Source organism: Streptomyces sp. MMG1533 (assembly GCF_001279775.1).
Lineage (GTDB): Bacteria > Actinomycetota > Actinomycetes > Streptomycetales > Streptomycetaceae > Streptomyces.
This window is the reverse complement of sequence record NZ_LGDG01000100.1, coordinates 34,930-149,169: the sequence shown is the minus strand read 5'-3', so window position 1 is coordinate 149,169 and position 114,240 is coordinate 34,930. Positions and strand designations below refer to the sequence as shown.

105 protein-coding genes and 1 pseudogene (1 of these 106 only partly in view) are annotated in these 114,240 nt (G+C 69.5%); 39 read left to right on the top strand and 67 right to left on the bottom strand.

Going from position 1 to position 114,240, the window contains the following annotated elements:
- Positions 1–104 precede the first annotated feature (104 nt).
- Complete coding sequence (gene folP / locus ADK57_RS12605) at positions 105–965, top strand: dihydropteroate synthase (protein WP_053749501.1); 861 nt, start codon at positions 105–107, stop codon at positions 963–965.
- 159 nt (positions 966–1,124) lie between these two features.
- Here the strand turns inward: folP and ADK57_RS12600 are convergent, their stop codons facing one another.
- On the bottom strand, positions 1,125–1,883 hold the full coding sequence (locus ADK57_RS12600) for a TIGR00730 family Rossman fold protein (protein WP_053749500.1): 759 nt from the start codon (positions 1,881–1,883) through the stop codon (positions 1,125–1,127).
- A 122-nt stretch (positions 1,884–2,005) separates the two neighbouring features.
- Positions 2,006–3,085: a succinyl-diaminopimelate desuccinylase gene (dapE, locus tag ADK57_RS12595; protein WP_053749499.1), complete on the bottom strand. Its 1,080-nt coding sequence runs from the start codon at positions 3,083–3,085 to the stop codon at positions 2,006–2,008.
- Between the two features lie 86 nt (positions 3,086–3,171).
- On the opposite strand from dapE, the gene ADK57_RS12590 reads away from it, so the two are divergent.
- Positions 3,172–4,155 carry a heavy metal transporter gene (locus ADK57_RS12590; protein ID WP_078973089.1) on the top strand — a complete coding sequence of 328 codons (984 nt, stop codon included), beginning with the start codon at positions 3,172–3,174 and terminating at the stop codon, positions 4,153–4,155.
- Between the two features lie 337 nt (positions 4,156–4,492).
- Positions 4,493–4,948, top strand: coding sequence for a hypothetical protein (locus ADK57_RS12585; RefSeq protein ID WP_053749498.1), 456 nt, complete (start codon positions 4,493–4,495; stop codon positions 4,946–4,948).
- 99 nt (positions 4,949–5,047) lie between these two features.
- Here ADK57_RS12585 and ADK57_RS12580 read toward each other — a convergent pair whose 3' ends face one another.
- Entirely contained in the window at positions 5,048–6,145 is a 1,098-nt protein-coding gene (locus ADK57_RS12580; RefSeq protein ID WP_053749497.1) for a bifunctional succinyldiaminopimelate transaminase/glutamate-prephenate aminotransferase, read from the bottom strand.
- A gap of 112 nt (positions 6,146–6,257) precedes the next feature.
- The gene (gene fdxA, locus ADK57_RS12575) at positions 6,258–6,578 is read right to left on the bottom strand and encodes a ferredoxin (protein WP_030929316.1); all 321 of its coding nucleotides are present in this window, start codon (positions 6,576–6,578) and stop codon (positions 6,258–6,260) included.
- 141 nt (positions 6,579–6,719) lie between these two features.
- Between fdxA and ADK57_RS12570 the strand changes: the two genes are divergently transcribed.
- Both ADK57_RS12570 and ADK57_RS12565 read left to right on the top strand, forming a co-directional pair.
- Positions 6,720–7,733 (top strand): GNAT family N-acetyltransferase, encoded by a 1,014-nt coding sequence (locus ADK57_RS12570; RefSeq protein WP_053749496.1) that lies wholly within the window; start codon positions 6,720–6,722, stop codon positions 7,731–7,733.
- A gap of 29 nt (positions 7,734–7,762) precedes the next feature.
- The gene (locus tag ADK57_RS12565; RefSeq protein WP_053749495.1) at positions 7,763–8,614 is read left to right on the top strand and encodes a transglutaminase-like domain-containing protein; all 852 of its coding nucleotides are present in this window, start codon (positions 7,763–7,765) and stop codon (positions 8,612–8,614) included.
- Between the two features lie 27 nt (positions 8,615–8,641).
- Here the strand turns inward: ADK57_RS12565 and ADK57_RS12560 are convergent, their stop codons facing one another.
- From ADK57_RS12560 to ADK57_RS12525, 8 genes are all read right to left on the bottom strand, one after another.
- A complete protein-coding gene (locus tag ADK57_RS12560) occupies positions 8,642–9,256 on the bottom strand; it encodes a response regulator transcription factor (RefSeq protein ID WP_053749494.1) in 615 nt (204 codons plus the stop codon).
- A complete protein-coding gene (locus ADK57_RS12555; RefSeq protein WP_053749493.1) occupies positions 9,253–10,419 on the bottom strand; it encodes a sensor histidine kinase in 1,167 nt (388 codons plus the stop codon). The genes ADK57_RS12560 and ADK57_RS12555 overlap by 4 nt, the downstream gene beginning before the upstream one ends.
- Positions 10,416–11,162 carry an ABC transporter permease gene (locus tag ADK57_RS12550; RefSeq protein WP_053749492.1) on the bottom strand — a complete coding sequence of 249 codons (747 nt, stop codon included), beginning with the start codon at positions 11,160–11,162 and terminating at the stop codon, positions 10,416–10,418. The genes ADK57_RS12555 and ADK57_RS12550 overlap by 4 nt, the downstream gene beginning before the upstream one ends.
- Positions 11,159–12,082, bottom strand: coding sequence for an ABC transporter ATP-binding protein (locus ADK57_RS12545; RefSeq protein ID WP_053749491.1), 924 nt, complete (start codon positions 12,080–12,082; stop codon positions 11,159–11,161). Before ADK57_RS12545 ends, ADK57_RS12550 begins: the two co-directional genes overlap by 4 nt.
- Before the next feature lie 149 nt (positions 12,083–12,231).
- Positions 12,232–14,793: a peptidoglycan binding domain-containing protein gene (locus tag ADK57_RS12540; protein WP_053749490.1), complete on the bottom strand. Its 2,562-nt coding sequence runs from the start codon at positions 14,791–14,793 to the stop codon at positions 12,232–12,234.
- Between the two features lie 158 nt (positions 14,794–14,951).
- Positions 14,952–15,365: a DUF6113 family protein gene (locus tag ADK57_RS12535; RefSeq protein WP_053749489.1), complete on the bottom strand. Its 414-nt coding sequence runs from the start codon at positions 15,363–15,365 to the stop codon at positions 14,952–14,954.
- Positions 15,362–16,225 (bottom strand): N-acetyl-1-D-myo-inositol-2-amino-2-deoxy-alpha-D-glucopyranoside deacetylase, encoded by an 864-nt coding sequence (gene mshB, locus ADK57_RS12530; protein ID WP_053749488.1) that lies wholly within the window; start codon positions 16,223–16,225, stop codon positions 15,362–15,364. Before mshB ends, ADK57_RS12535 begins: the two co-directional genes overlap by 4 nt.
- A gap of 23 nt (positions 16,226–16,248) precedes the next feature.
- Positions 16,249–16,443, bottom strand: coding sequence for a hypothetical protein (locus ADK57_RS12525; RefSeq protein WP_053749487.1), 195 nt, complete (start codon positions 16,441–16,443; stop codon positions 16,249–16,251).
- Positions 16,444–16,631: 188 nt separating this feature from the next.
- Between ADK57_RS12525 and ADK57_RS12520 the strand changes: the two genes are divergently transcribed.
- On the top strand, positions 16,632–18,752 hold the full coding sequence (locus ADK57_RS12520; protein ID WP_053749486.1) for a S9 family peptidase: 2,121 nt from the start codon (positions 16,632–16,634) through the stop codon (positions 18,750–18,752).
- A 164-nt stretch (positions 18,753–18,916) separates the two neighbouring features.
- Positions 18,917–20,323, top strand: a complete 1,407-nt coding sequence (locus ADK57_RS12515; protein ID WP_053749485.1) for an FG-GAP and VCBS repeat-containing protein — start codon at positions 18,917–18,919, stop codon at positions 20,321–20,323.
- 248 nt (positions 20,324–20,571) lie between these two features.
- Here ADK57_RS12515 and ADK57_RS12510 read toward each other — a convergent pair whose 3' ends face one another.
- Genes ADK57_RS12510 through ADK57_RS12490 form a run of 5 tightly spaced genes read right to left on the bottom strand, consistent with a single transcriptional unit; the run spans position 20,572 to position 26,171 of the window.
- The gene (locus ADK57_RS12510) at positions 20,572–21,621 is read right to left on the bottom strand and encodes an ABC transporter ATP-binding protein (RefSeq protein ID WP_053749484.1); all 1,050 of its coding nucleotides are present in this window, start codon (positions 21,619–21,621) and stop codon (positions 20,572–20,574) included.
- A complete protein-coding gene (locus tag ADK57_RS12505; protein ID WP_053749483.1) occupies positions 21,614–22,588 on the bottom strand; it encodes an ABC transporter ATP-binding protein in 975 nt (324 codons plus the stop codon). The genes ADK57_RS12510 and ADK57_RS12505 overlap by 8 nt, the downstream gene beginning before the upstream one ends.
- A gap of 9 nt (positions 22,589–22,597) precedes the next feature.
- A complete protein-coding gene (locus ADK57_RS12500) occupies positions 22,598–23,611 on the bottom strand; it encodes an ABC transporter permease (RefSeq protein WP_053749482.1) in 1,014 nt (337 codons plus the stop codon).
- Positions 23,604–24,527, bottom strand: coding sequence for an ABC transporter permease (locus ADK57_RS12495; protein ID WP_053749481.1), 924 nt, complete (start codon positions 24,525–24,527; stop codon positions 23,604–23,606). Before ADK57_RS12495 ends, ADK57_RS12500 begins: the two co-directional genes overlap by 8 nt.
- 6 nt (positions 24,528–24,533) lie before the next feature.
- Positions 24,534–26,171, bottom strand: a complete 1,638-nt coding sequence (locus tag ADK57_RS12490; protein WP_053749480.1) for a peptide ABC transporter substrate-binding protein — start codon at positions 26,169–26,171, stop codon at positions 24,534–24,536.
- A gap of 527 nt (positions 26,172–26,698) precedes the next feature.
- Between ADK57_RS12490 and ADK57_RS12485 the strand changes: the two genes are divergently transcribed.
- The 5 genes from ADK57_RS12485 to ADK57_RS12465 all read left to right on the top strand — a co-directional run bounded on the left by ADK57_RS12485 (position 26,699) and on the right by ADK57_RS12465 (position 32,822).
- Positions 26,699–27,727 (top strand): ABC transporter permease, encoded by a 1,029-nt coding sequence (locus ADK57_RS12485; protein WP_199830554.1) that lies wholly within the window; start codon positions 26,699–26,701, stop codon positions 27,725–27,727.
- A gap of 84 nt (positions 27,728–27,811) precedes the next feature.
- Positions 27,812–29,569, top strand: a complete 1,758-nt coding sequence (locus ADK57_RS12480) for an ABC transporter substrate-binding protein (protein ID WP_053749478.1) — start codon at positions 27,812–27,814, stop codon at positions 29,567–29,569.
- 98 nt (positions 29,570–29,667) lie between these two features.
- Positions 29,668–30,648 (top strand): ABC transporter permease, encoded by a 981-nt coding sequence (locus ADK57_RS12475; protein WP_053749477.1) that lies wholly within the window; start codon positions 29,668–29,670, stop codon positions 30,646–30,648.
- 72 nt (positions 30,649–30,720) lie between these two features.
- Entirely contained in the window at positions 30,721–31,749 is a 1,029-nt protein-coding gene (locus ADK57_RS12470; RefSeq protein WP_053749476.1) for an ABC transporter ATP-binding protein, read from the top strand.
- A gap of 26 nt (positions 31,750–31,775) precedes the next feature.
- On the top strand, positions 31,776–32,822 hold the full coding sequence (locus tag ADK57_RS12465) for an ABC transporter ATP-binding protein (RefSeq protein WP_053749475.1): 1,047 nt from the start codon (positions 31,776–31,778) through the stop codon (positions 32,820–32,822).
- Between the two features lie 261 nt (positions 32,823–33,083).
- On the opposite strand, the gene ADK57_RS12460 is transcribed toward ADK57_RS12465, so the two are convergent.
- A complete protein-coding gene (locus ADK57_RS12460) occupies positions 33,084–33,587 on the bottom strand; it encodes a DinB family protein (RefSeq protein ID WP_053749474.1) in 504 nt (167 codons plus the stop codon).
- An 83-nt stretch (positions 33,588–33,670) separates the two neighbouring features.
- Positions 33,671–34,060: a VOC family protein gene (locus tag ADK57_RS12455; protein WP_053749473.1), complete on the bottom strand. Its 390-nt coding sequence runs from the start codon at positions 34,058–34,060 to the stop codon at positions 33,671–33,673.
- A 74-nt stretch (positions 34,061–34,134) separates the two neighbouring features.
- On the opposite strand from ADK57_RS12455, the gene ADK57_RS12450 reads away from it, so the two are divergent.
- Positions 34,135–34,875, top strand: coding sequence for a class I SAM-dependent methyltransferase (locus tag ADK57_RS12450; protein WP_053749472.1), 741 nt, complete (start codon positions 34,135–34,137; stop codon positions 34,873–34,875).
- Positions 34,876–35,027: 152 nt separating this feature from the next.
- Here ADK57_RS12450 and ADK57_RS12445 read toward each other — a convergent pair whose 3' ends face one another.
- The 7 genes from ADK57_RS12445 to ADK57_RS12415 all read right to left on the bottom strand — a co-directional run bounded on the left by ADK57_RS12445 (position 35,028) and on the right by ADK57_RS12415 (position 46,182).
- Complete coding sequence (locus tag ADK57_RS12445; RefSeq protein WP_053749471.1) at positions 35,028–36,140, bottom strand: ABC transporter ATP-binding protein; 1,113 nt, start codon at positions 36,138–36,140, stop codon at positions 35,028–35,030.
- A 50-nt stretch (positions 36,141–36,190) separates the two neighbouring features.
- Positions 36,191–37,252: an ABC transporter ATP-binding protein gene (locus tag ADK57_RS12440; RefSeq protein ID WP_053749470.1), complete on the bottom strand. Its 1,062-nt coding sequence runs from the start codon at positions 37,250–37,252 to the stop codon at positions 36,191–36,193.
- 10 nt (positions 37,253–37,262) lie between these two features.
- Positions 37,263–38,243: an ABC transporter permease gene (locus ADK57_RS12435; RefSeq protein WP_053749469.1), complete on the bottom strand. Its 981-nt coding sequence runs from the start codon at positions 38,241–38,243 to the stop codon at positions 37,263–37,265.
- Positions 38,244–38,331: 88 nt separating this feature from the next.
- Positions 38,332–40,140 (bottom strand): ABC transporter substrate-binding protein, encoded by a 1,809-nt coding sequence (locus ADK57_RS12430; protein ID WP_053749468.1) that lies wholly within the window; start codon positions 40,138–40,140, stop codon positions 38,332–38,334.
- 104 nt (positions 40,141–40,244) lie between these two features.
- Positions 40,245–41,279 carry an ABC transporter permease gene (locus ADK57_RS12425; RefSeq protein ID WP_053749467.1) on the bottom strand — a complete coding sequence of 345 codons (1,035 nt, stop codon included), beginning with the start codon at positions 41,277–41,279 and terminating at the stop codon, positions 40,245–40,247.
- Positions 41,280–41,945: 666 nt separating this feature from the next.
- Entirely contained in the window at positions 41,946–43,853 is a 1,908-nt protein-coding gene (gene typA / locus ADK57_RS12420) for a translational GTPase TypA (RefSeq protein WP_053749466.1), read from the bottom strand.
- A gap of 139 nt (positions 43,854–43,992) precedes the next feature.
- Entirely contained in the window at positions 43,993–46,182 is a 2,190-nt protein-coding gene (locus ADK57_RS12415; protein ID WP_053749465.1) for an ABC transporter family substrate-binding protein, read from the bottom strand.
- 287 nt (positions 46,183–46,469) lie between these two features.
- Between ADK57_RS12415 and ADK57_RS12410 the strand changes: the two genes are divergently transcribed.
- The 4 genes from ADK57_RS12410 to ADK57_RS12395 are packed head-to-tail and all read left to right on the top strand — an operon-like array spanning position 46,470 to position 50,364.
- Positions 46,470–46,760 carry a hypothetical protein gene (locus tag ADK57_RS12410; protein ID WP_053749464.1) on the top strand — a complete coding sequence of 97 codons (291 nt, stop codon included), beginning with the start codon at positions 46,470–46,472 and terminating at the stop codon, positions 46,758–46,760.
- Between the two features lie 18 nt (positions 46,761–46,778).
- Complete coding sequence (locus ADK57_RS12405) at positions 46,779–47,618, top strand: hypothetical protein (protein ID WP_053749463.1); 840 nt, start codon at positions 46,779–46,781, stop codon at positions 47,616–47,618.
- Between the two features lie 20 nt (positions 47,619–47,638).
- Entirely contained in the window at positions 47,639–49,591 is a 1,953-nt protein-coding gene (locus ADK57_RS12400; RefSeq protein ID WP_053749462.1) for a fumarate reductase/succinate dehydrogenase flavoprotein subunit, read from the top strand.
- Complete coding sequence (locus ADK57_RS12395) at positions 49,588–50,364, top strand: succinate dehydrogenase/fumarate reductase iron-sulfur subunit (protein WP_053749461.1); 777 nt, start codon at positions 49,588–49,590, stop codon at positions 50,362–50,364. Before ADK57_RS12400 ends, ADK57_RS12395 begins: the two co-directional genes overlap by 4 nt.
- On the opposite strand, the gene ADK57_RS12390 is transcribed toward ADK57_RS12395, so the two are convergent.
- The 3 genes from ADK57_RS12390 to ADK57_RS12380 all read right to left on the bottom strand — a co-directional run bounded on the left by ADK57_RS12390 (position 50,356) and on the right by ADK57_RS12380 (position 53,656).
- Positions 50,356–51,309 (bottom strand): class I SAM-dependent methyltransferase, encoded by a 954-nt coding sequence (locus ADK57_RS12390; protein WP_053749460.1) that lies wholly within the window; start codon positions 51,307–51,309, stop codon positions 50,356–50,358. The two genes, ADK57_RS12395 and ADK57_RS12390, sit on opposite strands and share 9 nt — an antisense overlap.
- 90 nt (positions 51,310–51,399) lie before the next feature.
- Positions 51,400–52,404, bottom strand: a complete 1,005-nt coding sequence (locus ADK57_RS12385) for a phosphotransferase family protein (protein WP_053749459.1) — start codon at positions 52,402–52,404, stop codon at positions 51,400–51,402.
- Positions 52,405–52,465: 61 nt separating this feature from the next.
- Positions 52,466–53,656 carry a glycosyl hydrolase family 18 protein gene (locus tag ADK57_RS12380; protein ID WP_107091536.1) on the bottom strand — a complete coding sequence of 397 codons (1,191 nt, stop codon included), beginning with the start codon at positions 53,654–53,656 and terminating at the stop codon, positions 52,466–52,468.
- Between the two features lie 254 nt (positions 53,657–53,910).
- On the opposite strand from ADK57_RS12380, the gene ADK57_RS12375 reads away from it, so the two are divergent.
- The gene (locus tag ADK57_RS12375) at positions 53,911–55,518 is read left to right on the top strand and encodes a hypothetical protein (protein WP_234390155.1); all 1,608 of its coding nucleotides are present in this window, start codon (positions 53,911–53,913) and stop codon (positions 55,516–55,518) included.
- A gap of 56 nt (positions 55,519–55,574) precedes the next feature.
- Here ADK57_RS12375 and ADK57_RS12370 read toward each other — a convergent pair whose 3' ends face one another.
- From ADK57_RS12370 to ADK57_RS12345, 6 genes are all read right to left on the bottom strand, one after another.
- Positions 55,575–58,199 carry a SpoIIE family protein phosphatase gene (locus tag ADK57_RS12370; RefSeq protein WP_053749457.1) on the bottom strand — a complete coding sequence of 875 codons (2,625 nt, stop codon included), beginning with the start codon at positions 58,197–58,199 and terminating at the stop codon, positions 55,575–55,577.
- Positions 58,200–58,451: 252 nt separating this feature from the next.
- Positions 58,452–58,913 carry an ATP-binding protein gene (locus tag ADK57_RS12365; RefSeq protein WP_053749456.1) on the bottom strand — a complete coding sequence of 154 codons (462 nt, stop codon included), beginning with the start codon at positions 58,911–58,913 and terminating at the stop codon, positions 58,452–58,454.
- A gap of 325 nt (positions 58,914–59,238) precedes the next feature.
- Positions 59,239–59,649: a (deoxy)nucleoside triphosphate pyrophosphohydrolase gene (locus ADK57_RS12360; protein ID WP_053749455.1), complete on the bottom strand. Its 411-nt coding sequence runs from the start codon at positions 59,647–59,649 to the stop codon at positions 59,239–59,241.
- Between the two features lie 44 nt (positions 59,650–59,693).
- Positions 59,694–59,885: an SPOR domain-containing protein gene (locus ADK57_RS12355; RefSeq protein ID WP_053749454.1), complete on the bottom strand. Its 192-nt coding sequence runs from the start codon at positions 59,883–59,885 to the stop codon at positions 59,694–59,696.
- A gap of 410 nt (positions 59,886–60,295) precedes the next feature.
- Positions 60,296–61,048, bottom strand: a complete 753-nt coding sequence (locus ADK57_RS12350; protein WP_053749453.1) for a GntR family transcriptional regulator — start codon at positions 61,046–61,048, stop codon at positions 60,296–60,298.
- 147 nt (positions 61,049–61,195) lie between these two features.
- Entirely contained in the window at positions 61,196–62,416 is a 1,221-nt protein-coding gene (locus tag ADK57_RS12345; RefSeq protein ID WP_053749452.1) for a DUF4190 domain-containing protein, read from the bottom strand.
- 102 nt (positions 62,417–62,518) lie between these two features.
- Here ADK57_RS12345 and ADK57_RS12340 point away from each other — a divergent pair, with 102 nt between their 5' ends.
- The 3 genes and pseudogenes from ADK57_RS12340 to ADK57_RS51065 all read left to right on the top strand — a co-directional run.
- A complete protein-coding gene (locus ADK57_RS12340) occupies positions 62,519–63,712 on the top strand; it encodes a serpin family protein (protein WP_053749451.1) in 1,194 nt (397 codons plus the stop codon).
- Positions 63,712–64,983 carry a serpin family protein gene (locus ADK57_RS12335; protein ID WP_053749450.1) on the top strand — a complete coding sequence of 424 codons (1,272 nt, stop codon included), beginning with the start codon at positions 63,712–63,714 and terminating at the stop codon, positions 64,981–64,983. The genes ADK57_RS12340 and ADK57_RS12335 overlap by 1 nt, the downstream gene beginning before the upstream one ends.
- A gap of 62 nt (positions 64,984–65,045) precedes the next feature.
- Positions 65,046–65,548, top strand: a pseudogene (locus ADK57_RS51065) (helix-turn-helix domain-containing protein); the annotation flags it as partial.
- A gap of 47 nt (positions 65,549–65,595) precedes the next feature.
- Here ADK57_RS51065 and ADK57_RS12325 read toward each other — a convergent pair.
- The gene (locus ADK57_RS12325) at positions 65,596–65,919 is read right to left on the bottom strand and encodes a hypothetical protein (RefSeq protein ID WP_053749448.1); all 324 of its coding nucleotides are present in this window, start codon (positions 65,917–65,919) and stop codon (positions 65,596–65,598) included.
- A 297-nt stretch (positions 65,920–66,216) separates the two neighbouring features.
- Positions 66,217–66,756 (bottom strand): low molecular weight phosphatase family protein, encoded by a 540-nt coding sequence (locus ADK57_RS12320; protein WP_234390158.1) that lies wholly within the window; start codon positions 66,754–66,756, stop codon positions 66,217–66,219.
- 493 nt (positions 66,757–67,249) lie between these two features.
- Here ADK57_RS12320 and ADK57_RS48940 point away from each other — a divergent pair, with 493 nt between their 5' ends.
- Complete coding sequence (locus ADK57_RS48940) at positions 67,250–67,753, top strand: LPXTG cell wall anchor domain-containing protein (RefSeq protein ID WP_107091534.1); 504 nt, start codon at positions 67,250–67,252, stop codon at positions 67,751–67,753.
- A gap of 307 nt (positions 67,754–68,060) precedes the next feature.
- Here ADK57_RS48940 and ADK57_RS12310 read toward each other — a convergent pair whose 3' ends face one another.
- A complete protein-coding gene (locus ADK57_RS12310) occupies positions 68,061–69,101 on the bottom strand; it encodes a GDP-L-fucose synthase family protein (protein WP_078973087.1) in 1,041 nt (346 codons plus the stop codon).
- Between the two features lie 295 nt (positions 69,102–69,396).
- On the opposite strand from ADK57_RS12310, the gene ADK57_RS12305 reads away from it, so the two are divergent.
- The 5 genes from ADK57_RS12305 (at position 69,397) to ADK57_RS12285 (ending at position 74,410) form a co-directional block, all read left to right on the top strand.
- Positions 69,397–70,050 (top strand): class I SAM-dependent methyltransferase, encoded by a 654-nt coding sequence (locus tag ADK57_RS12305; protein WP_053749445.1) that lies wholly within the window; start codon positions 69,397–69,399, stop codon positions 70,048–70,050.
- A 68-nt stretch (positions 70,051–70,118) separates the two neighbouring features.
- Positions 70,119–71,162, top strand: a complete 1,044-nt coding sequence (gmd, locus tag ADK57_RS12300) for a GDP-mannose 4,6-dehydratase (protein WP_053749444.1) — start codon at positions 70,119–70,121, stop codon at positions 71,160–71,162.
- A 41-nt stretch (positions 71,163–71,203) separates the two neighbouring features.
- Positions 71,204–72,100 carry a glycosyltransferase family 2 protein gene (locus tag ADK57_RS12295; protein ID WP_199830561.1) on the top strand — a complete coding sequence of 299 codons (897 nt, stop codon included), beginning with the start codon at positions 71,204–71,206 and terminating at the stop codon, positions 72,098–72,100.
- A 94-nt stretch (positions 72,101–72,194) separates the two neighbouring features.
- On the top strand, positions 72,195–73,637 hold the full coding sequence (locus tag ADK57_RS12290; RefSeq protein ID WP_159050049.1) for a hypothetical protein: 1,443 nt from the start codon (positions 72,195–72,197) through the stop codon (positions 73,635–73,637).
- Positions 73,634–74,410, top strand: a complete 777-nt coding sequence (locus tag ADK57_RS12285) for an FkbM family methyltransferase (protein WP_053749441.1) — start codon at positions 73,634–73,636, stop codon at positions 74,408–74,410. The genes ADK57_RS12290 and ADK57_RS12285 overlap by 4 nt, the downstream gene beginning before the upstream one ends.
- On the opposite strand, the gene ADK57_RS12280 is transcribed toward ADK57_RS12285, so the two are convergent.
- The 12 genes from ADK57_RS12280 to ADK57_RS12230 all read right to left on the bottom strand — a co-directional run bounded on the left by ADK57_RS12280 (position 74,411) and on the right by ADK57_RS12230 (position 85,418).
- The gene (locus ADK57_RS12280) at positions 74,411–75,886 is read right to left on the bottom strand and encodes an oligosaccharide flippase family protein (RefSeq protein WP_053749440.1); all 1,476 of its coding nucleotides are present in this window, start codon (positions 75,884–75,886) and stop codon (positions 74,411–74,413) included.
- A 79-nt stretch (positions 75,887–75,965) separates the two neighbouring features.
- Positions 75,966–76,694 (bottom strand): hypothetical protein, encoded by a 729-nt coding sequence (locus tag ADK57_RS12275; protein WP_053749439.1) that lies wholly within the window; start codon positions 76,692–76,694, stop codon positions 75,966–75,968.
- Complete coding sequence (locus ADK57_RS49880; RefSeq protein ID WP_159050048.1) at positions 76,691–76,879, bottom strand: hypothetical protein; 189 nt, start codon at positions 76,877–76,879, stop codon at positions 76,691–76,693. The genes ADK57_RS12275 and ADK57_RS49880 overlap by 4 nt, the downstream gene beginning before the upstream one ends.
- Positions 76,880–76,946: 67 nt before the next feature.
- Positions 76,947–77,648: a class I SAM-dependent methyltransferase gene (locus ADK57_RS51965; protein ID WP_107091533.1), complete on the bottom strand. Its 702-nt coding sequence runs from the start codon at positions 77,646–77,648 to the stop codon at positions 76,947–76,949.
- Between the two features lie 362 nt (positions 77,649–78,010).
- Positions 78,011–78,409, bottom strand: a complete 399-nt coding sequence (locus ADK57_RS12265; protein WP_053749437.1) for an oligosaccharide flippase family protein — start codon at positions 78,407–78,409, stop codon at positions 78,011–78,013.
- Between the two features lie 168 nt (positions 78,410–78,577).
- The gene (locus ADK57_RS12260; protein WP_159050046.1) at positions 78,578–79,369 is read right to left on the bottom strand and encodes a class I SAM-dependent methyltransferase; all 792 of its coding nucleotides are present in this window, start codon (positions 79,367–79,369) and stop codon (positions 78,578–78,580) included.
- Positions 79,370–79,513: 144 nt separating this feature from the next.
- Positions 79,514–80,728, bottom strand: a complete 1,215-nt coding sequence (locus tag ADK57_RS12255) for a glycosyltransferase family 4 protein (RefSeq protein ID WP_234390151.1) — start codon at positions 80,726–80,728, stop codon at positions 79,514–79,516.
- Positions 80,722–81,981 (bottom strand): glycosyltransferase family 4 protein, encoded by a 1,260-nt coding sequence (locus ADK57_RS12250; RefSeq protein ID WP_078973084.1) that lies wholly within the window; start codon positions 81,979–81,981, stop codon positions 80,722–80,724. The genes ADK57_RS12255 and ADK57_RS12250 overlap by 7 nt, the downstream gene beginning before the upstream one ends.
- Complete coding sequence (locus tag ADK57_RS12245) at positions 81,981–82,655, bottom strand: FkbM family methyltransferase (protein WP_159050045.1); 675 nt, start codon at positions 82,653–82,655, stop codon at positions 81,981–81,983. The genes ADK57_RS12250 and ADK57_RS12245 overlap by 1 nt, the downstream gene beginning before the upstream one ends.
- Positions 82,656–82,660: 5 nt before the next feature.
- Positions 82,661–83,473 (bottom strand): class I SAM-dependent methyltransferase, encoded by an 813-nt coding sequence (locus tag ADK57_RS12240; protein WP_234390150.1) that lies wholly within the window; start codon positions 83,471–83,473, stop codon positions 82,661–82,663.
- Entirely contained in the window at positions 83,470–84,420 is a 951-nt protein-coding gene (locus ADK57_RS12235; protein WP_053749433.1) for a WecB/TagA/CpsF family glycosyltransferase, read from the bottom strand. Before ADK57_RS12235 ends, ADK57_RS12240 begins: the two co-directional genes overlap by 4 nt.
- Positions 84,417–85,418, bottom strand: coding sequence for a UDP-glucuronic acid decarboxylase family protein (locus ADK57_RS12230; RefSeq protein ID WP_199830552.1), 1,002 nt, complete (start codon positions 85,416–85,418; stop codon positions 84,417–84,419). Before ADK57_RS12230 ends, ADK57_RS12235 begins: the two co-directional genes overlap by 4 nt.
- Before the next feature lie 192 nt (positions 85,419–85,610).
- Between ADK57_RS12230 and ADK57_RS12225 the strand changes: the two genes are divergently transcribed.
- The 4 genes from ADK57_RS12225 (at position 85,611) to ADK57_RS12210 (ending at position 91,144) form a co-directional block, all read left to right on the top strand.
- Positions 85,611–86,270, top strand: coding sequence for a sugar transferase (locus ADK57_RS12225; RefSeq protein WP_078973082.1), 660 nt, complete (start codon positions 85,611–85,613; stop codon positions 86,268–86,270).
- A 112-nt stretch (positions 86,271–86,382) separates the two neighbouring features.
- Positions 86,383–88,278 carry a DUF4012 domain-containing protein gene (locus ADK57_RS12220; RefSeq protein WP_234390148.1) on the top strand — a complete coding sequence of 632 codons (1,896 nt, stop codon included), beginning with the start codon at positions 86,383–86,385 and terminating at the stop codon, positions 88,276–88,278.
- Positions 88,279–88,641: 363 nt separating this feature from the next.
- The gene (locus ADK57_RS12215) at positions 88,642–90,165 is read left to right on the top strand and encodes a polysaccharide biosynthesis tyrosine autokinase (RefSeq protein ID WP_053749431.1); all 1,524 of its coding nucleotides are present in this window, start codon (positions 88,642–88,644) and stop codon (positions 90,163–90,165) included.
- A 244-nt stretch (positions 90,166–90,409) separates the two neighbouring features.
- Complete coding sequence (locus ADK57_RS12210; protein ID WP_234390146.1) at positions 90,410–91,144, top strand: glutaminyl-peptide cyclotransferase; 735 nt, start codon at positions 90,410–90,412, stop codon at positions 91,142–91,144.
- A 651-nt stretch (positions 91,145–91,795) separates the two neighbouring features.
- Here the strand turns inward: ADK57_RS12210 and ADK57_RS12205 are convergent.
- The 5 genes from ADK57_RS12205 to ADK57_RS12185 form a co-directional block, all read right to left on the bottom strand.
- Positions 91,796–93,103, bottom strand: coding sequence for a hypothetical protein (locus tag ADK57_RS12205; protein ID WP_053749429.1), 1,308 nt, complete (start codon positions 93,101–93,103; stop codon positions 91,796–91,798).
- Entirely contained in the window at positions 93,100–93,852 is a 753-nt protein-coding gene (locus ADK57_RS12200; protein WP_063785945.1) for a gamma-glutamyl-gamma-aminobutyrate hydrolase family protein, read from the bottom strand. The genes ADK57_RS12205 and ADK57_RS12200 overlap by 4 nt, the downstream gene beginning before the upstream one ends.
- A gap of 69 nt (positions 93,853–93,921) precedes the next feature.
- Positions 93,922–94,707: an amino acid ABC transporter ATP-binding protein gene (locus ADK57_RS12195; protein ID WP_053749427.1), complete on the bottom strand. Its 786-nt coding sequence runs from the start codon at positions 94,705–94,707 to the stop codon at positions 93,922–93,924.
- A complete protein-coding gene (locus ADK57_RS12190) occupies positions 94,704–95,693 on the bottom strand; it encodes an amino acid ABC transporter permease (protein WP_053749426.1) in 990 nt (329 codons plus the stop codon). Before ADK57_RS12190 ends, ADK57_RS12195 begins: the two co-directional genes overlap by 4 nt.
- A complete protein-coding gene (locus tag ADK57_RS12185) occupies positions 95,690–96,595 on the bottom strand; it encodes an ABC transporter substrate-binding protein (RefSeq protein ID WP_053749425.1) in 906 nt (301 codons plus the stop codon). The genes ADK57_RS12190 and ADK57_RS12185 overlap by 4 nt, the downstream gene beginning before the upstream one ends.
- Before the next feature lie 154 nt (positions 96,596–96,749).
- Between ADK57_RS12185 and ADK57_RS12180 the strand changes: the two genes are divergently transcribed.
- From ADK57_RS12180 to ADK57_RS12175, 3 genes are read left to right on the top strand one after another with little or no spacing between them, the layout of a single operon-like run.
- Positions 96,750–98,363 carry a PucR family transcriptional regulator gene (locus tag ADK57_RS12180; RefSeq protein ID WP_053749424.1) on the top strand — a complete coding sequence of 538 codons (1,614 nt, stop codon included), beginning with the start codon at positions 96,750–96,752 and terminating at the stop codon, positions 98,361–98,363.
- Positions 98,360–98,497: a hypothetical protein gene (locus tag ADK57_RS49875; protein WP_159050044.1), complete on the top strand. Its 138-nt coding sequence runs from the start codon at positions 98,360–98,362 to the stop codon at positions 98,495–98,497. The genes ADK57_RS12180 and ADK57_RS49875 overlap by 4 nt, the downstream gene beginning before the upstream one ends.
- Positions 98,494–98,733: a hypothetical protein gene (locus tag ADK57_RS12175; protein WP_234390144.1), complete on the top strand. Its 240-nt coding sequence runs from the start codon at positions 98,494–98,496 to the stop codon at positions 98,731–98,733. The genes ADK57_RS49875 and ADK57_RS12175 overlap by 4 nt, the downstream gene beginning before the upstream one ends.
- A gap of 197 nt (positions 98,734–98,930) precedes the next feature.
- Here ADK57_RS12175 and ADK57_RS12170 read toward each other — a convergent pair whose 3' ends face one another.
- The 9 genes from ADK57_RS12170 to ADK57_RS12130 all read right to left on the bottom strand — a co-directional run bounded on the left by ADK57_RS12170 (position 98,931) and on the right by ADK57_RS12130 (position 106,644).
- Positions 98,931–99,185 (bottom strand): Txe/YoeB family addiction module toxin, encoded by a 255-nt coding sequence (locus ADK57_RS12170; RefSeq protein ID WP_053749423.1) that lies wholly within the window; start codon positions 99,183–99,185, stop codon positions 98,931–98,933.
- Positions 99,182–99,463: a type II toxin-antitoxin system Phd/YefM family antitoxin gene (locus ADK57_RS12165; protein WP_053749422.1), complete on the bottom strand. Its 282-nt coding sequence runs from the start codon at positions 99,461–99,463 to the stop codon at positions 99,182–99,184. Before ADK57_RS12165 ends, ADK57_RS12170 begins: the two co-directional genes overlap by 4 nt.
- A gap of 612 nt (positions 99,464–100,075) precedes the next feature.
- Positions 100,076–100,750 carry a 4-carboxy-4-hydroxy-2-oxoadipate aldolase/oxaloacetate decarboxylase gene (locus tag ADK57_RS12160; RefSeq protein ID WP_053749421.1) on the bottom strand — a complete coding sequence of 225 codons (675 nt, stop codon included), beginning with the start codon at positions 100,748–100,750 and terminating at the stop codon, positions 100,076–100,078.
- A 9-nt stretch (positions 100,751–100,759) separates the two neighbouring features.
- Complete coding sequence (locus ADK57_RS12155; protein WP_053749420.1) at positions 100,760–101,974, bottom strand: aspartate transaminase; 1,215 nt, start codon at positions 101,972–101,974, stop codon at positions 100,760–100,762.
- A gap of 4 nt (positions 101,975–101,978) precedes the next feature.
- On the bottom strand, positions 101,979–102,722 hold the full coding sequence (locus ADK57_RS12150; protein WP_053749419.1) for an SDR family oxidoreductase: 744 nt from the start codon (positions 102,720–102,722) through the stop codon (positions 101,979–101,981).
- A 48-nt stretch (positions 102,723–102,770) separates the two neighbouring features.
- A complete protein-coding gene (locus tag ADK57_RS12145) occupies positions 102,771–104,081 on the bottom strand; it encodes an MFS transporter (protein WP_053749418.1) in 1,311 nt (436 codons plus the stop codon).
- An 86-nt stretch (positions 104,082–104,167) separates the two neighbouring features.
- Positions 104,168–105,154 (bottom strand): biotin-dependent carboxyltransferase family protein, encoded by a 987-nt coding sequence (locus tag ADK57_RS12140; protein WP_053749417.1) that lies wholly within the window; start codon positions 105,152–105,154, stop codon positions 104,168–104,170.
- A complete protein-coding gene (locus ADK57_RS12135; protein ID WP_053749416.1) occupies positions 105,147–105,860 on the bottom strand; it encodes a 5-oxoprolinase subunit B family protein in 714 nt (237 codons plus the stop codon). Before ADK57_RS12135 ends, ADK57_RS12140 begins: the two co-directional genes overlap by 8 nt.
- A 1-nt stretch (position 105,861) precedes the next feature.
- Complete coding sequence (locus tag ADK57_RS12130; protein ID WP_053749415.1) at positions 105,862–106,644, bottom strand: LamB/YcsF family protein; 783 nt, start codon at positions 106,642–106,644, stop codon at positions 105,862–105,864.
- Between the two features lie 323 nt (positions 106,645–106,967).
- Between ADK57_RS12130 and nac the strand changes: the two genes are divergently transcribed.
- From nac to ADK57_RS12110, 4 genes are all read left to right on the top strand, one after another.
- Positions 106,968–107,897, top strand: coding sequence for a nitrogen assimilation transcriptional regulator NAC (gene nac / locus ADK57_RS12125; RefSeq protein WP_053749414.1), 930 nt, complete (start codon positions 106,968–106,970; stop codon positions 107,895–107,897).
- A gap of 118 nt (positions 107,898–108,015) precedes the next feature.
- Positions 108,016–109,023, top strand: a complete 1,008-nt coding sequence (locus ADK57_RS12120; protein WP_053749413.1) for a 2-hydroxyacid dehydrogenase — start codon at positions 108,016–108,018, stop codon at positions 109,021–109,023.
- Positions 109,020–109,790 (top strand): SDR family oxidoreductase, encoded by a 771-nt coding sequence (locus ADK57_RS12115; protein WP_053749412.1) that lies wholly within the window; start codon positions 109,020–109,022, stop codon positions 109,788–109,790. Before ADK57_RS12120 ends, ADK57_RS12115 begins: the two co-directional genes overlap by 4 nt.
- 28 nt (positions 109,791–109,818) lie before the next feature.
- Positions 109,819–110,847 carry an L-idonate 5-dehydrogenase gene (locus ADK57_RS12110; protein WP_053749411.1) on the top strand — a complete coding sequence of 343 codons (1,029 nt, stop codon included), beginning with the start codon at positions 109,819–109,821 and terminating at the stop codon, positions 110,845–110,847.
- Between the two features lie 261 nt (positions 110,848–111,108).
- Here ADK57_RS12110 and ychF read toward each other — a convergent pair whose 3' ends face one another.
- The gene (gene ychF / locus ADK57_RS12105) at positions 111,109–112,197 is read right to left on the bottom strand and encodes a redox-regulated ATPase YchF (protein WP_053749410.1); all 1,089 of its coding nucleotides are present in this window, start codon (positions 112,195–112,197) and stop codon (positions 111,109–111,111) included.
- A 197-nt stretch (positions 112,198–112,394) separates the two neighbouring features.
- Here ychF and ADK57_RS12100 point away from each other — a divergent pair, with 197 nt between their 5' ends.
- A complete protein-coding gene (locus ADK57_RS12100) occupies positions 112,395–112,985 on the top strand; it encodes a DUF6542 domain-containing protein (protein ID WP_053749409.1) in 591 nt (196 codons plus the stop codon).
- Positions 112,986–113,008: 23 nt separating this feature from the next.
- Here ADK57_RS12100 and ppgK read toward each other — a convergent pair whose 3' ends face one another.
- Positions 113,009–113,755: a polyphosphate--glucose phosphotransferase gene (gene ppgK, locus ADK57_RS12095; protein WP_053749408.1), complete on the bottom strand. Its 747-nt coding sequence runs from the start codon at positions 113,753–113,755 to the stop codon at positions 113,009–113,011.
- A gap of 70 nt (positions 113,756–113,825) precedes the next feature.
- Positions 113,826–114,240, bottom strand: partial view of a 4-hydroxy-3-methylbut-2-enyl diphosphate reductase gene (gene ispH / locus ADK57_RS12090; RefSeq protein WP_053749407.1) — the 3' end only. 464 nt of this gene lie beyond the right edge of the window; the window shows 415 of its 879 coding nt (coding positions 465–879); the start codon falls outside the window, past its right edge; its stop codon occupies positions 113,826–113,828.

The window sequence follows — 114,240 nt, the reverse complement described above, 5'->3', positions numbered from 1 at the left end:
GTCGAATGTGTCAGGGTCCGATCGTGCCATGCGAGTCTGGCAGTTAGGGTCGCAGGCGGCCACAGACGCCGCGGATCACGACGCACGAGGAGAGGTCACAGGGGATGCTCAGGCTGGGCAGGCGTGAATTCGACACGCACGAGCCGGTGATCATGGCGATCGTGAACCGGACCCCGGACTCCTTCTACGACCAGGGGGCCACCTTCCGCGACGAGCCGGCTCTCGCGCGCGTGGAGCAGGCGGTGGCGGAGGGCGCGGCCATCGTCGACATCGGCGGGGTCAAGGCCGGGCCGGGCGAAGAGGTCACGGCGGAGGAAGAGTCGCGGCGGACGGTCGGCTTCGTGGCGGAGGTCCGGCGGCGCTTTCCCGATGTCGTGATCAGCGTGGACACCTGGCGGGCCGAAGTCGGCGAGGCCGTGTGCGAGGCGGGCGCGGATCTGCTGAACGACGCGTGGGGTGGCGTGGACCCGGGGCTGGCCGAGGTCGCCGCCCGGTACGGGGTGGGCTTGGTGTGTACGCACGCGGGAGGTGCCGAGCCTCGTACGCGGCCGCATCGGGTGACGTACGACGACGTCATGGCCGACATTCTGCGGGTGACCGTGGGGTTGGCCGAGCGGGCGGTGTCGCTCGGGGTGCCTCGGGAGTCGGTGCTGATCGATCCCGGGCACGACTTCGGGAAGAACACGCGGCACAGTCTTGAGGCTACGCGGCGGCTCGGGGAGATGGTCGGCACCGGGTGGCCGGTGCTGGTGTCGCTGTCCAACAAGGACTTTGTGGGCGAGACCTTGGACAAGCCGGTGAAGGAGCGCGTGGTGGGGACGTTGGCCACGACGGCCGTGTCTGCGTGGCTCGGTGCTCAGGTGTATCGGGTGCACGAGGTTGGCGAGACCCGGCAGGTGCTGGACATGGTGGCGTCGATCGCGGGGCACCGGGCGCCGGCGGTGGCGCGGAGGGGGCTGGCGTAGGGATTTCGTCGCCCCCGCCGCCCCTTCCCGTCCCGTCCCCAGGGGCTCCGCCCCTGTCGACCCCGCCCAGGGGTTCCGCCCCCGGACCCCCATCGGCCTGGACCCCCATCGGCCCGGACGGCCTCGTCCTCGAACGCCGGACGGGCTGGATGGCGTCCGCTAGCGGCCCGCCTCCTTCGACACCAACGCCACCGCCTCGTCCACGTCGTCCGTGAGATGGAACAGGAGCAGGTCCTTCTCCGAGGCCTTGCCCTGCGCGATCAGCGTGTTCTTCAGCCAGTCCACCAACCCGCCCCAGTACTCCGTACCGAAGAGGACGATCGGGAAGCGGGTCACCTTCTGGGTCTGGACGAGGGTGAGCGCCTCGAACAGTTCGTCCAGCGTGCCCAGGCCGCCCGGCAGGACCACGAAGCCCTGGGCGTACTTCACGAACATCATCTTGCGGACGAAGAAGTAGCGGAAGTTGAGGCCGATGTCGACGTAGGGGTTGAGCCCCTGCTCGAAGGGAAGCTCGATGCCCAGGCCGACGGAGATGCCCTTCGCCTCGCAGGCGCCCTTGTTGGCGGCTTCCATGGCGCCCGGGCCGCCGCCCGTGATCACCGCGAAGCCCGCTTCCACCAGGCCTCGCCCCAGCTTCACGCCCGCTTCGTACTCCGGCGAGTCCGCTTGTGTACGGGCGGAACCGAACACGCTGATCGCGGGCGGGAGTTCGGCGAGCGTGCCGAAGCCCTCGATGAACTCCGACTGGATGCGCAGGACGCGCCACGGGTCGGTGTGGACCCAGTCCGAGGGGCCGCCCGCGTCCAGCAGACGCTGGTCGGTCGTGCTGGCCTGGACCTGTCCCCGCCTCCGGAGGACGGGTCCCAGGCGCTGCTCCTCCGGTGGCTGCTTCCTGCCCTCGGGGTTGCCAGTAGCCATGTGCGCTCCCTCCGCTTGCCGTCTTTCCACCTCAGCGTAGATCTACGCTGGTTACGGACGGGGGACGTGAGCATGTCCGCCATGAAGCGCCACCAAGCACGATCACGGCGTCACGCGCCCCCTCATGCCGTCAGCCACGACCTCAACCGCTCCTCCGCCTGCGGGATGAGCGACGCCTTGACCCGCTCGTCCACCTTGTGGGCGAGAAGCGGCTCCCCCGGGCTGTAGTTCACCGCGGGTACCCCGAGGGCGCTGAAACGGGCCACGTCCGTCCAGCCGAACTTGGGGCGGGCCTCGCCGCCGACGGCCGCCATGAAGGCCTGCGCGGCGGGGTGGGTGAGGCCGGGACGGGCGCCGCCGGTGTGGTCGTCGACGACGAACTCGTCGACACCGCAGTCCGCGAAGTACTCGCGCACGAACGCCTCCGCCTCCTCCTCGCTGCGGTCGGGCGCGTAGCGGAAGTTGACGACGAGGGTGCAGGCGTCGGGGATGACGTTGGTGGCGACACCGCCCTCGATGCGTACGGCGTTGAGGCCCTCGTGGAACCGGAGACCGTCCACGACCGGCTTGCGCGGCTCGTACGCGGCGAGCTTGGCGAGCGCCGGGGCGGCCGCGTGGATCGCGTTGGAGCCCATCCAGGCGCGCGCGGAGTGCGCCCGCTGCCCCGTGAACTTCAGGAAGACCCTCAGCGTGCCCTGGCAGCCGCCCTCGACCTGGTTGTTCGTCGGCTCCAGCAGGATCGCGAAGTCGCCCTCCAGCCAGTCGGGGTGGGCCGCGGCCACATGCTTCAGGCCGTTGAGGTGGGCGGCGACCTCTTCGTTGTCGTAGAAGACGAAGGTGAGGTCGCGGTTCGGGGCGGGGACGGTCGCCGCGATGCGCAGCTGCACGGCCACCCCGGACTTCATGTCACACGTACCGCAGCCCCACAGGTAGCCCTCGTCGTCGAGCCGGGAGGGGACGTTGTCCGCGATCGGGACGGTGTCGATGTGGCCGGCGAGAATGACGCGTTCCGAGCGGCCCAGGTTCGTCCGGGCGACGACGTTGTTGCCGTACCGGTCGACCGTCAGGTGCGGCAGCGCCCGCAGGGCGATCTCGATCGCGTCCGCGAGGGGCTTCTCGGTGCCGCTCTCGGAGGGGAAGTCGACGAGCTGCGCGGTGAGCTTCGCTGCGTCCAGCGTCAGGTCAAGTGAGGTGTCGGCCATGCTGTCGACCCTAACTCCCCGGGGCCGGCCCCTGACTTTCCCCGCCTGGCACAGCGCGCACAGTACTCTCCAGTATCTTGTGGCGCGTGCCAGAGCTGTCCCCTACTCCCAAGCGTCGTGGCCGCCTCTTCCGTTTCGTGGCGGCCCTGGTGGTCCTGTGTGCCGTGGCCGGTTACCTCGTGGTGCAGTACGTCACCGGCGCGGGCACACCGGGGTGCAAGGTCGTCTCGGGCAGGAGCGACGGAGCCACCTACGAGTTCACGCCCGAGCAGGCGGTGAACGCGGCCACGATCGCGGCCGTCGGCACCGGGCGCGGGATGCCCGAGCGGGCCGTGACGATCGCGCTCGCCACCGCGCTCCAGGAGTCGGCGCTGCGCAACATCACCCACGGCGACCGCGACTCGCTCGGCCTGTTCCAGCAGCGGCCCTCGCAGGGCTGGGGCACGTCGAAGGAGATCCTGGACCCGACCTACTCGGCGAACATCTTCTACGAGCACCTGGCCAAGGTGGCCGACTACACGGAACTGCCACTGACCGTCGCCGCGCAGAAGGTGCAGCGCAGCGGCTATCCGACGGCGTACGCCAAGCACGAGCCGGACGCCACGCTGCTCGCCGCCGCCCTCACCGGGCAGTCGGCGGCCACGCTGACCTGCGAGGGCCGTCCGGACGCCACGCGGGCCGCGGGTGCGGACGCGGTGCGGACCGCGCTCGTACGGGACTTCGGGCAGGACGTGCTGGAGTCGGCCTCGGCCGAGGTGGGCGCCGAGGCGACCCCCACGCCGACGCCCTCCGCGAGCGGGAGCGGAGGCGGCGGGCGGACCGTCACGCTGCCCGTGACCGCCGAGACGGGCTCCGGCTCCGGCTCCGGCCGCAGCCTTCGGCAGCGCGGCTGGCAGCTGGCGCACTGGGCCGTGGCCAACGCCTCCGCGCTGCACATCGAGCGGGTCTCGTACGCCGGGCGGCAGTGGACGGCCGGGAACACGGACAGCCAGTGGCGTACCGCCGGCACGAAGGGCGCCGGAGGCGCGGAGCGGGCCGCCGGCTCGGTCCGAATCGTCACCGCTCAGTAGTACGGGCGCCCACTCGGAAGGGTTACGTCCGCCCGGTTCGGGCGTGGGTGTGTGCAGGTTTTCGTCGCGTCACCCCCGTATTCGTCGAGACCCTTGAGAGCCAAGGGCTGTAAGGATTCGGCACACTTTCGGACCGGGTACCTTTTGCCCGCTTTTATCCACAGCCGATAATGCGACGCATTGCCAACTCTTTACGTTGGCCCGCCGCAACCTTCCCGGGCTTCGAGCGGTAGTCACTGCGTCCGAGCCCGGAGATCAACAGCCGGATCGACAGCCAGTCGGTCAACTGCCGGGCATGGCCGGACACTTCATCGTTCCCTCCCGTCAAAGGAGCAACATGTCCCTCCCCCTGACCCGACGGATCGCCCGTGCCGCGCTGCTCGTCGCTGCGGGCGCGGCTGCCGGGGTCGGTGCGGCCGGCTCCGCCAGCGCAGCCCCCGAGCTGCCGGCCACCCCGAACCTCGGTGGGCTGACCGCCCTGGACGGGGCGAGCGTCGGCGACACGGTCGACGGTGCGGCTCAGAACCTGACCGGCACCGCGGCAGAAGCCGGCGGCAAGGCCGTCCAGAAGGCCGTACCGGCCGCGGGCAAGAACAAGGGCAAGGGCAAGGCCGTGAAGAAGGCGACGCCTTCGGTGGACAAGACCGCGGGCGAAGTGGCGGGCTCCGCCAAGGACGTCCTCGGTGACACCACGTCCACGGCGACGAAGGGCGGTCTGCCGACGGACTCCCTCACCAAGGATGGGCTGTCGGCGGCGGACACCCTGCCGGTGAAGAGCCTGCCGGTCGGCTGACGTCGGCTGCGCCATTGCCGTACGGCGACGGGGTCCAGGGTTGTCGCCTGGGCCCCGTCGCCGTGTGCGCTTGTGCCGGCAGTGCCCACAGCCGGGCGACTACGGCGCCAGCCGCTGCACCGCCGCCCGTACCCGCTCGTCCGTCGCCGTGAGCGCCACTCGTACGAAGTTCTCGCCCGCCTCGCCGTAGAAGTCGCCGGGGGCGACGAGGATGCCCAGTCCGGACAGGTGGGCCACCGTGTCCCAGCAGGGCTCGTCGCGGGTGACCCAGAGGTAGAGGCTGGCCTCGCTGTGCTCGATGCGGAACCCGTGCTTCAGCAGCGCTTCGCGCAACAGCGAACGGCGGACGGCATAGCGCTCGCGCTGTTCGCGGACGTGGGTGTCGTCGCCGAGGGCTGCCACCACCGCCGCCTGCGTGGGTGCGGGCGTCATCATGCCGCCGTGCTTGCGGATCTCCAGGAGCGGGCCCAGGACGGCCGGGTCGCCCGCCAGGAACGCGGCGCGGTAGCCGGCCAGGTTGGAGCGCTTGGAGAGGGAGTGGACGGCCACGATGCCGTCGTAAGAGCCGCCGTTCACCTCGGGGTGGAGGACGGAGACCGGGTCGGCCTCCCAGCCCAGCTCCAGGTAGCACTCGTCGGAGAAGAGCAGGATCCCGTGCGACCGGGCCCACGCCACGATCCGCGTGAGCTCCTCCTTGTCCAGCACCCTGCCCGTGGGGTTGGACGGAGAGTTCAGCCAGAGCAGCTTCAGGCCGGCCGGGTCCAGCTCGGTCGGGTCGTCGTAGACCTCGTACTCGGCGCGGGCCAGGCGGGCGCCGACCTCGTACGTCGGGTAGGCGAGGCGCGGGTACGCGACCCGGTCGCCGGGGCCGAGGCCCAGCTGGGTCGGGAGCCAGGCGACGAGTTCCTTGGAGCCGACGATCGGCAGGACGTGGCGGTGGGTGACCTCGCGGGCGCCCAGGCGGCGCTCCAACCAGCCGGTGATCGCGTCGCGCAGCTCGGGCGTGCCCCAGACGGTCGGGTAGCCCGGGGAGTCCGCCGCGGCGATCAGCGCTTTCTGGATCAGCTCGGGGACCGGGTCGACCGGGGTGCCGACGGACAGGTCGACGATGCCGTCCGGGTGCGCGGCGGCCGTCGCCTTGTACGGCGCCAGCTTGTCCCAGGGGAAGGTGGGGAGACGGTCGGAGACTGCGGACACGGTACTCGGACTCACTTTCTTCAGTACGGCAAACGCCTCGGTCCCGTACGGCGATCAAGGGCGATCAGGCCGTACGGGACCGAGGCGGCACGGATGCGGGCCGCTTTGCGGACTACTCGGCCTGCGGCGGCAGCGCGGCGATGAAGGGGTGGTCGCGTTCGATCAGGCCCAGCTTGCTGGCGCCACCGGGCGAGCCGAGCTCGTCGAAGAACTCGACGTTCGCCTTGTAGTAGTCCTTCCACTCCTCGGGAGTGTCGTCTTCGTAGAAGATCGCCTCGACCGGGCAGACCGGCTCACAAGCACCACAGTCGACGCATTCGTCCGGGTGGATGTACAAGGACCGCTGGCCCTCGTAGATGCAGTCGACCGGGCACTCCTCGATGCACGCCTTGTCCTTGACGTCGACACAAGGCTGCGCGATGACGTAGGTCACGCTGTCGTTCCTCCTCGATAGGGCGCTGGCGAGCCGTCTTCAGGCTCCGCCACCTGGCGCGCGGGAGCGCGGCGTCGTCGATGCCCGCCTCTAGTATCTCCGTTCTTGGGCATGATCCGAACAGGAGGGGTGGACCGACCTGTGGAAATCTCTGCGACTGGACGTCTCGTGGTCCATATCACCGCTGCTGACGTGGGCAAACGGGTATCTGTGCGCCGCTTGGCCGAACCTGGGGTGATGAACGAGAAGTTCACCGACACGGTGGGTGTTCTCACATCATGGGACAGCGGTGTGCTGCTGATCACACGACGGGACGGGGAGAGTGTCCGGATTCCGGAATCCTCGCTGGTCGCGGGCAAGGTCGTACCCCCCTCCCCGGCCCGCCGACGGGGTCCCGCCGCCTCGTACGAGGAGCTGGCCCCCGTCGCCTCCCGGGCCTGGCGGCCGGTGGAGAGCGAGCGGCTCGGCGGATGGGAGCTGCGGGCCGCCGCCGGCTTCACGCGGCGCGCCAACTCGGTGCTGCCGCTCGGCGACCCCGGGATGCCGCTCGACGAGGCCCTGACCGTCGTACGACGCTGGTACGGCGACCGTGGGCTGCCGGCCTACGTCCAGACCGCGACGGGCGCCGAGGGGACGCAGGAGCTGCTGTGCGCGGAGCTGGAGCGGCGGGAGTGGACGCGGGAGGTGACCGCCGAGCTGTGGATCGGCGCGCTGGCGCCGCTCGCCGACCGGGCCGAGGGCTCCAAAGTGGTGCTGGCCCGGGAGGCGGACGAGGCTTGGCTTGCCCGGTATCAGCGCAAGGGGGTGAGTGAGGTGGCCCTGAAGGTGCTGGGGAGCGGGCCCTCGGTGTGGTTCGCGACCGTGGCGGCGGAGGCCGGGGGTGCGCCTGCCGCCATCGGCCGGTGTGTCGTCGACGGGCGGTGGGCCGGCTTCGCCGCCGTCGAGGTGGATCCCGCGCTGCGGCGGCGGGGGCTGGCCTCCACCGTGATGGCCGCGCTCGCGCGGCGTGCCCTGGACGAGGGCGCCTCGGCGGCGTGGCTCCAGGTCGAGACGGACAACGCGGCTGCGCGGGCGATGTACGCCCGGATGGGCTTCGCCGCGCACCACGCGTACCACCACTACCGCGCACCCGGAAGTACCGGGAACGAACGGTAGCGATCGCCGCGAAAGGGCACGAGCCAGCTATGCGTCCCCCCTACCCACCACCCCCGGAACGCTCCGCCGAACTGCGCCGCCGGTTCGCCGAGGAGGCCCGCTCCGAGCGACCCGACCTGTCCACGCTGTGCCTGCTGGTGGGAGCGGAGGCGGACGGGGCGCTGGACGAGGCGGGATTGGACGGCGCGCAGATCGAGCTGGACGGGATGGCCGGACAGCTGCCGTTCCGGCCCGGCGGGCCGCGGTCCTGGGCGGTCGCGCTGTGCGAGCTGCTCGGCGAGCGGTACGGGTTCCGTGGCTCCCCCGCGGACTATCAGCGGCTCGAGTCGTCGCTGCTGCATGACGTGCTGCGGCGGCGGCGCGGGCTGCCGATCCTGCTGTCCGTGGTGTGGATGGAGGTGGCACGGCGGGCCGGGGCGCCGGTGTACGGGGTTGCGCTGCCCGGGCATTTCGTCGTCGGCTTCGGTTCGCCGGACGAACAGGTTCTCGCCGATCCTTTCGACGGTGGGCGGGTGTTGACCGGCGACGACGCGGAGTTGCTGGTGGCGGGGGCGACGGGGGCCTCGCTGCAGCCGTCGATGCTTGGTCCCGCGGAGCCTTTGGAGGTCGTGCTGCGGATCCTGAACAACATTCGCGCGTGGGCCTCGGCCCGGCCGGAGCGGTCGGACGTGTCTCTGTGGGCGGTGGAGTTGTCGTTGCTGTTGCCTTCGCATCCTGCGCGGTTGCGGTACGAGCGGGCGCAGTTGCTCGTGCAACGGGGCGACTTCGCCGATGGGGCCGCGGAGTTGGAGGCGTATGCGGAGCTGGTGGGGGCCGTGGACGAGCCGGCCGCGGCTCGGGTCCGGCAACAGGCGCATGCGGCGCGGGCGATGCTGAACTGACCTTGGGACGTCGCCCCAAGGGGCGTCCTACAGCCAGCCCTTGTCCCTGGCGATCCGCACCGCCTCCGCCCTGTTCCGCACCGCCAGTTTCTGGATGGCCGTCGAGAGATAGTTGCGGACCGTGCCCTGGGACAGGTGGAGCTCTGCCGCCAACTCCGCGTTCGTGGAGCCGTCTTCCGCCGCGCGGAGAACCTCGCGCTCGCGGTCCGTCAGCGGATTGGCGCCCTCCGCCAGCGCCGCTGCCGCCAGCGTCGGGTCGATGACCCGCTCCCCCGCCAGTACCTTGCGTACCGCTGCGGCGAGTTGGGAAGCGGGGGCGTCCTTGACCAGGAAGGCGTCGGCGCCGGCCTCCATGGCGCTGCGGAGGTAGCCGGGGCGGCCGAAGGTGGTGAGGACGACCAGCCTCACCGCAGGCAGTTCCGCGTGCACCAGAGCCGCCGCCTCGATGCCCGTCGCGCCCGGCATCTCGATGTCGAGGAGCGCCACGTCGACGTCGTGCTCGCGGGCGGCCGCCAGGACCTCGTCGCCGCGGGCGACCTGGGCGACCACCTCGATGTCGTCCTCGAGGCCGAGGAGGGCGGCCAGGGCCTCGCGGACCATCGACTGGTCCTCGGCGAGCAGGACCTTGATCGTGCGGGTCATGTGCCGGATCCTACGTCCGCGGTGTCGGCGGCGGGTACGCGGGCGACCAGCCGGAATCCGTGCCGGGTACCGCCCGCCTCCAGGGAGCCGCCCGCCTTCGCCAGGCGTTCGGTGAGGCCGGTCAGCCCGTTGCCGGGGCCGTCGCCCGGGCCGCCGGAGCCGTTGTCCTCGACGGAGAGTTCGAGGACGGGGCCGTCGAGGGTCTGGCGGCGGACGAGGTCCACCGTGCAGCGGCGGGCGCCGCTGTGCCGTACGACGTTCGTCACCGCCTCGCGCAGCGCCCAGGCCAGGGCCGACTCGCTCTCCTCGGGGATGCCGGCGAGGTCGGGTTCGGCGGGCAGGTCCGCGGTGACGCCGGCCGCCGTCAACGCGACCTGGACGCCCGCGAGTTCGGCGGGCAGGCGCGGGCGGCGGTAGCCGGTGACCGCCTCGCGGACGTCGACCAGGGCCTGGCGGCTGACCTGTTCGATGTCGGCGACCTCCTGGGCCGCCTTGTCGGGGTGGCCGGGCAGCATACGGCCCGCCAGCTCGCTCTTGAGCGTGATCAGGGAGAGCGAGTGGCCCAGCAGGTCGTGCAGGTCGCGGGCGAGGCGCAGGCGCTCCTCGTTGGCGGCGAGCTGGGCGACGGTGGCGCGGGCCTCGCGCAACTCGACGGTGGTGCGGATGAGTTCGCGTACACCGGTCATGGAGAACCCGCCGAGGAGCGCCGGGAGGAGCAGCGAGGCCAGATACTCCGTCCCGTCCGGTACGGCCAGGGCGGTCGCCGACAGCAGGGCGGCCACGGCCGGGATGACCAGCCGGGCGAGCCGCATCGGAAGGGCCGCGCCGGCCCCCACGCATACGTAGACGAACAGGACGAGCCACTCCCGTCCGAGGCTGAGGGCGAGGACGGTCGACTGCGCCGCGAGCACGGCCAGCGAACCGAGCACCACGGTCGTGGCATTGCCGCGTCCGGCGCGGAAGACCAGCGCGAAGTACCAGGCGACGAAGGCCACCAGACCGAGCCAGCCGAGGACCCGGACGCCGTCGCTGTGCCCGCCGTGCAGCAGGTCGCCCACGGGCGCGCTCAGATAGGCGAGCCAGATGCCGGTCCAGAGCAGCTTGAGCGCCCGCTGCCTGCGGTTCTGCGGGCGCTGACCTATGCCGATGCCGTTGCCGCTCACGCTTTCAGCGTGTCCTTCCGGTACAGCCAGGCCGCGCCGCCCGTGAACAGGACGAAGAAGAAGGCGAGGAGGGCGATGTCCTGGGCGCGCGGGGCCCGGCTCTGTTCGATCGCCTGCCCCAGCGCAGCGTACGCGTGCGTGGGCAGCCACTCGGCGATGTTCTGCAGCCACGTCGGGAAGGTCGTCGTCGGCATCCACAGGCCGCCGAGCATCGACAGGCCGAAGTAGGTGATCATCGTGATCGGGCGGACCGCGTCCCCGCTCGCGAGGTAGCCGATGGCGACGCCGAGCGCGGCGAAGACGAGGCTGCCGGCCCAGATCGCGCCGGTGAGGGCGAGCCACTGCCAGGCGTCCAGGCGTACGTCCTTCACGGCCGCCGCCACGACGAAGACGACGACGATCGACGGCAGGCTCACCACGGCGGCGCTCGCGGTCTTCGCGAGGACGTACCCGCGGCCCGGGAGCGTGGTCAGCCGCAACTGCCGTACCCAGCCGCTCTCCCGCTCCTTGGCGATGCGCTCGCTGTTGCCCATCAGGACGGCGGTGAGGGCGCCGAAGGAGGCCATCGAGACCATCATGTACGTCGGTACCGTCAGGCCGGTGCCGGTGCCGGTGACCTCGGTGGCGCTGTCGGCGTTGCCCGCGATGATCAGGAACAGGACCGACGGGTAGATCACCGAGAAGAACAGGAACTTGCGGTTGCGCAGGGCGCGGGTGAGTTCCAGCTTGATCAGGCTGCTCACTTGGACTTCGCCTCCTCGGCGGCGGTGATGGCGACGAAGGCCTGCTCCAGGCCGAGCCCGGCGACTTCGAGGTTGCGGGGGAAGAGGCCGAGGCCGTAGAGGGCGTGGACGGTCGCGTCGGCGTCGGAGGACTGGATGCGGACGGTCTGGCCGGACACGTCGATCGAGGTCAGGAAGGGGAGCGTGCGCAGGCGCGGCTCGTCGATCCCGGCCTCCAGGTCGAAGGAGATCCGGCGGGCGCCCGCCTTCGCCTTGATCTCGGCTGCCGTGCCGTCGGCCAGCAGCCGGCCCCGGTGCAGGACGAGGACCCGGTCGGCGATGGCGTCGGCCTCTTCGAGGTAGTGGGTGGCGAACAGGACGGTCCGCCCCTGGTCGGCCTGTTCGCGCATGGTGGCCCAGAACGCCTGGCGGGTGGTGACGTCCATGCCGGTGGTCGGCTCGTCCAGGACGATCAGATCGCTGTCGCCCGCCGTGGCGAGGGCGAAGCGGACGCGTTGGGCCTGGCCGCCGGAGAGCTTGTCGACCTTGCGGTCGGCGATCTGCGCGATGCCCGCGCGGGACAGGACGTCGCAGGGCTGGTACGGCTTCGGGTGCAGGGCGCAGGCGAGCCGCACCAGCTCAGCGACCGTCACCTCGTCCATCAGCCCGCCGCTCTGCAGCATGGCGCCCACCCGCCCGCCGACGATGGCCTCGCGGGGGCTGGTGCCGAAGACCCGGACCGTCCCGGCGTCCGGCTGCCTGAGGCCGAGCAGCAGGTCGAGGGTGGTCGACTTGCCCGCCCCGTTCGGCCCGAGCAGGGCCACGGTCTCCCCCGGGCGCAGGGCCAGGGTCAGGCCGTCCACGGCCCGTACGCTCCCGTAGCCCTTGCCCACCTGGTCGAATGCGACCACCGGGGTGGCGGTCGTCGTTGTCGTCGTCATGCGATCCAGGGTGGCCGCGCGGGGCGGCGCCCGGCAGTGTCGGTGATCCTGAGTGCCGGATGACAGATGTCATACGGCGGTCATCTGCCGCCACGACGAGGGGGCACCCGGCGTGGTGCCGGGTGCCCCCTCGTCGTGGCAGCGCTCCGCTAGTTCGGGGTGGTGTCGATGACCACGGTGCGCTCCGCCGTCGTCTTGCCGCGCAGGGCCTTGCCCAGCGCCGAGGCGACGTCCTGCGGCAGGACGTCCCGCTTGCCGCTCGCGCCGTCGATCTTCACGCCCTCGAAAGTGGTGCCGTACGCCGCCTTGAGTGCATCGAGGTCGTACGTCTCCACGAGCTTGCCGCCCACGGCCTTGAAACCGAGGATCTTCGGCAGTGACAGGGAGCCGAAGTTGATGCTGTGCGTCGCGTCGGTCTGAACGGTGGCGAGCTCGGACATCGCCGGCTTCGCGAACTCCTTCATCATCCGGTCGACCTCGGCGTTCGAGACCGTCGGCTGCTTGGTGGTCGTCGGGAGCGTCACCGAGGGCGCCGTGCCGGTCTCCACCTGGGCGCGGTACGCCTCCTCGACCGCGGCGGTCGACTTGGCGACGTCGATGCCCTTGCCCGCCTTGCCGTACACGGCGACGGCCTTGCCGGACTTGAACTCGATCGTGCCGTCGGTCGCCGAGCCGGTGCCGCCGGCGGTGTCCTGGAGTTCGGCTTGCAGCTTCTCCTCGTCGACCGGCATGACCGGGTCGACGACCCGGTGGTTGCCGAACAGCGAGCCGATCACGGAGACCGGGTTGTAGTCGCTGTTCGCGGCCGCGCTGACGGTGGCCGCCATGTCGAACTGGAGCCCGGCCTGTTCCGGCTTGAGCGTGACGGTCTTGCCGTCGACCGTGAGCTTGAGGTCCTTGCTCACCCGGCCGTCGAAGGCCTTGTTGAGCTTCTCGACGGCGTCGTCCCGGGTGCCGCCGCCGATGTCGACGCCGAGCACGGTGGTGCCCTTGGGCACGTCGGAGCTGTTCATCAGGAGTCCGGCGCCGTAGGCACCGGCGGCGATGACGATCACGCCCGTGCCGAGGAGCGCCAGCTTGCTGCGCCCCTTCTTCTTGGCCTTCTTGGACGCGGCGGCCCCGGCCGCCTTGCCGGACTCGGGCTTCGGGGTCGTGGGCGGCACCGGAGCGTCGGTGTGGGCGCCCGGCGGGAAGGCCCCGTTGCGGTCCGACGGCACGACGGGGATGCCGCTGGTGACGGTGTGCCCGGAGACGTTGTCGGAGGCACCGCCGAAGCCGTGGCCGCCGGGTTCGGGGGCCGGCTTCTGCGGGGTGAGGATCGCGGTGTCGTCACTCATACCGCCACCGGGGCCGAGGCCGCCGAGAGCGGGGGTGCCGCCGGGGCCGGTGGGGCCACCGAAGGGAGGCGATCCACCAGGGCCGGTGGGGCCGCCGAGAGCGGGGGATCCACCAGGGCCCGTGGGGCCGCCATGGGCGGGAGAACCGCCCGGACCGGTAGGACCGCCGAGCGCGGGAGACCCGCCGGGGCCGGTAGGACCGCCGAAGGCCTGGGGCGAACCGGGGCCGCCGGGCCCGCCCGGGCCGCGGACCCCGGAGGGACCACCGGGACCGGCAGGACCACCGGGACCCCGCGGGCCACCGGGACCCTGCGGGCTACCGGGACCACCGGGACCACCGATGCCGTCCGGTCCGTTGAAGTCGTAGGAGGCGCCGAGGGTGTCGGACACCCCGCCGGCGGGCGGAGCCATCGGGCCGTCGCCGGTGACCGGACCGCCGGTCGGGCCCGCGGGGCCCTGCGAACCGCCGGGACCACCGGAGCCGCCGGGACCGTTCGGGCCGTTGAAGCCGCTGGGGCCGCCCGGGCCGCCGTAGGGGCTCTGGCCGTTCGGACCGCTCTGGCCGCCGTAGCCGCTCAGGTCGCTGTCGTAACCGCTCAGCGCGCTCTGACCGCTCTTGCCGTTCTGACCGCCGTCGTTCTCCGAGAAGTACGGCAGGTCGTCGCGGCCCGGGCCGGGGCGGGAGCCGCCCGTCTGCGGGCCGCCCGCGGACAGCGCCTCGGTCACGTCGAAGGAACCGGTGCCGCCGCCGTGGCCGGGGGCGACGGGGCCGCCGGTGGCACCACCGGGGAGCCCGGAGCCGTTCGTGCCGCCCGGGCGGGAGCCGCCCGGCGCGCTCATGGAACCGACCACGCCACCGGGCCGGGCACCACCGGGACGCGTACCGCCGGGCGCAGCCGCACCCGTATCGGCACCACCGGCCCCGGCGCTGGCGCCCGAACCGCCCGGCAGACCGGCCCCGTTGGTGGAGCCGCCGCCCGGACTGCCCTTGGCCGGCCCGGACTTGCGGGGCGCGAACCAGTCGCTCGTCTTCTCCTCGGCGGAGGGGGCGGGCTCGGCGGGAGACTCGGCGGGGGGCGCGGTCGCGCCCGGCGTCGGCGCCTCGGCGTCCGGGCCGTCGTCGGCGACCTCGGCCCCGGTGACGGTCTGGCGCATGACGACCGGCGGAATGGGCCGCGATCCGGGGATGTTGATCCGGATCCGGGTCGTCAGCGTGGTCTCGGTCTTGCGTTCTTCCGGCTGCGCGGCCGAACGGCCCGCGTCCGGACCATCGTCGGAAGCCATGGGCGTCCCGTACGGCGGCGTGCCCGAAGGGTATGCGGCTCCGCCGCGCCCGTTGGGCCCGGAGGACGGACTGTCAGTTTCACGACTCAAGGCAGGTTCTCCCGGTTGGCTCCGCCGCCCGCGTTACGACCTCTCTCGGGCGACTCGGCGGCGCGCACCACCATACTGGCCACTTCTGGCGTGTATCCCACGACCGCCGGGGAAACCATCACGGGACTCCCACGGACTACGTACGGCGAAGTGGTACGTCACTTGCCAAGTCGGACGCCATCGCCGACTGGTTGCCGCCCCCGGCCAAGGGTGGCGCAGATCACAGCCACGGCCATGCCACCGAGCAGGAAGAGATACGAGCCGCTTCCCGCGGCGAACATGAAGTCGCCTTCCGGGCGGCTGGCGGTGAGCAGGATGACCGAGAGCATCCAGCCGCCCGCGGGCGCGACCGCCCCGGCCCGGCTGCCGGTGACCCGGGCCCCGCCGAGGCAGAGCCCCGCCTCACCGGCGAGCCCGAGCAGCAGCCCGCCCGGGAACCAGCCGGACTGCACCAGGGTCCCGGCCACGCCGACCAGCGCGCCGAGCACGAGGAGCCCGAGGAGAGCGGCGGCCCGCCCGAACGAGGGCCGCTGCAGCGGCTGGGCCAGCGTGGAAGCCGTCCGGTCGCTCACGACGCCTCCTCGGTTCCGGCGAACAGATCGGTCTCCCGCGCACCGGAGGCCGCACGCTCCCCGCGCACCAACTCGTAGAACTCGGTGGTCAACAGGGGCTGTGCGAGCTCGTTGGAGAGCACGAAGTACGGCTCGCCGACCGTGATCTGGGTGGCGTGCGCGCGCATCGCGGCGGCCTTGGCGGCGGCGTACGCGGTGCCGTCGATCTCGGTGGTGATCCGCTCGTCGTCCACCACACCGGGCACGTCGTCGATCACGGCCGACTTGGTGAAGGGGAGGCCGGGCAGATCCAGCTCCAGCCGCGTGAAGGCGTCCTCGGCGACGCGGCGAGGCACCCGGTTCCAGTAGACCTTGGCGATCCCGATGCCGGCATCGGCGGCCAGCTCGACCGCGCGCATGGCGACCCGGTGCGCCTGGATGTGGTCGGGGTGGCCGTAGCCGCCGTTCTCGTCGTAGGTGACGAGGACCTGCGGGCGCACCTCGCGGATCACCTCGACCAGGTGGGCCGCGGCTTCGTCGACGTCGGCCTGCCAGAAGCAGCCGGGGTCGTCGTTGTCGGCAAGGCCCATCATCCCGGAGTCCCGGTAACGCCCCGCGCCACCGAGCTGCCGGAAGTCCTCGACGCCGAGCTCACGCATCGCGGCCGTGAGCTCGCGCAGCCGGTACTCGCCGAGGGTGGCGCCGTTCAGATGCGCGAGCCCGGGCGGAATGACCTCGCCGCGCTCACCGAGGGTGCAGGTGACCAGGGTCACCCGGGTACCCTCGGCCGCATACCTGGCCATGGTCGCGCCGTTGTTGATCGACTCGTCGTCCGGGTGCGCGTGCACCAGCAGCAGACGCCGGGCGGGCAGTTCCGTCATGGACCCCACCCTAAAGGGACTGGTCAGAACTTGATGCTGCCGATCATGCCCGCGATGTTCGTCGTCAGCTCACTGATCGTCGGGGCCACCGTCGACGAAGCCAGGTAGAAGCCGAGCAGGACGCACACCACCGCGTGCCCGCCCTTCAGTCCTGACTTCTTGATCAGAAGGAAGACGACGATCGCCAGCAGCACCACCGCCGAAATCGAGAGTGCCACGGCGGTTCACCTCCAAAGAACCCAGGGACGTGGGGGATCGGACGGGTACGGAACTATGGGGGCAGATAAATCCATACAGTAGCCAGCAGGTTGATACCCACTATGCGCTAGTGATCATAACTATCCGTACGTGCGCATCGCTCGGCGCACTGCCTCACAAGGGGGCGCACGGCCAATATGGTCGGGGCATGACGACCGAGCCTGACTCCTTCCCCCGTCGGCACGCCCGTACCCAGCGGTTCACGCTCGGCGCGCCACGCGCGTTCACCGTGGCGCCCGACGGTTCCCGTGTCGTTTTCCTGCGTTCGAGTTCCGGCACGGACCGGGCCAACTCCCTGTGGGTCCTCGACCTCCCGGACGCCGGGGAGCGCGTCGCGGCGGACCCGCGCGCCCTCCTGGGCGGCGCCGAGGAGCACCTCTCGCCCGAGGAACGGGCACGGCGCGAACGCAGCCGCGAGGGCGGCGCCGGCGTCGTCGGCTACGCCACCGACTCCGCCGTCGAGTTGGCCTCTTTCGCCTTGTCAGGGCGGCTTTTCACGGCGGAGCTACGGGCCGGCACGGCACGTGAACTCCCCGTCCCCGGGCCGGTGATCGACCCCCGTCCTTCGCCCGACGGTCGGCACATCGCGTACGTCGCGCAGGGTGCCGTCAGGGTGGTGGGCGCCGAGGGCGAGGGCGACCGGGCGCTGGCGGAACGCGAGTCGGAGCAGGTCACCTATGGTCTGGCGGAGTTCATCGCGGCCGAGGAGATGGGCCGTTCGCGGGGCTTCTGGTGGTCCCCGGAGTCGGACCGGCTACTGGTGGCGCGCGTGGACGACACGCCGGTGCGGCGGTGGTGGATCTCCGATCCGGCCCACCCGGAGCGTGAGCCACACCACGTGGCGTATCCGGCGGCGGGCACCGACAACGCGGACGTACGGCTGTTCGTGATCGGCCTGGACGGGGTGCGCACGGAGGTCGTCTGGGACTGGGCGCGCTACCCGTATCTGGCGCATGTGCACTGGTCAGCGGCGGGTGCGCCCCTGTTGCTCGTACAGGCGCGCGACCAGCGCAGTCAGCTGTACCTGGCCGTGGATCCGGAGACCGGCGCGACCCGGATGGTGCACGCGGACGAAGATCCAATTTGGCTGGATCTTTTCCCCGGAGTGCCGTCCTGGAGCCCCTCCGGACAGCTGGTGCGGATCGCCGACGAGGGCGGCGCGCGGGTCCTCGCGGTCGGCGAACGGCCACTGACCGGCGCCCAGTTGCATGTGCGGGCGGTGCTGGACGTCGCCGACGACGACGTGCTGGTCTCGGCGTCGGCCGGCGAGGACGCCGAGGCCCCGGAGATCGGCGAGGTGCACGTCTACCGGGTGAACGAGCTCGGCCTGGAGCGCGTTTCCCAGGAGCCCGGCGTGCACTCGGCGGTGCGCGCCGGGGGCGTGACCGTGCTGGTGTCCGCCGCACTGAACCGGCCGGGCGCCCGGGTCCAGGTGCTGCGCGACGGCAAGCCGACGGCGACTGTCCCCTCGTATGCCGAAGATCCCGGTATGTCCCCGCGCGTGACCCTCACCCAGGGGGGCGCACGGAGAATCCCGTGCGCCCTGCTTATGCCTACGGACTACCACGGCGACAATCCCCTGCCCGTGCTCCTGGATCCGTACGGCGGTCCGCACGGCCAGCGGGTGGTCGCCGCGCACAATCCGTACCTGACCTCGCAGTGGTTCGCCGACCAGGGGTTCGCGGTGCTCGTCGCGGACGGCCGGGGTACGCCGGGCCGCTCCCCCGCCTGGGAGAAGGCGGTCAGGGACGACCTCGCGGAGGTGGTCCTGCAGGACCAGGTCGACGCGCTCCAGGCCCTCGCCGCCGACTTCCCGCTCGACCTGAACCGGGTCGCGATCCGGGGTTGGTCCTTCGGCGGCTACCTCGCCGCGCTCGCGGCGCTGCGCCGCCCGGACGTCTTCCACGCGGCGGTGGTCGGTGCCCCGGTCACGGACCTGCGGCTGTACGACACCCACTACCAGGAGCGCTACCTGGGCCACCCGGCCGAGCAGCCGGAGGTCTACCGCCGCAACTCCCTGCTCGACGACGCGGGCCTGGTCGACGCCGCCGAACCGCACCGCCCGATGATGATCATCCATGGCCTCGCGGACGACAACGTGGTGGTCGCCCACTCACTGCGCCTGTCCTCGGCCCTCCTGGCGGCCGGCCGCCCGCACGAGGTACTGCCGCTGTCCGGGGTCACGCACATGACTCCGCAGGAGACGGTCGCCGAGAACCTGCTGCGGCTCCAACTGGACTTCCTCAAGCGTTCATTGGGGCTCGCCTGACACTCCGCACGCGGCTCCTGCGGTCGCGGGTCCGCGCGGCCGACCGGCCGGGTGAACCCCGGGTGAAGGGACGGCGTACAACCCTTGTCGCCCGGTGCGGGTCTTGTTGGCTGCCGAGCGTGCGAAGAGCGCGGCCAACTGCTCGCCAGCCCAAGGGGTATGCCATGTCCTCCCGGAGATTCCAGCTGTCCGCCGCCGCCGTCGCCGCCGCCGTCATCGCCGTGACGGCGGCGGCCCCCTCGGTGTCCTACGCCGAAGACGCCTCCGCGGGCGCCCTCGCCGTCGGCGCCGCGACGTCCACGCGAGCCGACTTCGACGGCGACGGATACACCGACGTGGCGATCGCCGCCCCGGGCGGCACGGTCAACGGCAAGTCCGGCGCCGGGTACTTCGCCGTCGTCTACGGCATGGCCGAGGGTCCCAACGGCGTCAAGCGCCAGGTGATCAGCCAGGACCGCTACGGGATACCCGGCACGGCGGAGGCGGGTGACCACTTCGGCAGCCACCTCACGGCGGCCGACCTGGACGGTGACGGTTTCACCGACCTGGTGGTCGGAGCCCCGGGCGAGGACATCGGCACCGCCCGTGACGTCGGCCTGAACACCGTCCTGTGGGGAGGCGTGGGCGGGCTCGCCACCGCCACCGGCATCGGCCAGGGCCGGGCGGAGACCCAGGCCGGTGACTTCGACGGGGACGGGCACCTGGACCTGGCGACGGCGTACCAGATGCGGTACGGGCCCTTCAGCCGTACCGGTGGAGCGGCCCGCACCGGACCCCTCGTCGACCTGGACGTCCGTGTCTACGCGATGCGGGCGGGCGACGTGGACGGTGACGGCACCACCGATCTGGTGGTCAGCAGCGGTTCGTGGGACTCGGACGACGGAGGGTCGATCCCGCCGCCCCAGCTGCAACTCCTGAAGGGGACCGAGGACGGCCTGGCGGCAGGGCCGTTCATCGCCTCCCCCGACACCGTGTCGGCGGACAGCATCGCCCTCGGCGACATCGACGACGACGGCCGGCAGGACGTCGTCTTCGGTCGCAGCACGGCGGCGGGCGGCGGTCTCGTGGGCGTGGTGCGGGGCACGGCGAACGGGCTCGCGCCCAGGGCCGCACTGATCGGCCAGAACACCCCCGGCGTCCCCGGGACGGGGGAGAGCGGCGACCGCTTCGGCACCGATGTCTCCGTCGGCGACGTCACCGGCGACGGTTACGCCGACGTCGTCACCGGTGTCCCCGGCGAGGACCTCGCCGGCCGGACCGACGCGGGCAGCTTCACCGTCCTCAGGGGGAGCGCGGCGGGTCTCACCGGCACCGGGGCCCAGGCCTTCAGCCAGAACACGGCCGGGGTGCCCGGAACGACCGAGAACGGTGACCGGTTCGGCAGCCGCACCGCCGTCGTCGGTGGGCACGTGGCCGTCTCGGCACCGGAGGAGAACAGCGGCACCGGGGCGGTGTGGGTCTTCCCCACCGCCGCCTCCGGTGTCACCGCGACCGGTTCACTGAGCTTCGGACCGCGCGCGCTCGCCGCGCCCGTGCCCGGCGCCCGCTTCGGCTCCGCGTTCCATCGCTGACGCCCGGCGCACGACCCCGACCGGCCGAAGGAGCAGCCTGGACCGACAGGCAATGGGGCCGGATGCCGAGTGACGGACGACCGGGGTGCGGTGCTTCGGACAGGCAACGGGCCGGAGCGACATGGCGCGCTCCGGCCCGTTTACGGCACCCGCACGGCCGTACGCTGTTCAGACTGACGCGTCCGTATATCGGGATCGGGTCGGCTGAGTTGCCTGATTGTTAACGCAGTTGGTGAGCATTTGTGCGGTTATTCCTGCCCTTCGGCAAGATGCTCCGGCGGCACCACCTGTTTCTCCTCCGCGAAGTGGCAGGCCGAGTCATGTGCCGCGGGACCGCTCACCGACCGGAACTCGGCGGGCACCGCGAGCGCCGGCACCTCCAGTTCGCAGCGCTCCCGCGCCTTCCAGCAACGGGTGCGGAAGCGGCAACCGGAGGGGATGTTCGTCGGGGACGGCACGTCGCCCGCCAGGATGATCCGCTCCCGGTGTTCGCGTGCCTCGGGGTCGGGGACGGGGACCGCGGACAGCAGAGCCTGGGTGTAGGGGTGCGTGGGATGGTCGTAGATCTCGGCGTCCTTGCCGATCTCGACGATGCGCCCCAGGTACATGACCCCGACCCGGTCCGAGATGTGCCGGACGATCGACAGGTCGTGCGCGATGAAGACGTACGAGAGGTCGAACTCGTCCTGGAGGCCCGCCATCAGGTTGATGACCTGCGCCTGCACCGACACGTCCAGGGCCGACACCGGCTCGTCGGCGACGATGATCTCGGGGCGGAGGGCCAACCCCCTTGCGATGCCGATGCGTTGACGCTGACCACCGGAGAACTGGTGCGGATAGCGGTTGATGTACTCGGGGTTGAGGCCGACGACGTCGAGGAGTTCCTGGACCTTGCGGCGCCGGTCTCCCTTCGGGGCCACCTCGGGGTGGATGTCGTAGGGCTCCCCGATGATGTCGCCCACCGTCATCCGGGGGTTGAGCGAGGTGTACGGGTCCTGGAAGACCATCTGGATGTTGCGCCGTACGGCCTTCAGGGCGCGGCCGGACAGTTTGCCGATGTCCTCGCCCTTGTACTTGATCGAACCGGCCGTCGGCTTCTCCAGGTTGACCAGCATCTTGGCGACCGTCGACTTGCCGCAGCCGGACTCGCCGACGATGCCCAGGGTTTCGCCGCGGCTCAGGGTGAAGTCGACGCCGTCGACGGCCTTCACGGCGCCGACCTGCTTCTTGAAGAGAATGCCCGTGGTGAGCGGGTAGTGCTTGACCAGCCCGCTGACCTCCAGGATCGGCTCAGCCATTCAGGCACTCCCTCCAGAAGTGGCAGGCGCTCCCACGGTCTTCGGAGACCTCGTACAGCGGCGGGACATCGGTGCGGCACACGTCCTGGGCCATGGGGCAGCGCGGGTTGAAGGCGCAACCCGGCGGGATGTGCATGAGGTTGGGGGGCAGGCCCTTGATCGCGTAGAGCTCCTGGCCCTTCTGGTCCAGGCGCGGGATGGAGTCCAGCAACCCCCGGGTGTAGGGGTGGGCGGGCGCCTTGTAGATGTCGTGCACCGGCGCCGACTCGACGATCCGGCCCGCGTACATGACGGCGATGTGGTCGGCGACGTCCGCGACCACGCCCAGGTCGTGGGTGATGAGGATGAGCCCCATGTTGTACTCGCGCTGCAACTCCGCGAGCAGCTCCATGACCTGTGCCTGGACCGTCACGTCCAGGGCCGTCGTCGGTTCGTCGGCGATGATCAGCGCCGGTTCCAGGGCCAGCGCCATCGCGATCATGATGCGCTGGCGCATACCGCCGGAGAACTGGTGCGGGTACTGCTTCACCCGCTCCTTGGCACCGGGGATGCGGACGCGGTCCATCAGCTCGACGGCCCTGGCCCGTGCGTCCTTCCTCGACATGCCCCGGTGGACCACGAACATCTCGCCGAGTTGGTCGCCGACGGAGAGCACGGGGTTCAACGACGACAGCGCGTCCTGGAAGATCATCGCCATCTCGGCGCCGCGGATCTTCCGCCGCTCCTCCTCCTTCAGTTGCAGCAGGTCCTGGCCCTGGAAGAGGATCTCGCCGCCGGTGATCCGCCCCGGCGGGATGTCGAGGATGCCCATGATCGCCTGCGCGGTGACCGACTTGCCGGAGCCGGACTCCCCCAGCACGGCGAGGGTCTCGCCCGCGTCCACGCCGTAGTCGACGCCGTTGACGGCTTTGGCGACCCCGTCCCGGGTCCGGAACTCCACGTGCAGGTCGCGCACTTCGAGCAGCATGACGGCGGCTCACCTCAGCTTCGGGTCGAGGGCGTCGCGCACCGCGTCGCCGAGCATGATGAACGCGAGCACGGTGAGCGCGAGTGCTCCGGCCGGCCACAGCAGCATGTGCGGGGCCTGCCGGATGTAGGCGGACGCCGAGGAGATGTCGATCCCCCAGCTGACCGTCGGCGGCTTCAGCCCGACGCCGAGGTACGACAGGGTCGCCTCCAGCGCGATGTAGGTGCCGAGCGCGATGGTCGCCACGACGATCACCGGCGCGACCGCGTTGGGCGTGATGTGCCGCAGCAGCAGCCGGGAGTTGGAGGCGCCGAGCGCCCGGGCGGCCTGCACGTAGTCGTTCTGCTTGGCGGTGATGACCGAGCCGCGGGCGATACGGGAGATCTGCGGCCAGCCCAGCAGCACCATGAACCCGATCACCGGCCACACGGTGTTGCTGGTGACCACCGACAGCAGCACCAGGCCGCCGAGGACGACCGGGATCGCGAAGAAGACGTCGGTGAGCCGGGACAGGATCGAGTCCCAGGAGCCGCCGAAGAACCCGGCGAGCCCGCCGAGCACCGAGCCGAGCAGGGACACCCCGAGCGTGGCGCAGACGCCGACCGTGACGGACGTACGGGCGCCGTAGACGGTACGGGTGTAGACGTTGCAGCCCTGGCCGTCGTAGCCGAACGGCGCACCGGGCTGGGAGCCCTCCTGGGCCTTGGCGAGGTCGCACTTGAGCGGGCTGCCGGAGGCGATCAGCGACGGCCAGATCGAGATGACGACGAGGAAGAGGATCACCAGGCCGGAGATGATGAAGACCGGGTTCCGGCGCAGGTCGCGCCAGGCGTCCGACCAGAGGGAACGGGGCTTCTCGGAGGGGCCCGAACCGTCGGTGCCGCCGTGGCGCTTCTCGAGGGCCTCGCCCTCGCTCGTGGCCAGGTCCATCGCACCGCCCATTCCGGTCGCGGCGATCGCGCCGTCCTCGGGAGCCCGGCCCCCGCCCGACATGTACGGCTCCTGCGGCAGGGGATCAGGCATAGCGGATCCTGGGGTCGAGTACGGCGTACAGGAGGTCGACGATCAGGTTGGCGACCAGGAACACCAGGACGAGGACCGTCACGAAGCCGACGACGGTCTGGGTGTTCTGGCGGAGGATGCCCTGGTAGAGCTGGTAGCCGACGCCGTGGATGTTGAAGATGCGCTCGGTGACGATCGCGCCTCCCATCAGGGCGCCGATGTCGGTGCCGATGAAGGTGACGACGGGGATCAGCGAGTTGCGCAGCAGGTGCCGGGTGATCACCCTGCGACGGGGCAGCCCCTTCGCCACCGCCGTACGGACGTAGTCGGACCGCTTGTTCTCCGCGATGGAGGTGCGGGTCAGCCGGGTCACGTAGGCGAGGGAGACCGAGGCGAGGACCAGGCCCGGCACGATCAGCTCGCCGAAGGTGGCCTCCGTCGACACCGACGGTTTGATCCAGCCCCACTCGACGCCGAGCAGGAGCTGGAGCAGCAGACCGGTGACGAAGGTGGGGACGGAGATCACGACGAGGGTGAACATCAGGACCGAGGTGTCGACGGGGTGGCCGCGGCGCAGGCCCGTGATCACGCCCAGCGTGATGCCGATGACGATCTCGAAGAGGATGGCGACGATCGTCAGCCGGATGGTGACCGGGAACGCCGTCGACATCAGCTCGGTGACCTCCTGGCCGTTGAAGGCGGTGCCGAAGTCGCCGGTGAAGACGTTCCCCATATAGGTCAGGTATTGCTGCCAGACCGGCTTGTCGAGTCCGAACTCCTTCTCCAGTTGGGCGGCCGTCGCCGGGTCGCACTGCCTCTCCCCGCACAGGCCCGCGATGGGGTCGCCCATCACATTCACCATCAGGAAGATCAGCAGAGTGGCCCCGATGAAGACCGGGATCATCTGGAGCAGCCGACGGACGACGTACCGTCCCATGGACGCTCAGCCGACCTTGATCTCGTTGTAGACGGGGACGCTGAAGGGGTTGAGCTTCACGTCGGACAGCCGGTCCGAGTAGCCGGCACTGCCGTTCTGGTACCAGAGCGGGATGGCGCCCATGTTGTCCCGGAGAACCTCCTCGGCCTGCTGGAACTTCTGCACCGCCGCCGCCGTGTCGGTCTCGGCGTTGGCCTCGTCGACGAGCTTGTCGAAGTCCTTGTTGGTCCACTTGCCGTCGTTGGAGGAGGCGTTGGTGTAGTAGAGCGGCTGCAGGAAGTTCTGGATCAGCGGGTAGTCCATCTGCCAGCCGGCGCGGAACGGGCCGGGCATCTTCTTGTCGGTGATCTGGGTGCGGAAGTCGGCGAAGGTGCCGATCGGGTTGCCGACGCACGCCTTGTCGTTGTCGAGGGCGTTGTTGATGGAGTTGCAGACCGCGTCGACCCACTCCTTGTGGGAGCCGGTGTCCGCGTTGTACGTGATCTTGACCTGACCGCCGGGGATTCCGCCGCCCTCCTCGATCAGCTTCTTGGCCGCGTCGGCGTCGTACTCGCAGGCGTCCCCGCACAGCCCTTCCTTGAAGCCGCCCTCCTCGCCGAGCACCGGGGAGGTCCAGTCGGTGGCCGGGGTGCGGGTCTTCTGGAAGATCGTGTCGGTGATCTGCTCGCGGTTGATCGCCCGCGACAGTCCGGTGCGGACCTTCTCCATCCCCGGCTTGTCCCACTTGGCGTCGTAGAACGGGAAGGCGAGGGTCTGGATGATGCCGGCCGGGGTGTTGATGTACCGGCCGCCGAGGTCGCTCTTGACGTTCTTGAGCTGGGCGGCCGGCACGTCGTCGACCAGGTCGAGGTTGCCGGCCATCAGATCGGTGTAGGCGGTGTTGTTGTCGGTGTAGACCTTGAGGTCCACGCCGCCGTTCTGCGCCTTGTCCGTGCCGGGGTAGCCGTCCCAGGCCCGCAGGGACATCTGCGAGCCCTTGGTGTACGAGTCGACGGAGTACGGCCCGTTGCCGACCGGCTTCTTCACCCAGGCGTCGTGGTCGTCGAAGAAGGCCTGCGGGAGCGGGGCGAAGGCGGGATAGCCGAGGGTGTCGGGGAAGGTCGAGAACTTCTGGCTGAGCTTGACGGTGAAGGTCTTGTCGTCGACGACCTTCAGGCCGGAGAGCGTGTCGGCGCTCTGCTTGCTGCCGTCCTCCGGGTGCGTCTTGTCATAGCCCTCGATGTAGCCGAAGAAGTACGCGTTCTTCTGGTTGTTCTTCAGGCTCGCGCCGTAGTTCCAGGCATCGACGAAGGACTTGGCGGTGACCTTCTCGCCGTTGCTGAAGGTCCAGCCGTCCTTGATGGTGATGGTGAAGTTCTGCGAGTCCGTGGTGTCGATCTTCTCGGCCAGCATGTCCTCGGCCTTGCCGGTCTCCGGGTTGTACTTCTTCAGGCTCCGGAAGATCATGTCGAGGACCTTGCCGCCCTGCACCTCGTTGGTGTTGGCCGGCTCCAGCGGGTTCTGCGGGTCTCCCCAGGAGGAACTGAGCACCGCGCCGCTGTCGCTGTCGCCGCCGCTGTCGCTCCCCCCGCCCCCGCAGGCCGTCGCCGCGAGGGCTGCCGCCGCCGCACAAGCGACCCATTTGGCGTACGTGGCTCCACGCATGGAGTGCCTCCTATGAATGCACCGTGACTGCCCTGTGACTGCCTTGTGCACCGACGCACGGGCGCCGATCCGTTATCGGCAAATATCAGGGCAATCAACGGATACCGCACACGGGCTCGGCCTTTGGAGGAACGCGCCATCCGGATGTACGCGTCCGAATGAGGAGACGAACCGGACGATCCGGTTCCGAGGCAGTGGATCTTCATCGCGGGGCGCAATGGATCTTCATCAAGCGTTGCCGAACCGTTGGAAAGGGACCCCTCGGTGTACGCATTCCGACACAGAGGCGTCCGTATAACGAACTCATTGACCGATTAGTCCAGTTGGTCGGATGTAAGACACAGGTCGATCACAGCGCGCTACACGCGTAGCTACGGGACGACCAAGGACAGGTAAAGAACGTAAAGAGAAACCCAAGTCGACCGAGATTTTATTGACCTTGAACGAATTGCGTTGAAAAAGTCCGGCGTAGCCCGTAGGGGAGTGCCCTGCGGAGTCATCAGACTTTCCCGTGGGCCAGGAGCACCATGACCCCCCCAACTCCATCTGCGGCTGCCCCGCTCGAGGTGACCGACGAGACCGTCGAGAAGCCTGCGGCACCCTCCACCCTCAAGGGCGCCGAGAGCCGCTCCCCGGGCCGCCTCGCCTGGACCCGGTTCAAGCGGGACCGGACGGGCGTGATCTCCGCCTGCATCGTGATCTTCTTCTTCGTGATCGCGATCTGCGCGCCCCTGATCTCCGCCCTCTACGGCAAGGACCCGTACACGCTGTACGGCCAGGAGCAGACCGGCCTCCTCAACGAGGCGGGCTTCCCGCTCAAGCCGAACGGCGGCATCGACGGAAACTTCTGGTTCGGCATCGAGCCGGCACTGGGCCGCGACGTCTTCACCTTCCTGCTCTACGGCATCCGCACCTCGCTGCTGATCGCGACGGCCACCACGATCCTGGTCACCATCATCGGCGTGGTCATCGGCATCACCGCCGGATACCTCGGCGGCAAGACCGACTACCTCATCGGCCGGGTCATCGACATCCTGCTGTCGTTCCCGTCCACGCTGTTCTTCATCGCCTTCATGCCCGTCGTGTACGGCGTCTTCGTCGCGCCCGACGACGACATCCCGACCTCTCTGCGGGCCACCTGCCTGATCCTCGTCCTCACGGCCTTCGGCTGGGCGTCCATCGCCCGCCTCCTGCGCGGCCAGGTACTGGCCCTGCGTGAGCGGGAGTTCGTGGAGGCGGCGAAGGTGACCGGGGCCTCGCCGGCCCGCATCATCTTCAAGGAACTGCTGCCCAACCTGTGGACTCCGATTCTGATCCAGTCCACCCTCGCTCTCCCGGCATTCGTGACCGCGGAGGCGGGCCTCGCCTTCCTCGGCGTCGGCATCATCGACCCGACCCCGGACTGGGGCGTCATGATCCAGCGCGGCGCGCAGTTCTACACGGAAGACATCACCTTCATGATCTTCCCGGGCGTCTCGATGATCATCTTCGTCCTCGCCTTCAACCTGCTCGGCGACTCGGTACGCGACGCACTCGACCCGAAGTCCAAGCGCTGAGTCACACCCGGCCCGGTCATCGTCGTCCGGAAACCGACAGCTCGTAGCCCGTCTCTCTCATCCATCACGTCTAGGCAGGTAGCCATGTCCTTCTCCCGTAGAAACTTCCTGATAGCCACCGGTGTGGCGGCAGGTGCGAGCACCGTTCTGAGCGCCTGCAGCAGCGGCAACGCCGGTGGCGACGGCGGTAGCTCCACCAAGGCTCCGCAGGGCAAGGCTGCCAAGATCACCGTCGGCACCAAGGCCGACTCCCAGGGCCCCGCCCCGGAGATGCCGGGCGCGGTCAAGGGCGGCACGATCTACACGCTCGACCAGATCGACTACGACCACCTGGACCCGGCGCAGATCTACTCGTCGTACACGGGTGCCGGCTCGGTGCTGTTCCTGCGCGGTCTGACCGGCTACCGGGTCGACTCCAAGGGCAACACCACCCTGGTCGGCGACCTCGCCACGGACGCGGGCACCGTGAAGGACGGCGGCAAGACCTGGTCCTTCACGCTGAAGGACGGCGTGAAGTGGGAGGACGGCGCCGACGTCACCATCGACGACGTCCGCCACAGCTTCGAGCGTCTCTTCGCCGACTTCGTCACCGAGGGTCCCCGCTACCCGCAGAACTGGCTCGAGGGCGGCGACAAGTACAAGGGCCCCTACGACGGCAAGCACCTGTCCTCGCTCGAGGTCGACGGCAGCACCATCACGTTCCGCCTCAAGGAGGCGCACGCCGACTTCCCGTTCATGCTGGCCATGCGCGGCTTCGCGATCGTGCCGAAGAAGCACGACACGCAGAAGAAGTACGACAAGCGCCCGTACTCCTGCGGCCCGTACAAGATCGAGTCCCGCAGCATCGACAAGTCCCTGACCCTGGTGCGCAACGAGCACTGGGAGGCCGACAAGGACCCGGTCCGCAACGGCTACCCGGACAAGGTCGTCATGCAGTTCGGCTTCCAGTCGCTGGCCTCCACGGACCGCTACATCGCGGACTCGGGCAACGACCAGTTCTCGCTCTCCCTGCTCAACGAGGTCGCCCCCGAGCGCGTCACGAAGGTGCTCGGCAACGCCACGCTGAAGAAGCGCGTGCTGACCCAGGTCGACACGACCTGCTACTACTTCCCGATCAACCTGACCCGCATCAAGGACGTCAAGGTCCGCCAGGCCCTCAACTGGGCGTGGCCGTCGGCGCAGCTCAAGCAGCTGCGCGGTGGTTCGGCCGTGACCGCCTCCGCGACCACGATCATCTCCCCGCTCACCCCGGGCCACGTGGACTTCGACCTGTACGGCAAGAAGACCAAGCCGATGGGTGACCCGGAGAAGGCCAAGGCGCTCCTGAAGGAGGCCGGTGCCGAGGGCCAGAAGATCGTCATCGCCTTCCAGCAGTCCGACCAGGCCGTCAAGTCGGCCGTCACCATCAAGACCGCCCTCACCAAGGCCGGCTTCGAAGTGGTGACCCAGCAGGTCGACAAGACGACCTTCTACAGCCAGATCGGCCAGCTGGACAACAAGTTCGACATGTTCGCCGCCGGCTGGGGCCCGGACTGGCCGGCCGGTTACGCGGTCATCCAGCCCTGCTGGGACGGCAGCCAGATCGCCGACGGCGGTGTCAACTGGTCGCAGCTGAACAACACGAGCGTGAACAAGGCCATCGCCGCGGCCACCGCGATCACCGACGCGGACAAGGCCAACGCGGCCTGGGGCGCGATCGACAAGCAGATCATGGAGCTCGCTGCCTGCGTCCCGGACTACAACCCGGTCCGCAACTACTTCTACGGCTCCAAGGTCGGCGGCGTCGTCTACAACGCCGGTGACACCTGCGTCGCCATCGGCAAGGTCTACGCCAAGGCCTGACATCTCCTCGGGGCGGCGGTCCTCGCGACCGCCGTCCCGGCCCGTCCACGCTCCCCACACCCCCCGGCGACGGCGCCCCGTCCGGAAAGTCTCACCCCATGTTCCGTTTCCTGGTCCGCCGAGTGCTCGGCGCACTCGTCATTCTGCTGATCATCAGCGCCGTCACCTTCTTCCTCTTCTACGCCATTCCGCGCGACCCGGCGCGGATGGCCTGCGGCAAGGTCTGTGACGACCAACTGCTGGCGCAGGTACGGCAGAACCTCGGGATCGCCGACCCGATGCCGGTCCAGTACTGGCACTGGCTGCAGGGCATCTTCGTCGGCCGTGACTACACGGGCGTCGGGCACTGCAACGCGCCGTGCCTCGGCTACTCGTTCACCAACAGCGAGCCGGTGTTCGGGACGATCAAGGACCGCTTCCCGACGACGCTGTCCCTCGCCTTCGGTGCGGCCTTCTTCTTCCTGATCATCGGGGTCGGCGCGGGCATGCTGGCCGCGGTCAAGCAGGGCAAGGCTCTCGACAAGATCGCCAGCTCGTTCTCGCTGCTCGGCTCGTCGATGCAGATCTACTTCGTCGGCTACATCGCGATGTTCTTCCTGGTGCAGCAGGCCGGCATCCTGAGCCAGCCCTCGTACACGCCGTTCACCGAGAATCCGGGCGCCTGGGTCTCCGGCCTCCTGCTGCCGTGGCTCGTGCTGTCCATCATCTTCACGGCCAACTACACCCGTATGACCCGCTCGCAACTGGTGGAGCAGCTGAGTGAGGACTACGTCCGCACGGCCCGGGCCAAGGGCCTGTCGCGCCGCTCGGTCTTCTTCCGCTTCGCCTGGCGCGGTGCCATGGGTCCGATCGTGACGATCTTCGGCATCGACATGGGCACGCTGATCGGCGGCGCGATCATCACCGAGTCGACCTTCAGCCTCCAGGGCATCGGCACACTCGCCGTCCGCGCGGTCACCGACAGCGACCTGCCCATGCTGCTCGGCGTCACCGTCGTCGCGGCCGCCGGCATCGTCTTCGCCAACATCATCGTGGACGCCGTCTACGCCCTCATCGACCCGCGGATCCGGCTCGCCTGACCTCCGCACCAGCCATATTCCTCCCACCGCCCCACCCGGCGACCCTCGCATCACCCCCTCAGGAGCGTCCCCGTGACGAGCACCGATCAGCAGCCCTTCCTCTCCGTCAGGGACCTGAAAGTCCACTTCTCCACCGAGGACGGCATCGTCAAGGCCGTCGACGGACTCAGCTTCGACGTCGCCAAGGGCAAGACGCTCGGCATCGTGGGCGAGTCGGGCTCCGGCAAGTCCGTCACCAACCTGACGATCCTGGGCCTGCATGACCGTGCCCGCACGGCGATCGACGGCGAGATCCTGCTCGACGGCAAGGAGTTGCTCACCGCCTCCGAGAGGGAGCTCGAGCGGCTGCGCGGCAACAAGATGGCGATGATCTTCCAGGACGCCCTGGCCTCGCTGTCGCCGTACCACACCATCGGCAAGCAGATCGGCGAGACGTACCGCAAGCACACGGGTGCCTCCAAGAAGGAGGCCCGGGCGCGGGCGATCGAGATGCTGAAGCGGGTCGGGATCCCCCAGCCGGACGTCCGGGTGGACGACTATCCGCACCAGTTCTCCGGCGGTATGCGCCAGCGCGCGATGATCGCGATGGCGCTGGTGTGCGACCCCGAGCTGCTGATCGCGGACGAGCCGACCACGGCCCTCGACGTGACCGTCCAGGCGCAGATCATGGACCTTCTCAAGGACCTCCAGCAGGAGTTCGGCACCGCGATCGTCTTCATCACCCACGACCTCGGAGTCATCGCCGACATCGCGGACGACGTGCTGGTGATGTACGGCGGCCGGTGCGTGGAGCGCGGCACCAAGCAGGAGGTGCTGCGCGCCCCGCGGCACCCCTACACGCTGGGGCTGATGAACTCGATGCCGAGCCTGGACGGTCCGGTCGACGTGCCGCTGTCGCCGATCCCGGGCTCACCGCCCTCGCTGCTCAACCCCCCTTCGGGGTGCCGCTTCCACCCGCGGTGCACCTTCGCCGAGAAGGTCGCGGGCGGGCTGTGCGCCACCGCGCAGCCGGTGCTGGAGGTCGTGGAGGGCCGGGGTTCCGCCTGCCACCTCACGCCGGACCAGCGCCTGGAATTCTTCGCCGGATCCCGGCACAACTGACGGACACGAGACGGGACTTCACCATCATGAGCAACGCGAACCCCCTCCTGGACGTCAGCGGTCTGACCAAGCACTTCCCGATCAAGGGCGGCTTCCCGATCCGGCGCACGGTCGGCGCCGTGCAGGCCGTCGACGGGCTCGACTTCTCGGTCGCCGAGGGCGAGAGCCTGGGCCTGGTCGGCGAGTCCGGCTGCGGCAAGTCGACGACCGGACGCCTGATCACCCGGCTGTTGGAGCCGACGGGCGGCAAGATCTCGTACCGCGGCAAGGACATCACACACGCCGGCCGCAAGGATCTGGCGCCGATCAGGTCCGAGATCCAGATGATCTTCCAGGACCCGTATGCGTCCCTGAACCCGCGGCAGACGGTCGGAAAGATCATCTCCGGCCCGATGGAGATCAACGACATCAACCCGGCGGGCGGACGCGAGAAGCGCGTCCGCGAGCTGCTGGAGATCGTCGGCCTCAACCCCGAGCACTACAACCGCTTCCCGCACGAGTTCTCCGGCGGCCAGCGCCAGCGCATCGGTGTCGCCCGCGCGTTGGCCCTGGAGCCGAAGCTGATCGTGGCCGACGAGCCGGTCTCGGCGTTGGACGTCTCGATCCAGGCTCAGGTAGTGAACCTGCTCCAGCAGGTCCAGAAGGACCTGGGCATCGCCTTCGTCTTCATCGCGCACGACCTGGCGATCGTCCGCCACTTCTCGCAGCGCGTGGCGGTCATGTACCTCGGCAAGATCGTGGAGATCGCCGACCGCGACGACCTCTACGGCAATCCGCGCCACCCCTACACCCGGGCCCTGCTGTCCGCCGTGCCCGAGGCCACCGCGGACGACGTCCCCGCCCGTGAGCGCATCCTCCTCAAGGGCGACGTGCCGTCCCCCATCAACCCGCCCTCCGGCTGCCGCTTCCGCACCCGCTGCTGGAAGGCGACGGACAAGTGCGCGAGCGAGGCCCCGCCGCTGGTCCAGGCCGAGGGCAACAAGCCCGGCCACCTCACGGCCTGCCACTACCCCGAGACGGCGGACACCGTCCCCGCCCCCCGTCTCTCCAAGGACCCCCAGGCGGCGGCCTGACACACCCCTTTTTTCCGTCAGCCGCCCCCTTTGTGGAACGGACTTTCACGGCCCATTGACCCGAGCCCATGAACGTCCGATCCAGGGGACGAAGGCCCGCGCCCACCCAGGCGCGGGCCTTCACCTTTGACGACTGCCGTCCAGCGGTCGCACGCCGGCCCGTCGAGCCCGGAGCGCGTCCGCCGAGGGGCTCGGGCCGCCGGCGGGCGGAGGCCTCCGGATCGACGGCGAAGTCCATCACCGTGCGGACGCCCCCGAACGTCACACGCCCGTCGTCCCGTCGACCAGTTCCCGCACGATGTCCAGGTGCCCGTTGTGCCGGGCCGTCTCCTCGATCAGGTGGAGGAGGATCCAGCGGAGGTCGACCTGGCGGCCGGAGCTGTTCGTGCGCTCGGCCTTGGCGTCCAGGTCGCGGCCGGCGACCAACTCGCGGTAGCGGGAGGCCTGTTCCGCGTACTCCTTGAGGAGGTCCGGGAGAGGGAAGTCGACGGCGATGCGCATCTCGCGGTCGGGATCCTCGTCCGTCCAGGGGCCCTTGTCGTCCTCGCCGAGGAAGACCACCTGGAACCAGAAGTACTCGACCCAGCGCAGGTGATTGATCAGTCCACTCAGGGTCATCAGCGGCGAGCCCGGCAGGGGTGCCTTGCGAGCGTTCTCCGCCGACACGTCCTCGCACTTGGCGCGGGCGGTGTCGCGTGCGTAGTCGAGGAAGGTGGTCAGCTGGGCGCGCTCGTCCCACGTGGGAGGCGTGTCGGTTCTTGTCATCGAGGAGGATGCTCCCGGACCGGCGACCGCATGTCGAACCATTAAGCGAATCCCGGTAGTTGCGGGGCGTCCGGTGAGTTCGCTCAGTCCTTCCTCGCCACCAGCTCCACCTCGAACCCGTCCCCGTCCTCCAGATACCCCGCGTAGTGCTCGGCCCCGCCCGCGTACGGATGACGGTCCGGAAAGAGCAGGGTCCAGCCATGTCGCGGCGCCGCCTCGACCAGCGCGTCGAGGTCCGCCCGGCTCGGCACGTGGAAGGCCAGGTGGTTCAGGCCCGGCCGCATACGGTCGTACGGCTCGCCGGACCGCAGCGCCGGCGACTGTTCGAGGACGATGTACGTGTCCGCCATCCGCCAGCTGCGCCCGTCGGGCCAGCTCTGGTACTCCTCATAGCCCAGCCGTTCCAGCAGCCATCCCCACGAGCCGACCGCGCGCTCCAGGTCCGGCACCCACAGCTCCACGTGATGCAGCAACTCCCGTTCCTTTCAAGGCCGTACGAACCCCCGATCCTGTCATCCGCCGCATCCGGGTGTGGCAGACTGCCGCGATGGTCGATCGGTCGTTCGGGGATCCCGAGCTCGCCGCGTTGTACGAGACGCTCAATCCGTGGCGGGCGGGGGACGACTTCTGTCTCGGGTTCGTGATGTCCGCCGGGTCCGTGCTGGACGTCGGATGCGGCACCGGCCGGCTGCTCAGGCAGGCCCGGCAGGCGGGACACCAGGGGCGGCTGGTGGGCCTCGACCCGGCTGCCGCCATGCTGGTGCTCGCGCGGCGCAGCGCACCGCGGATGGAATGGGTGCTCGGCGATCTGCTGACGCGGGACTGGCACGGGGAGTTCGATCTCGTCGTGATGACCGGGCACGCGTTCCAGACGCTCCTCAGCGATGAAGAGGTGCGGCTCGCGCTGCGGGCCGTACGCGCCGCACTCGCCGACGGCGGACGGTTCGTGTTCGAGACGCGGAACCCCGCCGCCCGCGCCTGGGAGAGATGGACACCGGAGCGGGTGTACCAGATCACCGGCCCGGACGGCGCCCCGGCACGCGTGTGGCACGAGGTCGAGCGACCCGTCCTCGGGGACCGGGTGACGTTCACCGAGACGTTCGAGGTCGGATCGTCGGAGCGGCCCGTGGTCAGCCGGACCACCCTGCGGTTCCTCGACGCCGACACCTTGTCCTGGTTCCTCTACGAGGCGGGCCTCACGGTCGTCGAGCAGTACGGCGACTGGGGGCGGGGGCCGTGCACCCCCGCGAGCCCCGAGATCATCACCGTGGCGCGGACCGCCCTCTAGGGTCTGTCCGGCGGAGCATGCCGCAGACGCGGGGCTTGGCACACCGATCTGCGGCGTTGTCGTCGGTTGCCGACTCCCCCAGGCCCCGCTCACCCGCGTCGACAAGGCACCGCCGATTTCCCGCGCCCTGATCCGCCGGAGAGGCCTGACCCCTAGTCCTCCTCCAGCGCCGCCAGCGCCGGGTCGAGGACGATGTCCTCCTCGCGGCCCTCGATCGTCGGCTCCTCCGGGAAGTGGCAGGCCGTCAGATGGCCACTGCGGTTGCCGGAGATCTGGATGAGCGCAGGCTCTTCGGTCGCGCACTTGTCCTGCGCCTTCCAGCAGCGGGTGCGGAACCGGCAGCCGGAGGGCGGGGAGATGGGCGAGGGGACGTCGCCGGCCAGTCGGATGCGCTCGCGCCGGGCCGCGTCGCCGTCCGTGAGGTTCACTTCCGGTACGGCGGACAGCAGGGCGTGGGTGTAGGGGTGGCGGGGGCGGGTGTAGATGGACTGGCGGTCGCCGACCTCGATGATCTTGCCGAGGTACATCACCGCCACACGGTGCGAGAAGTGCCGTACCACCGCCAGGTCGTGGGCGATGAACAGGAACGCGATGCCGAGTTCCTGCTGGACCTTCTTGAGCAGGTTGACCACCTGCGCCTGGATGGAGACGTCCAGCGCGGACACCGGCTCGTCGGCCACGATCAGCTTCGGCTCCAGGGCCAACGCGCGCGCGACACCGATGCGTTGACGCTGGCCGCCGGAGAACTCGTGCGGGAAGCGGTTGTAGTGCTCGGGGTTGAGACCCACGATCTCCAGCAGCTCACGGACACGCTTCTCCCGGCCGCCGTCCGGCTCGATCCCGTTGATCTCCATCGGGCCGGAGATGATCTTTCCGACCGTCTGCCGCGGGTTGAGCGAGGAGTACGGGTCCTGGAAGATCATCTGGATCTCGGACCTGATCGGTGCGAGCTCCTTGCGGTCGGCGTGGCTGATGTCCTTGCCGCGGTACGAGATCGTGCCGGCGGTCGGTTCCAGGAGCCGGGTGATCAGGCGCCCGGTCGTCGACTTGCCGCAGCCCGACTCGCCGACCAGCCCGAAGCTCTCGGCGACGTGCACGGTCAGGTCGATGCCGTCGACGGCCTGCACGGCGCCGACCGTCCGCCGGATCGGGAAGCCGCCCTTGACCGGGAAGTGCTTGGTGAGCCCCTCCACCACGAGCAGGGGCTCCCCGGGGCCGCCGGTGACGGCCTCGCGCGGGGCGGGGAGGACGAGATCCTCTTTCATGACTCCTCTTTCGTGTCCGTCACGACCGTTTCCGTCACGGCGATGTCCTCCTACCCCAGGCGGGGCTTGATCTCCTCGATGAAGATGGTGTGCTTCTGTTCCGCCGTGAGGTGGCACGCCGCGTCGCGGTCCGGGCCCAGCAGGGGGCGTTCGGTCACGCAGCGGGATCCGCCGACCCGGTCCTGGAAGGTGCAGCGGGGGTGGAAGCGGCATCCGGACGGAGGGGTGAGCAGCGACGGCGGGGCGCCGGGGATCGGCGCGAGGGGCGCGTCGAGGTCGGAGTTCAGGCGGGGCATCGAGTTCAACAGGCCCCAGGTGTACGGGTGCTGGGGCGCGCGCAGCACCTCGTTCACCGTGCCGCGTTCGACCGCGCCGCCCGCGTACATCACCATGATGTCGTCGGCCATGTCGGCGATGACCCCGAGGTCGTGCGTGATGAAGACGATCGCCGAGCCGAACTCCTGCTGGAGGTCCTTCAGAAGGTCGAGGATCTGGGCCTGGACGGTGACGTCGAGGGCCGTGGTCGGTTCGTCGGCGATCAGCAGGTCGGGGTCGCAGACCAGCGCCATCGCGATCATCGCGCGCTGGCGCATGCCGCCGGAGAACTGGTGCGGATAGTCCTTCGCCCGCTCCTTGGGGTTGGGGATGCCGACCTTGCCGAGCATCTCCACCGCACGCTCCCAGGCCGCCTTCTTGGAGGCACCGGTGTGCTTCATGAAGGGCTCGGCGATCTGCCGGCCCACCGTGTAGTACGGGGACAGGGCGGTGAGCGGGTCCTGGAAGATCATGGCGGCCTTGTTGCCGCGCACCTTCTCCAGTTCGGACTCCCGAGCGGTGGTCAGCTCCTGCCCCTCCAGGAGGATCTCGCCCTCGACGGTGGTGAACTTCGGGTTGTGCAGCCCCAGGATGGTCAGGTTGGTGACGGACTTGCCGGAGCCCGACTCTCCGACGATGCCCAGCGTCTTGCCGCGTTGCAGGTCGAAGGAGAGCCCGTCCACGGCCTTGACGATGCCGTCCTCGGTCTTGAACCTCACGTACAGGTCCCGCACCGACAGGAAGGCGCCCGCGTCCGCCGGGTTCGGGGATGCGGCTTCCTTGGTCAGAGTGGTCACGACAGTGCTCCTAGGACAGCCGCACGCGCGGGTCGATGAAGGCGTAGCAGGCGTCGACGATGATGTTGCACAGCAGGATCGCGGCGGCGGAGAAGATCATCACCCCGAGCAGCAGCGGAAGGTCGCTGAACTGCACCGACTCCACCGCGAGCCGTCCGAGGCCGGGCAGTCCGAAGGTGTACTCGGTGATGATCGCGCCGCCCAGCAGCGAACTGAGGTCGATGCCGAGGATGGTGATGATCGGGATGAGGGAGCCGCGCCAGGCGTACCGGAAGAAGACGTACTGCCGGGCCATGCCCTTGGCGCGGGCCGTGCGGACGTGTTCCTCCTGGAGCTGCTCGATCATCGCCGAGCGGGCCATACGGGTGTACTGAGCGGCGAAGATCGTCGACAGGACGGCCCAGGGGATCAGCAGCCCGGTGAACCAGGCGGCCGGATTGTCGGTGAGGCTGGTGTACTTGGGCTCGTCGAAGATGTGCGCCTGGTAGACCAGGATCGCCAGTGCCAGGGGGCCCAGGAAGTAGATCTGCATCGAGCTGATCACCATGGAGCCCGCGGTGAAGGACTTGTCGACGAGGGTTCCGCGCTTCCACGCCGCCAGCAGGCCGGTGCCGAGCCCGACGAAGAGGAACAGGATGGTGGCGCCGAACGCCAGTGAGAGCGTGAGCGGAAGCCGGTCCATCAGGGTCGACCAGACCGCCTCGTTGGTGTGGTACGAGTAGCCGAAGCACGGGGCGGGGCACGGTCCCTGCGGGAAGTTGTCGCGGCCCACCACCAGGCCCTGCAGGAAGATCCAGTACTGCTCCGGAATCGACTTGTCGAGACCGAGGGTGTGGTGGATGTTCGCCAGAGCGTCGGGGGTGCACGTCTTGCCGCACATCAGCAGCGCCGGGTCGCGGGGCATGCCGAAGAAGAGCAGGAAGGCGACCACGGTCAGCAGGACCAGGATCACGAGTGAGCCGAGGATCCGGCGGAAGAGGAAGCGCAGCATCTCAGTGGCAGCTTTCGGGCGTCGGAAGCCTGCGGCGAGGTGCGCCCCGTCACGGGACGGGACGCACCTGACGCCGCCTGGACGGGCGTTACTTCACGAACAGCCTGCGCGGGTCGACGCCGCCGATGACGTCGTCGTACACAAGGCCGCCGATCTTGGACCCGGCGATCTGGGTCTGCTTGTAGTACGCCGTCGGGATGTTGGAGACGACGTCCTTCACGATGTACTCGTTGATCTTGTTCCACTCCTCCGCGGCCTTCACCGGGTCGGTGATCGCTGCCACCCGGTCGATGTCCGCGTTGACCTTCTTGTCGTTGAGGTGCGCGTAGTTGGAGGCACCGTCCTGGATCTGGCGGCCGTCGTACAGCGGCGGGATCACGGTCGACGCGCTCGGCCAGTCGGCACCCCACGCGGTGTGGTAGATGTCGTAGTTGTTCTTGACCTTGCTGACCTGGTCGTAGTACGTCTCGGCCGGGATCTCCTGGCGCTGGACGTCGAAGCCGGCCTTCTCCAGTCCCGCCGCCATGGCGGTGGAGTACTGCTGGCCCTCAGGGGTGTTGATGTAGCCGAAGGTCAGCTTCAGGCCCGTCTTGCCGGCCTTCTCCAGCAGTTCCTTGGCCTTGGCCGGGTCACCGGCGGGCTTCTTCTTCTTGCCGAACGGGTCGAAGGTCGGGTCGTAGCCGGACACGGTCGGGCTGATCAGACCGCCGGCGACCTCCATCGCGTCGGTGCCGCCGAAGGCACGCACGAACGGGGTGACGGGCAGGGCGTACGCGATGGCCTCGCGGACCGCCTTGTCCTGCATCTCGGGCTGCGACAGGTTGATGTTCATCTGTCCCACGTACGGCTGGTAGCCGGAGACCGTGCGGGACTTCATCGTCGCGTCGGCGAGAACCTTCGACAGGTTGCCCGCGTCGACCTGGTTGCTGAAGCTGATCGCGGTGGCGTTCGCACCGCTGTCGTCGAGGATGGCCTTGGTCGAGTCCTCGAACTGCTTGTTGAACTCGAAGTTGAACTGGTTGACGTACTGATGGCGGACCGCGTCGGTGTCCGGGTCCCAGTTGGTGTTCTTCACCAGCGTCATCGACTTGCCGGACTTGAAGTCCTGGATCTTGTACGGGCCCGCGGCCATCGGGGCCTTGTCGTACTTCTCCTTGGTGTCCTTCTTCTCCGACACCATGGAGTACCCGGCCATCGCCAGGGCGTACGGCAGGTCGGGCTTCGCCTGCTCGAAGTGGAAGACGATGGTCTTGTCGTCCGGCGTCGACAGGGTGCTGTCCGGCAGGTGCTTGCCCTTGTACGGGCCGTCCGGGAGGAGCTTGCGGTACTCCGTGCCCGGGGTGTTGGCCAGCCACTGCTGGATGTACGTCGGGCCGTTGGAGACGAACGGGGCGAAGAGCCGCTCGAAGGTGTGCCGTACGTCGGCGGCGGTGATCGCGGAGCCGTCGGCCCACTTGATCCCGTCCTTCAGCTTGTACGTCCAGGTCTTGCCGCCGTCGGTGGTCTGGCCGCTGTCGGTGGCGAGGTCGCCGACGACCTCGTGCTTCTCACCGTCGTCACTGGTGGCCTTGTAGCTCGTCAGACCGCGGTGGATCAGCTGCGAGAGCGCCATCTCGTCCGAGACGTAGATCTGCCCCGGGTCGAGGTGCGCGAAGCTGTCCCGCTGGAGCACGGTCACCGTGCCGCCCGACTTGGCACCGGCGATCTCGGCCGCCGGACCGGTCGAGGCCTTGGCGTCACCGAAGGAGATGCCGGACTGCTGCCGCTCGGCGTTCTGTTCGTCCTCCTTGTTGTTGTCGCTTCCCTTGCTGCCACCCTCGCTGCAGCCGGTGAGCACGAGAGCCCCCGCCGCCAGCAGTGACAGCGCGGCGTACGCGTGGCGTCCACCCTTACCCATCACTCAGATTCCACCCATCTTGTGTCACCAGTGCGTATGAAGTGCAAACCGGCCATCAGTGCCATCCGGTATGTGTCGGGCGAGGATTGCCCCCAGCTTGGCGGTCAGCGCGCCGTCTTGGGATCGAAGGCGTCCCTGACCGAGTCCCCGAGCAGGTTGAACGCCACGATGAAAATGATCATCGAGATGCCCGGGAAGAACATGTAGGTGATGTCGTTCTGCATCACGAGTTCGGTCGACGCCTTGGAGAACATCTGCCCCCAGTCCGGCGTCGGTTCGACGATTCCGACACCGAGGAAGGACAGACCGGCCTCGGCGGTCACGAAGTTGGGGAGCATGTAGGTCGACTGCACCAGGATCGGCGTGACCACGTTGGGCAGGATCTCCTTGCGGATGATGCGCCTGGGGGACGCCCCGCTCACCTTGGCCGCCTCGATGAACTCCCGTTCCCGCAGGGCCAGAGTGGTGCCGCGCAGGATGCGGCCGAGGCTCATCCAGCCCAGGAACCACTGCACCGCGATGAGGGCGACCACCCGGACGTACACCGGCGTCTCGTCCCTGGGGCTCACGAAGAGCGAGACCACGACCGGCATGCTCGCGATGAAGAAGAGCTGCGCCGGGAAGGCGAGCAGGAAGTCGATCACCCGGCTGATCCAGTAGTCGGTCCGGCCGCCGAGATAGCCCGCGGCGACCCCGAGGAGGATGCCGGTGACGACGGTGGCGACCGTCACCGCCAGGGAGATCATCAGGGAGTTGCGGATGCCGAAGAGCAGCTTGGTGAAGACGTCGTAGCCGTTGCCAGGCTCCAGGCCGAACCAGAACTCGCCGCTGATGCCGCCGTTGGGCTGCAGGGGCACACCCGCGCTGTCGAAGAGTTCGGGGCGTTCGTCCGCGTACACCGTGTACGGATTCTTGCCGTACGCCTTGGAGATCAGCGGAGCCGCGAGGCCGACCGCGAAGAAGAAGATCACGACGCAGGCCGAGATCACGCCGGCGCGGTCGCGCTTGAAGCGGATCCACATCAACTGGCCGGGTGAGCGGCCGACCAGCTGCTGTTCCTCGGGTTTCTTCGTCGGCTCCGGTTCGCCGTCGACGACAACCGACGTCCCGCCGCCCTCGATGTCGATAGGACTTGTCACAGTTCGCCCATTTCACAGATGTGGGTGTGCCGAGCCGGCGACCGGCGCAGGCATGCGCCGGTCGCGGACCGGATCATGAGGAAGCGTCAGGGCACCCCGAAGCAGGCGGGAAACCCGCAGCCGGACGCGCGTAGGCGCTAGGGCGTGCTAAGCGGCCGGCCGCATGCGCTCAGAGGCAATCGCCGTACAGCGGCGGGCAGTTGACGGCTTTGGACGACGCTGTGACCCACCTGGTGCTTGTGACACCGCGCATGGGACTCCTCCTCATGACTCCACGTGTTCACCAACAGGAGGGGGCACATGTCTGACCTCCGACACCCCTGACGGAGGGTCAGGCACCCCCTGGTGCTCGTGAGTCGGCGCCGTCCCCACGGCGCGAGACCCATTGACCCGAGCGTTACGCGGCTAACTATCTGCCATGAGCCAACTACCGACCACCGTCTTTAAATCTCAATTCAGTCACAGCTGACGCGTACATCTTCCAAAACTTGGACAAACTGTTCGGCGTGAGATGGGTGCGAAACGGACGTGTTACATGTGTACCGGGCGAGGATCACCGCAATCCGGACAGGAGGCTGCCTGCGGATCAGGCCAAAACCGGTTGCAAAAAGCCCGGTTGCCCCACCATGGGGGCAACCGGGCTTCGGGCTGTGTGCCGACTGAGCGTCAGCCGTGCTTGGCGCGGCTCGCGGAGCGACCGCGCTCCTTCTGGTCGAGGACGACCTTGCGGATGCGAACGGCCTCCGGGGTCACCTCGACGCACTCGTCGTCGCGGCAGAACTCCAGGGACTGCTCCAGGGAGAGCTTGCGCGGCGGGACGATCGCCTCGAACGAGTCGGCGGCGGCGGAGCGCATGTTGGTGAGCTTCTTCTCCTTGGTGATGTTCACGTCCATGTCGTCGGCGCGGGAGTTCTCGCCGACGATCATGCCCTCGTACACCTCGGTGCCGGGGTCGGTGAACAGCACGCCACGCTCCTGGAGGTTCGTCATCGCGAAGGCGGTGACGGCACCCGCGCGGTCGGCGACCAGCGAACCGTTGTTACGGGTCGTCAGGGGGCCGAACCACGGCTCGTGGCCCTCGTGGATGGAGTGGGCGATGCCCGTGCCGCGCGTGCCGGTCAGGAACTCGGTCCGGAAGCCGATGAGTCCGCGGGAGGGGACGACGAACTCCAGGCGGACCCAGCCCGAGCCGTGGTTCGACATGTTGTCCATGCGGCCCTTGCGGACGCCCATGAGCTGCGTGACCGCGCCCATGTGCTCCTCGGGCACGTCGATCGTCATGCGCTCGACCGGCTCGTGGACCTTGCCGTCGATCTCCTGGGTGACCACCTGGGGCTTGCCGATGGTCAGCTCGAAGCCCTCGCGGCGCATCTGCTCGACCAGGATGGCGAGCGCCAGCTCACCACGGCCCTGGACCTCCCACGCGTCCGGACGCTCGGTGTCGAGCACCCGGAGCGAGACGTTACCGACCAGCTCGCGGTCCAGACGGTCCTTGACCTGACGGGCGGTGACCTTGCGGTCCTTGACCGCGGCCTTCGCGGAGGCGCCCTTGCCGGTGCCGCCGCGGCCGACCAGCGGCGAGGTGTTCGTACCGATCGTCATCGAGATCGCCGGCTCGTCGACCGTGATGAGCGGCAGCGCGATCGGGTTCTCGGGGTCGGCGAGGGTCTCGCCGATCATGATGTCCGGGATACCGGCCACGGCACAGATGTCACCGGGGCCCGCCATCTCGGCGGGCTTGCGGGTGAGCGCCTCGGTCATCAGCAGCTCGGTGATACGGACGTTGGACATCGTGCCGTCACGCTTGATCCACGTGACGGTCTGGCCCTTGCGCAGCTCGCCCTGCTCGACGCGGAGCAGCGCGATACGGCCGAGGAAGTTGTCCGCGTCCAGGTTGGTGACGTGCGCCTGGAGCGGGGCCTCCTCGTCGTACTCAGGGGCCGGGACGTGCGACAGGATCGTGGAGAAGAAGGGCTCCAGGCTGTCGCTGTCGGCCGGGACGGTGCCGTCCTCCGGCTTGGTCAGCGAGGCCACGCCGTCACGCGCACACGCGTAGACGATCGGGAACTCGATCTGGTCCTCGTCGGCGTCGAGGTCGAGGAAGAGGTCGTAGGCCTCGTTCACGACCTCTTCGATGCGCGAGTCCGGGCGGTCCGTCTTGTTGATGCACAGGATGACGGGCAGGCGGGCCTGCAGCGCCTTGCGCAGCACGAAGCGGGTCTGCGGGAGCGGGCCCTCGGAGGCGTCGACGAGCAGCACCACCGCGTCGACCATCGACAGGCCGCGCTCGACCTCGCCACCGAAGTCGGCGTGGCCGGGGGTGTCGATGATGTTGATGGTGATGACATCGCTGCCATCCTTCGGGTGGTACTTGACCGCCGTGTTCTTGGCCAGGATCGTGATGCCCTTCTCACGTTCCAGGTCGTTCGAGTCCATCATGCGGTCGTCGAGCGACTCGGCAGCGTGCGCGGCAAAGGCCCCCGCCTGCTTGAGCATGGCGTCGACGAGGGTCGTCTTGCCGTGGTCGACGTGGGCGACGATGGCGACGTTACGGATGTCGTGGCGCGTGGCCATATTGCGGCGATCTCCCGGAGTGTGAGGAAGGCCTGCGCGTATGTGTGTGTTACGCGGACCCTGCCGGGCTGGACACGCCACGGCCTCACCCCATGGTACGTGGCCCTGACAGAGACGACCTCCACAGGGCCACGCGGGCTCACTGCGACGAAGGGCTCGCGGGCTGATTCACGCTCTTCTCGAGGAAGCCCATGTCCTCGTAGACCGGGGTCTGGAAGCCGAAGGCACCGGCGTTGACCAGGCTCTTCCGTGCGACCGTGAGCTGGGGGCGCTGGTAGAGGGGGATGGAGCCGGCGGCCGCCCAGATTCGGGAGTCGGCCTTGCGGATGAGGCCTCGGCGCTCGTTCTCGTCGAGCGTGGCGATGGCCTCGTCGAAGAGCTGGTCGACCTGGTCGGTGCCGACGCGGGTGTAGTTCTGCTCGACGTTCAGGGAGCCGTCGGCGGCCGGCACCGGCTTGGCGAAGATCGGGCGGGCGTCGGTCGCGGGGAAGGCGGAGGCGGGCCAGGAGTAGAGGGCGAGGTCGTACTGGCCGGACGCGATGTGGTCCTTGAAGTAGCTCTCGTCGGTGACCTTGGAGATCTCGGTGCGGATGCCGACCTTCTTCAGCATGCGGCTGATCCGGTCGGCGACGGTGCCCAGGGTCTGGGAGCCGGGGCCCGAGGGGAGCACGAAGCGGAGGGTGAGCGGCTTGCCGTCCTTGGCGAGCGCCTTGGCCGCGGTGCCCGCAGGGGCGGCGGTGCCGAGGGGGGCGTAAGCGCCGGGCGCGCCGCCCTGCTTCAGCTTGTTCGCGTACTGCTTGCCGTCCTGGGCGAGGTGCCTGCCGCCACTCTCCTCGCTCTTGTCCGTCCGGCTCTCGGACTGCTTCCTCTTCTCCCGGTCGGCGTCATGGGGAGCCTTGTCGTCCTCACCGACGATGTACGTCCCGTCGTCGCCCCCTGCCGACTCCTCCTCGGCCTTCTCTGCCTTCTCTGCCTTCTCTGCCTTCTCTGCCTTCCCGGCCTTCTCGGCCTTCTCCCCCTTGGCGCCGGCTGCCTTCTCGCCCTTCTTCTTCTCCTCCTTGACCGGCCCGCCGAGCACCCATCCGGCGTCCGCGAGCAGCGCCTCCGCCTCCGCGGTGTCCTGCCCGCCGAGGGCGCCGCTGTTGTCGGCGTAGGCGGCCTGCCCGGACAGTGCGAGGTGGCTGCCGACCGGCTCGGCGGGCAGCCCGAGCGGTGTGAGGACGGTCTTCGCGAGCGCCTCCCGGTCGAGGGCACGGGCGACGGCCCGGCGGACGCGTTCGTCGGCGAGCGGGCCGCCGGCGCCGTTGAGGGCGAGCTGGGTGTAGGCGGGCTCCAGGGACTTGCGGACCTCGAAGCCCTGGAGGGCGGCCTTCTGCCGGCTCTCGTCCCCGGCGGCCGCCCTGCGGCCGCCCGGGCCCTGGAGCGGGGTGCTCGTGCCCTTGTCCCGACCACGCGCGGAGAGGGTGATGCGTCCGGCGGACTCGGGGTCGATCTCGGCGAGGTCGATCGTCCCGGCGGCCAGCGCGGCGGCCCGCTTGTCGCGCGGTACGGCCCGCAGCACGATCTCGGAGAGCTTGGCGGGCTGCCCCCACCAGCGCGGATTGCGGGCGAGGGTGACCTCGTCGTCCTTGCGGTCGACCTTCTTCAGGGCGAAGGGACCGGCGGTGACCTTGAGCTTCCGCCGCGCCCCGTCGTTGAAGGAGTCCGGCGTGCCCATGACGTCCTTCGGGTACAGCGGCGAGAACAGCGACCGCCAGTCGGCGTACGGCCGCCCGAAGGTGACGCGTACCTCCAGGTCGTTCGCCCCGCGCTCGATCTTCTCGATGCGGTCGTACCCGGCGTTGCGCGCGGTCCAGTACGCGGTGTCCTTGCCGGACAGGGCCCGCCACTGGGCGGCGAAGTCGGCGGCGCCGATCTCCCGGCCGTCGCTCCACACGGCCTGCTGGTTCAGCTTGTACAGCACGACCTGCTTCGGCTCGGTGTCGACGACCTTCGCGGACTCCAGGTAGTCGGGGTTGCGCTCCGGGCGCCCGTTCCGGTCCAGCCGGTACATCGAGGGCAGTACGGCCTGGGCGACCCGGCTGGTCGCCGCGTCCGCGTCCGCCTGGAACGTGTTCAACGTCTCCGGTACGGCGTCCACGGCCCAGCGCAGGGTGCCGCCGTCGGCGATCCGGGCGCGGGCGGCGGGTGCGATGTCCTGTCCGGCGAGCGGCCTGCCCGCCTGGTCCTCGGAACTGCATCCGGCGAGCACGGACACCGCGAGCGTGCCCGCGGTGAGGAAGGAGACCGAGCGCATGACCGAGCGCAGTCTGACGCCGTCGTGGGACATCTCTGCTTACCTCCGGGAGCCGCGGGCGTTATGATCACTTTTGGCGGTATATGGAGCTGATCACATGTATGCGGCCACTGAAGAGGAAAGGGTTCGGCAACGGGCGGCGACACGGCGACGACAGCCGGGAACGTCACCCGTGCGGCGCAACGCACCACGGAATGCACCCATACGCCTCGGCCAATCGGTGCACGTCCCTTCCCACCGACAGGTGTGACGCGCAACACTCGCAGGCGCATGAACGTTGCCGCCCAGGGCACACCCGCCCACGGAAGTGAGGTCACGTCATGTCCGTGCACGACGAACTGACATCAGTCCAACGCTGCCTCGACGATCTGACCCGGTCGGTCGGACGCCTGGAGCAGCAGCTCGGCAGCGGCGGGCTCGACATGCGCCGCGTCCGCGCCGATGCCGAGCACCTGCGCGACAGCGTCGCGCTGCTGCGTGAGGCGGCCACCACGCCGGCCACGCCCAGGCGCCCCGATCTCGTCACCATCCCCGACACCCCGTACGACGACTCACTGTGGATCGACTCGGACGACGAGGGACTCGGCGCCCGGGACCGGCACGCCCCCTGACCCGACCGGAGTCATGAATTGGCCACTGGTACGGAACCTCCCGCAACAGAAGATCCCCATCCGCTGCGCGGCGGCGTACGCACCCGTACGCGCGCCGCGATCGACGCCCCGCACCTGCGCACCGACCGCTGGTGGCTGGCACCGGCCGCCACGGCGGCCGGTCTGCTCGCGTTCATCGTGTACTCGACCTGGCGGGCGTTCGCGAACGCCGACTACTACGCGGCGCCGTACGTCTCGCCCTTCTACTCCCCCTGTCTGGCCGAGAACTGCGAGCCGATGCGCCACGGCCCCAACACCGACCTCTTCGGCGGCTGGTGGGGCATCTCCCCCGCGATCATCATCCTGATCTTCCCGCTCGGCTTCCGCCTGACCTGCTACTACTACCGCAAGGCGTACTACCGGGGCTTCTGGGCATCCCCGCCGGCCTGCGCGGTGGCCGAGCCGCACAAGAAGTACACGGGCGAGACCCGCTTCCCGCTGGTGCTGCAGAACATCCACCGGTACTTCTTCTACGCCGCTATCGTCGTCGCCGGGATCCTGACCTACGACACCGTGCTCGCCTTCCGCGACGAGCACTACGAGTGGGGCCACATGGGCCTCGGCACCCTGGTCTTCCTGGCCAACATCGTGCTGATCTGGGCGTACACCCTCTCCTGCCACTCCTGTCGGCACATCGTCGGCGGCAAGCTCAAGCACTTCTCCAAACACCCCGTGCGCTACAAGGCGTGGCAGCTGGTCGGCAAGCTGAACGCCCGTCACATGCAGCTCGCCTGGGCGTCGCTCGTGAGCGTGGCGCTGGCCGACTTCTACGTGTACCTGGTCGCCTCCGGTGCCTTCGACGACCCGACCCTCTTCTAACAGACAAAAGGGGCTTCTGAATGTCCGTTGTGGACCGGCAGCAGTGGGACGTCGTCGTGGTCGGCGCCGGCGGTGCCGGACTGCGCGCCGCCATCGAGGCCCGTGAGCGGGGCGCCCGTACGGCCGTGATCTGCAAGTCGCTGTTCGGCAAGGCGCACACGGTGATGGCCGAGGGCGGCATCGCGGCCGCGATGGGCAATGTGAACTCCGGCGACAACTGGCAGGTCCACTTCCGCGACACCATGCGCGGCGGCAAGTTCCTCAACCAGTGGCGGATGGCCGAACTGCACGCGCAGGAGGCTCCGCAGCGGGTGTGGGAGCTGGAGACCTGGGGCGCCCTCTTCGACCGCACGAAGGACGGCCGGATCTCGCAGCGCAACTTCGGCGGCCACGAGTACCCGCGTCTCGCGCACGTCGGCGACCGTACGGGCCTGGAACTGATCCGCACGCTCCAGCAGAAGATCGTGTCGTTGCAGCAGGAGGACTTCAAGGAGACCGGCGACTACGAGTCCCGGCTGAAGGTGTACCAGGAGTGCACGGTCACCCGGGTCCTCAAAGACGGCAACCGGGTCTCGGGCGTCTTCGCCTACGACCGCGAAACCGGCCGTTTCTTCGTCCTCGAAGCCCCGGCCGTGGTGATCGCGACCGGCGGCATCGGCAAGTCCTTCAAGGTGACGTCGAACTCGTGGGAGTACACGGGCGACGGCCACGCGCTGGCCCTGCTCGCGGGTGCGCCCCTGCTGAACATGGAGTTCGTGCAGTTCCACCCGACGGGCATGGTCTGGCCGCCGTCGGTGAAGGGCATCCTCGTCACGGAGTCGGTGCGCGGCGACGGAGGGGTGCTCCGGAACTCCGAGGGCAAGCGGTTCATGTTCGACTACATCCCCGACGTCTTCAAGGAGAAGTACGCCCAGTCGGAGGAGGAGGGCGACCGCTGGTACGAGGACCCGGACCACAACCGGCGTCCGCCGGAGCTGCTCCCTCGTGACGAGGTGGCCCGCGCGATCAACTCCGAGGTCAAGGCGGGCCGCGGCTCCCCGCACGGCGGCGTCTTCCTCGACGTGTCGACGCGGATGCCCGCCGAGGTCATCCGGCGCCGGCTGCCGTCCATGTACCACCAGTTCAAGGAGCTGGCCGACGTCGACATCACGGCGGAGCCGATGGAGGTCGGGCCCACCTGCCACTACGTGATGGGCGGCATCGCCGTCGAGTCGGACACGGCGGCCGCGCGCGGAGTGCCGGGCCTGTTCGCGGCCGGTGAGGTCGCGGGCGGCATGCACGGCTCCAACCGCCTCGGCGGCAACTCGCTCTCCGACCTGCTGGTGTTCGGCCGGCGGGCCGGCCTGCACGCGGCGGACTACGCGACCGGGCTCGGGGCGGACCGCCCGCCCGTGGACGACACCCAGATCGACACGGCCGCGGCGGAGGCCCTGCGCCCCTTCTCCGCGGAGGGTCCGGCGCCGGGGGAGCCGGAAAGGGCGGACGGCCGCCCGCCCGAGAACCCGTACACCCTCCACCAGGAACTCCAGCAGACCATGAACGACCTCGTCGGCATCATCCGCCGCGAGGCGGAGATGCAGCAGGCCCTGGAGAAGCTGGCCGATCTGCGCGTACGGGCCCGGCGGGCCGGCGTCGAGGGCCACCGCCAGTTCAACCCGGGCTGGCATCTCGCCCTGGACCTCAGGAACATGCTCCTGGTCAGCGAGTGCGTGGCCCGGGCCGCGCTGGAGCGGACGGAGTCGCGCGGCGGCCACACCCGCGAGGACCATCCGGCGATGGACCGCAAGTGGCGCGCCGTCAACCTCCTGTGCCAACTCACCGATCCCACGGGCGGGTTGGCGGCCACCGACCCGGTACACGGCCAGATCGACCTCACCCGCGAGTCCACCGACCCCATCCGCCCCGACCTGCTCGCCCTCTTCGACAAGGAGGAGCTGGTCAAGTACCTCGCCGAAGAGGAGCTGTACGAATGAGCGGCTACACGGCCCACTTCAAGGTGTGGCGGGGTGATGTGAAGGGCGGCGGCCTGGAGGACTTCAAGGTCGAGGTGAACGACGGCGAGGTCGTCCTCGACATCGTCCACCGCCTCCAGGCCACCCAGGCCCCCGACCTCGCCGTCCGCTGGAACTGCAAGGCGGGCAAGTGCGGTTCGTGCTCGGCGGAGATCAACGGGCGGCCCCGGCTGATGTGCATGACCCGCATGTCGGTGTTCGCCCCCGAGGAGACGATCACCGTCACTCCCCTGCGCGCCTTCCCGGTCGTACGGGATCTCGTCACGGACGTCGGCTTCAACTACACCAAGGCGCGCGAGGTCCCGGCCTTCGTGCCGCCGGACGATCTGGGACCCGGCGAGTACCGGATGATGCAGGAGGACGTGGACCGCTCGCAGGAGTTCCGCAAGTGCATCGAGTGCTTCCTGTGCCAGGACACCTGCCATGTGGTCCGCGACCACGAGGAGAACAAACCGGCGTTCGCCGGCCCGCGCTTCCTGATGCGGGTCGCGGAACTGGACATGCACCCGCTGGACGCGGCGGCGGAATCCGGCCTCGACCGCAAACAGACGGCCCAGGACGAACACGGCCTCGGCTACTGCAACATCACCAAGTGCTGCACGGAGGTCTGCCCCGAGGGCATCAAGATCACGGACAACGCACTGATCCCCTTGAAGGAACGGGCCGTCGACCGCAAGTACGACCCGCTCGTGTGGCTCGGGAACAGGATCCGGCGGCGGTCCTCGTCAGACTGAGGCCCGCAGGTACCCCGAGTGCGCCACCTGGCCCAGGAAGGTGAACCGGGTGTCGGTGGCCATGTGCTTCTCGAACGCCTCCTTGATGCCCGGCCACTTGGGGTGCCCGAAGTCGTCCAGTACGACGATGCCGCCCGGCGCGACGATCTGCTCGGCCCACTCCAGGTCCGCCGCCACGCCGGCGGCCGAGTGGTCGCCGTCGACGATGATCACGCCGTAGGAGCGGTCGGAGACCAGGGCGCGCACCTCGGGGTCCTCGGAGAAGCCCTGCTGGATCCGGGCCGCGGCACCGGCCGCGCCCGCCAGCGACAGATTGGTGCGCACCGCGGCTCCCCGCACCGGGGTGCCCGAGGCGTCGTCCCCCATGGTGGCGCCGGGCTGCAACTGCGTCCCCGCGAGCGGATCGACGATCGTCAGCCGCGGATCACGCCCCGCACGCTCCATCATCCGGATCAGTGCGGCGCCGAACATCCCGTACAGGGTGCCGATCTCCAGGATCTCGTCGTTCGGCGGATCGAGCAGCGGTACGGCGGACAGCTTGCCGACGATGTTCATGGTGCCGCCGGCGATCCGGCCGACCCCGAGCGCCTCCAGCGCGATGAGCAGCCGGAACGCCTGGGCGACATTGCGCTCCGCGCCGTTCTTGTCCCCGGTGACCTGCGCCAGCTCCTCGATCGCGCGGTTGAGATGGGACGCGGACGGCAGCCGTGACGCGCCGCGCCCGGTGCCGTCGAAGAACAGCTCCAGGGGGCGCTGACGGCTGCGCAGCTTGTCCAGTTCCTGCTGCACCGCCTCGGCCTTGGTGTTCCCGGTGGTGCCTCCGATGCTTTTCCCGCCGGTGTTCCCGACGGCGCGGCGGACCTGGCGCTCGATGCGCTGGTCGATGAGTTCGACGATCGGCCGCAGGGCACGCCGGGCAGCCTGGCTGGTGAGTAGCGCTCGCATCCGGGGACCGTAGGACGCTCACAGCCCGCCCACAACCAACGGAAGGACCCGTGCGGGCAAAGCGCGCATGACGTCTCGGCCACGGGACTCTTACGTCGCCGCACCCCGACGCCCGACGAGCTCCAGGGCCCTGCGCAGATTGTGTTCGGCGATGGCCCGCATCGGCTCCGGGTCCGGGAAGTCGCCGTCGAGGAGGCGGAGCGGGCCGGACACGAGGGAGAGGTGCATGGCCAGTCGGTAGAGGCGGAGGCGGTCCTCGTCCAGGCCGGGGGCGCCGAGAGTGTCGTAGTGACGGCCGAAGCGGATCCGGAGGAAGACGTGCTCCCACTCCGCGTCGAAGTACATCAGGCCTTCGATGTCGATCAGGGCGGGATTGCCCTCCGCGTCCAACAGGACGTGGTCCGGGCCGAGTTCTCCGTGGATGAGGGAGTACCGGGAGCGGGGGTGGACGGCGGAGGCGAGTTCCCGTACCGCGGCCTGAAGGTCCTCTCGCACGGCGGCGATCCGTGCGTCTCTCGCGGCGACTTCGGTGATGTCGCGCAGGGCGCCCGTGGTGACGCGCCGCTCGCAGGAACTCGCGGACGATTCACCGCCGTTGTCGACGAGGACGACCTTCCCGAAGGCGGGCGCCTCGTGCGCGTGGAGCTCGGTGAGCTGTGCGGCCAGCCTCTGGAGCGAGGCCTGGCCCGCGACCGGGTCCCGCTCCAGCGCCTCCTCAAGGCTCCCGCCCCGCATGTCCTCGACGACCGCCGCGTCCGCCGGGAGGTGTGTGTGCGTGGCGTCGGCGTACAGCAGCCGGGGCGTGCGCACACCGGCGGCGGCCAGCCGGTCGTGCGCCGCGGTGAACAGGGCGAGGCCCCTCCCGTGGGAGAAGGGGTCGCGCGGATCGGAGGGCCCGGCGTCCCAGTAGTCCTCGTCCTCCGACCAGACGTAGGCGACGGCCGTGGAGTCGTCGTCGAAGGTCAGCCGGTACACGCCCTTCTTGGTGCCGCCGCGCAGCCGGGCGACGGCGGCGAGGGAGCGGTGGGGGCCGGTCGCCGCCCGGGCGAGAGGGGCCAGGTCGTCGCGGGTGAGGGGCTTGCGGGTGGCGGTCATCGTCGGATGCTCGCACCGCCGGGTGCCGACCGCAGCCGGTTTTCAGGGGGCCGCCGGGGGCTCAGCGCACCCAGCCCTCCCGGTACGCCGTCCAGTCCTCCTCCGTGGCCGCGAAGTCCACGTACGCGGCGACGCCGAAATTGGCACGGTCCGCGTCCGTGCGGGACAGGCCCAGCCGGACTCCCCGGACCGCGGCGGAGACGGTCTCGGCGTGATTCCAGTGGCCGAACCGGTTCTCGTGGTAGAAGGGCAGCCCCATGAGCAGGTCGGTGGAGTGCGGGGTGACCTCCAGGGCCAGCGCGGTCTGCTGGGCGACATAGCCGCCGTAGGTGCTCTCCAACGGCTGCATCGTGTCGTACGACATCACCGCGATCTGGTCGACCCGGCGCGCGACCTGCCCGAAGAACTCCTGCGACCACCACTTCGGGTGCCCGGCGACCGTGCCCCAGAAGGAGTGGAACGCCGGCACCGGATCGATCTGGTGCGCGGCGATCGACAGCTGGGCGTCCTGCGCGCTGGTGACGCGGTGCAGGGAGTCGAGGAGGGTGAGGTAGTTCCGGTCGCCCGAGTGCAGCGGCTCCAGGTCGAAGTGCACGCCGTCGAAGCCGGCGGCCAGGATCTGCCGGGTGGACTCGACGACGGCGGCCCGGGTCTCGGGCCGCTCCAGCCGCATGCCGTTCGGGCTCTCGGTGGCGAGCACGTCACCGAGCCAGGCCTGGACGCGGATGCCGGGCGCTGCGGCGTGCACGGCGTCGATGAACCAACGCGCCCTGGGATAGGCCGACTCGGGCAGCGTGCCGTCGTGCTCCAGCGGCCCGGAGTGGACGTAGAGATCACGAATCCCGGTGCTCTCCAGTCGGCGGGCGAGAGCGGTGACGTCGGCGTCCTTCTTCCGCCCGTCGACCCAGGCATGGCCCAGCCAGATCGCGTCCTTGTCGCGGGTGTACGTGCCGTCCGCCGGGTCGCCGGTGTAGTTGACGCGGAGGGCGATCTCGCCGACCAGCAGCGGCAGGACGAGGACCAGGACGAGCGCGAGGGCGGCACGCCGAACCCGGCGGGCCCAGGGCCGCCGCCTCTTCGGCTCGGGCTCGGGCTCCGGCTCCGGCTCGGACTCGGACTCCGGCTCCGGCTCCGGCTCCGGCTCCGGCTCCGGCTCCGGTGAGGCATGCTCGCCGTCGGCGACCGCGGGTATCTCGCCCTCCCCAGCGACCGCGGGTATCTCGCCCTCCCCGGGCTTCTGCTCTGCTTCCATCCCCATCCCCATCCCCATCCCCGTCCCCGTCCCCGTCCCCCCAGAACGTTCCATGACGGCGTTCCCCTCCCCCATCGGCGTACGGCCACCCGCCACCCCGGTCGCGCGCCCTCATTCCTCCTCATACGCTCCGAAATGTGACGTCATCGTTGATCCGGGGCCGACCGCGGCGTGCCCGCTCTCACATATCCGTGCGGGTGACGCATGCCGTGCTGGGCGGTGCGGCCGGGCTCGTGTGGCTGGTGTTGCCAGGGATGACGATCAGCACGGACGTCCCGGTTGCGATCAGCACCGACGCCCCGGTGGCCGCCGCCGCGCCGGAGGACGAGGGGTCATCGGCCACGGACCTGGTCCTGCCGCTCGTAGTGGTGGGTGCGGTGGGCGCACTGGCCGGATACGGATACCTACGACGCACCAGACGGGCCAGAACCCGGACCACCCCCGGCGGCACCCACACCACACCCGCGGCCCCGCCCCTCACGGAACTCGACGACCGGTCCCGGACCCTCCTCACCGACGCCGACAACTGGATCCGCACCAGTCGCGAGGAACTGAGCTACGCCGAGGCCCGTTCCGGACCGACGGCCGTCGCCCCCTTCACCCTGGCCGTGCGCGACGCGGAGTCCGAACTGTCGGCCGCCTTCCGCATCCGGCAGCGGTACGACACCGGCGTCCCGGACGACGAGACGTCCCGTCGCCACGCGCTCGCCGGGATCGCGGGCCGGTGCCAGGAGGCGGGCCGCCGCCTGGACGAGGAGGCCGCGGCCTTCGACCGGCTCCGCGCCCTGGAGCGGGAGATCGGCGAGGCGCTGGCCGTCGCGGAAACACGCTTCCGGGAACTCGCCGGCCGCACGTCGACCACGGAGTCGACCCTCGCCGACCTGGCCGAGCGGTACGCGCCCGCCGCCACCGCCTCGGTCACCGGCTCCGCCGAACAGGCCAAGGACCGACTGGTGTTCGCCACGACCCATCTCAACCAGGCCCACCAGATGGCCGACTTGGGCGACGCCGAGGTGGCGGCCCGGCATCTGCGCGCCGCCGAGGGAGCCGTCGATCAGGCCGCCGCCTTCGTCGACGGCATCGACCGACTGGCCACCGAGCTGAGGTTCGCCGCAGGGATGGTGGCGAGCGCCCTGACCGGGGCAGAGGCGGAGCTCTCGGGGGTGCGGGGCATGCTGCCGGCCGCCGGGGAGGGGAAGCGGCCCGCGGACGCGGGCATGGGCGCCATGACGGGCGCGTTGCCGGAGGCCGGGGCGGGAACGAGGACCGGCGCGGGCGACACGGCGGACGACGCGAGGAGATCGGCACGTCGGCCGGAGTCCCCGGACGCCCTGCCCCGCGTCCCCGTGGGCGAGCTGCGGTCACGGGTCCTGCACGCCGACAGCGTGCTGGCCTCCGTACGGCAGGAACTGACCGGCGGGCAGCCGTACGACCCGCTGGGCGTCCTGCACCGGATCGTGCGCGCCCTCGCCCCGGTCGCCACCGGGCGGGCCGGGGTCCTCCCGGCGGCGGCCCGGCTCGCCGCGCACAGCGCCACCGCCGTGGCGGACACCTTCGTCGCCACGCACCGGGGCGTGGTGGGTGCCCACGCCCGCACCCGGCTCGCGGCGGCACGGGAACTGCTCGACGCACCCCTCGCCGGCCTGGTACGCGCCCACAGCCTGGCCGGGCAGGCGCGCGAGCTCGCCGAGCAGGACGTGCGTGTGCACGGCAACCCGGTCACCGGTGCGGCCGGGCACGCGAGCGGGGTCGCCGGGGCCGTCCTCGGCGGGATCCTCCTGGGCGGCGGCCCGGACGGCGGTCCGCCGCCGAGCTTCGGCGGACCGCACACGGAGGCCAGACGAGGACTCCCCTCCGCGTAGCCCGCTCAAATCCGCGTAGCCCGCTCAAATATCCGCGTAGCCCACTCGAATCAGGCTCAGAACAGGCTGAGCAATGCCTCCGCCGGATCCGCCAGCCCGTTCTCCCCGTCCGGCAGCGGAAGTTCGAACCACACCGTCTTGCCGCGCGGCGTCCGGCGGGAGCCCCAGGCCGCGCTGAGGAGGCCGACCAACTGCAGTCCGCGTCCTCCCTCGTCCGTGTCGCGGGCGCGACGGCGGCGCGGTTGGACCAGGCCGGAGTCCCAGACCTCGCACACCAGCGTGCGGTCGAGGAGCAGTCTCAGCCTGATCTCGCCCTCGCCGTACCGCAGCGCGTTCGTCACCAGCTCGCTGACCAGCAGCTCCGTCGTGTCGACCAGGGGTTCCATGTCCCAGCTGAGCAGCTGGCCGCGTGCGTACTCACGGGCCTTGCCCACGCTGCGCGGCTCGCGCGGCAGCGTCCAGTCGCCGACCGACTCGGCGGGCAGTCCCTGGACGCGTGCCATGAGCAGGGCGATGTCGTCCTCGCCGTGGTGGCTGTCGAGGGTGTTGAGGACGTGGTCGCAGACGTCCTCCAGGGGGCTGGAGGGGTCCGTCAGCGCTCCCACGAAGGCCTGGAGGCCCTCGTCCAGCGGGTGGTCGCGCGACTCGACCAGTCCATCCGTGTAGAGCGCCAGCAGTGCGCCTTCGGGAAGGTCGACCTCCACCTCCTCGAAGGGTTCGCCACCCACGCCGAGCGGCATGCCCGGCGGCACGTCGAGCATCAGCGCCGCCTCGCCGGGTTCGACCAGGACCGGAGGCAGATGGCCCGCGTTCGCGAAGGTGCACCTGCGGGTCACCGAGTCGTAGACCGCGTACACGCAGGTCGCCAGGTACACCTCGGAGAGGTCCGCCTCGCGGGGGCGACGGGCGGCGCGGGTGGCCTGCTGGACGCCTCCCGGTGCCCCGAGTCCGCGCGCGATCTCGTCCAATGCGGACAGGACTTCGGCCGGTTCGAGGTCCAACAGGGCCAGTGTGCGTACGGCCGACCGGAGTTCACCCATCGCGACCGCGGCCCGCAGGCCCCGGCCCATCACGTCCCCGACCACCAAGGCCGTCCGGTGCCCCGGCAGTTCGATCACGTCGAACCAGTCGCCGCCGACCTCGCTGGGCCGGTCCGAGGAGGAGTTGCCGGGCAGGTAGCGGCAGGCGATGTCGAGGCCGGAGGCGACCGGGTCGCCGGGGGGCAGCAGGGACCGCTGCAGTATCAACGCGCGTTCGTGCTCGCGCCGGTAGAGGCGGGCGTTGTCGATACAGACGGCCGCACGGGCCGCCAGCTCCACCGCCAGGTCCCGGTCCCGGTCGCCGAACGGCTCGCTGCCCTTCGTACGGGCGAACTGCGCCAGGCCCACGACGGTGTCGTGGGCGACCATCGGCACCGCGATCGTGGACTGGACGAGACCGCCCTCCTCGGCGGGGACGATCCGTGGGCGCGCGGTGCGCAGGGCGTCCGCGCAGGGCGAGTTGAAGGGGTAGTGGTGGACCGCGCCGACCGCGACCGGATCGCCCGAGCCGGCGAAGGGCGCGTCGGAGACGGCGCTGGCGAAGGCGACGCGGCGGAGTTCGGCGCTGCCGTCGGCGAGACCGGGCGGGGTCTCGTCGCCGGCCAGCAGGCCCTGGTAGAGGTCGACCGTGGCCAGGTCGCAGAAGCCGGGGACGACGACGTCGAGGAGTTCGCGGGCGGTGGTCTCCAGGTCGAGGGAGTTGCCTATGCGGGCCCCGGCCTCGTTCAGAAGGGCGAGATTGCGCCGGGCGGAGGCGGCTTCGCGGGCGGCGGCGCGGCGGGAGGTGATGTCGAGTCCGAGCCACGCGATGCCGATGGGGCGGCCGGAGCCGCTGTGCACGCGGTAAAGGTTGATGGACCAGTGGCGGCGCTCCTCGGAGCCCGGCACGAGGCCCGTGACGTGCATGTCCGTGATGGAGTTGCCGGTTTCCAGTACCCGGCGCAGGGTCGCGGCGACCCGCTCGGCCTCGGGGCGCTGCAGATAGTCGTACACGCCCTTGCCGCGGTGGTCGTCGGGGGTGCCGCCGAAGGTGTTGGCGAACTGCTGGTTGGCGCGGCGCACCCGCAGGTCGGGGTCGATCAGCAGGAAGCCGAACGGAGATTGACCGAATATCGCCTGCGAGGCGGCGAGATCGGTCTCGATGCTGCGCAGGGTGCGGACGTCGACGACGATGCAGACGGCGGCCTTCTCACCGTCCTCGGTCCGCGTCGGCATGACGTACACCTCGGCGAGGCCCTGCCGGCCGCGCTCGCCGGCCGCCGTGTCCGGCATCCGGAAGGGGACTACACCGGTCCATTCCCGGCCGTCGAGGATCTCGGCCATCTTCCGCTGGCCCCGCTCCTGAAGGTCGGGGTCGACGAACGCCTCGATGGGGTCCATGCCGACGGCCCGCGCGGCGGTGATACCGAAGAGCTGCTCGGCCCGCAGGCTCCACTGGTCGACCAGCCCGTCGGGGCCGATGGAGAAGGAAGCGACCCTGATGTAGTCGTAGATCGAGCCGGGCGGACTGCTCTGCCACACGGCGTCCCCAAGCGGCACGTCTTCCGGACGGATCCCCGCCGCGGCAGCACTCGCGGCCTCCGTCCTCGCGCCGTCCGACGGGTCTTCCGACTCCGTGGCCTTCGCTGGTATCTCGCTCACGCGAACCGTCCCCTCCAGCTCACCGCGTCCGGCACCGGTCACCGGGGGCGGCTGCCCGCAGTATCCAGCACTACGGCGCCGCACAACACGGTGTTCACGATCACAGCACGGTCCCGATGGTTTTCGGTCCGGACCGTGCCAATACCTACAGTCTTCTAACCAGCGGACACGTCGTCGAATCCCACATGCCGACAACCGCCACTGGCCTGAACCAGTTGCTCGACAGAGCGCAAGCGGTCGTACACCGCCGGCTCACCCCGGCACCGCGAGTTCGAACCACACCGTCTTGCCCGCGCCGCCCGGGCGGGTGCCCCAGCGGCGCGAGGAGTGGGCCACCAGTTGCAGACCCCGGCCGCTCTCGTCGTCGGGCCGGGCGACGCGCTCGCGGGGCGGGTCCGGGAGTGGGTCGGAGACCTCGACCAGCAGGACACCGCCCAGGCCCGCGGGGCGCACCAGCCGTACGCCGATGGGGCCGGTGGCATGCCGCAGGGAGTTGGTCACCAGCTCGCTGACGAGCAGCACCGCGAGGTCGGCGAGGCTGTCGAGACCCCAGTCGCGCAACTGCCCCCGGACGACGGAACGGGCGCTGCGGACGGCGCCCGGGTCCGCGGGGAAGGTCCACTCGGCGCCGTCGCCTTCGGTGTCGATCACGCCGATCACATCCCGGGCCGCCCGGCTCACCCATGTCCGGTTTCGTGGGCTTAATGGGCACATACCCGATATCAAGCGGCCAGTACCGCCCGCGGCGGCGCGCTGTGACACCAGGGCCTGTCCGGCGGATCAGGTCGCAGGAATTCGGCGGTGCCTCGTCGACGCAGGTGAGCGGGGCCATGGGGGTGCCCCCGCGCGAGGTTGTCCGAACGTGGGGGAGCGTCGAGCTGCAAGGCGGAGGAGGGCGTCGACGCGATGGGGGTCCCCCCGCTCGAGCGAAGTCGAGAGTGGGGGAGTCGGCAACCGACGACAACGCGGCAGATCGGCGTGCCAGGCCCCGCGTCTGCGGCATGCTCCGCCGGACAGGCCCTGACGGCGTACGGGACGATCAGCGCGCGCCGCCGGCGAGCAGTGCGACCGTCGCGTGCACGGCGGGCACGTCCTGGTCCAGCCAGTCGACGTCCCACAGCTCATCGGGGTTCAGCCAGCGCAGCTCGTCGTGGTCCTGGAGGGCTTTGGGTTCGCCGGCGCCGGGAAGGAGGCGGGCCGTCCACACCTGGAGGACGTACGGCGACTTCAGGGGCCACTCGCCCGGGACCCGCTCGACGGGCTCGGTCTCGATGCCGAGTTCCTCGCGCAGCTCGCGCACGAGCGCCGCCTCGGGCGTCTCGCCCGCCTCGACCTTGCCGCCGGGCAGTTCCCAGCGCCCGGCGAGTTCTGGAGGCGCGCTGCGGCGTGCGGCGAGGAGGCGGCCACCGTCGAGCAGGGCGGCCCCCACCACCACGATCCGTTCCGTCATGCGCCGGAGCCTACGGGAGCGCAGGGGCCGACGAGGCCGGGGGCTCAGTCGGCCGAGCTGCTTCCGTTCTGCCCGATCCGTTCGACCCAGTAGAGCTGTTTGTGGCCGCGGGAGTCGAGACTGTCCGCGATCTTCTGGGCCTCGGCGCGGGTCGCATACCTGCCCACTCGGTAGCGATTGCCGTTGTCGTCCTGCCGTATGACGAGCCAGGGAAGAGTGATCGTGCCGTCATTCATCGCGCCCCACTGCTCCTTCCCGCCCCGGCCCGCCCGCTTCCCACCCACAGCCTGCGCCGAGCCCCACCCGCTAAGGAAACCGCAATCCGCATATGCCCGACCCTACGCCCAACCTTTACGCAGCGAACACGCCTTTTCACAAAGAGGTACGCAACCAGCCAGGACGGACCGGCGCGACAGGGGGCGCATGCTACCGAACGCGCCCCCTGTGCGCATCGATGCATCCGGTCAGCGCCATACCCCGCGCATCTGTGCCGACCTGCAAGAACGGCCGAATTCGAACGCTGTGCGAAGGGGCGCCGGTTGGGCGTTCGCCGGGGGCAACTGCCAGGAGGGCGTGCGCCACTTCACATTCGGCAGACAGCAAGTAAGCCGGGAGGCGCGGTACTTCACCGCGCCTCCGCACGGCGCTACTTCACCGGAAGGTGATACGCGACCCGGTACCGGTCCGCCGGGACCACCACGTCGGCCGTCTCCACCGGGCGGCCCGAGGCGTAGTACGTGCGCTGGACTACGAGGACCACATGGCCGGGGACGCCGCCGAGCGCGAGGAGTTCCTCGGCGAGGCCGGGGCGGGCGCCGACCTCCTCGGTGACGTTGTCCACGACCACGTCGATGGCGGCCATCCGCTCGACGACGCCCATGCCGCCGAGCGGGCCCTCCTCGGGCAGCATCACGGGCGTACGGCCGGTGACGGCGAGGGGCTCCCAGGAGGTGGAGAGCATCATCGCCTCGCCGGCCTCCCGGAAGACGTACTTCGTGCACATCACGCGGTCGCCGGGCCGGATGGCCAGCCGCTCGGCGACGGCACCGCTCGCCTCGGCCTGTTCGCTGCTCGACTCCCAGGTGCCGCGCGCCTCCCCGTCGGCCTGCTCCTGCCGGAAGGGCGTGGCCCCGCCGGCCGGGCGGTAGCCGGAGCGGGCGATGGGCCGGGGCACGGGCAGCTCGCGCACATACGTGCCCGAGCCGGAGCGGCCCTCGACCAGCCCCTCGGCCATCAGCACCTTGCGCGCCTCGAGCGCGACCGTGTCCGAGACGCCGTACTCCTCGCGGATTCTGGCCTGGGACGGGAGGCGGGTGTGCGGTGGCAGCGAACCATTGACGATCTTCTTGCGGAGATCACCCGCGACACGCAGGTACGCCGGCTGCTCACCGAATGTCACTGGCCGCTCCCATCAGGTTGTACAGACAGCAACAGCGTGGCAACCGTGGGTTGGGCCACGCAAGCAAAGGCCAGAGAATCACTCGATGTGATGACATGTGCCGGGGCGGGGCTTTACGCAGGCAGTTTCTCCCCGCTATGGCGGCCGTCACACCTCCAGGTCGTCGCCGCCTCCCCCGCTGTCCCCGCCGGTGCCGCCCTCGTCGTCGGCGGGCGGGGTGGTGGCCAGCCCCAGAGCCTTGCGTGCGGTGACCGACAGGTCGGAGTTCTCCAGCTCCAGGGCCTCGCCGTAGTGCACGTAGAAGGCGTCCACATCAGCGGCCGCGGCGGCCTTCGCCCATGGCTTCTGAAGTGCCTCCGCCTCCTTGGCGACGGCCTCGACCGGCTTCTGTGCGTCGGCGGGCCACGTGTGGCCGCGCAGCATCCCGCTCTCCTCGGCGAGCGCGGACACCATGTGCGCGGCCCACTCCTTGTTGGCCTGCAGATCGTCCTCCGGCATGTCCACCGGAACCGACTCCATGGCCGCCTGCGGGACGTTGACCGCCTTCAGGTACGCGAGCTGGTCCGCGTCGAGCGTCGTCTCGTCGTTGCGCAGCGAGCCGCCGTTCATGGCCGCGTCGCTGTCGGTGTTGCCGAACGCGCAGGTGATCTCGCGGTCGCCGAGATCCCAGCTCTCCTGGGACGGCACCACGTAGTACACGTCCACGTCGTCCGGTACGGCCCAGGCGTCCATGGCGTAGGCGGAGCGGAGCTTGTAGCACTTGTCCTCGGCGGTGCCGGTGACCGAGCTGTCACCGGGGAAGTCGCCGTCCGGCAGCGTGACGACCGCGAACACCTCGCCGTCGTGCGCGCCGGAGCAGGACACCTCGTCGAGGTCGTACGTCGAACCCTCCAGGCCGCTCGGCGAGTCGAAGCACTCGCCCTTGGCCGGCGAGCTGCTGCTCGCGGCGTCCTTGAACCCTTCCCAGAACTCCGACGCACCGTTGGTGGCGAGCACCAGCACCCACATGGCGAGCCCGAGGGACGACAGCACGGACCCGGCGATCGCCATGCCCCGCCCGCGCTCGCCCTTCTTCTTGATCTGCACCAGCGCGATCAGCCCGAGGACCAGTCCCACGGCCGGCAGACAGCACAGGATGCCGAGGACCAGGGCGGCGATGGCGAGCCCGTTGACGGGCGCCGGCTGGTTGTACGGGCTGTAGCCCTGCCCCCAGCCCTGATAGGGCTGGGGGCCGTAGGGGCCGACGGGGCCGTAGGGAGGGCCGTACGGTCCCTGCGGGGAGGGTGGAGGCGGCGGGTACTGGCCCTGCGGGTACGGCCCTTGGGATTCCTGAGGCTGGTAGGGCCCAGGGGGCGGGGGTATGGACACGAGTACCGTGCTTCCTGGTTCGGGCGGTGGGGCCGGGACGAAGACCGTACGGAACAGACGTACGACAGGCCGCATGGTAAGCGCGGGGCCGATGGGGGCGGAATGCCGGTCACGAATACGACGATCCGGGCGACGAACGGACTGACCGCGAGGTGGGCCGCGGCCACGGACGGCGGCACGGTGTTCTCGGCACCCGGCGTCTGGCCGCTGCTGGCCCTTGTGGCGGACGGTGCGGCGGGGGCGGCGCGGACGGAACTGGCGGAGGCGATCGGGGTACCGGCCGGCCAAGCCGCCGACGCGGCACGGGAGTTGCTGGCCGCGATGGCGGACATCCGGGGGCTGGACACGGCCGTCGGGCTGTGGACCGGTCGCACGCTGGAGCTGCGGGAGGAGTGGGAGGCGGGGCTGCCGGTGGGGGCGCACGGGGTGCTCACGGGGGATGCGGCGGCCGATCAGGAGGCGCTGGACGCGTGGGCGGTGAAGCGGACGGGCGGGATGGTCGAGCGGATGCCGGTCGCGCTGACGGACCGTACGGAGATGGTGCTGGCGAGCGCGCTGGCCTTGCGGACGGAGTGGCTGCGCCCCTTCCAAGACAGCCCTCTCGCGCCGGAGACCGGGCCGTGGCAGGACAGGGTCCTGCTGGGACTGCGCCGGAGCAGCACCCTGCTGGACCGGGTCGGCGTGGCAAACACGCCCTACGGCCACGTCACCGAGCTGAAGGTGCTGGGCGACACCGCAGTCGACGTCCACCTGCTGCTGGGCGAGGAGGGGATGACGCCCGGGCAGGTGCTCGGGGCGGGCGTGGACGTCCTGGCCCGGCGGTGTCCGGTCGTGCCGGGGCCCCGACTCCCCTACGGCGAGGTGGGACCGGGCCTGCACGTGGTGAAGGAGCGCCACTCGAGGCCCGTACCGCCGGCGCTGAAGGTGGAGACCCCGGCCTTCGACCTGAGCGCGCGGCACGATCTGCTGGCGCTGCACCGGGTGTTCGGACTCTCGACGGCGATGGACACCTCGGCCGGTCACTTCCCCGGCATCAGCGGCCTCCCCCTGGCCGTCGCCTCGGCACAGCAGTCCGCGACGGCGGCCTTCGGCAGACTCGGCTTCCGTGCCGCGGCGGTGACGGCCCTCGGCATCGCGCTCGTCGGCGGCGCTCCACCCGCCCTCCGCTGGACCGCCACCACTGTCCGGGCCACCTTCGACCGCCCCTTCGGCTTCCTCGCCGTGCACCGCCACACCCGGCTCGTGCTCGCGGCGGGGTGGGTCACGGACCCGGAGCCGTATCCCGAGGAGTACTGATGATCGACGCGGTCAACGGGCTGAGCGCCCGCTGGGCCGGGACGGTGGAGGGCGGCACCGTCTTCTCCGCGGTCGGTGTCTGGCCACTGCTCGCCTTCCTGGCGGACGGGGCGACGGGGGCGGCACGGAAGGAGCTGGCGGAGGCGGTCGGGATGCCGGCCGATCAAGCGGCGGCTGCCGCAAGGGAGTTGCTGGCGGAGTCGGCCTGTGTGGAAGGGCTGGACTCCGGCCTGGGGCTGTGGAGCAAGCGGACCGTGGAGCTGCGGGAGGAGTGGGCGGCCGGACTTCCGTCGTCGGTGCACGGCGTGCTCACGGGCGACCTCGATGCCGACCAGCGGGCCCTGGACGCGTGGGCGGCCGAGCGGACGGGCGGGATGGTCCGGCACATTCCGGTGGCGTTGCGGCCGGACTCTGCGCTGGTGCTGGCCACCGCGCTGGTGTTGCGGACGCAGTGGGAGGTGCCGTTCGAGGGCGAGTTGATGCCTTGGCGGGGGGACGGGCGGGCGAGCGGCGGGCGTACGGCTGTCGGAAACGGGCGAGTGGGAGACGGTCGTACCGGTGCCGGAGCCGGGCGGGTGGGGGAAGGGTCTGCGACCGCGGGGTACGACTGCGTGGGGCTGACCCGTACGGCCCCGGATCCGGACGGCGTGGCCGTGGTGCGGGTGGCCGGCGGTGCCGTGACCGAGGCTCGGGTGCGGGGCACGAACGGCGTCGACGTGCATCTGTTGCTCGGTGACGAGGAGTTGGGGCCCGGGGAGGTGCTCGGCGCCGGTACGGAGATACTCGCGGGCCGGCTCGCGGCCGTGCCCGGGAGCCGGCTGCCGTACGGCGAGGCGGGGCCCGGTCTGCGTGTGCAGCGGATCCGCACCCACTCCCCCGAGCCGCCGAGCCTGACCCTCGACACCGTCGAGTTCACGGTCGCCGCAGACCACGACCTGCTGGCCGAGCCGAAGCTGTTCGGCCTGGCCACTGCCGCCGACGGGAGCCTAGGCCACTTCCCGGGCATCAGCGCCGCACCCCTCAGACTCGCGTCCGCGCGGCAGTCGGCGACGGCGACCTTCAGCGCGGAGGGGTTCCGAGCGGCCGCGGTGACGCTGACCGGCATGGACTGGCTGGGCTGGGATCCGGAGCCGGAGTACGAGACCGACCGGCTCTACGCCACCTTCGACCGCCCCTTCGGCTTCCTGGCCGTGCACCGTGCGTCGCGGCTCGTCCTCGCGGCGGGCTGGGTCACCGACCCGACGCCCTTCCGCGAGGACGACTACCGCTGATCCGAAGTCAGTGCCGTGACCGCGTAGGTTCGCCGGGTTGGTGGGTGTGGCGGTTGGGTTGGGTGTGCGGTGATGCCCGATCCGACCGCTGGAGGCGCGGCGGCGGTGCTGTCCGTGTGCGCAGACTGACCGAGCACGAAGGGCAGCGGCTGCGGCGGATCGTGCGCCGGCAGCGCGAGTTCGGTGCGCCACCGGCGCGCGATGATGCTGCCGGCCTCGGCCGGCGGGAACCGGGTGCCGGTGCTCGCGCAGCTGGTCCAGGCCGGCGAGGACACCCGTCCGGGACGTCATTCACCGGTTCGACGAGATCGGCCTGGCCTGCCTGGACCATCGGCGGGCGAGAGGCCGTACCCGCCAACTCACCCCTGATGACGAGGACTTCGCCCTCCAGACGGCCACCGCTCGACCGGTCGGGCTCGGCCGGCCCTTCACCCGCTGCTCATCACGCAAGCTCGTCGCCTACCCGCGGAAGGTCCACGGCCGGATCATCCGCATCGGCCGCGAAGCATTACGCTGCCCGCGCGCCCGCCGCGGTATCACCTTCCAGCGCGCCAAGACCTGGAAGACCGCAGCCTGAACAACCGACGAATCCATGCGGTCACAGCAGCTGGCTCAGTCAGGCGGCGGTGGTGACGCGGAATGTTGCTCGGCTCTGGCGACGCGTTCCTCAAGAGCCCGGATGCGGTCGTAGAGATCGACCAGGGTCACGCCGTTGGCCACCACACCGGGGCGCTGCCAGTGCCTTCGCACAAATTCCTCTCGGCTCTCCTGCACCGACTGCTGGAATCCGGTCGAAGCCACGGCGCCTGGTGCCGTCGCAGACCTGAGCTCGTCACGCCCGAGCGAGACCTTTTGCAGCTTCAGCACAGCAATCGCACCGAGCACGATCGCCACGAGAGCGGCGACGGGTATCAGCAACGCCCAGCTGGCCGACATGAGAGCTCCCTGGTCCCTGGTCCCTGGCAGTAGATCGACAATATCGGCCCTCGGCCGAGACGAGCACTTGAAGCGTGACCGGGATGGGCGGCCAGACCTCCTCGTGCTCCTCGTGCTCGTCGAGCTCTCAGCAGACGAAGGGCGCGGCCGGCACGTTGCCGATCTGCCGGCGGTTGCGGTCCCGTATCCGCGTGAGATGGGCATCCGCCGGGGCGGAAGCCCCTCAAAATTCCGGCCTCACGCAACGCGGCGACCTGTGCGGTCGCACCACCGGCCCGCCGTTGACGAAGACGGATGCTATCCGGTCCGCATGGGGGCGGCGATCCGCTCGACGATCTCCTCGATCTGAACCAGACACTCGTGTACTTGTGGCGGAGGTACGCCAAGAGGGTCGTTCACGTCTACGTCATCCGTGCGTGTCGACACGGCACCACGGCGCGCGGCCGCGCCCTGGACGAGGGTCACCAACCGTGCGGCCGGATCCACAAGGCCTGCGGCGTCCTCCGAACGCACCAGCCGGGCGAACTCACGGAAGGTGAACGCACGGGACAACGCCCGCACAGGGGCCAGCCGCACAGCGGCCTCACGATGCTCCGTCGCAGCGCCCAGCACCAGGTCCGCGTTCTCGACCATCTCCTTGGTCAGCCGGCGGGAGCCCGTCCCGCAGGGCTGCACGCCACGTCCGAGGAGGAAGGAGGCAACAGCAGCCGCCATTGGCATGCCCACGACGGCCCGGGTGCCCGCACTGCTCAGATGGATCACTTGCCGATGCTGGAGCAGTCGGTGCCTGAGCAGGCACTCGGCAAGCGGAGAGCGATAGAGGTTGCCGGTGCACACCACAAGTACGCGGAACGGGGGCACACACCCTCCAGGAGGGGAAAGAGGAGACCAAGACGCGCGGCGCGATGTCAGTATTCATCCGACATCTCCGCCGGGTGAGGACTTCAAAGAGCGTTTCTTCCCGGCCGTGACGCTCGGGCCGAGGTTCGGGGTCGCGCCATCCGGTCGAGCAGCGGTCGCCGGGTGAGCATCGTGGCCAGGGCGGGGTGCTGACGCTCGACGCCACGGCCGGGCCTTGGTGAGTGGACCACCCCAGGGCGTCACCGGTCAGGGCGGTCGCCACAGGGCGACCAACCCAATGGCACACATCGGGCGTCTTCGCTCCTCGGATCCGGGGGACTGGCGACCAGTCCGGTGATCCGGATACGCCACACGGCGCCTTATCTCCTGGAAATGCTTAACAAGGGCTATTAGGCGCTATCTATGCACATACCGTACTCGCGGGTCGGACCATGCCGTCGCCCGATTCCATTTGAGGAGCGTGAATGCGATGACGGCCTCATCGAAGTGTCGTGCCGCCTTCGCGGCCACGGCAGCCTCCGCTGTCCTGGCCGCAGTCCCAGTCCTAGGGGCACAGCCTGCCTACTCCCAGCCGTATCCACCCGATGCCCCGAGCCTGACCCTCACCGCCACCAATGTGGCCGCAGGAGACGACCTCGGCTTCACAGGGACCGGGTTCAGTCCGAACGAGGGGGTGGACGCATTCCTCTTCTCCAAGCCGATCAAGCTGGGCCACTTCACGGCCGACGGGAACGGCACGGTGGAGGGCACCGTCACCATCCCCAAGTGGACCGATCCGGGCAAACACATCTTCCGTCTCAAGGGAGAGGAATCGAAACTGAAGCTATCGGCCAAGATCATCGTACGCTCGCACAAGCCTCACCTCGCTGCCACCGGTGAGGACCACTCGTCCGTTCTGTTGGGCGGAGCCGCAGGGCTGCTGGCGCTCGGAGCCGGCACGATGATCGCCGTCCGGCGACGGAAGCAGAACTGACCACCCCGCTCCATCAGGCAGCTACGAAGCCCGTAGCGCTACCGGCGGCCGACAGCGGAACTCCCGACGCATGACCTCACGTTGTCGTCGGGGTACCCGCCATCGGCCGCTGCCGCTTTTGACCGCCTGAAGCAAACCCCTGCGGGAAGGCGGTCGAAGTCCGGGCGGCCGGAGCCCGGTGGTCTCACCTGGATCCGGCCGTCGCAGGACAGGCGCCGTCAGGAGCGGCATGCCGTGGGCCCTTCCACGGATGCCACCGCGGGGCCGGTTCTCGTTCGGCCTCCGGCCCCGGCCGCCGCGGAGTCTGTCAGTGCCGCAGTGCGCCGGACTCGAGATTGTCCACGTACCAGGCGTACGTCCGGGCGATTCCCTCTCGCAGGCCGATACGAGGAGCCCAGCCGAGCGCGGTGAGCCGGGATACGTCGAGGAGCTTGCGCGGGGTACCGTCCGGCTGCTTCGCGTCCCACTCGACGCTCCCCCGGTACCCGACGGCGTCGGCGACGAGTTCCGCCAGTTCCCGGATGGTCAGGTCCGTACCGGTGCCGACGTTGACCGGACTGTCCGCGTCGTAGTGCTCGATCAGGTGCAGGCACGCCCGTGCCAGATCGTCCACATGGAGGAACTCCCGACGAGGCGTGCCACTGCCCCAGTTCACCACCCGTCGCGCACCCGACTCCTGCGCCTCGTGGAAGCGCCGCATCAGGGACGGCAGCACATGAGAGTGCTCGGGGTGGAAGTTGTCGCCCGGCCCGTAAAGATTGGTCGGCATGGCGGAGATCCAGGGCAGACCGTACTGACGTCGCACCGCCTGCACCTGCAGAATGCCGGTGATCTTGGCGATGGCGTAGGCGTCGTTGGTCGGCTCCAGAAGCCCCGTCAACAGCGCCTCCTCGCGGATGGGCTGCTCGGCGAACTTCGGGTAGATGCAACTGGAGCCCAGGAACAGCAGCCGCTCCACACCGTGCTCCCGGGCCGCGTCCAGCATGTTCACCTGGATGCGCAGGTTGTCGGAGAGGAACTCCGCGGGCCGGGTGGCATTCGCCTTGATCCCGCCCACTCGAGCCGCGGCCAGCACCACCACGTCCGGGCGCACGGCCGCGAACCAGTCGAACACCGCCTGACGCTCCCTCAGATCAAGCTCCGCCGAGCCGGGCGCGACCACATCGGTGAACCCTTCTCGGCGCAGTTCCCTGCGCACCGCCGAACCGACCAGCCCCGAGCCCCCGGCCACGAACACGCGCGCCGAGCGGTCGAGGGGCCGGTGCACCCTGTCGTCCTGCACCGCGGCACGGGCGTTCACCGCCGAGGCGACCGGGACTTTGCCACCGGTGTCAGTGCAGGCAGCCATGAGCCTCGAAGCCCTCCCTCACGGACGGTGCGTGGAGAGCCGCCGCCTCCGCGCGGCCCTGGGAACTGAACGCCTGTGAGCTGAATGGAACCGGCATGTAACCCCTGAAAACGCGACACAACAGCATGATGCGGATGATAGCGCCGATTTCCGTATTCTTGCCGGGTGCCGGAAGTACCGGAGGCGCATGAGTTCGGGGGCGCATCCTGTCCGTCCTCACGGCTCTGCCGAAAGAGAAGGCGCGTGGCCGTCGAGACGGGCATCGCCGCACGACACGTGGCCAAGAGGAAGCAGCATGTTGAAGACGAAGATCGCCGATCCCACGAGGCCCGGATCCCTTGCCCACTCGGCTCGCGCCAAGCGCTGGGACGAACTGCTGCGCTGCTTTCCCGACCTGACCGAGATGCACGTTCTCGACCTCGGCGGCACCCCGACCGCCTGGCGTGGCGCACCTGTCCGGCCGGCGCACGTGGTGACCGTCAATCTCGACCCGCGCACTGCCCGGCACGCCGAGTCCGGGATCACGCCGGTCGTCGCGGACGCGTGCAGCCTCGCATTGCCGACGCACATGGTCACCCGGCGATTCGACCTCGTGTACTCGAACTCCGTCCTGGAGCACGTGGGAGGGCACTACCGGCGGCAGCAGTTCGCCGACACGGTGGACAGCCACGCGGACCACCACTGGGTACAGACCCCCTACCGCTACTTCCCCGTCGAACCCCACTGGTTGTTCCCGGGGCTGCAATGGCTCCCGTTCCGTGCTCGCGTCGCCGTCTCCCGGCACTGGCCGCACGGACACGTCCCACGCGCGGGGCGTGCGCAGGCCACCCGCGACGTCCAGGAGGTCGAGCTCCTGTCCGCGGCCGAGATGCGGTCCTACTTCCCTGCTTCCACCATCTGGTTCGAACGCTTCGCCGGACTTCCCAAATCACTGGTCGCGAGGAAGTGAGCCACGCCCGCCACCCTCCCCCGCTCAGGTGCGTTTCCAGCCCCCACAGCCCAGCAGATGGAGTTCGCATGACGAACAAGACCGCGCTGATCACTGGCATCACCGGCCAGGACGGCTCCTACCTCGCAGAATTGCTGCTGCAGAAGGGGTACGTGGTGCACGGAATCGTCCGCCGCGCCTCGACCTTCAACACGCAACGCATCGAGCATCTGTACCGGGATCCGCACGACCCCGATGCGCGTCTCTTCCTGCACTACGGCGACCTGACCGACGGAACCAGGATCGCCGGGCTGCTCGAGCGGCTGCGGCCCGACGAGGTCTACCACCTGGCCGCCCAGTCCCATGTACGGGTGTCGTTCGACGAGCCGGAGTTCACCGGGGACACCACCGGGCTGGGCACCACACGGTTGCTCGAGGCCATCAGGGCGACGCGCCTGCCCTGCCGGTTCTACCAGGCGTCCAGCTCGGAGATGTTCGGCGCCTCCCCACCGCCTCAGCACGAGGGCACCCCGTTCCACCCGCGCTCCCCGTACGGGGTCGCCAAGGTGTACGCGTACTGGGCGACGCGCAACTACCGGGAGGCGTACGGGATGTACGCGGTCAACGGCATCCTGTTCAACCACGAGTCTCCTCGCCGTGGCCCGACCTTCGTCACCCGCAAGGTGGCCACGGCCGCCGCGCGCATCAAGGCCGGCCTGGAGGACGTCGTCTACCTGGGTAATCTCGACGCCCGACGCGACTGGGGATACGCGGCGGAATACGTCGAGGCGATGTGGCGGATGCTGCAACAGGACGAACCGGACGACTACGTGGTCGCCACCGGTGTCAGCCACAGCGTGCGCGACTTCGTCGAGCAGTGCTTCGCCCATGTCGGCCTCGACTGGCGCGACCATGTGCGCTTCGACGAGCGATACCTGAGGCCGACCGAGGTGGACGACCTCGTCGGAGACGCCTCCAAGGCCGAGCGCGTCCTGGGATGGCACCCGAAGGTGCGAGCCCCGGAACTGGCCCGCCTCATGGTCGACGCCGAGATCGCGGCCCTGTCCCCGGCGCCTGCCGCTCCCGTCGGTGCACCCGCCGCTCCGACGGCGCTCGAGTTGGTCGAGCAGTGACGCGTACAGGGAACCCGGCTCCGCAGAAGGTGGCCGTCCTGATGACCTGTCACAACCGCCGGGAGCGCACTCTGGCAGCCCTGGCGTCGTTGGACAGGCAGCTCGGACTGCCGCCCGGGACAGCCCTGACCGTCCACCTCGTCGACGCCGGAAGCACCGACGGAACCGGCGCCGCCGTGCGCGCCGCCTTTCCGGGCACCGATGTGGTCAGGACGGATCCCGATGTGTACTGGGGCACGGGCACGGCCATGGCGGCGGCACGCGCGGACCCCGGCGCTCACGTGCTGTGGCTCAACGACGACGTGGTCCTCGCCGCGAACGCGCTCGCCGTGCTGCTGCGCACCGCCGCCCCGCTCCAACAGGCGGCCGTGGTCGTCGGCACCATGCTCTCCGCCGACGGAAGCCGCACCACTTACGGCGGCTACCGGCTCCGTCGCGCCCCCTGGCGCCCACCGCGTCTCGAGCGGGTCGAACCGGACCCCAGCCGGCCCCTGGCCTGCGACTCCTGCAACGGCAACGCGGTTCTGGTCACCCATGCGGCACGACGGACACTTGGAGACCTGGACCCTGCTTTCCCGCACCGGATGGGGGACAGCGACTACGGACTGCGGGCACGGAAGGCCGGCGTCCCTGTTCTGCTGGCTCCGGGGCACGTGGGTGTCTGCGACGACCATCCGCCGTTCGCCCCCGGCACTTCGCGGGCCACCGGGATCACGGTACGCACGGCGCTGCGTCGGGCGACATCGGTGCGGGAACAGCCCCTCGGGCCATGGTGGCGCTTCTGCCGTCGCCATTTCGGGGTCTGGTCGCCGCTCGTCTTCTGCTCCCCGTATGCGAGGACATTGGTCACCACGGTGCGGACGAGACGCTCTCCGGCCGGCGGCGTGCCCGCGCCACCACCCCCACAGCCGGTGGCGAAGAATCACCTGCCCCTCTGAAGCGCCCCTTCACAGCCGCGGCGTGCTTCCGCCTCCGGCTCCTCACCTCCCCCAGGACGGACCAACGGTGCAGCACCTAGCCGTCGCCTCGGACATGACTCAGACCGTCTTCGTGGGACTGGCGCTCTTCGCTGTCCTGATGTGGGTCTTCACGCAGCACTGCAACACCGCCATCGGCCTCCTCCTGGGCGTACAGGTGTGGTCGATCGCCGCGGATGGTGAGATCCCGCTCTTCGATGTCGGCGTCAACATCCACCCAAGTGATCTGCTGGCCGCCTGCGCCATGCTGGTGGCCGGCGCCCGGCTGCTGCGGCGGGCGGTGCCGCCCCGGGCCGAGTTGCTGCTCGTAGTGGCAGTGATGTTCCTGATCACATGGTCGATCCACCAGGGAGTCGGCGCATGGGGCCTGCCCGCCGCCGCCAATGACGCCCGCGTCTACTTCTGGCAGGTCTTCGCCTCGGCCCTGTATGTCGCGACCGCGCCCCTGCACGCCGGCAGGGCCCGTGCCATCGTGCGGCTGTGGCTGGTCTCAGCCGCCGCGTACGCCGCACTGAGCCTGGTCGGATGGCTGAACACGGGGCTGCATTCGGTTGTCGACGCCGCCACCGTAGGAGGGGAGGTGTACGACCCCAGACCAGTGCCGGCCAGGTCTGCCCTGGTCCTCGCGCAGAGCGCGGTGCTCTTGCTGTGCCCATGGGGCGGGCACTCGTCCGCTCCGGCCACAACCGCGGAGAACAGCCCGGGAGGAGACCGGCGGGGGCGGAAAGGCCGGCCGGACGACGGCCGCGGCAAGATCCTGCCGGCGCTGCTCTGCCTGGTCTTCGTGGTGCTGTTGCAGCACCGGACCGTCTGGGCGATCACCATCGTGATGGCGGTCGTGTGGTGGGCGCTGATTCCCGCCCGAGCAGGTCAACGCCTGGTCTCCGCGGTGGCAGCCGTGGTGTCGTTGTGCGTGGTCGCACTGACGTTCGCCGCCGGCATGTTCGGCGGGGTCGGCAGCGTCCTCGCCGACTCCTTCGCGGAGACGCGGGACGCGAACAGCACCTTCTCCTGGCGGGTTCTCGGCTGGCAGGAGCTGATGGACGGGCCCAAGACCCTGACCGAATGGCTGCTGGGCAGTCCGTTCGGCTCCGGCTACGACCGGTGGCTCGGAGGCGTGGTGATCTCCGTCTCCCCGCACGACTACTACCTGCACGTCCTGCTTCGCCTGGGCGCGGTCGGACTGCTCATGCTGCTGACCTTGTACGTTCTCGTATGGCGGCGGCTCGGTCGCGGCGGGAACGGCACGCAGGCACTGCGTCTGGTGGTCGTCTCCCAACTCGTGCTCTTCGTCTCGTACTCTCCGTTCCCCGAGCAAGGGATCCTCCTCGGGCTGTGTCTGTGGCAACTGCGTGCCGACGCGGCAGGCCGGTTCAGCGATGTACGGAGGAAACCACTCGTCGCCCAGCAGAGGGGTGACACAGCCAGGAAAAGGGCGGATCGGGTACACGGTGAATACCGCGAAGAAACGGAAGTACCCCCGACAATGGGGCAATGACTCTCCTTCACCGCGTCCGTGTCGCCGCTCAGCGCATCGGCCTTGATGTGAACCGGTTTCCGCAGTGCTCACTCGATTACCGCGTCGTGCAGCTGATTCTCCGCAGCCGCATCGATGTGGTGCTCGATGTGGGGGCGAACCGCGGTCAGTACGGAGCGATGCTGCGGCGGTTCGGATACCGGGGAAGGATCGTCTCGTTCGAGCCGCTCCACGAGCCCTTGCGGACCCTGCGCCACCGCGCCGCGACGGACCCGCTGTGGAAGGTGTTTCCGTACGCCCTCGGTGACAGGAATCGCACCGTTGACGTCAACGTAGCCGGTAATGGATGTGCCAGCAGTTCCGTGCTGCCCATGTTGTCAAGGCACGCAGAGGCCTGCCCGGAATCCCGCTACGTGGACGTCCAGGAAGCCGAGCAGTTTCGCCTCGATGCCGTCTGGCCGCAAGTGGCCGGGCCCGAGGACCGCGTGTTCCTGAAACTCGACGTCCAGGGATATGAAGGAGCCGTCCTGGAAGGAGCCGCGGACCGCGTCGGTCAGTGCACCGGACTTCAGATGGAAGTCTCGTGTGTCCCGCTGTACGAGGGCGGCCTGCTCCTGGAAGACGCGCTGGGAATCGCGCAGCGCCGGTACGGGATGACCCTGGCGGCACTGGTGCCCGGCTTCAGCGACAGCCGGACCGGGCAGATGTTGCAGTGCGACGCGGTGTTCCTTCGTGAAGGCGCGCGGGCGGGACGACGCGGCAGCACGGATGACGCGGCACTTGGCCGCCCGTGATCAACGCGGTGGGTCGGACGGATCCGTGGCCGCAGACGACGGGAGAGAGGAAGCGAGCGATCTCCGGCTCCGCAGCAGGCCCATGGCGACGGCAACCGCGAACACGGGAATCCAGCCGCGCAGAAGCACGCACACCAGCACGACCGGCAGTATGGCGACCAGGCCACATCCCAAGGCCGCTGCCACGGAACGGTCCGCAGAGCCGAGCGCGGCAGCGCCCCCCAATGCCGCCCCGACGGCGAGGTGCGCCCCGTGCATGCGCAGGGCGGCGCCGGCACGCATCAGGCCGGACCGGTGCCAGGCCGCCAACTGCACGAGATGGCCCACCCCTTGTCCCACGGCGGCCGCAACCGCCACCAGAACGAGAGCCTGCGCGAACGCGGCCGCGGCAACCCCCGCCATGGTCGCCACGACCGTGGCCGACAGCGTGCCGAGCAGGGCCCGTGGTGCGTTCCGTACCTGGTCGATCAACCCTCCGCAGTAGCACAGCAAGGTCATGGCCGCCGCCGCGGACAGGACAGGGACCAGTGCCACGGCCGGCTCCCAGCCCGGCCCCAGCAGCAGGCGGAGGACCGCCGGCCCGATGCCTGCCGTTACGCCGAAGCCGATGAACGCCACGGCCGACGCCGCACACAGCGTTCGCTGCACGTCCTGGCCGAAACGGAGACCTTCGGCGCGCCGCTCGGCGAGCAGCGGAGTCACGGCCCAGTTGATCCCTTGGTACAAAAACGTCAGAAGCAGTCCGGTGAACAGGGACGCTCGGGAGTACGATCCCGCGGAGCCCGGGCCGAGCAGCCGACCCGAAACCCACAGCGGGATGTTGTTGGTGATGAACTGCCCCAGGCTGTGGCTCGTCATGAATCCCGAAGGAGCGAGAAGATCGCGTGCCGTGACCGGTGGCCCGGGAGGCGGCGGCCGACGAGCGACCCAGGCCGTGCCCACGGACAGGGCAACGGCCGCCGCGACCGGCTGTGCGAGGGCCAGTCCGAAGGGGTTCCAGCCGCATACGAGGATGCCTGCCGCCGTTGCCACCCCCACCGCCTGGCCCAGCGCCTCGGCCAGCACCGCCATCGGGGCCGCACCCGCGCGACGCATGGCAGCGACGGTCACGTTGGCGCTCGGCTGCACGAGGAACACGCATGCCAGCAGGCGCGTCATGACGGTGAGGTCCGGCATGTGGAAGAAGGAGCCGAAGACCGGGGCCACCGCTTCCACCAGAAGGAAACACACGGCGCCGGAGACCATTGCGAGACGCCGGGCGGCGCGCAAGAAGGGCAGCGTCAGGCGCTCCGACCGGAGCACGCAGGCCGACAGTCCGGCGTTGGCGAAGTAGCCGAAGAACGGCACCACGGTCAGCGTGATGGCGTAGACGCCGTAGGCATGGGCATCTACGGCTCGGGCGGTGTAGGCCGTGTATCCGAGTTGGAGCAGCACGACCACCAGGGAGCCGGCGATGTTCCAGCGCAGGCTGATCACGGCTGACCGGGATGCGGTTTCCGAAGACCGATGCCGGGCGGAGACGGTCGCACGGTGAGCCGCTGACATGTCCGGGAGTTCAGCCGTTCGCGATGCTCTGCCGGGTGAGTTCGCCCGCGCGCAGGCTGGAGAGCGCGTCCACGGCGGGGGTCATCTCAGGGCTCGCCAGGACGATGCATCCCCGCTTCGCGCCGGTCTCGTCGGCCGAATCGCTCTTCGGGTAGAAGGCCTTCCAGCCGGGGAGTCCGGGGAGGTAGTTCACGTCCAACGGGATTCCGTGGTACGAGGTGAACTGATAACCGGGGTCGCCCGGTACGCGGAAGTCGTCGATCACCACGACCGATCTGCTCCAGCGCGCCTCGATGATCTCCAGTTCCTCGTAGCGAGGTACGTCATCCTGCCAGTGAGCATCGAGATAGAAGAGCAGCGCGGGGTTTCCTGGCCGCTTCGAGAGGATCTGCAGCATCTTCCGTGAGTCTCCGTGGTAAAGGCGGATCCCCGGAAGGCCGCGGCATTTCACCGCGGCGTATCTGTAGAACCTCTCTTCGATCTCGGCGGAGTGGACGGGCAGGTCGGAGACATCACTCAGGAATCTCGTCGTAGTGCCGCGGAAGGAACCGGTCTCGACGATCTCGTCGAAGCTGATCGCCGCCAGCAGTTCGCGGATGATTTCCTGTCGCCTGAGCTGCCCGTTGAACGGCCCGAGTTCGGGCATGCTCAGGCGTGGAAACAGCAGATCCGTCCGGAAGGAGATCGCGGCAGGCAAGGCGGCACTGACCCTGATGTAGGCCCGCTGCGAAAGGTTCACTGTCCGCTCCGATGTGCCGGGTTGCCGCCCAGTTTCACCACGCGCAGCATGCGCAGCGCGGTTTGCATCCGACGGTCGCGCAGAAAACGGGTCAGCGGATCGCTGATCACGTGGAAGGACCAGTCGTCCCGGGTACTGCAGATTTCCGCCATCGCGGCGCGCTGCAAGTCAACTCCGCTTTTCACAGCTCCTCCTCCGGGGAGTATGAAATCCCAAGCCCCGGTCAGTCTGTCACGGTCGCATGGAATGGGATCAGGCAACAGCCGCCTCGACGATCAAGGCGAATTGGGGTCGGGACTCCAGGTTCCGGAGTTCAGGGTCATCGCTCTGTCCGGGTGCGTAACGGCGGACGGCGGAGAAACCAGCCGACCGGAGCTCCGCCTCCACTGCCTCGAAGTCCCAAAGAAATCCGGCGTGATGACCGCAGTCCTGGAAGGTCATGCGCAGCAGATCAACCGGATGCTCGGCCTGGTACCCCCTCCGCCGGCACTCCTCCATCTCCCGTCGCGTCTCGTCGTCACGTGCCAGGTACAGCCGCACAGCGTGCTCGACATCGGGTGTCGACAGCCGGATGCGCCCACCAGGGGCCAGAACGCGCCGGGCTTCGCGGAACATGCGGCGGGCAGGCTCGAGGCGGATGTGCTCGATCATGTTGTCGGAGTAGATGTGACTCGCCGAGCCGGAGCGGACGGGCCACGTCCTGGTGGCATCCAGATAAGACCGCGTGTGCCAGCAGACATCGGTGCAGATCCAGCCGGGCCGACGGCTCCGGTAGCCCCCCACTTCGATCTTGAGGAAGGGCCCTGACCTGGCCGCATGCGCGAACCTGGCCTTGGCGACGGGGCGGTTGACGGCGCCGATGACCGACCTGGCAACGCTTTTCGCAACGGACACGCGAGCGACGCTACAGCGCTGCCTCGGACCGGCTTCGGTGCCACACCCGGCATGCGGCATGCATCACCCGTCCGGTCGTCCGGCACGCGGCCTGTCGGGATTCGTCCAGCTCATCGGGGCCGGCACTCGCCCTTGACCAGGTGCCCGGTCCCGGCGCGAGCGATGAGCACCCCGGGTCCGACCGCCGCATGTGCTGCGGCTCCAGGCCACCTGATTCGATCCGAACTGAGCCTCTTCAGGGTGGCCACTGATCGGGTGAGGGTCTCGAAGTCCGCAACGCTACGAGGCTCCCGTGGCGTTGAGGGAGGTGCCACGGCCGACCAGCAGTCGAAGGTCATGCCGCGCGAACGTGCAACTCCCGAGCGTCATCAGTGCGGACTGGCCGATGGCTGCGTACACCAGGCTCCAGATCCCACTCCCCGTCAGCGCGGACAGGAGGCCGATATACCGCAGTACTCCGCCACCAGGCTCGGGGGAGCGCCCAGGATTGCGACGGCGTACTGCGCCGGCATCCAGAGCACCGCATGGGCGACGAGTCCGGTTGTCCTACTGAGGGTGAAAGTCGCCCGGAGATCATGTGCTTCCAGAACGGGACGCTGCACGATGGCCGAGCTCAGACCTCTCTGCGCGAAGTGGCTCAGCAAGCGGAGCACGAACAGGGCGAGCGCGAGCAACCCGAAGTCGCCCGGTGTGAGCAGCCGGCTCATCACCGCGCTATACGCCAACTGGGCTACGAACGTTGCGAACGTCCCGAAAAGCGTCCATCGCAGCCCTTTGGCCGCGCTCGATCTGGGCCTACCGGACGGCGCACCCAGGATCATCACGGTACAACTGACCGGCAGGTCGGCGCATACATCGCAATCGGTTCCGGGCGCGGTTCGTTGCGGGGGTGGACCCGGATGAGCCTCTGGCGCCCGAACTGCTCGTTGCACGGCCCCGGTTCAGACAGGGTCTCGCACTGATGCTGACGTGAGCCCGCTGTGCAAGGTTCACCGTCCGCTCCGATGTGTCGGGTCGCCGTCCGACTTCACCACCACCGCGACCATCATGTTGCCGAGCCGGTTCACGGGACGCAGTACTTGGTAGACGGCTTTCGCCACCGGCAGGCGCCAACGCTCGGGGAAGCGGCGTGCCAGCTTCCCGACGACCACGTTGTGGTCCCACATCCTGCGCGGCAGCACGATCGCCTGCTTGCACAGCAGATAGCTGCGGGTGGCCTGGTTCAGGATCGAGCGATTCCATCGGAAGACATAGTTGACGACATCTCCGTGCCGTTCCCATTCGGTGCCGATGAGCCTTCCCACCAGACCGTCGTGCGGCTCGATCACGATGACGGCTCTCCGGGCCACCCGAAGCATCTCGGTGAAACCCAGAACCGGACGCGGCAAGTGGTGCAGGCCGTCCTGGACAAGGACCAGGTCGTAACTGGAATCCGGAATCTCGGCCATGTTCTCCGCGTTCAGAGGCATGGTTCGAAGTCTCGGTTCCAGGCTGCGGCACACCGCGAGCGCCTCTTCGGACAGATCACTGACCGTGACGTCCGTGAAGCCGTAACGGCTCAGGAAGACACCCTCTCCGCCCACACCGCCGCAGACGATCAGCACGCTCTGTTTCGCCGGATCGAGCAGCCCTCTGATGCGCAGCATATGCAGCGCGGCCCGCATCCGCCGGTCGCGCAGGAAACGGGTCAGTGGATCGCTGGTCGAGTGGAAGGACCAGTCGTTTCGGGTGCTGCAGATTTCCGCCATCGCGGCGCGCTGCAAATCAACTCCGCTTTTCACAGCTCCTCCTCCCGGGCGTGTGAAATCCCAAGCCCCGGTCAGTCTGTCACGGCCTTATGGAATGATCCTTACGCCACGCGCCGAGTTTCCGTTGGGTGGCGGATTTCCCGGCGTCGTGGCGCTGTCGGAATGCGACTCACTGCCTCACCGCGGCTTGTTCGACGCGTGTTTTCGCGTTTCGCCGAGCAGCCGGAGAAGCCCTGCGCAGAAACGCGTGGCCATGGCGTCGGTCGTATAGGCGGCGGCGTCCTCCCGGCAGCGCGCTCGGAGGGAGGCCAGACGGGCCCGGTCGGTCAGCAGTGCCTTTACCGCCGCCGCGTACACCGCCGGGTCGTCGGAGGTGATGACGGCGTTGCGCCCGTTCCGCAGGTATTCGAACTCGGGTGCGTGCCAGGGCCAGTCCGTGGTGACGACAGGTGTCCGCAGCACGAACGAGTCCACGGCGCACAGTCCCACTCTGCCCGGCATCAGCATGATGTCCGACACCGCTCCGAGCAGCGCTACCTGTCTTCCCGTCAGGTGCCCCAGGGAGACCACCGGGCTCTTGGCGGTGGAGGCCATGGCCTCCACCAGGGGACGGTCGGCACCGTCCCCCGCCACGAGCAGCCGGAATCCCGGCAGGGCGCGGGCGATGCGCCCAGCCGACTCCAGCAGCAGGGAAACCCGCTTGGGAGCGTCCAGCCCGCCCACGAACAGGGCTGTCCGTCCGGGCAGCAGCCCGTGGCGCGCCCGCAGCGCCGCCGCGTCGGCGAACTCCTGGGTCCCGGGCGTTCCCGCACGCTCGCGGACCTCGGCGAGCGCCACTGTGTCCACGCAGTTGCGCACCACGGTGATGCGTTGTCGCGGATAGCCCCAGGAGGCGAGGTGGTCGGCTCCGCCCTCGGTGTAGGCGAAGAACCAGGAGGCGCGCCGGGTGAGGGCGTCCTTGGCTGCGGTCTCCAGGCGGCTCACCGGCTTGGTGTACGTACGGCCGTGGCCCCACAGCGCGACACGCGGAGTGAGACCGCCGGTCACGCGCGCCAACTGCTGCCGGAGAAGGAGCGGATAGGCTTCCAGATTGCGCAACGCCTGTTCCAGTACGACGACATCGGCGGAGGCCACTCGTCGGTGCACCTGCTGCCAGACGAGTGACCGGCCCCCGGGTACGCCGAGACGGCGAACCGGGACCCGGATCGCGCCCGAGCAGTGCGAAGCGTCCTGCCGTGCCACATGGGAGGGTGGCGGAGGACCGTGCATCACGTCCAGGGTGCACCCCTCGGCCTGGAGATCACTCCTGAGACGTTCGAAGAATCCGGTCCGGTAGCTGGGGATGTAGGGCTGGACGATCACGATCCTCGGGGGGTGGCCGGCCTTCAGCATGTCGTGTCCCTCGCTGTGCTCGCCCGGCCGACGACGGCCGGGGCGTGCCGGGGGGCGCCACGGTGCGCGTGAGCGGCGGCGTACACGGCCTCGATGCGCTCCGCCCAGACCTGTTCCGTGTAATGACGCAGGAACACGTCCCGGCAGTGGGGGCGCAGCGAAGGGAAGCACTCGGCGGCACGGCGGAGCGCGGCGTCCAGTGGTTCGTTCCAGTGCACCACGGTGCCCGTGCCCTGTTCCCGTACCGAGTCCGCGACGGCTGAACCGACGAACGCCAGCACCGGGAGCCCGGCGGCCAGTGCCTCGGGATAGATCAGGGGGGCGCCTTCCAGCCAGCGGCTGGGGAAGACCAGACCCCGCCAGGAGGGCAGTCGCCGCCGGAGTTCGGCGTGCTCGAGCGCTCCGAGGAAGCGGACCGCCCGTGGTGCGGCCCGGCGGCAGTCGTCGAACAGGGGACCGTCGCCCACCACATCCAGCCGTTCTCCGGCCGGCCAGCGGGCCAGCAACTCCATCAGGCCCTTCTCCGGGCTCAGACGCCCGGCGAAGACCCAGGGGGCCTCGTTCGTGCCGGTACGGTGCCGGAACGTCTCCGCAGGGGCCGGGAGTGCGGCCTCGGTGGTGAAGTTCGGTACCAGGTCCAGCCGTTCCGGTTCGATTCCGGCACGGATGTACATCCGACGGCTGGTGGCGGACAGCACCACGACACGGTCCGCGCGACGCAGCAGTGGATGGGCGACGGCTCCGCGGCGCCCGGCCCAGGCCAGTGGCGCGGTGGCCACGGACGAGTCGCGGTAGCAGCCGTTCCGCAGCCCGGCCCACCGGTCGCCGTCGGGGCACCGGGTGCACATCGCTCCCTGCCGGTACAGCGTGGCGGCTGCGCACAGCGGCCGGTAGTTGTGCACCGTGGCGACGATCGGGCCGTGCCAGCGCCGTAGCCAGGAGTTCCCGAAGTTGGGGAAGAGGTTGTGCACATGGACCACGTCCGGACGCAGCCTGTGCAGGTCGGCCAGCGGGGAACGCCCTCGCCCGCTGCTCACGGTGACAGCGGCACGCAACGGGTGGAACCGGGAGCGGCTGAGTTCGTCGGTGTGCGCGGCCACGAGGTGTGCCTCGTGGCCCGCCCCGGCGAGGGCTGCCAGCTGATCGGCCACGGCCTGGTTCTCGCCGCTGGGAGTGGCCGAGCTGTAGAAGCTGTGCACCACGGCGACGCGCAAAGGTGAGGAGCCGTGCGGCAAATCCGTACCGGGGGCCATCAGCGGTGCGTGAGGGTGTAGTTGCGCGCCTCCGCGTGGCGCACCACGTAACCGGCGTCCTCCAGTCGGCGGAGCCGTCGGCGCAGGGCCCAGGGGCTTTGCGGAGTGTCGAATTCGATGCAGAGAACTCGTGGCAGTGTGCCCTCGGCCAGAATCCGGTCAAGCACTGGTTCCTCGGCTCCTTCGATGTCCATCTTCAGCAGGTCGACCCGCTGGTGCCCCAGCTTCCTCATGAATGTGGTCAAGGTGTGGCACTGGGCGTCGAATCCGGGCCCATGACCGCGGACCTCGGTCGCGGAGTGGGACACGTGCGCGGGATCGGCGGGTGGATGGAAGTGCAGCACCGCGTCCTCCTTCCACAATCCGAAGGGGAGGAAATGCCATCGCGGTTCGGTGACTCCTCCGGCGAAAGCGACCGAGCGGGGTGTGGGGTCCATGGCCCAGACCTCACACCCGAAGCGCCGGATGAGGGCGAGGTCGAAGCTGACGTCCTCGCCGACACCTGCCGCGTAGACGACGGAATCCTCGCCGATCAGGTCGGTGGGAACCCACCACCCTCCGTATGCGCTGCCGAACCGCTCCAGACCGTGACCCGGGAGAATCCGGGTCAGCCAGGGCACGACGGCCTCCGCGGTCTTCAGCTTGATCCGCCGGGTGAGGTGTGTCGCTGCCATGTGCGTCACACGCGTTCCGTGGCGACGAGGCCGAAGGTCGTCGGCGGGAAGAGGCGCTCCCCGACGGCCTGAAGCAACCCCGACTGGGTGGACCAGTAACGCCGGACCTCCACCGTTGCGAAGGCCGGTGCGAGCAGGTCCCGCAGGGCATCCTCGTTGACGCCGTCGCGGACGACGTGGTACTCGACCATGTCGGCCTCATTGGCGTCGTCGTAGACGCCGCGTAGCCGGCGCAGCCGGGTGGCGAGGCCGCGGCGGAGCTGACCCTGGCCGAGGCGCCAGAGGAAGTACGCGTTCCGGTCCAGGCTCAGCGACACCCGTGACCGGCGCGGGTACCACAGGGGATCCTGGGCACTGAGGAACGCGCCGCCGGGAACGATGCGCTCGATGAGCTGCTTGACGGTGCCCAGGTAGTCGGGGATGTGGTGCAGCACGGAGACGCACACCACGGCGTCGAGCGGCCCGGCCTGGCAGGCCGCGGTGCCGTCCTTGTCGTGGATCACGGTGACACGGGGATTGCGGTGGAAGCGGCTCCGGAGGAAGCGGACGCTCGGCTCGCTCATCTCCGTCACCGTGACCTGCGCGCCCGCGGCCACGAGATGGTCGGTGAAGGTGCCGTGCCCGGCTCCCAGTTCGAGTACCCGGCACTGGCCGTTCCGGTCGGTGACCTGTTGGACCAGGGTGTGGAGGTCTTCGATCAGCCGGTCGCGAATCGTGTGGTGGCGAATGTGGGGGGAGCCCGCCGCATAGTCGTGCCCGACTCCGTGCTCGCGCTGTTGCAGCTCCCCCATCGAGGGTGTGACCGGAGTGATCGTCATGGCCGCACTCTAGGAATGCTGGCGGGATTTTCCCGGCCCTGGCCGACGAGTCGGCCCGAATTCAGGCGATCGGACGGCGCGTACACCGCACCGCCGTCCGCTCGTACGGGGCGAGCGGCCTGGCGCACCACCCCGTGGACGAAGCGGGCGTTGCCGAACAGGTAACGGCGCCAGAGGCGGCGTGGTTCGCAGCCGAGCCGGAACAGCCATTCCAGCCCGTTGTGCCGCATCCAGTGCGGTGCCTGCGGCTTGTTACCGGCGATGAAGTCGAACGCCGCGCCCACGGCCACGGCCACCACGGGCAGTGCGTCGCACAGTTCGGCGGCCCAGTGGTCCTGCTTGGGCGTGCCTAGTCCGACCCAGACGATGTCCGCCGCGGCCAAACGGATCTCCTCCGCCTGTTGCCGCAGTTCCCGGGTTGTCAACGGGCGGAAGGGCGGTGAGCAGGTGCCGACGATCCTCGCCCCGGGGTAGCGCCGTCGCAGCTCCCGGTGCAGGGCGTCCAGCACCTGGGGGGTGGAGCCGAGGAGATAGTGGCTCAGTTCTGTGTGCTGGCTCTGGGCGAAGACGTCCAGGAGGAGATCGGGGCCGTACACACGTGTGCCCGGCAGTGCGGCGCTGCGGTGGAGCAGTCGGTTGGCCCACACGACCGGCTGCCCGTCGGGGAGGTTGAGGGTGGCCGAGCGGAGGATGCCGAGCAGCTCGGGGTCCCGGTCGGCCAGGGCGAGCGTGTAGGCGTTGGACAGGTGTACGTCGCTGCCGCGCTGGTGGCCGGCGGCGCCGGGTCCGTCGGTGAGCCCATGGCGTGCCTCGCGCATCCGGCCGGCCAGGTGGACGACATGGCGGGCCGCACTGTCGCGGGTGTGCGCGGTGATGGGCACACCGAGGCACTCGACCACGGGAGCCGCCGTCACCGATGTCGTCGGACTGCTCGGAGGGGCGGTCATGAGCGGGCGGCTTCGGAGCTCGGCGTGGAACCGGCGGGCCGCGGGCCGCTCCCGGCGAACTCCCCGAGGACCAGGCGCCGGCGGAAGTCCGAGATGGTGTCGCACAGACCGCGCTCCAAAGGAGTCGTGGGCTCCCAGTTCAGCAGCTCGCGGGCCAGGGCGATGTCCGGACGCCGTCGCTCGGGGTCGTCCTGGGGACGGGGGGTGAGCGTGATCTCGGAGCGGGACCGGGTGAGCTTGCCGATCCACTGCGCCAGCTCCAGCATGGAGACCTCGTGGGGATTGCCCAGGTTGACGGGTCCGCAGTGGTCGCCGGCCAGCATGCGCAGCAGGCCGTCGACGACATCGTCGACGTAGCACAGGGACCTGGTCTGGCTGCCGTCGCCGGTGACCGTGATCGGCTCCCCGCTCAGCGCCTGGCGGATGAAGGTGGGGACCGCCCGTCCGTCGTCCGGGCGCATCCGCGGCCCGAAGGTGTTGAAGATGCGCACGATCTTGGCGTCCACACCGCGGCTCCTGCGGTACGCCATCGTCAGTGCCTCACCGAAGCGCTTCGCCTCGTCGTACACCGAACGCGGGCCCACGGGGTTCACATGTCCCCAGTAGCTCTCCGGCTGAGGATGGATCAGGGGGTCGCCGTACGACTCGGAGGTGGAGGTCAGCAGGAAGCGGGCGCCCTTGGCGGCGGCCAGGTCCAAGGCGTGCCAGGTGCCGGCCGAGCCCACTCGGAGAGTCTCCAGAGGCAGTCTCAGGTAGTCCGCGGGCGAGGCTGGTGAAGCCAGGTGAAAGACGGCGTCCACCGGCCCCGGCTCGTCCACGCCCTGGGTGATGTCCCAGTGGCGGAAGCGGAAGTGCCGGTCGCCCATGAGGTGCTCGATGTTCTCAGGGCCGGAAGTCAGGAAGTTGTCCACGCAGACCACTTCGTTGTCCGCCTGAAGCAGCCGCTCGCACAGATGGGAGCCGATGAACCCGGCCCCACCCGTCACTACTGCACGCATGCAGGTCCTCTCGGCCGCCCCGCCCAGGCTGGTGGACGAGGGCAAGCATCGGTGTCATTGCCGAAGCTCTGATTGATGTCGTGTTTCTATTCATTAGTCAGAAATGCTCCAATTGAGACGTCGTGCGGGTCTAAATGCTCCCAGTCAGGGCACGTTTCACCCGTTCTGCCGTAGAAGGCGAAGGGATGCGGAATGCCGGTATCCACTGCGAAGACGGCTCATCACCGGCCGGCTCCGTCTGAGCGGGCGCACTGGGGAGTCCGGGTCGCCAAGCGGTCCATCGACTGTGTGGGGGCCGCAGCCCTGCTCCTGCTGGTGGCGCCGGTGCTCCTCGCCGCCGCCGTCGCGGTGAAGCTCGACTCTCCGGGTCCGCTGCTGTTCCGCCAGCGCCGCACCGGCTGGCGGGGCAAGGAGTTCCACGTCCTCAAGTTGCGGACGATGCACGTCGGTTCGGAGCGGTTGCGCGCGGCCATGGAGGTGCGCAACGAGTCGGACGGGCATCTCTTCAAGATCCGCGAGGACCCGCGGGTGACCGCGGTCGGGCGGTGGTTGCGCCGTTACTCCCTGGACGAGTTGCCGCAGTTGGTCAATGTGTTGCGGGGACAGATGTCCCTGGTCGGTCCCCGTCCGCTCCCGGTCGCGGACTCGGCGTTCACCGGGGAGGCCCGCCGCCGCCTGCTGGTCCGACCCGGGATCACCGGACTGTGGCAGGTGAGCGGACGGTCCGACCTCACCTGGGAGGAGGCCCTGCGCCTGGACCTGGAGTACGTCGGCACCTGGTCGATCAGGCTGGACCTGGCGATCCTCTGGCGGACCCTCCCCGCCGTGCTGCGCGGTGACGGCGCCTACTGAGCCGGCGCCCACGCGCACGGAGGCTCACATCCACACCCGGCGCCCCGGAGGGCGTGGCGCGAGGGCGGGCCACGGGACCCAGCGAACGAGATCAGGCAGGGAGTGACACCAGATGTCCGAGACTCGCCGGGGTGCGTCGCGGGTGCAGGAACCTCCGCTCAGTGCGGAGCGGGCCGGGCGGTTTCCGCGCCGGTGGATGGAGCGGGTGCTGCCCGTCGTCATCGTCCGTCGGCTGCGCGACCGTCGCGTCAGGATTCCGTTGTACGCCGCGGCGGGACTGCTCCTGGCCGGTGCCGCCTGGATCGCGGTCACCGGATTGCTCGCCCGCAATGAACTGCTGGCCGCCCAGCGGAGCCTGGAGGCTCTGCGGCGGCAGCACCCGGCCACCGCGGCCGCCACGCCGACGACGCCGACCGCCACAGCGCAGGACGCGGTGCGCAGCGCCGCCGGTCATGCCGCCCGGGCGCATCGGCTCACCACCGGCCCCGCCTGGTTCCCGGCCGCCCATCTGCCCGTTCTCGGCGGCCCCGTCCGAACCGTACGCGGCATCGCGGAGGCCTCCGACCGGCTGACCCACGACGTGCTCTCCCCCATGGCCCGCACCGTCGCGGAACTCGATTCCACCGGGACGGACGACGGCCGGCACCTGGACCTCTCCGCGCTGCGCCGTGTGGCTCCCCTTCTCGAACAGGCCTCGCGCAGCGCGTCGGGGGTGCGCGCCGATGTCGACGACCTCCCTCACGGCACCTGGCTGCCGGCCACCGACCGGGCGCGCACCGAACTCGCCCGACAGCTCGATCGGTTCACCCCTCTCACCCACGATGCCGCCGCGGCGGCCCGGTTGCTGCCCTCGATGCTCGGAGCGGAGGGACCCCGGCGGTACCTGGCGGTGTTCGAGAACACCGCCGAGGCTCGTGGAACGGGCGGGCTCCCCGGAGCGTTCGCGGTGCTCAGGGCCGACCGGGGCCGACTGAGCTTCGAGTACTTCGGGAACGACATCGAACTGAGCAAGGCGTATGCGGACATCGACCTGGGAGCGGATTTCGACGGGCTCTACGGCCCCGGCGCCCCGACCCGGACCTGGGTGAACTCCAACATGAGCCCGCACTTCCCGTACGCGGCGCGGATCTGGGCCGCGGCGTGGCAGCGGCACAGTGGCGAGACCGTGGACGGTGCCTTCGGCCTGGACCCCGGTGCGGTCTCCGGTCTCCTCGCCGCCTCCGGCCCTGCCCGGCTGCGCGACGGGAGCGTCGTCGCCGCCCACAACATCGTGGATCTCAGTGAGCGCGCCAGCTATGCGCTCCAGCCGGACTTCCAGCGGCGCAAGGCGTACTTCCTCGAGATGGCGCGGGCGGTGGCCTTCCGGCTGCTCGGTGCCGCGACCGACCCACCGCGCCGGACCGCCCTCTTCTCGGCGCTGCACCGGCAGCTGGGAGAGGGACGGATCAAGGCGTGGAGTGCCCACTCGACGGAGCAGCGCGAACTCCTGGGGCGGTCGTTCGGCGGAGCGCTGCCCGAAGGATCCGCTCCGCTGGCCGGACTGGTCGTCAACAATGCGGCGGGCACGAAGCTCGACTACTACCTCGACCGCCAACTCGTGTGGGCACCGGGCCGGTGCTTCGACGGCCAACGCGAGGTCACCGTGACCGTCCGCCTGACCAACCGCGCTCCGGTGCGGGGACTACCGCCGTACGTCGTCCAGCGGGTGGACGCTCCCCGCTATGACACCCGGCCGGGTGACAACCGCCTGTTGGTGTCCTACTACGCCAGTGCGGAGGCCACCCTGTCCGGTGCCACCCTGGACGGCCGCCCCACTCAAGTCAGCCACGGCGCCGAGCGGGGCCACCCGGTCTTCACCCTCGATGTCGAGCTGCCCGCGCACGGCACGCGCACCCTCGTACTCCACTTGTTGGAGCGGCCTGGGGACCGTTCTCCCATCGTGCTGCGTCAGCCGCTGGTGCATCCCCTGCGGGCCACGGTGCTCCCGAACGGCCCGTGCGTCGGCTGATTCCCCTCCTCGGCGGCATGGATCCGGACGTCGTGCCGACAGGCCGATGGAGGCCGTACGGCTGTCCCCCGTGCGGGCGTTGTCGCGTGCTTCACGCTGCGCGAAGTCGCCCGGCTGCTGCGGGTCCAGGACGCGGGGGCGCGACGGATCCCCCGGGCCGTCTCACACGCCACAACGCGGCCGACGGACCCGCGTGTTCGGTGACGGATGAACGATCACCGAACACACATACGGGAGTTGACTGCACACGGCTCCGGCCACCTGGGCGGAAGGCGGTCACTCCTGCACGTTTCCACCAGACATCACGGATATGATCACTAAGTTAGTGAATGTCCCATATTGTTGCCCACTTGCACACCTGGGATGGATACCTTGGATCTGTCCGACTACCTTCGATTCCTGGTCAGGCGTTGGCGCGCCATCGCGGCGCTGGGCCTGCTGGGAACAGCGGTCGGCGCGTTCGTCACCAACGCCACCACACCGCAGTACCGGGCCACCTCGACGCTCTTCGTGTCCCTTCAGGACTGGGACGACACGGTCAAGCTCAATCAGGGCAACACCTTCGCCCAGGCTCGCGTCCGCTCCTACGCGGAAGTGGTCACCAGCCCCCATGTGACCGAGCCGGTCGCCGAGTTTCTGCGCCTGGACATGACGCCCTCACAGCTGGCCCGAAAGATCACCACGGAAGTACCCCTGGAAACGGTACTTCTCAAGATCACCGTCACGGACACCAAACCGTCCCAGGCGGCCCGGATCAGCAACGCGATCGCCCGGCGCTTCGCCCAGGTCATCGCCGAGATCGAACGACCTGAGGGCGCCCAGCTCTCGCCCGTCCGGCTGAGCGTCACCGAGCCCGCAGACATCCCGACCGCGCCGGCTTCCCCGAACCCGGTGCTCAACCTCACGCTCGGGCTCGTGGCCGGTCTGAGCCTCGGTACCGGCCTGGCGGTCGCGCGCGAATCGCTGGACACCTCGGTGCGCAGCCGCAGCGACCTGACCCGGTGTCTGGCCGACGCCGGCGGACCGGCCGTACTCGGCAGCGTCGTCCTCGACCAGCGTGTCTCCCGACAACCGGTGGCGACGGAGGACGACGCGTTCGGTCGGCGGGCGGAGGACTTCAGACGGCTGCGCACCAGCCTCCGGTTCGTGGACATCGACGCTCCGCCCAAGGTCATCGCGGTCACCAGCGCGGTGCCCAGCGAGGGGAAGACGAGCGTCTCGATCAACCTGGCGTCCGCCCTGGCCGAGTTCGGCTCCTCGGTCTGCCTGGTCGACGCGGACCTGCGGCGCCCCAACGTGGCCCAAACGCTGGGCCTGGTACAGGACGCCGGACTGACCACCGTGATGATCGGCCAGGCGAACGCCGAGGACGTGATGCAGTCGGCGGGTTCCTTCTCGGTCCTGGCCAGCGGGGAGTTGCCGCCGAACCCGGCGGAGATGCTGGGCTCGGCGCAGTTCCGGACCGTGGTGCGCTCACTCGCCGACAGGTTCGACCACGTGGTGATCGACACCGCGCCGGTACTCCCGGTGGCGGACACGCCGGCGATGGCCTCGGCGGTCGACGGCTACCTGTTGGTGGCCCGGTTCGCGAAGAGCACCCGGGGCCAGCTCACCGACGCCGTGCGCGCCCTGCAAGACGTCGGCACGACTGTGCTCGGCAGCATCCTCAACATGGTGCCCGTCAAGCGCGACAGCGAGCAGTACGGCTACGGGTACGCGTACCGGCCCAGGACCTCGGGACGCCGAGACCGGCTCCGGCTCCAGCTGCGGCGCTGGCTCCGCCACCGCGGCAGGCCGACGACGATCGGCGCCTTCCCCTCGCCGACCGCACCGGCGAGGGAGGACACCGCCCCGACGGCTGCCAAGGAAGGCGGAGAGCATCACTGAGCGAACGGGGGACGCCGCGGACGCCCGGGACCGCATGGCCGGCCCGGGCGTCGGCGTCCGGCGGGCGTCGCGCCGTCGGCCCGGCATTCGCAGGCGCCGGGAATCCGGCGCGGCGGTTCGCGTCTCCCGGCCGATGGCGCGGTCCGCACGGACACGTGGGCTCCTGATGCTCCCGGCCATCGCGGCCGCGGCCCTGGTGGGCGCGACACTGCTTACGTCGTGCGGGGCTGACGGGCGCTCACCGGTGCGAACGCAGGCCGCGGCCGGGTCTGCCGCGGGGCGGGTCGAGCAACTCGGCGTCAGGGTCCTCGACGTCCTGCCCCATGACCCGAAGGCCTACACACAGGGCCTCGAGATGGCCGGGCGAACGCTCTACGAGGGGACGGGCATGGTCGGCGAGTCGTCGATCCGTGTGGGCCCGCCCGGCCGGCCTCCCACCGCCCGCGCCGACTTGCCGGCACCGCTGTTCGGGGAGGGGGTCACCGTCCTCGGACCGACGCTGTGGCAGTTGACCTGGCGGGACCACACCGCGATCGAACGGGACGCCGGAACCCTGGCCGAGCTGCGTCGTCTCCCCTACGCGCAGGAGGGCTGGGGGGTATGCCACCAGCCGGGGCGCGGGCGGCTGGTCACCAGTGACGGTTCCGCCCGGCTGACCTTCCGGGACCCGCGGACGCTGGCCCCGACCGGGGAACTCGTCGTCACCCTCCACGGCCGTCCGGTGCCGAAGCTCAACGAGCTGGAATGCGTGGGCGACAGTGTGTACGCCAATGTCTGGCCCTCCCACCGGATCGTGCGCGTCGACGCGGGCACCGGCGCGGTGACCGCTCAGATCGATGCCTCAGGTCTGTTGACCTCGAAGGAGCAGCAGCACGCCGAGGTGCTGAACGGCATCGCCGCCGTCCCCGGCACCGATGAGTTCCTGCTCACCGGCAAATGGTGGCCGAAGATGTTCCGAGTGGTCTTCGTCGCCAGGTGATCCGGTCTCCGGTCCGGTCGGCAGGGACGCGCTGACGGGCCGGGGACGGATCAGCGCGGGGGCGACCGGCGCCCAGGGGAGGGCAGGCGCGGATCCCGCAGGCGGTGCGCTTCCCGCAGGCCATGCGCTTCCCCGCCACGGAAGCCGCCGCAGCGGCCACAGCGATCGTCGCCACCTCGCTTGGGGAAGGCTGGCCGGCCTCGGCGGAGCCGGCCAACCCTTGGCCGCACCCCTGTTGCCGCACTCGCCCCACTCGCCCGCCGCACACGACCCACCGCCCAGCGGCATGAGCTGCCCGTCACGGAGCTTCCGGGCCGGCCTCGGCCGCTGCTTGCGGGCGCAGCAGGTCGACTCGGACCAGCCGAGCAGCCGGCACACGGGCCCGGCCTCGAACAGCCGGACCCCTTCTGACCTGTACGTTCGCCAGATCAGCGACGCGGTGCCAAGGTCGCCCGCCAGACGTTGAAGCGGAACGTTCACCGCAGCGCTCCCACCTGCGGAAACGAGCGTCCAAGAGATCCAGGTCAGCACAGAATCAGCACGGCTCGAACAGGTCGGCATCGAACGGTTCAGCGCCTACGTGGCCGGCATTTCGCTCCCCTCGGGCCGACCGGCCGACCGGCACGCCTTCCAGTTCCGCGAACGCGCCGTTCACCAGCCGGTCCGTGCGAGGACGTGCCGGATGGTCTCCGCGGGTCGCAGCGGCAGGAACTCGATGTTCCCCTGCGGATCGATGCGCACTCCATGGACGGCGGGGTCGGGAAGGCTGTTGTAGTGGAAGGGGGTGGAGGAGTAGTACGCGCCGGTGTCGAGGAGGGAGACGATGTCGCCGGGCGCGAGCATCGGCAGCGGACGGGCCCGGGCGAGCAGGTCGCCGGCGAAGCAGCAGGGGCCGGCGATGTCCTGGGATACCGGTTCACCTGTCTTGAGGCTCCCGTCGGGGCAGTGTGCGGTGAGCCGCAGTGGCCAGGACGACGGCATGAACACCGTGCGGGTCGCCACCTGGGCGCCGGCGTGGGTGATGGCGATGGGGCGTCCGCCGGAGGTCTTCGTGTATTCCACACAGGCGGCGGTGAACCCGTTCTTGGCAAGGAGGGACCGGCCGAACTCGGTGACGATCCGGTACTCGCCGCTGAACAGGGCGGGCACATGGGCCTGAAGACACTTGACGTACTCCTCGAAGGCGGGAGTGGTCTCGTCGTCGAGGAAGTTGACGGGGAGGCCGCCGCCGATGTCGATGCCGGTCACCTGGCGTCGGCCCAGCTTCAGGTTGACCTCGTCCGCGAACGCCACGGCCTGGGCGATGCCCTCGGCGATCAGTTCCAGCGGGCAGCCCTGCGAACCGACATGTGCGTGGACCCAGGTCAGCCAGGGGCGAGCGCGGTACGCCTCCAGGAGGCGCCCGCGGCTTCCGTCGTCTTCCAGTGGGATGCCGAACTTGGAGGTCGCGGTGGCTGTGCTCATCTCCGCTATCTCGCCGCCTCCGACCTGGGGGTTGAGGCGTACGCCGATCCGGGAGGCGGAGGGACGGGACGCGAGGATCTCGTCGATGCGGGCGAGTTCCTGGAAGTTGTCGGCGTTCACCGCGACACCCAGCTCAAGAGCCTGCGTCAACTCCGAGCGGGTCTTGGCCGGGGAGTCGAAGACGATCTGCTCCGGCGCGAATCCGGCAGCCAGGGCCTGAGCGAGTTCGCCGGCGCTGGCCACCTCGCAGCCCATGCCGAGGGTACGCAGTTCCTCCAGCACGGGAACCAGGCAGTTCGCCTTCGCCGCGAAGGTGTGCAGGACGCTCACGGTGTCCGGGAAGGCCGCATGGAGGGCCGCGACGCTCGCGGCGACGCCGTCGAGGTCGACGAAAGCGGCCAGGACGGCATCGTCGGGTTCGACGAGGCCCTGAACCACGGCAGCGCGCAGGATTCGTTCACGTCGTTCGGCCGCGGAAGCGTTCACGTTCGTCATGGGGTCTGCTTTCTTGCGAACTCTCGCCGGACCGGCTGCCGTTCGGCCGCGTACCGGGCGCAGTGGGAGACGAAGTCGTCGAAGAGCCGGCGGTGTGCCGGTCGGTCGGTCAACTCCTCCGGGTGGTACTGGACTCCGACGATCCACCGATCGGGGTCGGTCGCCTCGACGGCTTCCACGACACCGTCCTCGGCCGTGCCGACCACCCTCAGCGCCGGGGCGGTGCGGGCGATGGCCTGATGGTGCAGGCTGTTCACCCGAAGCACTCGTGACCCGGACAACTCAGCCAGGCGGGAACCCGGTTCGAGCCGGAGTTCGTGGGCCTCGGGATGCGACCGGAGGTCTTGAAGATGGTTCACCTCGCCCGGCGCCAGATGCTGGATCAGGCTGCCGCCGAGGGCCACGTTGAGGATCTGGCAGCCTCGGCAGACACCGAGTACGGGCATCTCCGAGGCGGTCGCGCAGTCGATCGCGGTGATCTCCAGCGCGTCGAGGTCCTCGTCGACGACCGTCTCGGGCCGTAGCTCCTCACCGAAGTGGCGCGGATGCGGGTCGGCCGCGTCCACTCCGCCCGGCAGAAGCAGACCGTCGACGGTATCCAGCACCTGACGGACCGCGGTGGCGTCCATGCCGGGCACGAGCACGACCGGCACGGCGCCGGAGTTCGTCAGCGTACGCACACAGCTCTCGGCCAGCCTCAGGGCAGACGGGCGGAGGGGCAGATCCCTCCCGGCCGTTACCGCGATCACCGGCCGGCGAACGACGTCAAACACAGGGTTCGGTCCCTCTCGGTGTGGTGCGAAGGGGTGGGGGCGCGGTCACAGGACGCTGTCGAGGAAGACCCTCGTCCGCTCGTGCTGCGGATCACTGATGACCTGGGAGGGCGCACCCGACTCGACGACGATGCCGTCGTCCATGAAGACGACCTGGTCCGCCACTTCTCGGGCGAAGCCGATCTCATGGGTCACCACGATCATCGTCATTCCGCTCCTCGCCAGGTCGCGCATCACGGCCAGGACGTCACCGACGAGTTCGGGGTCCAGCGCGGAGGTCGGTTCGTCGAAGAGCATCAGTTTCGGTTCCATCGCGAGCGCTCGGGCGATGGCGACCCGCTGCTGCTGGCCGCCCGACAGATGGGCCGGATAGGCCCCGGCGTGCTCGGCGAGGCCGACCTGCCGCAGCAGTTCCATGCCGCGTGAGCGCGCGTCGGCCCGGTTGCGGTGTGCTACCCCGACCGGAGCCTCGGTGATGTTCTCCAGGGCGGTGAGGTGGGGGAACAGGTTGAACCGCTGGAAGACCATGCCGATGTTCCGGCGCTGGGCGGCGATCTGCTTCGGCTTCATCTCCCTGGCACGGGAGCCGTGTTCCTGGTAGCCCATCAACTCGCCGTCGACGTAGATGCGTCCGCCGTCGACCCTTTCGAGGTGGTTGATGCAGCGCAGGAAGGTCGACTTGCCCGATCCGGAGGGGCCGAGCAGGCACATCACCTCTCCGCGCCCGACTTCGAGATCGATTCCCTTGAGTACCTGGAGCGCGCCGAACTGCTTGCGGACGCCTCGCGCTTCCACCAGCGGCCGATGGCCGCCGAGGCTCTGGATGGTCATGTGCCCGTCTCCGTCCTGGCGTTGCGGGGACCGGCGTGCGCGACCTGCGCTAGGCGGGTCCGGAGTCGGCCGGCACTCTGGCGGGCCTGCTGCCACGGTGTCATCGGCAGGTGGCGGTGGGCGCCGCGGCCGTAGCGGCGTTCGAGGTAGTACTGCGGTACGGAGAGCACCGAGGTGAGCACCAGGTACCAGGCGCTGGCGACGATCAGCAGCTCCACCTGGCTCAGGTTCTGCGCGGAGATCCAGCTGGCCCGCGTGTAGAGCTCCGGCACCGCGATCAGCTGGAGCAGGGCGGTGTTCTTGAGCATGGAGATCGTCTCGTTGCCCATCGGCGGGATGATCACCCGCATGGCCTGGGGTACGACGATGCGCCGCAGGGTGTAGGCGGGCGACATGCCCAGCGAGTGGGCCGCCTCGACCTGGCCGTGATCGACGGAGAGCAGGCCGGCACGGACGATCTCGGATGCGTAGGCGGCCTCGTTCATCCCCAGGGCCAGCAGGCCGGCGACGAAGGGCGTGACGATCACGTTGGTGTCCGCGGAGAAGAACTGGACCGAGGTGAGGGGGATACCGAGGCCGATCTTCTGGTACAGCAGGCCGAGATATCCCCAGAACACGATCTGGACCAGCAGCGGCGTACCCCTGAAGAACCAGGTGTACGCCCATGACACCACCCGCAGAACGGGGTTCGCGGACAGCCGCATCACCGCGAGCATGATGGCGAGCGCCGTGGCCAGCAGCATCGAGCAGGCGGTCAACGCGACCGTGAGCAGGACGCCCTGGACGATCCGTCCGTCGAAGAGGAAGTCGGCGATCGTGGCGTGGTCGATGTTGTGGTTGCCCCAGAGCGAGAGCACCCAGGCCGTGCACAGCAGTCCCAGTGCCAGGGCGGCGATCCACCGCCCCGGGTGGCGGCGGGGCGCGGCAGCCACGTCATGCGTCCTGGCAGCGCCTGCGGCGGTGAGGTCGGACAGGGCGGCCGTCATCCGGCGTTCACCTTCGCGGACGTGACGCCATAGGACGTCAGGCCGTACTTCTTCAGGAGCTGTCGGTAGGTGCCGTCCTCGACGAGCGAGTCCAGTGCCGACTTGAGGGCGAGCACGAGGTCGTGGTCCTTGCGGAGCACTCCGATGCCGGTGTAGACGGGCGCGTATCCCGTGGGGTGCGCCGGATCGCGTACGACGTCGAACTCCTTGCCGTTGCCCGCTGTCCGGGCGTTGTACTCGGCGACGGCGGCGTCCAGGACGTCGGCGGTGGCCTTTCCGGCGCGGACGGCGACCAGGGCGTCGCCCTCGCTGGGCAGCTCGACCACCGTGATCGGGCTCTTCCCGGCGGCCTTGCACGCCGATGCCTGGGACCTCATGAGATCGGCCTGCGTGGTGGCCTTGGCGACCGCCACGGACTTGCCGCACAGGTCGAGCACCTTGCCGATCTTCTCGGGGTTCCCCTTCTTCACCAGGATGTCCATGCCGGCGTGGAAGTAGTCGACGAAGTACAGACTCTTCTGCCGCTCCGGCGTGTCGTTCATCCCGTACATGATGATGTCGTGCTTGCCGGACTGGAGTGACGGGATGATGCTGTCGAACGCCTGGTTCGTGAAGTTGAACGACACGCCCAGCTTGGCGGCGAGCGCCTGCCCCAGGTCGTAGTCGAACCCGGTGAACTTCTGCTGGGAATCCAGCATTTCCATTGGCGCGTAGACGCCACTGGCCACGTCGATCCCGCTCTTGAAACGTGCGGGCAGCAGCTTGGCCGCCCTGGCGTCGCGCGCGACGGTCGCCGTGGCCGCCGTCTGCTTCGTGGAGGTGTCCGATGCGCCGCTACAGGCGGTGAGGAGCGTTCCCGCGGTGACCGCCGCGATCGCGGCGGCAAGGCGAACTCTGACCATGTGAGGTCTCCAATTCGGGGGGTGAACTTCGGGGGATGAACGATGAACAGGGGCACCGAAAGGCGAATGCCGGAAGCCCGGTGCGAGCTGTTGCGGGGAATTCTTCAATCCGCACACGCTGGCCGTCCTAATCCGATTGGCCTAGGATTTCGGCATGTGGTTGTCGGATCGGACGAACGACGGGGTCGTCACCCTCGGCCGCCTCGTCGAGACCATCGGATCGCCGGTCCTCACCGCGCTGGCCGTACCGCACGGGCCGGAACAGCCCGTGCGGGGGACCGTCCTGCACGACCCCGCCGACCCCCTGCCCGCGGGCGCGGACCAGCTCCTGATCGTGCCGGGACTCCAGCCCGACCAGCCCGCGGCGACCCAGCTCGTACGGGACGCCGCCGGCCGGGGGTACTGCGCCATGGTGCTGAAGGTGAGGGGGGCGGACACCGCCGACGTCGTCGCAGAGGCGTCGCTCCGCGGGCTCGCGCTTTTCGCCGCGGCCGACGAGATCTCCTGGCGCCACCTCGACGCTCTTCTGCTGTCCGTTCTGGGCTCGCAAGGTGTGGGCGGCGAACCGACGGGCGGCATCGAGGAGGGGCTGTTCACCCTCGCGAACGCGGCCGGTGCCGTCATCGGCGGATCAGTGGCGATCGAGGACCTGGACCGTCGGGTGATGGCCTATTCGTCATCGCCGGACCAGCGCATCGACTCCCTGCGCCGGGAAGGGATTCTGAGCCGCAGGGTTCCGGAGATCGACCACAACCTCGAGCGCTATCGCACCGTGCTCGGCTCCGACGGGGTGGTCCGTTTCCCCGAGGCACTCGGCGTCCTGCCGCGCGCGGCCGTCGCCATCAAGGCCGGAACGCAGCCCCTCGGCACCATCTGGGCGGTCGAAGGCCCCCAGGGCATCAGCGCCGAAGGAGAGAAGGCACTGGCCGACTGCGCACGGATGGCGGCACTGCACATCCTGCGCAACCGCAACGCGAACGAACTCGAGCTCCAAAAGCGCGAGAGCGCGCTGCTGGGCGCGCTGGAGGGCCTGTGGGCCACGCACGAGACGACCTTCCGGTTGTCCATCCCTCCACGGGCCGAGCTCGGCCTTCTCGCCTTCGCCGCCTCCACCGACGCGGCGGGCCTGCTCGCGCTGACCGCACACCTCGGAAATGCCCTGACCCGCCACATCGTGCCGTTCCGCCCGGACGCGAGCATCGCCACGACCTCGCGAGCCATCTACGTTCTGCTGCCGGGCGGCGGCTCCCCGGCCGCGACGCGGCTGGCCCACAGCGTGCTCGCCGCGCTCCGCGACTCCTTCGGCGACTTCGTACGGGCGGCGGTCGCCCCCACCGAGACGGACCCGGCAGCGCTTCCGGCGATGCGCCGGGAGGTGGACGACATCCTCAGGGTGACCACCGCTCACCCCGACGCACCCCGCGTGGCCGCACTGGCCGACGTACAGGCGCGGCTACTGCTGGCCCGGGTGCGCGACGAACTCGCCGCCGAACCGCGCCTGCGCCACCCGAGTGTGGCCGCCCTGGTCGCCCACGACGCCGAGCACGGTACGGACTTCGCCGACTCCCTTCTCGCCTGGCTGGAGGCGGTGGGCAACGTGGCCGAAGCGGCGGCGCGACTAAGCGTGCACACCAACACGCTTCGATACCGCCTGCGCCGCACCACCGAACTGTTCGGCCTGCCGCTCGATCAGCCCGACGACCGGCTCTCGATCTGGCTGCAACTGCGCCTCGCAGACGACAAGGAACGCGCGCTCAGCCCTCGGTGACCCGCCGTCCGACAGACGGGAAGGCGGAGCACGGCGCCTTCACCCCGGAAGAGCTCGCCACCGCCCGCGCGGACCTGGCCGCCGCCGAAGCCGACGCCGAGTACCTCAGCAGCTCGGGAGCCTCGGCCGCGTGAACATCCCGTACCTGTACGACGCCGGGATACTCATCGCCGTCGACAACGACGACCGACGCATACGGGCCCGCCACAGCCTGGCGCTCGCATGGCGGGACTCCCGCCGCCAGGTCAGGCTCGGCAAGTTCCTCACCGGATGCCACGTCGTACCCATCGGCCTCGAAACCGCCAAAGCCGCAGGCATTCTCTGCGGCGAGGCCGGGGTACCTCCGACATCGTCGACGCCACCGTCGTAACCATGGCAGCCAGCCTCGGCGCCATCATCTGGACGTCGGGCCCGGACGACATCCGCATCCTCATCGACGCCCAGGACATCAAGCCCGCCCCTGTCATTCGCACCGTCTGACCACCGGTGATCGCCAACGACCAGCCCGGGGACCCGTGTTCGAGAACCTGAAGTACTGCCGGTCGGGTCCTGGCCCTCCCTGCGCGCTCAGTAGTGATAGCGGGCCGCGAGGATCACGATCTCCTTGTCCGTGACCAGGTAGACAAGACGGTGCTCGTCGTCGATCCGCCTCGACCACACCCCGGGCAAGTGGTACTTGAGCGGTTCGGGCTTGCCGATCCCCGTGAAGGGGTCACGCTTGACGTCCTCGATGAGCTTGTTGATCCGAGCGAGCATCTTGCGGTCGTTCTTGAGCCAGGACGTGCAGTCCTCCCAGCCCTGATCCTCGAAGACGAGCCTCACTCAGTACCCACAGCAGAGTCCGCCGCATCCGGATCGATCAGCTCGCGCTCCGACACGTTGATGTTGCCCAGGGCATTCTCGTACGCCTTGAGCAGTCGCCGTGCGTTCACAGGCGAGCGCAGCAGGTACGAGCCCTCACGCAGTGCCGCGTAGTCCTCAGCCGAGACGAGCACGGCGTTGCCGTGCTTGGACACGATCTCGATGGCCTCGTGATCGTCGTTGACCTTCTTGATCAGCGGAAAGAGGGCCTTACGGGCTTCGCTCGCAGTTATTGACATGGGTGACCCTCTCCATCAAGTGGTACCGAATAACGTACCACTAATGGCCGCCCAAAACGGGGTCAAATGAGTGACACCCCGTCAGAATTCCCAGCACCTTCCCAGCACGGGAAGGAGCGAGGGGCTCGACTCCGATGAGTCGAGCCCCTCTGACCTGCGCATTAAACAAAGCCGACGTGGTGGATCTGCGCCTAGACGTTGAAGCGGAACGTTCACCACAGCGCTCTCACCTGCGGAAACGAACACCTGAGAGATCCAGGTCAGCACAGAATCAGCACGGTTCGAACAGGTCGGTGCCGAACGGTTCAGCGCCTACGCGGGATCCGTGGCCACGACGACGGCGCCGACACCTACGTAGGCGAACAACGCGGCAGGACCTGCCGAGGAGATCGCCGTGCCGCTGCCGACGACCAAGCCAGCGCCGATGGCGATCCTGTTCTCACCAACGTTGCCACGATCATGGTCGGCGTCTCGTTCTCCGTCATGCCCTTCATCCTGAGCGTCACAGGCCCGACGAACAGCACGACGCGCCACCCGCCACGGCCGGCACCCTCCGGCAATGCCCTGGGGCAACGCCGCTAGGGGTGTTTTGAAAGTCCCGCACAGCACCCCCTAGTCCTCGATCATCAGCCCCTTCGCCGCGAGAAGCGGAGCGAGATTGCAGATGTCGATGACTGTCTTGCCCGCCCGGTACGCGGAGATGTAGTCGGCCTCGGCGTCGACCCGCTTCTGTGAGGCGGTGGTCACCGCGGCGGCGTCCTCGCGGCGGACGACCACCACGCCGTCGGCGTCGGCCCGCATCACGTCACCGGGGCGGACGAGTACGCCGCCGATGGTGACCGGCTCGCACATCGGTCCGACAGTCTCCTTGACCGTGCCCTTGATGGACACGCTGCGGGAGAAGACGGGGAATCCCAGGGCGCGCAGGTCCTCGGTGTCCCGGACGCCCGTGTCGGTGATCAGGCCGCCGAGCCCCTTCGCCTGGCAGGCGTTGGCGAGGACGTCTCCGAAGGAACCCGCCTCCTCGTAGGCGCCGGCTGACACGACGACGACATCCCCCGGGCGGGCGTAGGCGATGGCGGTCTGCAGCATCAGGTTGTCGCGCGGTGCGCACTGGACCGTGAAGGCGGGGCCGCACAGGGACATGCGGTGGTCGACCGGCTTGATGGCCGAGTCCAGCGCCCCGAGCCGGCCCTGTGCCTCATGGATGGTTGCCGAGGAGAAGGCGCTCAGTCGCTCGACCACGGCGGGCTCCGGCCGCTCGAACTTCGTGCTGACGCGGATCATGTCGACCTTTCAGGCGGAGGAAGTGGAAGCCAGGTCGGCGCAAGCCGTCGCGAGGCGCGCGCATGCCTCGGTGAGGATGTCCGTCGACGTGGCGAAAGAGATGCGGAAGTAGCCGGGTGCGCCGTACGCGGCTCCGTGGATCACCGCTACCTGCTGGCTGTCGAGCAGGTAGCGGGCAAAGTCCTCGTCGTTCTGTATCCGGCTTCCCGACGGTGTGATCTGCCCGATGGTGTCGTGGCAGTTCACCAGGAGGTAGAAGCCCCCGTCGGGAACGGTGCAGCTGAGCCGGGGAACGTCGTTGATGAGCTTCACCATGGCATCGCGGCGTCCGCGGTAGACGCGCACGGTTTCCCGGACGAAGTCCTGCGGTCCCGTGAGCGCGGCGGCAGCGGCGGCCTGACTCACCGAGGAGGGGCAGGAGGAGGTCTGGGACTGCAGCGTGTTGATCGCGGTCACCAGGTCCGTCGGGCCCACGCCGTAACCGATGCGCCAGCCGGTCATCGCGTACGTCTTGGAGACGCCATTGGTGAGGAACACCCGCTCGGCCAGGCGTGGTTCGACGGCTGCCAGGGACGGGGCGGCCTCCTCGCGGTACCAGATCTCGTCGTAGATCTCGTCGGTGAGGACGCACACCTGCGGATGTTCCAACAACACTTGGGCCAGCTCGCTCAGTTCACCGGCGGTGTAGGCGGATCCCGTCGGGTTGCCGGGGGTGTTGAGGACGACCCAGCGCGTTCGCGCGGTGATCGCCGCCCCGAGCCGCTCCGGAGTCAGCTTGAAGCCGTCCGCCTCGGGACAGTCCACGACCACCGGGGTGCCGTCGTTCGCGCGGACCATGTCCGGATAGGACACCCAGTACGGGGCGGGAACGATGACCTCGTCCCCTTCGTCCAGGGTGGCCATCAGGGCTAGGAAGATGACCTGCTTGGCTCCACCGCCGACCGTGATCTGGGCGTCGGTGCACTCCAGCCCGTGCCGCTCGCGGAGCTTGTCGGCGATCGCGGCGCGCAGCCGCGGGGTGCCGTTCACGGGGGTGTATTTGGTCTCGCCCGCCTCGATGGCGCGAATCGCTGCGGCTTTGACGTGGTCGGGGGTGTCGAAGTCGGGCTCGCCCACGGTCAGGTCGAGGATGGTGAGCCCCTGGCTCTTCAGCTCGCGCACACGCTGTGCGGCCGCCGTACTGGGCGAGGGCTTGATACGGCGTACCCGCTCTGCGGTGTTCATCTGATCAGCCCTCCCGGCGCTCGAAGTTCAGGCCGCCGGGGACCTGGAAGGTGGGCAGGATCTCGATGTGGCCGATGTTGACGTGCCGGGGCGCGTCGACGGCGAACTCGATGGAATCGGCGATGTCCTCGGGCTTGAGGGACTCGTAGCCGTCGTAGAACTGCCGCTGGGCCTCCTCCATGTCGCCGAGCAGCCGACCGAAGATCTCCGTCTCCACGCGCCCCGGGCAGATCTCGGTGACGCGGACCCGGCGGCCATAGCCGTCGACCCGCAGCTGGCGGGAGAGAGTGTGCACGGCTGCCTTGGTGGCGTGGTAAATGGTGTTGCCGCCGAAGTTGTAGACGCCGGCGATGGAGCTGATGTTGACGATGTGGCCGAGGTCGCGCTCGACCATGCCGGGCATGAGCAGGCGGACCAGGTGCAGGACGGCCTGGATGTTGACGGCGATCTGCTCGTCGACGGCGAACTCGTCGGCGGTCAGAATGTTGCCGGTGCGCGAGACACCCGCGTTGTTGACGAGGACATCGATCTCCAGGCCGTCCAGTTCGGCGGTGAGCGCCTCCGTGTCGGTGATGTCGACAGAGTGCGGGATGCAACCGGTGTCGCGGGCGAGGGCGTCGAGCCGTTCGGCGTTACGCGCCACCGCGTGAACCTCGAGGCCGCGCTTGGCGAGTCGCTCGACGACCACTGCTCCGATGCCGGTCGACGCTCCGGTGACGAGGGCCGTCCTGTAGTCGGAGATGGGCATGCTGTGTGCTCCTTGATGTGTATGGGGGCGTGCGGGTGCGTGTGTCTGTCAGGCGTCGCGCAGGGGCAGGTGGGCCCGGTCCTTCACGCGGGAGACGGCGATGAGCGTGCCGAAGGCGGTGAGGACGGCGTAGAAGGCCGGCATGTTGACGTTGCCCGTGCGGTCGATGAGGTAGGTCATCAGCAGCGGCGCTGTACCGCCGAAAAGTGCGGCGGAGACGTTGTAGCCCAGGCCGTAGGCGGAGTAGCGCACACGCGTGGGGAAGAGCTCGACGAGCAGGATGTGGATGACGCCGGTGTGCCCGGCGAACACGACGGCCATGACGCAGGCGCCCACGACGGCCAGGGCGACGCTTCCGGTGCCGATCAGGAGGTAACAGGGGATACCGACGACGGCCATGGCGATCGCGGCGCCCGCGATGACCTTCTTGCGGCCGACCCGGTCGGACAGCCGCCCCATGTAGGGGATGGCGATGCAGATAGCCACCAGGCTGGAAGCGGTGACGAGGAGGCCCTGGACCTTGCCGAAGTCCAGCTCGTTGCTCATGAAGGTGGGCATGTAGCTGAACAGGACGTAGTAGCCGGAGCCGTTCATGAGGGGGATGAACAGGGCCAGGAGCATGGCGCGGCGGTGCTCGGCGGACGTGAAGGCTTCCTTGAGGGGGTTCTTGGACAGGCTGCCTTCTTCCTGCAGGCGCGTGAAGTTGGGCGTGTCGCTGATGCGCTTGCGGATGTAGACGCCGGTGATGCCGAGGGGGACGGCGAGCAGGAACGGTATGCGCCAGCCCCAGGACTCCATGCGCTCGCTGCCGAGTCCGCTGGTCATGGCGGCGGCGATCAGGGTGCCGGTGAGCAGGGAGAGGAACGACGCGATCTGGGCGTAGCTGGTGTAGAGGCCGCGCTTGCCTTCCGGGGCGTGCTCGGCGAGGAAGCTCATCGCGCCGGATGCCTCACCGCCGACGGAGAAGCCCTGCGCGACGCGGAGCAGGATGAGCAGGGCGGGCGCCGCGATGCCGATGCTCGCGTAGGTGGGCAGCACGCCGATGGCCGCGGTGGCGAGACTGATGAGCAGGATGACGAAGACCAGCATCCGCTGGCGTCCGATGCGGTCACCGAGGTGGCCGCAGATGACGGCGCCGAGGGGGCGGAAGAAGAAGGATACGGCGTAGCCGAGAAAGACGAGTTGGACGGCGTTGTCGGAGCCGGGGAAGAAGACGGCGGCGAGCGTTCCGGCCATGAAGCCGAAGATGCCGTTGTCGTAGAGCTCGGCGAAGATTCCGACGCACCCTGCCAGGGTGACCTTGCGGGCTGTTCTGGAGTCGACGGTGTTGGGTACGGGCTGAGCGGCCATGGTGGTCATGGCGTCTCCTGTCCTGGAGCGGCTGTGGGATGAGGGTGTTCGGCTCCGTGCGGGCGGGCGAAAGGGGCGGCTGAGAGGGACAGTGATCAGCTGCCGACGGGTACGGGGATACGCAGCGCGTCGAATGCCCTGCCTACGCGGGCTTTCAGCGCCTCGACGGCCCCCCGCTGCGCGCGGTGGGCAGTGACCGCCTGGTCGAGGGTGCGGTGGCGGAAGCGGATGCTCTGCCCGGGGCGCACCTGCCCCAGGGCGGACAGACCGGTGGCGGTGACGACGGCGAGCACGGGGTAGCCGGCCGTGACGCCGCGGCCGCGGTGCAGCACGAGGAGTTCGTCCCCTGCCGGCACTTCGACGGCGCCGATGGGGACGCCGCGGGAGAGCACCTCGCCCTTGGTGATGCGGCGGGGCACTTCGCCTTGCAGCCGCAGGCCGATGTGGTTGCTGCGCGGGTTGACGGTGAAGGGTGCGTCGAACAGGCGCCGTCCCGTGTCTCCGAACTCGGCCCGGTCGGGGCCGTCGGTGACGTCGATGGTCCAGGTGGCGGGGAACGGAGGGACGGGTGCGTGCAGACGGAACAGCGGGATCCGTGAGAAGGGGTGGTCGATGGGCGGGCAGGCCGTGCGCAGCACGAGTTCGTCGCCGTTGCACAGGGCGGGGCCGAAACCCAGGATGGTGTCGGGAGCGCAACTGCCCTGAAGACAGTCCGCTTCGAACGAGCCGAGTACTGCCAGGTAGACGCGCAGTCCGCGCCGGATGCCGGTGACGCGAATGGTTTCGCCGGCGCGTACGGGGACCGGCTCCCACTGCGGGCGGACCACTCCTTCGACGGTCACGTCGGCGGGGGCGCCGGTCACGGCGATGAGGATGTCGCCGGAGGGAACGCACGCGAAGTCGAGAGCCGTGATCTCCAGCAGCGGGGCGCGTTCGTCGTTGCCGCACAGGACATTGGCGACGCGCGCCGAGTGCTGGTCGGAGGCTCCGTTGGCCGGCAGCCCGTAGCGGGAGCGGCCGACACGGCCGAGATCCTGCACGGCGGCGATGCCCGCGGTCCGGATCGAGAGGGTGTCAGCCATGGCAGTCCGCCAGGGGCATGTCGGCGTAGTCGTCCCACTGTTCGGGTGTGATGGGGAGGAATCGGAAGGTGTCACCGGGCTGGTAGGCGGTGATCGGGTCGCGGTGCAGGTCGAGGACGCGCACAGGGGTGCGCCCGAGAAGGGGCCAGCCGCCGGGCGAGGGCATCGGGCAGATGACCGCCTGCCGGCCGGCGACGGCGACCGAGCCGGGATCGACGCGGGTACGGGGCGACGCCAGCCGCGGCACCGGCTTCGGGAAGGGCGGACCGTCCGTCATCGGCGCCCCCGCGGGCGCGCCGAGGCAACGTACGGTGAGATCGGTCCCGGAGTGGAGGGCGATGACCTCGCTCTCGGTCAGGTCGAGTTGACGGGCGACTTCGGGCAGATCGGGCCCGTACTCGCCGCCGTAGACGACGGGGACGACGAAGCGTCGCGGAGGTGTCGTCCGCGCGGGGTTCGGCCCGAGGCGGGCGGCCTCGTGGGACAGCACGCGCCTGACGGTGTCGTGGTCGGTGCCGGTGCAGTCGAACTCCACGAGCAGGGCGTCGTAGGTGGGCACCACGTCGTGGACACCGGTGAGCTGGACGGCGTCCAGGGCGTCGGCCAGGGCGTGGACGAGCCGCCAGGCGTCTTCGGCGTCCAGGCCCACAGCCTTGGCGACCAGGGCAGAGTCACCGCAGTCCATGATCGTGACGTTGCCGTTCATGTCAGACGCCCTTCCCGCTCAGCACTTTGTCGAGAGAGGCGATCTGGACGCCGGCGGCGAGGAGTTGCTCGCGGATGCGGCCGGCCAGCGCGATCGCTCCGGGGCTGTCTCCGTGCAGCAGGACGGTGTCGCAGGCGACCGGAACGTCCTTGCCGTCGACGCTGCGGATGACCCCCTCGGTGACCATGCGCAACGTCCGCCGGGCCACCTCGTCCGCGTCGTGGATCAGCGCTCCGGGCTCGGAGCGGGGGACAAGGGTCCCGTCGTCGCGGTACGCGCGGTCGGCGATGCCGACGATGCCCACGCGCAGTCCGCGGGCCCGGGCGGCGTCGGCGAGCTCACCGTCCTGCGCGAGGATGATCAGCGACTCGTCCAGGGAGGCGACGGCGTCCACGACGGCACGGGCGTAGTCGGCGCGTACGGCGACCAGGTTGCCCAGGCGTCCGTGCGGGGCGACGTGCTGCACCCGGGTACCGTGCGCGATGGCGAACGCCTGGAGGGCGCCGATCTGGTACAGCACGTCCGTACGGACCTCCTCCGGCGTGAGGTCCATCGCGCGGCGGCCGAAGCCGACCAGGTCGGGATAGCTCGGGTGGGCACCCACGGCCACCTGCTGCTCCACGCACGTCCGGACGGTGGCGTCCATGATGCGCGGATCACCGGCATGGAACCCGCAGGCCACATTGGCGGACGTCAGCATCTCCAGGAGGGCTTCGTCGTCGCCCATCGTGTAGGCGCCGAATCCCTCGCCGAGATCGGCGACGAGATCAACCATGGGGGTCATGACGTCCTCCGGGAGAGAATATGAGGAAGGAGATTCCATCACGTCTTCGTGATATCCCGAAAAAGATCCGCACTCTCGGACACAAAGGCGATGGTCGCGAGCAGACAGAATTCCTGGGAACCGGTTCACTTCGACTTCGTCGGGCGGTTCCGGGCTGGATGTTCCGCTCAACTTAATCCCCTGCTCGCGTGACCGCCAATATGCGTTCGGTCTGGCGTTATCGCGAACGGTTATGACCCGCCTCGCACCCGAGGCCTTCCAGGGCTGTGCTCCGGGGCGGCCCCTCCCTACGATGAGGCTCCGCTCCCCGTGGAAGGTCCCGCATGGACACCAGGCGTCTCTACTCGTTCATCAAGATCATCGACGCCGGGAGCATCACGCGCGCGGCGGACATCCTGCACATCGCACAGCCCGCGCTCAGCCAGCAACTGTCCGCGCTGGAGACGCAGTTCGGGCAGCAGCTGCTGATCCGCAGCAAACGCGGAGTCGCCCCGACCGAGGCGGGCCGGGCACTGTACCGACACGCTCAGCTGATCCTCCGGCAGGTGGACCTCGCGCACGCCGCCGTGGAGGTCTCCGGCCGGGCTCCCGCCGGCAGCGTGTCGGTGGGCCTCGCGCCGTACAGCCTTGGCGCGGCACTCGCTCTGCCGCTTCTCAAGAGTGTGCGCGAGCGCTACCCGGACGTCCTGCTGCACATCAACGAGAACTTCGGCGGCGTGATCAGCGAAGCCATCATGACCGGGCGGATGGACATGGCGTTCATCTACGGGGCCGGCCCGCTGCGGGGTGTTCAGTTCGAACCGGTGCGCACGGAGGACCTGTTCCTGATCGGCGCACCCGGCGAAACGGCCCCGCCCGGACAGGGCGAGGTGAGCCTGACTGAACTCACGAGCGTGCCGCTGCTGCTCCCCAGCCGCATCCACACGATTCGACAGGTCGTGGACGCCGCCTTCCAGCAGGCGTCGCTCCGGCTGAACGTGGTGGGCGAGGTCGAGTCCGCTCTGACGCTCGTCAACGCCGTGGCCGCGGACCTCGGCGCCACGGTCCTGCCCTGGTCGGCAGCACGGGCCATCCTCGACGCCCGTTCCCTGTCCGTGCGCCGCATCGTGGATCCCGTCATCCAGGTCAGGCTGTCCGTGGTCACGTCGGACAATCAGCCCCTCTCGGAGCCCGCCCTGGCCGTGCACGATCTGTTCCTCGAACTGATCACCTCCTTTGACGGGTCTCCCAACGAGGATAAGGATCGCCAATAGCGTCACATGAATCCGTTATTTGTTTCCGGTGAGCACCCCGGCTAGCGTTTTTCAGAACCAGCTTCTTTCGAAACCAGCCGCCGGTCGGCAATGCACGGCTCATCACTGGAGACATAAGATGAAAAAGCGTGTCCTCATCACCCGTGAAAACCTGCCCGGCCGCGGCCTGGACCGTCTGGCCGGGGCAGCGGACGTGGTGGCCTGGCCCGGGACCGGGAAGCCCGGTCCCACTGACCTCGCCGCGCTCGCCTCCGGAGTGAGTGGCGTTCTGGCGCTGGGCAACGATCCGGTGGACGGCGCGCTGATGGACGCGGCAGGCGCCTCGCTGCGGGGCATATCGCTGGCGAGCATGGGTTTCGACAACGTCGACCGGGCCGCCGCCGCCGAGCGCGGCATCGTCGTCACCCACACCCCTGGCGTGCTCGCGGAGACCACCGCCGACCTCACCTTCGCCCTCATTCTCGCCGCCCGCCGTCGGATCGGCGCCGCCGCAGCGAGCCTCGCGGAAGGCTCCTGGGAGCTGTTCCGGATGCACGACTACCTCGGCCTGGACATCCACGGCGCCACCCTCGGCCTGATCGGCTACGGTCAGATCGGCCGCGCGGTGGCCCGCCGGGCCCACGGGTTCGGCATGCGCGTGCTCCACCACGACCCCTACGCCCCCGACGACGACCTGTCGACCTCGGTGGGTCTGACCACGCTGCTGGGCGAGTCCGACATCGTGTCGCTGCACGTGCCGCTCACCGTGGAGACGCGGCACCTGATCTCGGCACGCGAACTGGCCACGATGAAGCCCACGGCCACGCTGGTCAGCACCTCCCGCGGCGGTGTCGTCGACGAGGAAGCGCTGCTGCACGCCGTCCGGGAGGGACGACTGCACTCCGCCGGACTCGACGTCTTCGAACGCGAGCCGATGGGAACGGAGCTGTCGCCGCTGGTGGTGGAACCGCACGTCGTCACGCTGCCCCACGTCGGGTCGGCGACCGAGGCCACCCGGGCCGCCATGGTCGACCTGGCGGTCGACAACATTCTCGACGTCCTGGCCGAACGCCCCGCCCGAACCCCCATACCCGGCAGCCCGGCGGTGCCGGGCACCCCGGTCGGTACCACCGGGGCACGCGTATGAGCCACCCCCTGTTCGACATCACCGGAAAGACGGCCCTGGTCACCGGCTCCAGCCGCGGCATCGGCAAGGCGCTGGCCAAGGGCCTCCTGGAGGCCGGCTGCACGGTCGTCCTCAACGGACGCAACACCACCGCCCTGAAAGCGACCGGGGCGGAACTCGCGGCCTCCTTCGGGGACCGGGTACGGACCGCCGCCTTCGACGTCACGGACGTGGAGGCCGTCACCGTCGGCATAGCCCGTGTCGAGGAGGAGACCGGGCCGATCGGCATCCTGGTGAACAACACGGGAGTCCAACACCGCAGGCCGCTACTGGAGTTCACCGACGACGACTGGCACCGTCTCCTCGACACCAACCTCACCAGCGCCTTCCTCGTGGGACGCGAGGTCGCGCGGCGCATGGCGCCCCGACGCCACGGCAAGATCGTCAACATCTGCTCACTGCAGAGCGAAGCGGTCCGGCCGGGTATCGCCGCCTACTCCGCCACCAAGGGCGGCCTGAAGATGCTCACCAAGGGCATGTGCGCCGACCTGGGCCCGCTTGGCATCCAGGTCAACGGCATCGGACCCGGCTACTTCGACACCGAACTCACCTCGGCCCTGGTGGCCGACGAGGAATTCAGCGCCTGGGTCCGCAAACGCACGCCGGCCGGCCGCTGGGGAGCCGTCGACGACCTCGTGGGCGCCCTGCTCTTCCTGGCCGCCCCCGCGTCCGACTTCGTCAACGGCCAGGTGCTCTATGTCGACGGTGGCATGCTCTCCGTCCTGTGACGGACGCCGCAACGGAAGGAACTTCACCATGCAAGCCTGCGTCGTCCACACGGCAGGAGACCTCCGGGTAGAGCACCGTTCCCCCGCCCCGCCCGGACCCGGCCAGGTGACCGTCGCCGTCGCCCTCGGCGGAATCTGCGGATCAGACCTGCACTACTACCGCCACGGCCGGGTCGGCGACTTCACCGTCCGGGAGCCGATGGTGCTCGGACACGAGGTCGTCGGCCACGTCGCCGCCCTGGGAGCCGACACCGAGGGACCGGCCGTGGGAACCCCGGTGGCGGTCCACCCCGCCACACCGTGCGACCGCTGCCCCGACTGCGCGGCCGACCGCCGCAACATCTGTGCCGACACCCGCTACCTCGGCAGCGCCGCCCGCACGCCCCATGTCCAAGGCGGTTTCGCCCAACTCCTCACCGCGCCCGCGGCACAGATCCGCCCGTTGCCGCCAGAGCTCGACCTGCGCCGTGCCGTCCTGGCCGAACCCCTGTCGGTGGCCCTGCACGCCGTGCACCGGGCCGGTGACGTGACGGGCAAGCGAGTCCTGGTCACCGGGGCGGGGCCGATCGGCTGCCTGGTCACCGCCGTTCTGCGGCACAGGGGCGCTGCGGAGATCGTCGTGAGCGACCTCCTCGACGCCCCCCTCCGCATCGCCGCCGCATCCGGAGCCACCGCCACGTTACGGGCGGGCGATCCTGAGGACGGCGCGTCGGCGGGCCCCTTCGACATCGCCGTCGAGGCGTCCGGAGCGCCCGCGGGGCTACGAAGCTGCATCGAACGAGTACGCCGCGGGGGCACCCTCGTACTCCTCGGTCTGCTGCCACCCGGCGAGGTGCCCCTGCTGGGCAACATCGCCGTCACCCGCGAACTGGAGCTTCGGGGCGCCTTCCGCTTCGACTCCGAGTTCGACGAGGCGATCGACCTGCTGGCCCAGGGCCTGCCCGTCGACGCGATCGTGACGCACACCTTCCCGCTCACCGAGGCCCGCGCCGCCTTCGACATCGCCCACGACCGGGCCGTCGCCTCCAAGGTCCTGCTGGACCTGTCCCGTACCTGACGAAGGACTCGGCCTCCGAGGTTTCAGCGCATGGTGCCATACAGCTGATGTGTTGCCCTCAAGCATTGCCACGCACTCCACGTGCGCGGTCATCGGGAACAGGTCGACCCGGAGCCCAGATGATCAATCTGTGGTGGCTTCGTTTTCAAGGCGGTCACGGAAGGCGACGGTGAATGGTCGGCGCCGGGCCGAACCAACCCGGCATCACCGGCCACTTGCACTTCGGAATGTCATTTCCCCAGGTCAGCGACGTGGTGGAATTCATACATTGAAGCGGAACTCCACGACGTCCCCGTCCTGCATGACGTAGTCCTTGCCCTCCATGCGCGCCTTGCCCTTCGCGCGGGCCTCCGCCACCGAACCGGTCTCCACCAGGTCGTGGAAGGAGATGACCTCCGCCTTGATGAAGCCCTTCTGGAAGTCCGTGTGGATGACGCCGGCGGCCTCGGGGGCGGTGGCGCCCTTCTTGATGGTCCAGGCGCGGGATTCCTTGGGGCCGGCCGTCAAGTACGTCTGGAGGCCGAGGGTGTTGAAGCCGACGCGGGCGAGGGTGGCGAGGCCGGGTTCCTCGGCGCCGACGGACTGGAGGAGCTCCATCGCGTCCTCCTCGTCGAGCTCGGCGAGGTCCGCCTCCAGCTTGGCGTTGAGGAAGATCGCCTCGGCGGGGGCGACGAGGGCGCGCTGCTCGGCCTTGAACTCGTCGTCGACCAGCTCGTCCTCGTCGACGTTGAAGACGTAGAGGAAGGGCTTGGTGGTGAGGAGGTGCAGGTCGTGCAGCAGCTCCTCGTTGCCGGAGCCCTGGACGATGCCCTGCGAGAAGAGGGTGTCGCCCTTCTCCAGGATCTCCTTCGCCGCCTCGACCGCCGCAACCTTCGGAGCGACGTCCTTCTTGATGCGCGACTCCTTCTGGAGGCGCGGCAGGACCTTCTCGATCGTCTGGAGGTCCGCGAGGATCAGCTCCGTGTTGATCGTCTCGATGTCGTCCTTGGGCGAGACCTTGCCGTCGACATGGACGACGTTCTCGTCCTTGAAGGCGCGGATGACCTGGCAGATCGCGTCCGACTCACGGATGTTCGCGAGGAACTTGTTGCCCAGGCCCTCGCCCTCCGAAGCGCCCTTCACGATGCCCGCGATGTCCACGAAGTCGACCGTCGCGGGCAGGATGCGCTGGGAGCCGAAGATCTCCGCCAGCTTGCCCAGCCGGGCGTCGGGGACGCCGACCACTCCGACGTTCGGCTCGATCGTGGCGAACGGGTAGTTGGCCGCCAGCACATCGTTCTTGGTCAGGGCGTTGAACAGGGTCGACTTACCGACATTCGGCAGTCCGACGATTCCGATCGTGAGCGACACGGTGCGACTTCCCGGAGTGAGAGGGCTGGCGTGAGAGGACCGGGGGCGGGCCCCTGGCGTCAGGCCCCTGGGGGCCGATCCACCAGTCTACGGCGTGCCCACTCCCGCCCCGGCGGCGTATCGAACGCTTGGCCAAGGTCCGGTCGACGGCGTGTCTGAAGGGCTATTCGACACATAAACCGACCTAAGTTTGTCCAGTGGAGCAACACAGGACACGACCCGCACAGAACGGAACGCGACGCGGTGTGCCGCCGTCACCCCTGCCGCCGCAGGCGGCGCGGGGCGGCGCGAAGTCCGGCAGAACCGGTTCGTCGGCGGCGCGCGCCGGCGGGCCCCCGCGGCGGCCCACTGCGGTACGGCCGTCCGGGCCGCCGATCGTCCAGGCCCTGCGGCGGATGCCCAACCCCCGGCTGACCGGGCTCGGCGGCGGGCTGTTCTGCGGGGCGCTGATGTTCGCACTCGGCTGCCTCGACCAGCTGTTGTTCGGGGCGTCGCTCACGGTGTACGGCGTGCTGTTCCTGCCGGTGTGCGTCGTGACCGCCTTCTGGATCCGGCGGGTCGATCTGCTGACCGCGCCCATCGTGGTACCGATCGCCTTCGCGGCGGGGCTCTTCCCCGTGGCCGAGAGCGGAGAGGGGACCAGCGGTCGCCTGATGGGCATCTTCACGGCCCTCGCGACACAGGCCGGGTGGCTGTACGGGGGCACACTCGTCGCCGGCCTGATCGCCACGGTGCGGAAGATTCGCCTGATGAACCGCCGGTCCGCCGGAAACCGCCCGCCCGTGTGATCCGACCTCGAACTCGAAGCGGTCTAGTTCCCCTGCACCGCGTGCATCGCCGCCCCCACGATCCCCGCGTTGTTCTGCAGCTGCGCCGGGACGATCTCCGCCTTGATGTCCTCGATGTAGTGCAGGAACTTCTGTGACTTGCGGCTGACGCCGCCGCCGATGATGAACAGTTCCGGCGAGAAGAGCATCTCGACGTGGGCGAGGTACTTCTGGACGCGGTGGGCCCAGTGCTCCCACGTCAGTTCCTCGTCCTCCTTGGCCTTGCTGGAGGCGCGCTTCTCCGCGTCGTGGCCGTGCAGCTCGAGGTGGCCCAGCTCGGTGTTGGGGACGAGGACGCCGTCGACGAAGAGGGCGCTGCCGATGCCCGTGCCGAAGGTGAGGAGGACGACCGTGCCCTTGCGGCCCCGGCCGGCACCGAAGTGCATCTCGGCGACGCCCGCCGCATCCGCGTCGTTGACCACCGTCACCGGCAGGCCGCCCAGGTGGTCGCTGAACAACGCGCCCGCGTCGGTGTCGATCCACTTCTTGTCGACATTGGCCGCCGTGCGGATCGTGGCGCCGCCGGTGACCACGCCCGGGAAGGTGAGCCCGACCGGCCCGGTCCAGCCGAAGTGGTCGACGACCTGCCTGACGCCGTCGGCCACTCCTTCCGGGGTCGCCGGGTGCGGGGTCAGCACCTTGTGTCGCTCGTCCGCCAGGTTGCCCCTGTCCAGGTCCACAGGGGCGCCCTTGATCCCGGATCCGCCGATGTCCACGCCGAAGATCTGCATGGCTCTACGTTACGACGGACGACTGACAGTCATTCGGCCGAGGGGCTTTCACCCACCGGCCGAGGGGCTTTCACACATCTTCCGCACCGGATCCGCCGCGCTGCTCCATCAGCGTCGCCGCCTCCTCGCGCAGATCGCGGCGCAGCTCCTTGGGCAGCGAGAAGATGATGGACTCCTCGGCCGCCTTGACCAGTTCGACGTCCTCGAAGCCGCGCTGCGACAGCCACTCGAGGACCTGCTCGACCAGGATCTCCGGGACGGAGGCGCCGGAGGTGACGCCGACCGTGGACACGCCCTCCAGCCACGCCTCGTCGATCTCGTCCGCGTAGTCCACGAGGTAGGCCTCGCGCGAGCCCGCGAGCTTGGCGACCTCGACGAGCCGCTTGGAGTTGGAGGAGTTGCGGGAGCCGACGACGATCACCAGCTCGGCCTCGGCGCCCATCTCCTTCACCGCGAGCTGGCGGTTCTGCGTGGCGTAGCAGATG

Coding starts and splice junctions, on each gene's coding strand:
- folP (WP_053749501.1), top strand. CDS start 105: ATGCTCAGGCTGGGCAGGCGTGAATTCGACACGCACGAGCCGGTGATC.
- ADK57_RS12600 (WP_053749500.1), bottom strand. CDS start 1,883: ATGGCTACTGGCAACCCCGAGGGCAGGAAGCAGCCACCGGAGGAGCAG.
- dapE (WP_053749499.1), bottom strand. CDS start 3,085: ATGGCCGACACCTCACTTGACCTGACGCTGGACGCAGCGAAGCTCACC.
- ADK57_RS12585 (WP_053749498.1), top strand. CDS start 4,493: ATGTCCCTCCCCCTGACCCGACGGATCGCCCGTGCCGCGCTGCTCGTC.
- ADK57_RS12565 (WP_053749495.1), top strand. CDS start 7,763: ATGCGTCCCCCCTACCCACCACCCCCGGAACGCTCCGCCGAACTGCGC.
- ADK57_RS12560 (WP_053749494.1), bottom strand. CDS start 9,256: ATGACCCGCACGATCAAGGTCCTGCTCGCCGAGGACCAGTCGATGGTC.
- ADK57_RS12545 (WP_053749491.1), bottom strand. CDS start 12,082: ATGACGACGACAACGACGACCGCCACCCCGGTGGTCGCATTCGACCAG.
- mshB (WP_053749488.1), bottom strand. CDS start 16,225: ATGACGGAACTGCCCGCCCGGCGTCTGCTGCTGGTGCACGCGCACCCG.
- ADK57_RS12520 (WP_053749486.1), top strand. CDS start 16,632: ATGACGACCGAGCCTGACTCCTTCCCCCGTCGGCACGCCCGTACCCAG.
- ADK57_RS12515 (WP_053749485.1), top strand. CDS start 18,917: ATGTCCTCCCGGAGATTCCAGCTGTCCGCCGCCGCCGTCGCCGCCGCC.
- ADK57_RS12510 (WP_053749484.1), bottom strand. CDS start 21,621: ATGGCTGAGCCGATCCTGGAGGTCAGCGGGCTGGTCAAGCACTACCCG.
- ADK57_RS12505 (WP_053749483.1), bottom strand. CDS start 22,588: ATGCTGCTCGAAGTGCGCGACCTGCACGTGGAGTTCCGGACCCGGGAC.
- ADK57_RS12500 (WP_053749482.1), bottom strand. CDS start 23,611: ATGCCTGATCCCCTGCCGCAGGAGCCGTACATGTCGGGCGGGGGCCGG.
- ADK57_RS12495 (WP_053749481.1), bottom strand. CDS start 24,527: ATGGGACGGTACGTCGTCCGTCGGCTGCTCCAGATGATCCCGGTCTTC.
- ADK57_RS12490 (WP_053749480.1), bottom strand. CDS start 26,171: ATGCGTGGAGCCACGTACGCCAAATGGGTCGCTTGTGCGGCGGCGGCA.
- ADK57_RS12485 (WP_199830554.1), top strand. CDS start 26,699: ATGACCCCCCCAACTCCATCTGCGGCTGCCCCGCTCGAGGTGACCGAC.
- ADK57_RS12480 (WP_053749478.1), top strand. CDS start 27,812: ATGTCCTTCTCCCGTAGAAACTTCCTGATAGCCACCGGTGTGGCGGCA.
- ADK57_RS12475 (WP_053749477.1), top strand. CDS start 29,668: ATGTTCCGTTTCCTGGTCCGCCGAGTGCTCGGCGCACTCGTCATTCTG.
- ADK57_RS12465 (WP_053749475.1), top strand. CDS start 31,776: ATGAGCAACGCGAACCCCCTCCTGGACGTCAGCGGTCTGACCAAGCAC.
- ADK57_RS12460 (WP_053749474.1), bottom strand. CDS start 33,587: ATGACAAGAACCGACACGCCTCCCACGTGGGACGAGCGCGCCCAGCTG.
- ADK57_RS12450 (WP_053749472.1), top strand. CDS start 34,135: ATGGTCGATCGGTCGTTCGGGGATCCCGAGCTCGCCGCGTTGTACGAG.
- ADK57_RS12445 (WP_053749471.1), bottom strand. CDS start 36,140: ATGAAAGAGGATCTCGTCCTCCCCGCCCCGCGCGAGGCCGTCACCGGC.
- ADK57_RS12435 (WP_053749469.1), bottom strand. CDS start 38,243: ATGCTGCGCTTCCTCTTCCGCCGGATCCTCGGCTCACTCGTGATCCTG.
- ADK57_RS12430 (WP_053749468.1), bottom strand. CDS start 40,140: ATGGGTAAGGGTGGACGCCACGCGTACGCCGCGCTGTCACTGCTGGCG.
- typA (WP_053749466.1), bottom strand. CDS start 43,853: ATGGCCACGCGCCACGACATCCGTAACGTCGCCATCGTCGCCCACGTC.
- ADK57_RS12415 (WP_053749465.1), bottom strand. CDS start 46,182: ATGTCCCACGACGGCGTCAGACTGCGCTCGGTCATGCGCTCGGTCTCC.
- ADK57_RS12410 (WP_053749464.1), top strand. CDS start 46,470: ATGTCCGTGCACGACGAACTGACATCAGTCCAACGCTGCCTCGACGAT.
- ADK57_RS12400 (WP_053749462.1), top strand. CDS start 47,639: ATGTCCGTTGTGGACCGGCAGCAGTGGGACGTCGTCGTGGTCGGCGCC.
- ADK57_RS12395 (WP_053749461.1), top strand. CDS start 49,588: ATGAGCGGCTACACGGCCCACTTCAAGGTGTGGCGGGGTGATGTGAAG.
- ADK57_RS12390 (WP_053749460.1), bottom strand. CDS start 51,309: ATGCGAGCGCTACTCACCAGCCAGGCTGCCCGGCGTGCCCTGCGGCCG.
- ADK57_RS12385 (WP_053749459.1), bottom strand. CDS start 52,404: ATGACCGCCACCCGCAAGCCCCTCACCCGCGACGACCTGGCCCCTCTC.
- ADK57_RS12380 (WP_107091536.1), bottom strand. CDS start 53,656: ATGGAAGCAGAGCAGAAGCCCGGGGAGGGCGAGATACCCGCGGTCGCT.
- ADK57_RS12375 (WP_234390155.1), top strand. CDS start 53,911: ATGACGATCAGCACGGACGTCCCGGTTGCGATCAGCACCGACGCCCCG.
- ADK57_RS12365 (WP_053749456.1), bottom strand. CDS start 58,913: ATGTGCCCATTAAGCCCACGAAACCGGACATGGGTGAGCCGGGCGGCC.
- ADK57_RS12360 (WP_053749455.1), bottom strand. CDS start 59,649: ATGACGGAACGGATCGTGGTGGTGGGGGCCGCCCTGCTCGACGGTGGC.
- ADK57_RS12355 (WP_053749454.1), bottom strand. CDS start 59,885: ATGAATGACGGCACGATCACTCTTCCCTGGCTCGTCATACGGCAGGAC.
- ADK57_RS12340 (WP_053749451.1), top strand. CDS start 62,519: ATGCCGGTCACGAATACGACGATCCGGGCGACGAACGGACTGACCGCG.
- ADK57_RS12335 (WP_053749450.1), top strand. CDS start 63,712: ATGATCGACGCGGTCAACGGGCTGAGCGCCCGCTGGGCCGGGACGGTG.
- ADK57_RS12325 (WP_053749448.1), bottom strand. CDS start 65,919: ATGTCGGCCAGCTGGGCGTTGCTGATACCCGTCGCCGCTCTCGTGGCG.
- ADK57_RS48940 (WP_107091534.1), top strand. CDS start 67,250: ATGACGGCCTCATCGAAGTGTCGTGCCGCCTTCGCGGCCACGGCAGCC.
- ADK57_RS12310 (WP_078973087.1), bottom strand. CDS start 69,101: ATGGCTGCCTGCACTGACACCGGTGGCAAAGTCCCGGTCGCCTCGGCG.
- ADK57_RS12305 (WP_053749445.1), top strand. CDS start 69,397: ATGTTGAAGACGAAGATCGCCGATCCCACGAGGCCCGGATCCCTTGCC.
- gmd (WP_053749444.1), top strand. CDS start 70,119: ATGACGAACAAGACCGCGCTGATCACTGGCATCACCGGCCAGGACGGC.
- ADK57_RS12295 (WP_199830561.1), top strand. CDS start 71,204: ATGACCTGTCACAACCGCCGGGAGCGCACTCTGGCAGCCCTGGCGTCG.
- ADK57_RS12290 (WP_159050049.1), top strand. CDS start 72,195: ATGACTCAGACCGTCTTCGTGGGACTGGCGCTCTTCGCTGTCCTGATG.
- ADK57_RS12285 (WP_053749441.1), top strand. CDS start 73,634: ATGACTCTCCTTCACCGCGTCCGTGTCGCCGCTCAGCGCATCGGCCTT.
- ADK57_RS51965 (WP_107091533.1), bottom strand. CDS start 77,648: ATGCCGCATGCCGGGTGTGGCACCGAAGCCGGTCCGAGGCAGCGCTGT.
- ADK57_RS12265 (WP_053749437.1), bottom strand. CDS start 78,409: ATGATCCTGGGTGCGCCGTCCGGTAGGCCCAGATCGAGCGCGGCCAAA.
- ADK57_RS12255 (WP_234390151.1), bottom strand. CDS start 80,728: ATGCTGAAGGCCGGCCACCCCCCGAGGATCGTGATCGTCCAGCCCTAC.
- ADK57_RS12250 (WP_078973084.1), bottom strand. CDS start 81,981: ATGGCCCCCGGTACGGATTTGCCGCACGGCTCCTCACCTTTGCGCGTC.
- ADK57_RS12245 (WP_159050045.1), bottom strand. CDS start 82,655: ATGGCAGCGACACACCTCACCCGGCGGATCAAGCTGAAGACCGCGGAG.
- ADK57_RS12240 (WP_234390150.1), bottom strand. CDS start 83,473: ATGACGATCACTCCGGTCACACCCTCGATGGGGGAGCTGCAACAGCGC.
- ADK57_RS12235 (WP_053749433.1), bottom strand. CDS start 84,420: ATGACCGCCCCTCCGAGCAGTCCGACGACATCGGTGACGGCGGCTCCC.
- ADK57_RS12230 (WP_199830552.1), bottom strand. CDS start 85,418: ATGCGTGCAGTAGTGACGGGTGGGGCCGGGTTCATCGGCTCCCATCTG.
- ADK57_RS12225 (WP_078973082.1), top strand. CDS start 85,611: ATGCCGGTATCCACTGCGAAGACGGCTCATCACCGGCCGGCTCCGTCT.
- ADK57_RS12220 (WP_234390148.1), top strand. CDS start 86,383: ATGTCCGAGACTCGCCGGGGTGCGTCGCGGGTGCAGGAACCTCCGCTC.
- ADK57_RS12215 (WP_053749431.1), top strand. CDS start 88,642: ATGGATACCTTGGATCTGTCCGACTACCTTCGATTCCTGGTCAGGCGT.
- ADK57_RS12205 (WP_053749429.1), bottom strand. CDS start 93,103: ATGACGAACGTGAACGCTTCCGCGGCCGAACGACGTGAACGAATCCTG.
- ADK57_RS12195 (WP_053749427.1), bottom strand. CDS start 94,707: ATGACCATCCAGAGCCTCGGCGGCCATCGGCCGCTGGTGGAAGCGCGA.
- ADK57_RS12190 (WP_053749426.1), bottom strand. CDS start 95,693: ATGACGGCCGCCCTGTCCGACCTCACCGCCGCAGGCGCTGCCAGGACG.
- ADK57_RS12185 (WP_053749425.1), bottom strand. CDS start 96,595: ATGGTCAGAGTTCGCCTTGCCGCCGCGATCGCGGCGGTCACCGCGGGA.
- ADK57_RS12180 (WP_053749424.1), top strand. CDS start 96,750: ATGTGGTTGTCGGATCGGACGAACGACGGGGTCGTCACCCTCGGCCGC.
- ADK57_RS12165 (WP_053749422.1), bottom strand. CDS start 99,463: ATGTCAATAACTGCGAGCGAAGCCCGTAAGGCCCTCTTTCCGCTGATC.
- ADK57_RS12160 (WP_053749421.1), bottom strand. CDS start 100,750: ATGATCCGCGTCAGCACGAAGTTCGAGCGGCCGGAGCCCGCCGTGGTC.
- ADK57_RS12155 (WP_053749420.1), bottom strand. CDS start 101,974: ATGAACACCGCAGAGCGGGTACGCCGTATCAAGCCCTCGCCCAGTACG.
- ADK57_RS12150 (WP_053749419.1), bottom strand. CDS start 102,722: ATGCCCATCTCCGACTACAGGACGGCCCTCGTCACCGGAGCGTCGACC.
- ADK57_RS12145 (WP_053749418.1), bottom strand. CDS start 104,081: ATGACCACCATGGCCGCTCAGCCCGTACCCAACACCGTCGACTCCAGA.
- ADK57_RS12140 (WP_053749417.1), bottom strand. CDS start 105,154: ATGGCTGACACCCTCTCGATCCGGACCGCGGGCATCGCCGCCGTGCAG.
- ADK57_RS12135 (WP_053749416.1), bottom strand. CDS start 105,860: ATGAACGGCAACGTCACGATCATGGACTGCGGTGACTCTGCCCTGGTC.
- ADK57_RS12130 (WP_053749415.1), bottom strand. CDS start 106,644: ATGACCCCCATGGTTGATCTCGTCGCCGATCTCGGCGAGGGATTCGGC.
- nac (WP_053749414.1), top strand. CDS start 106,968: ATGGACACCAGGCGTCTCTACTCGTTCATCAAGATCATCGACGCCGGG.
- ADK57_RS12120 (WP_053749413.1), top strand. CDS start 108,016: ATGAAAAAGCGTGTCCTCATCACCCGTGAAAACCTGCCCGGCCGCGGC.
- ADK57_RS12115 (WP_053749412.1), top strand. CDS start 109,020: ATGAGCCACCCCCTGTTCGACATCACCGGAAAGACGGCCCTGGTCACC.
- ADK57_RS12110 (WP_053749411.1), top strand. CDS start 109,819: ATGCAAGCCTGCGTCGTCCACACGGCAGGAGACCTCCGGGTAGAGCAC.
- ppgK (WP_053749408.1), bottom strand. CDS start 113,755: ATGCAGATCTTCGGCGTGGACATCGGCGGATCCGGGATCAAGGGCGCC.